The organism is Syntrophales bacterium (assembly GCA_035363115.1).
Lineage (GTDB): Bacteria > Desulfobacterota > Syntrophia > Syntrophales > PHBD01 > PHBD01.
Window position 1 is genome coordinate 113,406 of the sequence record DAOSEM010000001.1, and the last position, 115,343, is coordinate 228,748.

The following is a 115,343-nucleotide window of genomic DNA, read 5'->3' on the forward strand; positions in this document are numbered from 1 at the left end:
CGATGAGGGAACCGACCGGGATTACTGCCGTCCCTGCGGCCGTTTCTTCTATGAGAACCCGCTCCCCGTCGTCTCGGCCATCGTGACGATGGACCGCTGGATCCTCTTTGTCCGGAGGGGAAAACGCCCCTACAGGGGGATGTGGTGTCTTCCCACGGGATTCGCCGAATCGGGGGAGAGCATCGAGGAGGCGGTCCTCCGGGAGCTGGAGGAAGAAGCGGGGATCAAAGGGAAAATCGCGGGGCTGGTGGACGTGGATTCCTACCGGAGCCGCTTCTACGGGGATCTTCTGTTCCTGACGTTCGAGGTGGAGCAGACGGGCGGCATCCTGCGGCCCGGGAGCGATACGACGGCGGTCCGGTACTATCCTCCGGACGAGCTGCCGCGAATCGCCTTCCCTTCGAACCGCAAGGCCATCGGGGCCTTTGTCCGGAGCAAGTCGGACTACTGGGCCATCGTCGATTCCTTCCGCCAGTCCGTCGGGGAGGAGCCGGCGGAGGGACGCCGGAACCTGCTGTCCGACCGGCTCGTCGAGGTCATCGAGGAGAACGCCGAATCGATCGCCCGCATGTGGATGAAAGAGGCCCTGACCAGCCGGACCACCGCCGGGTACCACCTGTTCGGCCGGGAGCGGCTTTTCGGGGGCGTCCTCGACATCCTGTCCCGCTTCAGCGCCTGGCTGGGAGGCGTCCGCGAGGACGCGGAGGTGAAGGATTTCTTCTCGGCCCTGGGACGGCAGAGCAGGAGGGAGGGCGTGCCGCTCAGCCACGTCCTGAGCTCGCTGAGCCTCGTGAAGAAGCACCTCTGGGAATTCGCCCTGTCGCGGGGGATGTGGCAGAAGACGCTGGATATCTACATGGCCCTGGAGCTGGACCGGCGGATCGTCATCTTCTTCGACCGCGCCGTCTTTCACGCAACCCAGGGCTACGAGTCGGGAAAAAATGAATAGAGGGATACTTCCCTGATTTTCCTCCGGGAAGGAAAGCAGGAACGCGTCCCTACATTTCGCTGTGGCGGCGACGCTCCTCTTCGAGCTCGGCCTTTTTCCGCTCCGCCATGCAGGCGGCGCACCAGCGGGTGTAGCCGCACCGGCCCTTGCAGTTCCAGAAGTCCTCTTCCGGATCCGGAGTTGTGGTGGATTCGGCGGATTTGGGCGTTTTTTCCTTTTCTTCCGATTCGGGCATGCTCATGTGCCTCGTGCCCCGGGAGGGCTTTCACCCGCGGCGGGAGAGATCCTGCCGCCGCGGGCGATCCCGGATGATCAGCCTTCCCGGTACAGCGCCTCGATGTCGTCCATGTACTTCTTAAGGACCACCCGTCGCTTGAGCTTCATCGTCTGGGTAAGCATCCCGTTCTCCAGGGTGAAGTTTTCCTCCAGCAGGAGGTATTTTTTCGGGATCTCGTACCCTCCGTATTTTCCCTTCAGGGCGCCGGTGATTTCCGCGGAGATAAAGGCTTTGACCTCGGCGTTTTCGACAAGGCTTTTCGGTTCCGTCGGCAGTCCCTTCTGTTCCGCCCAGCGTTGAAGGGCCGGGATTTCCGGAACCACGAGGCAAACGTTGTAGGGCCGGTTTTCACCGTAAATGACGCAGTTGGCCACCCAGGGAACGAGGCAGATGTCCTCTTCCAGGGCCGCGGGGAAGACGAATTTCCCGTTCTCCAGCTTGAACTGCTCCTTGATGCGCCCGGTGATGTAAAGGAAACCGTCCTTGTCGAGGCGGCCGCGGTCGCCCGTCCGGAGCCCCCCGTCCGGCATCAGGACCTCCCGGGTGGCGTCGGGCTTGTTGTGGTAGCCCTTCATGACGTTGGGCCCGTAGGCGATGATCTCTCCGTCCGTCGCCCCCGGCTCCACAACGGAGGAGTCGATGACGATCTTCACCTTGTCGATGGCCTGGCCGACACTCCCGAAGCGGAAGGCGTAGGAGGCATTCATGGCGATCGCCGGGGATGTCTCCGTCATGCCGTAGCAGTCGTAGACGGGGACGCCGATGTCGTAGAAGAAGTAGGCGATGTCCACGTTCATGGCGGCGCTGGCGGTCATGGAGCCCTTCAGCCGGCCGCCCAGCTTTTCGCGGATCTTGGAGAAGACGATCTTGTCGGCGATGGCGAACTTGACGTTCGTCAGGAAATCGGACTTTCCCTGGGCCGCCAGCTCCCTCTTCTTCTTCGCCGACGCCACACCCATGTCGAAGAGGGCCTTCGCGAGGCCGCCCTCCTCCCGCATCTTCGTCGTGATGCCGTCATAGATGCGGTTGAAAACGCGGGGAACTGCAACGAGCCAGGTCGGCTTGACCGCCAGGATGTCCTGCGCGATGGTGACGGGGCTTTCCGCCAGGCCCATGGAGGCTCCCATATGGATCATGGCGTACAGCTCGCCCGTCTGGCCGTAGGAGTGTGCCCAGGGGAGAATGGCGAGCGTCACGTCCTTCTCGCCCAGTTCGGGGTACTTGGCGATGCCGGCCTGGAAGTTGGTCGTGAAGTTTCCGTGGGTCAGAAGGACCCCCTTCGGGTCTCCTGTCGTGCCGGAGGTGTAGATCAGGACGGCCACGTCTTCCGGTTTGGGCCGGATCGAGGGAATGGGGTTCTTCTCCCCGATCCGCTCCAGGGCCTCCATGGTCCCCTCTCCGGTGCCCTCGATGAGATAGACGCTCTGGAGGGACGAGATCTCGTTCGGGAAATTCTTGATCTTCTCGTAGATCTCCGGCTTGGAGACGAACAGGACCTTCACCTGGCTGTCGGCGATGATGTACTTCCAGATGTGGAGGAGCTCCGCCTCATACATCGGGATGAACCGACCCCCGAGGCCGTACGTGGCAAAGGCGGCCACAACCCACTCCACCCGGTTGTTGGCGATGAGCCCGACGGCGTCCCCCTTGCCGATGCCGATCTGGGCGAGGCCTCCCCGCAGGTTGTCCACCCGGCGTCCCACCTCACCGAAGGTGACCCACTCGTAGACCCCTTCCTTGTTCTTCGTTCCGAACATGCGGTTTCCCGCATACTTCTTGACGCTTTCCTCAATCAGCTCCACGAGGTTATCCGGTTTGTCATATTTGTACATGGCTCTCTCCTTGCATCCATATATCTTCCGCGATTGCGCCCGTCCCCCCCTGCTGCGCATCGCGTCTTCGGCTGACAATCGGATTTTCCCGACATGTTTCCGGGCACGTCCAGCGTCCCGGCACCCGCCTATAACCGTTTCCCGGCGTTTTGACAATAAATTGTTGTCTCGTTGACTCGGGAATAATATCAAAAGGTTGCGCTTGCCGCTGACTCTCCGGCCACGTATCCCGTGGAGAAGGCGGCCTGGAGGTTGTATCCCCCCGTGTCGGCGTCCAGGTCCAGGATCTCGCCGCAGAAGAAAAGCCCCTCCACGAGCCGGGAGGCCATGGTCCGGGGATCCACTTCCCGGAGGGAGACGCCCCCGGCGGTGACGATGGCGGCGGACATGGGGAGGGAGCTGCGGATGTTGAAGCGGAACGACTTCAGGAGGCCCAGGAGTGCGTCCCGTTCCGCCGCCGTCACCTGGCCTGCCTGCCTGTCCGGGGCGATTCCCCACCGCTCGAGGAAGGCCCCGACGGCCTTCCGGGGCAGGAGCCCCTCCAGGATCCGGGCGGCCGATCTCTTTCCATGGCGGTCCAGGTCGCGCTGGAGGCGGTCCCGGAGCTGCTCCCGGGTCAGGGCGGGCTTGAAATCGACGGCCACCGAGACGGGACCCTGCTTCAGGGCGTCCACCACGGCCAGGCTCATGAGCAGCGTGACGGGTCCGCCGATCCCGAAGTGGGTCAGCATCATCTCGCCCATGCGGCTCTCGATGATCCGCCCGGACGGCTTTTTCCCCGGGATGCCCCTTCCGATGTCCCGGGTCGGGTTCCGCTCCTCCCGGATCTCGCCGGCCCGGCAGGTGTACGCGGTGAGCCGCACGTTTCGGAGGCTGACGCCCTGCATGGACCGGGCGGTGTCGGTCTCCTCGACGACAAGGGGCACCAGGGCGGGACGGAGCGGGACGAGGGTGTGGCCGGCGGCACGGGCCATGGCATAGCCGTCGCCGGTGGATCCCGTGGCCGGCCAGGTGGATCCGCCGGCCGCCAGGATGACGGCCCGGGCGGGGGTCCATCCCGCCTCCGTCTCGACGCCGGTCACGCGGCGGCCTTCCAGGCGCAGCCCGGAGACCCGGGTGCGGGTCCGGACCTGTACGCCCCCCGCGGACAGGTACCGGCGGAGGGCCTCCACGACGTCGGCGGCGCAGTCGGAGGCGGGGAAGATTCTCCCTCCCCGCTCGCTCTTGGTCTCGATGCCGAAGCGCCCCAGGAGATCCAGCAGCTCCTCTCGGAAGAAGCGCCGGAAGACGCCGTGGAGAAAAGGCCCGTTCTCCCCGAACATGGCGATGAAGTCCCCGATCTCCCTCGTGTTCGACAGATTGCAGCGGCCCTTGCCGCTGACCAGGATCTTTTTTCCCGGCCGGTCCGTCTTTTCCAGGAGCAGGACCGCCCGGCCGCATTCGGCCGCCCGGCCTGCCGCCATCATTCCTCCCGCGCCGGCTCCGACCACGACGATGGGCTGCTCCTCCGGAGGCTCCTCCCGCTCCTTCTTCTTCATTCCACCCGTCCTTTCATATAGGCTTCCTACCATTCCCGCCGGGTCCGGTCAACGATGCCGCAGAAAGCCTATCTCCTTGAAATCTCACGCGGGAACTTTTCTTGAACTCCCGGGGGAAAGGTTATATACACCGCTCAACGAAATCTCGGAAAGGACCCGGCACATGCCGCAAAAACTGAAAGAAGCACTTAAAACCATTGAGGAATATAAGAAGGAGTCGCCTCACTACGAGGAGCTCCTGGACATCCTCGGAGATATCCTCATCCTCCGGGAAAAGTATCTCCAGCAGGTGGACGAAGGGACCTTCTCCCTGGACGAGCGGCTTGTCGAGTCCAAAATCGAGGGGGGATTCCCCCTGGTGGACGTGCTCGGCGGCACGTATGATCTTTCCAAGCCGAAGGAATACTTCCTCGAACTCCTCGAGATCGCCGAACGGCGCGTTCCGGGGGAGACGGGGGACGTTGCCCAGAGGATCCGGGAGGGCGAGATCGATTTCGAGGACCTGATCCACCGCTCCTTTGCCCCGGACGATGCCGACGAGGATCAGGGCGAAGAAGAGGGGGCGGACAGCGAGACCTTCGATCTCATCGACCTGTTCCTGGAGGAGAGCCTCCGCCCGTTCCTCTCCCGGCTGGCCGCCCGCTACGGAAGCCGGATCGCCGCCGCCAACTGGACGGAAGGCTATTGCCCCGTCTGCGGCAAGGAGCCCAAGATCGGCGAGATCCGGCAGGAGGAGGGGTTCCGCTACCTTTTCTGCAGCCAGTGCGGCTACGAGTGGAATTTCCGCCGCATCAAGTGCCCCTTCTGCGGAAACGAGGAGCACGACAGCCTTGCCTACTTCACCGTCGAGGGGGAGGAGCGCTACCGGGTCGACGTCTGCAACGTCTGCAAGCGCTACATCAAGATGGTGGACTTCCGCGAGCTGAAGAAGGAGGCCAACCTGGACGTGGAGGATATTGCGACTCTCCATTTGGACATACTGGCCAACGAGGAAGGCTACGAGTAGCGACCCTGGAAAATGCGCGGATGCTGCGTTGCGCATCGCCTCTCGTCGGTGCGGCGTACACAGGGGTACGCCTCCCTCCTCGCGACTCGCGCGCCTTGCCTGCGCGCATTTTGCAGGGTCGCTTGGGGTGAAGCGTAGCGGCTTTGGAAATTGGCCGGATGCTTCGTTGTGTCGGATCCTTCGTCGCTGCGGCGTACGCAGGGGTACGCCTCACTCCTCGTGATCCGCACGCCTCGCCTGCGGCCAATTTGCAAAGCCGCTTGGGTGGAGAGTAGCGACCCTGGATAATGCGCGCAGGCTGCGTCGTGAAAAAAAAAGGGGGGCAGATTTCAAATCTGCCCCCTTTCAAGTGGAGCCTCCCGTGAACGATCGGGCCATCACGAAAATCCTCGCCATCCTGGAGAAGAACCTTCCCGGCTGGGACATGCCCATCGTCTCCGCCCTCGCCGACGATCACGCCGACCCCTTCCTGCTTCTCATTTCCACCCTCCTCAGCCTCCGCACGAAAGACGAGGTGACCGCGGAGGCCTCCGAGCGCCTCTTCCGGCTGGCCGACACGCCCGCGAAGATGCTGGCCCTTCCCGAGGAGACCATTGCCCGGACCGTCTTTCCCGTCGGCTTTTACCGGACGAAGGCGCGGACGATTCACACCGTCTGCCGGGACCTGATCGACCGGTTCGGGGGGCGGGTGCCCGACACGATGGAGGATCTCCTGAGCCTCAAGGGCGTCGGCCGGAAGACCGCGAACCTGGTCCTCTCGCTGGGATACGGGATAGACGGCATCTGCGTGGACACCCACGTCCACCGGATCTCGAACCGGCTGGGCTACGTGCTGACGAAGACACCGGGAGAAACGGAGACGGCCCTCCGGGCGAAGCTTCCCGTCCGCTGGTGGAGCCGCTACAACACGCTGATGGTGGCCTTCGGCAGGACCGTCTGCAAGCCCGTCTCGCCCCTCTGCACCCGCTGTCCCGTCGGCCCGTTCTGCGACCGGGTTGGCGTATCGAGAAGCCGCTGACGGCCGGAAGGCCCGCGCGGCAACGGATTCCGGAGAAAACATGAAAAGGCGGCGGCTGGCATGAGCTTCTGGATCGGCCTGGTTTCCGGTGTCTTCGGCGGCATGGTCGGGATGGGCGGCGGCGTCCTGATGATCCCGCTGATGGGCCGGTTCCTGAAACTGCCCCAGCACGTCTGCCACGGCACCAGCCTCGTGGCGGTTGTCTTCACCGGGATCGCCGGCGCGGCCACCTACGCCTGGTTCGACCACGTGGACTGGACGGCGGCCCTGCTCCTGGCGGCGGGGGCGTTCTGGCCCGTCCGCGCGGGGGCCCGGCTCTGCAGGACCATGCCCGAGCGGAATCTCCGGCTGGTCTTCGGTCTTTTCCTGGTCTTCACGTCCCTTCTTCTTTTGGCCAGGCCCTGGCTATTCACGGTGACGGCGGCCTCCGCAAGGGACTGGACCTGGGTCGCCGTTCTCCTTGCCGGCGGGGCCGTCACGGGATTCCTGTCGGGGTTGATGGGCGTGGGCGGCGGGGCGTTCATGATCGCCTTCATGGTTCTCCTGGCGGGGTTCGAGCAGCAATCGGCCCAGGGCAGCTCGCTTCTCGCCATGATTCCGCTCAGTGCCATCGGGGCCTGGACCCACTGGAGCCTCGGAAGCGTCAAGAAAGCCGTTCTACCGGGGCTCATCCCGGGAATCCTCATCGGAACGGTGGCGGGCGGCATGGCGGCTGCCTTTCTGCCGGAGCACATCCTCCGGGTTGTCTTCGCCGCCGTTCTCATCGTGACGGGAATCCGGTACTTCCGCAAGGCCGCTCCCGCCTGCCCGGACGACTGAGAGATCGGCCGCGGGATATGCCTGTAAAATTCATGGACTGACCGGTTACAGAAAAATGGGGCGCCGCTGTTGCAGGACTGGCGCGGGTTTTGAAAATTTCATTGACAGGTTCTCCGGATTTAAGATACCAAATCGCCGGTTTCAAAGGGGGGGGAGGCCGCGCCCCTGACGGGTTCAGCGGCGAAAGTATCCACAAGAGGATAATCCACGAGGGAGAAAGAGCACATGTTGGAAATCCGATGGCATGGAAGGGGGGGCCAGGGAGCGGTGACGTCCGTGGAGCTCCTGGCCATGGCGGCAATCGACGAAGGCAAGTTCGCCCAGGGCTTCCCGAGCTTCGGCCCCGAACGACGAGGGGCGCCGGTGGAGGCGTTCAACCGGGTGGACACCAAGCAGATCAAAATCCGATCCCGCATTTACAATCCCGATGTATCGGTGGTTCTCGACGAGAGCCAGGTCGGTCCGGCCGTTGTAGCCGGTCTGAAGACGAGCGGGACCCTGATCGTCAATACGGCGAAAAAGGCCGGCGAGGTACGGGACCTCCTGAAGAAAAAGAACGCCGCCTTCGACGGGAAGATCGCCACGGTGGATGCCACGGGGATCGCCTGGAGCGAGCTGGGCGTACCCATCACGAACACCACCATGCTGGGAGCGCTCCTGAAGGTGACGAACGTGGTCAAGCTGGACGCCCTCAAGGAGCCGGTGGAGCACAGGTTCGGCCGGATCGCCCAGAAGAACCTGAAGGCCCTCAAGCGCGCCTACGACGAAGTCAAGCTCAGCTGATTCATTGACGGATGAAACCATGCCCGCTTCCCCCGGGGAAGCGTGACAAGAGAGGTTGCTAACATGAAGAAGTGGCCGGAAACATGGAAGGAATATAACACCGGAGGGATCGTTTTCGAGCCGGGCAACGCCCGTTCCTTCAAGACGGGACCCTGGCGTTCCCTGAAACCGGTGTGGGACAACAGCAAATGCATCAAGTGCGGGGTCTGCTATATCTTCTGTCCCGAAGGATGTGTCCAGGAGGGACCCGACGGATTTTTCGCGGCTGACCTGGATTACTGCAAGGGCTGCGGCATCTGCGCCCACGAATGCTGGCCGTCCGCCATCAGCATGATCGAGGAGGGTCACGAGTCATGACAAAACCCGTTGGAATGGAAGTGGCGGTCGCCGCAGCGGAAGCGGTCGCCCTCTGCAACATCGACGTGGCCGCCTGTTATCCCATCACCCCGAACACGCACATCGCCGAGCACCTGGCCGATATCGTCGCGGACGGGAGAATCGACGCCGAGTACATCACCGTCGAGTCGGAGCACTCGGCCCTGAGCGCCGTCATGGGCGCCTCCGGGACGGGAGCACGGACCTTCACGGCCACCAGCTCCCAGGGCCTGATGTACATGCACGAGATCCTGCCCATCACGCCGGCCATGCGGCTGCCCGTGGTCATGGGCCTCGGCAACCGGGCCGTCTCGGGCCCCATCAACATCTGGAACGACCACAGCGACATCATCATGCAGCGCGACTCCGGGTGGCTGTCCATCTTCGCCGACAACGGACAGGAGGCGGTGGACATGTTCATCCAGGCCTTCAAGATCGCCGAGCATCCCGATGTCCTCCTGCCCATCAATGTCAACATGGACGGGTTCCAGCTCACCCACGTGGTGGAGCCCATCGTCTTCCCCACCCAGGCGCAGGTCAACAAGTTCCTGCCGCCCTACAAGCCCTTCGCCTCCCTGCACCCGGACCATCCCCTCTCCATGGGCACCCTGGGGCTGCCGGACATCTACACGGAAGCCGTGAAGGCCCGGGACGTGGCCACGGTAAACGCGAAGAAGGTCATCCTCGAGATCTGGAAGGAATGGGAGAAGATGTTCGGCCGGAAATACGAGCCGGTCGCCTCCTACAAGACCTCGGGCGCGGAAATCCTGCTTTTGACCATGGGCTCCATGGGCGAGACGGCGGAAATGGCCGTCGACGAGTTGCGCAAGAAGGGCGTGAAGGTCGGGCTCCTGAAGCTGAAGCTCTGGCGGCCCTTCCCCTTCGACGAAATCCGCAAGGCCGTCCGGGGGGCGAAGACGCTGGTCGTGACCGACCGGGCCGTTTCCTACGGCGGCCCCGGCGGCCCCGTCTGCTCGGAGATCCGCGGCGCCCTGTACGATCAGCCGAACCGGCCCGAGATCGTCAATTACATCATCGGCCTCGGCGGAAGAGACGTCCGCGTGGAGGACTTCATGAAGATGGTCGAGGGAGCCCCCAAGGCCAGGAAGTCCGGCGATGCTTACCAAATCTACGGTGTGAGGGAGTAAGATGAGCACCTTGACGGTTACACCCAATTACGCGACGGGATTGGTTTCGAACTTCGACCTGTTCGCCGGGAAACTGGTGGACCGGGAAGAATATTTCAGCTGCGGCCACCGGGCCTGCCAGGGATGCGGCGAGGCCCTGGCGATCCGCCTGATGTGCAAGGCCCTCGGGAAGGAAACGGTCATCGCCAACGCCACGGGCTGCATGGAGGTCATCTCGACCCTGTATCCCACTACGGCGTGGAAGCTGCCCTGGATCCACGTGGCCTTCCCCAACGCGGCGGCTGTCGGCGCCGGCGTTGAGACGGGCCTGAAGGTCCTCCGGCGGAAGGGGCGGATCCCCGACCGCTACATCAAAACCGTGGCCATCGGCGGCGACGGCGGGACCGTGGACATCGGTCTCCAGGCCCTCTCGGGAGCCATGGAGCGGGGCCACGACATGCTGTATGTCTGCTTCGACAACGAGGCCTACATGAACACGGGCATCCAGCGCTCCAGCGCGACACCCTTCGGCGCTTCCACGACGACGGCCCCGGCGGGTGCGGCCAGCCCGGGCAACCGGACCTGGAAGAAGAACGTGCCCGAGATCATGGTGGCCCACAACGTTCCCTACGTGGCCACGGCCTGCCACAGTTACCCCATCGACTTCATGAACAAGGTCAAAAAGGCCCGGGCCGTCAAAGGCCCCGCCTACATCCACTGCCTCGCCGTATGCCCCACGGGCTGGCGGGCCGAATCGAAGGACTGCATCAAGCTGGGACGCCTGGCGGTGGAAACGGGAATCTTCCCCCTCTACGAAGTGGAGAACGGGAAGTACCGCCTGACCGTGGAGAAGCCGGAAAAGCTCCGGCCCGTGACGGATTACCTGAAGTTGCAGGGGCGGTTCCGCCACTTGAGCAAGGAAGAGGTCGGCTATTTCCAGGATCGGGTAAACCTGGAATTCGCCAAGCTCATGAACAAGGTGGAGTGCATCCAGTCCTGGGACGAACTGAAAGGGTAGGAATCGCAGCTTCCGGCCCCGGACGGGGTGAAGGAAGTCAATCATTTCAAAGGTGGCATACATGAAACCGGTTGCATTCAGCAGTTGGAACGGAAAGATCATTGACGGCCGCAAGGGCCAGCCCAAGGGCAAGGCCGGAGCGGCGGACATCGGTTGTCCCGTCCCCAAGGAAGGCCAGAAGATGTCGGCCCTCATGGGATGGAACGGCCTGGTGGTACTGGACAAGAACGCGGACATCCCCTCGCTGACCCTGGCTTACCTGAAGGAAGCCCGGAAGCTGTCCTGCGGTGAGTGCTCCGTCTGCATGATCGGCATCGACCGGGTGACGGCGCTCCTGAAGGACATGGCCGCCGGAAAGGCCGACAAGGGAGCCCTCGGGGAGATCGAGGAGATCGCAAAGGGCGTGGCGAAGAACGGCAAGTGCAATTTTGGCCGGGCTACCGCCCTGACGCCGGTACTCGACGCGATCAAACACTACAAGAGCGATTTCCTGGCCCTCGCCAAGGGCGGGAAGCTGGAAGAGAAGGCCTGCTCGGTCGCCGTAACGGCCCCCTGCATGCAGGCCTGTCCGGCCACGCTGGACATTCCCGGCTACATCGAGCTGATCCGGAACGGCCGCTTCGCCGACTCCCTCGACCTGATCCGGGAGCGGTGCATCCTGCCTGGGGTCATCGGCCGGGCCTGCACGCATCCCTGCGAGAGCGCCTGCGTGCGGAACGATATCGACGAGCCCCTGGCCATCCGGCTCCTGAAGCGGAGCGCCGCGGATGCTGACCTCCAGGCCGGCGGCTGCGGCCTTGCGGCCCCGAAGGAGGAGAAGAAACAGAAGGTGGCCGTGGTGGGATCGGGACCCGCGGGTCTGGCGGCAGCTTACCGCCTGCGCGCCCTGGGCTACCCGGTGACGGTGTTCGAGGCCCTGTCCAAGGCCGGCGGCATGGCGGCAGTGGGCATCCCCGATTACCGGCTCCCCAAAGACATCCTCAACCACGAGATCGATCTCATCCGCCGCGCGGGCGTGGACGTCCGGCTGAACAGCCCCGTCAGCCCCCTCGACTGGGCGGACCTGCAGAAGAAGGGCTACGGAGCCCTCTACCTGGCCGTCGGCGCCCACGTGGGCACGAAGGTCGGCTGCGGCGGGGAGGACGTACAGGACGGCGGCTTCATCCAGGGCGCCGAGTTCCTCCGGAACCTGAGCCTGGGCGGAAAAGTCACCCCCCTGAAGAAGGTCGTCATCATCGGCGGCGGCAACGTCGCCCTCGACTGCGCCCGGAGCTGTGTCCGCTTTGGATTCAAGGAAGTGGAGATCCTCTACCGGCGCTCCCGCAAGGAGATGCCCGCCAGCGCGACGGAGATCGAGGAGGCCATGGAGGAGGGCGTGAAGTTCACCTACCTGGTCGCCCCGGCGAACATCGTCCGGCAGGGCGGCAAGCTGACGGGCGTCGAGTGCCTCAAGATGAAGCTGGGCGAGCCCGACGCGAGCGGCCGGCGGCGCCCGATCCCGGTCAAGGGGTCCGAGTTCGTCGTCAAGACGGACCTGATCATCGCCGCCACGGGCCAGAAGCCCGACACAGCGTTCCTGTCCGGGAAGAGCAAGGTCGGCCTGACCGACTGGGGCACCATCAAGGTAGACGAGGCCACGCTCCAGACGAACGTCCCGGGGGTCTTCTCCGGCGGCGACTGTGTCAGCGGCCCGGCGACCCTGATCGAGGCCCTCGACGCCGGCAACAAGGCGGCCAAGAGCATCGACGCCTACCTGGCTGGGAAAGCCTTCGCCCCCGAGCTGTCGCTCAAGGGTCTTGACACCAAAGCCCAGCGGGACAGCGGCTTCACCGCGAAGGCCGGCGCCGCCAAGGCGGCCCTTCTGAACCCGAAGGAACGCACCGCGGTCTTTTCCGAGGTGGAGGCGGGTCTGTCGGCCGGTGACGCCATGAAGGAAGCGGCGCGCTGCCTGCGCTGCTATCGGCTGATGGTGTGGGAATAACTGGTTCCTTCCCCCTTCGGGCGGGACGGACTTGCTGGAATTCACGAGAATAGAGGTTAGCAAATGGTTGCGATCACGATTGACGGGCGAAAGATAGACGCCAAGGAGAACTCGACGGTTCTTGAGAATGTCCGGAGCCAGGGAATCATCCTGCCCACCCTCTGCCACCACGAGGAAGTGAGCCCCTTCGGGGCCTGCCGACTCTGCACGGTGGAGGTCAAGGCCAACGGAAAGTGGCAGCTTGCCACCTCCTGCAACACGCCGGTAACGAAGGGCATGGAGGTCCGGACCAACTCGGAGCAGGCCGTCGAGGCGCGCGCCCTGGCGGCCCGGCTTCTTTACTCGAAATATCCGAAGACGAAGGCCGTTCGGGACATCGCCAAACAGATCGGCGTGGCCGTAGCCGACGAGAAGGCCGACGCGAAAGACTGCGTCCTCTGCGGACTCTGCGCCCGGGCCTGCCGGGAAGTGGTGGGCGCCTGCGCGCTGACCTTCGCGGACCGCGGGCTGGGCCGCGACCTGGACGAGCCGAAGATCGACTTCATCACGGACGCCTGCATCGGCTGCGGATCCTGCGCCTTCATCTGCCCCACGGGCTATGTGCGCATGGAGACCACAGGCGACCGCCGGATGATCTGGGACAAGGTCTTCAAGATGGCCACCTGCAGCGTCTGCGGCCGCTACTTTGCGCCGGAAGACCAGTTGGCCTTCATCAGCAAGCAGACCGGCGTGCCGATGAGCGCGCTGAAAACCTGCGTCAGCTGCCGGTAAACCAAGCGGGAACGGGTATTTCTCCCGATACCGAATCGTCTCTTGACAAGGGACCGCTTTTTTCCTAAAAAGCGGTTCCGTTTTTTTACACCGACGCATTCCCCAGTAGCTCAGTCGGTAGAGCAGATGGCTGTTAACCATCGGGTCTGTGGTTCGAGTCCGCACTGGGGAGCCAATAAAGAAGAGGGGTTAGCCAAGGTCAGGTTAACCCCTTTTTCTTTGTCCCCCCAATCTGTCCCGCTATTGTCCCTCCAGTGGCTTCACAGAATCCCTTTTAGCGAGTCCAGTCCATTCTATCGCCTTACCCTGCTCATAGCTTGCCATTGAGTACCCATCTTTTTTTCGGGGGAGAGATGCGCCTGTGAGAATTCATACAGAACGAGAGATTACGTATTATTCATTGAAGTTGAGATTTGCGCTTATTGAATCGAGGTCTCATATGTTTCATAGTAAATCTGAATGGTTATTGATGTGAAAAATTTGGTAACTTGAATGATTATCCCAGTACCTCCAGCATTTCGGCCACGACCTCCACGCTGCCCTCGTCTTCGCATGTAAGCACAATGGGCTCAAAATCCCGATTAACCGGCTTGAGTAAAACTTCTACATGCCGCCAGGTGCCGTCTTCAGAAACCGCCTTCTTGCTTTCGTAGCGCTTGACCGTAAAACGCTGGCCTGTATCCGGATCTGTTTTATCCCGTAACAGAACGACCACTGTACGGCCTTGGCGTGTACCTTCGACAGGTGACCCGAAGAGGCAATAAGCGCCGTCGGGAATCGCCGGCTCCATTGACTTGCCCATCACTTGAGCGACAAACATCCCTTTCCGTAAGCGTCGGCCCGTATCAATTTCCACCCAATCTTGATCCCAATCCTCACTGCCACCAGGCTGTGGCTCCCCAAAATATCCAGCGGCGATCTTCAGTGGCATCAGCGGGACACAATTGATGAATCGATTTTGGGGACGTGGTCGTACGATCCTCAAGACAAAGGGCCCTCGCTCCTTGCCCGCCTCCTGTCCTCGCTTGTACCAGGTTGCATCCTTCTTCAGGGCTTCCCGGAGCTCTCCGGCGTTGAGATAGCCGGCCAGCCTCCGGAAGTGGCGGGTCATGGCGCCTTCGTCGGCAAGGTCGCTTACAGCGATTTCGATCACTTCGTAACCATTGTTTCGCAGCCAGGTGCGGATGCGTTGATCCTGTTCCGCAGTCGCCGCATTGCCATGCAGATGCCCGCTCAGGCCGTCCAGATAGATGCACACCCCTTCGTCTTCTTCATGGTGAGGCGCACAATAGATGACGTCCGGGGTGGTTGTCCCGATGACGCGGTCAAGCCTGATCTGCCGGCCGCGGATTCCCTCCTCGAAACCGGCCGCCAGGAGCAGATGCCGGAGTCGACGTTCTGCCTCGTTGACCGGGTGCGTTCCCTCGTCGGGTTCCTTGGACGGCTGCTTGGCCGGGATGGCATGGCTCGCTGTCAGATGGTCACCCCAGGCTGCAAGCCGCTCCTGTGCCGCCATCCGATCGAGGTACTTGTGATAATAGCTGTTGCGGAAAGTCTGGAGGCAATCAATGCATGATTTTTCACAGGCTGCGGGACAGTTTCCGACAACCTCCCGGGCCACGGCTATAATCTCCTCGAAGCGTTCACAGAGCTGATCGAGGAGGCCGGAACCGCCGGGCATGGGATCCCACAGCAGGGCATCCACCTCGTCCCGGTCCACATGGCCAATGACCAGGATCTGCAGGTCATCCAGGTGCATGTCCAGCACCCGGGCTGCGGCAAAACGCAGCGCCTCGAGGACACTGTAGGCCCTGGTCTGGTCCGGGCAGGCGGGCAGCGACAGGACGTCGGCCACGACGTCGGCATAAAAACCGACTGGCTCAATGGGCTTCCCGCAGCGTTCCAGGTGGGACTGCTCGAAATGCTCGCGCTGCCGGTCTGAGGAGAGCGGGGACACGCTCTGGCCGCAGACCCGACATACGGGATAGCCGAACCTCTCGAATCGGTCGATGGCGATCGAAGCGCCCACATTGACCATGCGCAGCCTTACGCCACGGCGGTGATGCAGGACCTGTTCGCCCCAGCGGTAAGCTTGGCCGCCTTTGTGCTGGTCACGTTCCAGACCATATACCGCCACGCCCAACTGAAACCGCAATTCCTCCTCATCGGAAATGTGCGACTGGTGGACCAGATCGACATCGCAAACCGCAATGGTTTGCAGGGTAACAGCACCGAGTGCGCCCGGAGCGACGCCCAGTTTTGTCTCCTTGACGGCCTGGCGCTCGGAGGAAACCTCGAAAACGGGCATTTCAATCCGTTGCTCATCGATATCGCGATGGAAGCGGCGTGACACGAAGCGATTTCCGTTGGCGTAGATCAGATTGCCCGGCACATACTCCCGAAGCGCGACGCTGGGAGGCCGGGGCAGGTTGAAAGCCATAGCGCCGGTTCGCCAAAAGGGGATCTCGGCGGACCCCAGGATGGAGCCGACTTCCAGGCCGTAGCCAGGGAGAAAGCCTTCGGCGGCCAGTACGCCGAAGGTGTTCACGTCGTCATACCCTTCTGCCTCGCGCCGGGTCCTTCGCGCCGTGCCCTTGAGCCGCTTAACGAGACCGTCGCAGCGCCGGAACAAGGCCTCATCCTCCTGATTCAGATCACCCTGTTTCTCCCGCACCGCGTTGAGCCGCCGTATCTGTTCCAAGGCCCATCTCAGGCGGCGATCCAGCCGGCCAATCACTTCCGCAAGGCTGACCACCATTCCCTCTGCATGGGCGCGAAGCACCTCCGGCCACGTCACTTCAGCATCCGCTTCCGGCCAGCCCTGGCAAAAAGCGCGCTCCACATAGCCGCAGAGGTCATCCATATTCCCGTCGATCAAGGCCTGTAAGGGGCTCAGATCGGGGAGCTTCTCGCGCACGAGGCCCCCATCGAAGAGATAGGCCGAGACCCGGTCGGGCAGGCAGGTCTTCAGCGTATCGGCAATCTCCCGTTTCTCTGCGGTCGATCGGGAAGGGTCCTTCCCATATTGATGCAGCCTGGTAATGGCCGTGGCATGGACATGCTTGGCAACCATCAGGTCGTTGCGCAGATTGAAGGCAGGCGGATCCACCCGGCCCGCCAGGAGCTTCAGCGGCTCGGCGAAATAGGCCCGGTCGTGGGAAACCGGCCGGCAATAGGTCATATCCACCGCCATGCGGTGACGCCTGCCCGCCCGGCCGGCCCGCTGCCAGTAATTGGCCGGCAAGGGCGGCACATTACGCATGAGAATCGCGTCAAGCTTGCCGATGTCCACCCCCAGTTCGAGGGTCGGGGTGCAGACAAAGGCATTGACCGCCTCGGAATCGCCTTTGAAAAGGTTCTCCAACCGTTCCCGCTCCTCGTGCGGGACCATGGCCGTGTGCTCTTCCGGACGGAGCATGGAGTAGCCCTGGTCGAGGAGTTGCAGGTCATAGTTGTCCGGATCTTCACGGACGAATTCGAGGACACCGTCACAGCGCCAGGCCGGACAGGCCAAGTTCGGGGCGCGACGCGTTGTCCGCCGCCGGCAGTTTTTGCAGCGCCAGACGCCATGATTCTGCTGAAGCCGCAGGCGATCCGCGTCTACCTGATAGACGCCGCTGACATTCGGCAGCGGGTTTCCCTTCGCCCCCTTGAGACGCACCGGTTTGAGGAGTCCCGCGTCTTTGCTGCTCAGAAAACGGAACAGGCCTGTCAGGAAGCCCTCGACATTCTCCGCAGAGACGCCCCATTTTTTGGCCATCTGGCGGATCGTCGTGTCCCCCCGCTCGCTGAGCCACTGGGTCACAAGCTCCGGTTTTTCATCCGGTTCCCGATGGAGCTTCGTTCCGACCGGCCCGCCCGCCTGGGGTAGATAGCCCTGCTGGACTTCGAGATCGCCTTCCTGCCAGTATTTGGTAAAGATTTCCCATTCCGGATCGTGCAGTATCCGCTTGCGTCGCAGATAGTCGAGAAGACCGGCGACGCCGTCCCGCAGATCCTCGGGGGGCATCCCAAGGCTGTGGGCGTTCTCCTGAATCCAGGGAAGCGCCGGATCGAGACCTTCGTAATCTACCTTCATCCGTCCCCAGGGCTCCAAGCCGATGGCCTGCCGGGAGGAAAGGGTGACCTCGCGCAACACCTGAATCCGGAGGAATTTCCGCCTCTCCTTTTCGTGGCGTCCCCCACCGCCTTCCCGGCGAACAACCTGCCATACCTCGGGCACCAGGGCGCGGGAAAGGGCCTCGTCCTTCTCCAGGATTTCGTCGAGATGCATCGCCAGATCGCCAATCGAAACGGCGCCCGCCTTCAGCCCTTCGGCCATGAGTGCGCGCAGGCGGAAACGACGGGCATGGTCCTTCATCCACCCGGCCTGGAATGCGGCATCCTGTCGGTTGTCGCAGAAGACCAGGAGACGCGGCCGTTCCGAATGGTGAACCATGTCCTGTGCCAGGACATGGACATCGGCTACATTGGTGGCGCGGACAGGGCGGGCGGGCTCCCGGTAGGTGCTGCCGATGCGGCGGCCGTTGGCCCCGCAGGAAAGGCAACTGGAGAGTTTCCCGGGATCTTCTTTCTTTTGCCGTATGGCATAGAGAACGACGGTTTTACCAGCCGCGCCGCAGTGGCGGCACCGGCCGACCGGCTCGGGATGGGCGGCGCCGCAGTGCCGGCAGAAGTGTAGCGCAGCGGTCCGTTCATGGTCATCGAGATCCTCGTCTTCCGTTCCCCCGACGATCCGGTCCAGAAGTACCACCCGACGTCCTCCCTGGGCTTCCTCCAAAGGCATCCAGAAAGATCCGTCGCCTGTCGCCTCACCGCCGCCCGGCCGCCGGAGCGTGAAATCGAAGTCTTTCAAGAAGGCAATGAAGTAATGCTGACCGCAGGTCGTGCAGGTGGTTACCGGAAAGTGGGCGTGCCGTTCCTCCCCGTCACCGGCTTCGATCTCATCTTCGGCGGCAAGCCAGAGCATCGGCCCCGGATCGCTTTCGGGGAAGGTGACCACGGCCCCGCTGATCCCGCGGATAAAGCCATGAACGACAGGCCGAACAAGCGGTCGTCCCTCCCTCCTTGCCGCCGCGCCCAGGGTCAACCAGGCCAGGATCTCGGCCTCGGTGATGGCCCGGCCGGTCTTTTTTCCCAGGATCTCCGGCAATTCCTCGAGCGGCCGCGGTGAAGCGAGCGCCTCGCTCAACTGGAAGAGCAACTCGTTTCGGGACAGCGCTTCGTAGAGGGCTTCAGGCCATTTTCCCCTGGCCAGGTCGGCAGTGGTCAAGGCGCGATAGACGGTGCGGATGGCAGCCCCGTCCCCCTCTTCCTCCTCCACTGCTTGCACGCAATCGTTGAGCAGGCGCCCGGCGTCTTTTGGTTTCGATGGCGTGAATCGGTCTTCTGCCCACACCTCTGCCTCATAGGCCTCGCTCACAGTGACAACCGACTCCTCCCCCACGCCGAAGAAGCGGCTGGCAAAGTCCCTGGCTGCATCGGGGTTCCGCCGGTCGGCAATGGTTGCCGAGGTGGCGATACAGACAGTGTCCTGGGCCTCGCGGCCGCAAAAGGCCCGCAGTCGGCGGATGAGGCAGGCCGTTTCGGCCCCCTGGGCGCCGGCGAAGGTGTGCGCCTCGTCGAAGACCAGAAAATCAAGTCTCGCGTCGGAGAACAGCTCGACATCCCGCTGGCGTGTAAGCAGGAGTTCCAACTGTTTGACGTTCGTCAGCAGGATCCGCGGCTGATGGCCCGCCTTGCGCATCGCTTCCCGCGAGCAGACCTCCTCGGCGGGATAGACCGTCTCGCCCCTTTTCTCCCGGCGATATTCGGCCAGTTTTGCCTCGTAGTCAGCGAGAGACGCCCCCGCAGGAAGACGGTATCCCGCGACATCTACTTCCCGTTCGGGGGTCTTGCCGACGTACATGCCGAAGCTGATGCCGGTGCCGGCTAGAAGGGATCGCAAACGGCCAAGTTGGTCTTCGGCCAGAGCGTTCATCGGATAGACGATCACGGCACAGATGCCGGCAGACGCGCCTTCATCCCTCAGGGTGAGACATTTACTGATGACCGGATAGAGGAAGCATTCGGTCTTCCCGGAGCCGGTACCCGTCGAGACCAGCGTGGTCCGCCCGGTATGGATGGCCCGGATCGCCTCTTCTTGGTGTCCGTAAACCCGGCCGATCTCCTTCGGGACGCGTTCCCGCATGAGGGGATGAAAGATACCCTCGCGAACCAGATCCTCCAGCGCTGCGCCCTGCCGGAAGGGCCGCGAGAGGCTGATATACGGCCCCTTCAGGAGAGGAGATTGGCGCGTCTCGTCGAGCGAGAGGAGCCGCCGCATTTGCAAGAGCAGGCGTTCATCGGCAAAGGGGTAGGCGGTGAGCTGGTAGCGAAGAAAACTCCGGACGACCTTTTCAGTGAAGACAATGGGGTTCAATGCCATGATCAGCCCTCAAGATTTGTGTGGCTTAGGGGAGCCGTCGCTCTTTCCCGGCCTAACCGGCCGTGCCGCCTTTCAGGGCAAGCACCGCCCCGAGAAGCGGGTGCCGCCTGATATCCGCAGCCATCTCTCCGAGATGGACCACCTTTTCCAGCGGTTCGATCCGATACCCGGTCTCACTGGCACAGCGCCTCAGGTATTCCAGGCTAACGTTCATCAGGCTCCCCCGACGATAATAGCACCATGGGAAGGATCAGGTTCCAGCGCCGGACAAGGAGGCCGCCCCTCTGCCCCCGTTCGACGTAGGCCCGGGAACGCGGGCGGTGCTGCACCATGCGGGCGAGAAGATCATCAGGCACATGGAAGCTCTTCTGAAACTTCTCCAGGAACCACCCTGTCGCCGCCCAGAGCTTTGCCATGTCATACCGGCGCAGGACCTCTTCCAGGAGTTCAAGATCGAGGGTCGTGAACCCGGCGGCAGAATGGACCAGTTCCTCCAGCCCTCCGGTCAGCGACGGCCGGCTGAATCCCTCGACCAAAGTGCGCTCGGGGCCTGTGACTTCCAGCAGTTTTCCCAGGTGCGCGATCCGCCGAATGCCGAGCTGCTTGCCTGAGTCGCCCTTCATCGAAAGGGGGAGATCCAGGAAGCGGAGAGTCGCATTTTCCAGTACAAGCGGCCGACGGCGCTTGGCAACATAAAGGGTGCACTGATTCCAAAGCGAATGCGCGGCCCCGAGCAGCTCCAGGGCGCTGTGATGAGAGAAGACGGCATCAGGATACATGGCACTTGCCACCAGAAAAGGATCGGGATGGAAATCTTTCGGGGACAGGGTCGGCGGCACAACGGCGTATATCTCACGGGTGACGCGTTTCAGGCGGCCGGTCCGGAGGTGATGCTTGAGCCGTTCGACGACGCGCAACCGCTTTCCATCCGGCATCAAGTCAGCGGCAGCCTCATCAAGGGAGAACACCGGATGGGTGGCAAAGAAATCAGGAGTCTTAAGTTTTCGTTCGGTGCTCATATGGGTAATAAAATTCCCCGTATCAATCCAAAACGTCAACTATGCAGCGGATTTGTCCGTTTGCAATGTGTTTCACTATGGGTAGTTCTTTTACCTGTTCGGTCACAATATGCAAGCGAATCTTTTGCTGCTATTCACCGGTTTGTATCGGCAGACAGAAGACGGCTGTAACCTGCCTCAATCAGGGATTCAGAATTAGGATCGTGCTTGCGAAGATTATTCTCCACAGCTTTCCGTGATGTATTTGCATAGCAATACTTGCAGAGATGATGACAGGTATCATACATGCCGATGTCCTTACTGACTATGCAACCACACTCCTTTCGTTGCCCCTTGTCCTTGAGATATGGCCGGGAATAGACGGCAAAAAGATCAGGCTGATAGCCTAGAAAATTCATCAATGCTGAATCGTCATTGAAAAGTTCAATCATAAGATCGTCATCGATACATCTATTATGCCCAATACCATATTGGTCAAGCGATACACCTTCGGCACAAGTGGTAATATTGATTCCCCAGCCTTGAGCTTTATGCTGAATTCGTTCCGCAAGTTCGATCATTAATGGTGGTGTAAATTCTCTGAAAGAAACACCTTCTCTCGTCAGATTGTTTTGTACTTTTTTATATATGCCGATATCAGCAAAGCTTATAACGAGCTTCTCAGTGTATCCTTGGAGCTGTCGGGCAATGCATTCAATGCGATCCACAAGGACATCAATGGAAATGGTATTGGTAAGGATCAGAGGATCATATCGCCAGATAACGCGTTTCTTGCCAAGCCTATCAGATAGGGCTTTAAATGTATCAATGCGCTGTACAAGAGGGGGGACATTAGGCTCCAGTTTCTCCTGTTCATAGTCATTGAGAGTGAACTGAAAATAATAGTGAATTCCTTTGGCCTCTATTTCGGGTAAATATTGAATCAGTGGCTTTGGATTTTTACTCCAGAACACAATGATTCGGGTTTTCTTGAATGAAATGTACTGAAACTGTTTGGTATTAAAAGGATTTTTCCATGTCAGATATCCGGCTTCAAGACGATTTCTGAACCACTTGGCGAAAAATGCGGGGATATCTGTTGCACGACTGGCCGATACAATGACCGGGCAGATGGCCTTCTCGCATTTATTATCCGGAAGATTAATGATGTCCGTTTTCCATCCACTGAAAACCACTGATTATTTCCTTTCTGTAAAGAAACCGGTGAAGCCACAGGGATCAGATCTCTTCCCTTCGCCTATACGACCGCCGAAACATGATTCATTGGGGCGTGCGGCATTAACCCGATATGCCGGATGTTCTGTAAAGTTTGCGGTGATTGTTTCTGCGAAGGAATGTGGTGCGAAGACGCGATAAGCAATCTTCGTTTCATCATTATTTTGAATGCATCTGTGATTCAACACGAATCTTCTCTGCGTAAAACAGCTCCCATCATGACAGGTAGATGAATCTCTTGCACACGGAATGGGAATGATGGTCCGCATGACGGCTTGGGGGTCGCGATCATGCAAATTTGCTTCACGATTCAGAGTCATGGCAAAATATTCAAAGGGATTGTCTTTGGATGTTACATCAGCGACGATACAGAAACCGTATGGAAGCAGCAGGCGCGAGACGATATGAAGGGTGTTCCTGATGATTCCTTGTGCTGACGCATAGTTGACGTTGTAAAATTCGCAGAGACATTTCCAGCTAGTGATGATGTCATATCGAGTGCCGAACTTCTCCGCAATTGCGGATAATGCGGGAACATAGCTTTCGAGGTTGAAGGGAAGATTTACACAATGCGGATCTAATGTGTAATCAAGATTGATAAAATCTCTAAACGATTCAAGAATATCTCCTTGCTTGCAAAGGGCATCTTCGTTGATGTCGATCGCTGTGATCTCTACCGGTGCCTCGCATCTCCCCCAGTTGGAAAGGGCCAGCAACGTCCCTGCAACGGCGGCGCCTGTTCCCGATCCTATATCGAGTATTCGGATGGTGTCTTTCTGGCGCATGGCAGAACCGATAGCTGGGATGGAAAGAAGTTCCGATAAAATATTCCATGTCTCTATAACGGTTCTGGGAAAGTAGGTCCCGAGATAAATCAGGTTATCTTCGTGAGTAGCTTCAAAGTTAAATCGAGCACCTTGTTTCTTCCTCTGAAAGACAGCGCCCATTCGTTCGAGTTGATCGTCTATGAATGATGGGAGGCGTTTGTGCTCATGGGAGACAGCAGTCTTTCTTCCTTGTAATTCTTCAGCAATAGGGGATATAAACAAACCCGGTACGAGATCGCATGCCTCGCTGTGGAGCGATTCGACGATACGAGATCTTACAGTATTATGCTCCCGTAAAATCTCCTCATCATTAAGATCGAAGATCCTCCTGAGATCCCCACTTCTTAGTATCGGATAACTGCGCTTCGCGGTCGAATCGTGAAAACAAGTTGTTATGCTGGTCCTCAATTCGATCCCCGCAGATTTCGGGTTAATAAGAGCATCCAGGGCATATTCGATCAGCAAATCTTCGCATTGTTTTTGCCGGACCGCGGGTCCATCTACCCATGCATCATGAATCAAGGAAACGATCCTCACGAAGCGATCTAGATAGTCTTTTCGCGAATCTGTGATATTCTTGTATTCGAAGATTGCTTCCGCACGAGTACGAAGCGAACCGGGGGGCAAGAAGTCGGCTACTGTACGTATTTTCGCGTACAGTTCTGCCCGTTGGAAAAGGGACAAGAAAAATATCAGAAGAGCAATTACTGAGGCTGGTGGTTCAGCACCATCACGGATCGCTTGGCCTGCACGGGAATTTACGAAAATCAACAGGGTTTCTTCATAATCAAAGCGACTTGATCGTAATTCTGCAGCGGTCAGTCCATAAAATAGCGGTCGGATTTCGTGAAGATGTGCTTTCAGGAAATCATCACAAACGGATAATGAATTCCATCGATTTATTTCCTGCTGTAGGTCCTGAAGGGTCATATGCCAGATTTCTTTGAATCCTCTTCTATTGCGATATCAATAATACGGGTGTTCACAGTGATCTGCCCGCTTTCGATAATATCTGCAAGGCGATCCTTGGATATTCGGAAATGGAGAATGTCTTGCCCTCTTTTTCTGCTCAACTCGAACTCATCTGCAAGAAAAAAGCACTGCGCTAGAAGGCACCTCCCTAATTCGCTTCTCTCATCAACAGCATCAGCTTTCATGTGCTTAATGTAATGGATGATTTTACCGATTGTCGAAATCTCAAATCTTCGCACAAATAGATCATGTGCACGATAAGAATGATCATTGATGAGTCTGCCTGGCGTACCTAAAGCAATTGGCACAGCAGAAATCGGGAGTTTGTCATAAAGACTCAGCATATATTTATCCGGCACACGTTGATAGAAGGCCCATTGGTATAGTGATTCGATCAACTGAAGCTCAAACAATGTTTGCAGGTGGAATTTAATCTCGGGGTTTTGTTCTACGAGCGGTTTCAGCAAAGGGTGCACGGCATAGAGGCCCGTCTCCTTGGCATCCAATGCGGTATATCCATAGTAAGCGCCGAGAGTTCCCAGAATTGGAACAATCTGTCTTGAATTTAACCAGTCTTCATGGATCCTCTGTTTGACATTTCGATGATCGTTGGACTGGCGGCTGGAATACTTGAATAGTGCAGCCAGCACTCTCGCTTCATAAGGAAACTTGGCGTGCCGCAGCACTTGAATGGCAGATCGGTAGTCACCGGAAAACAGACTCTTGAATGCTTGGCCCACCTCTTCCTGTTCCCCGGTGGTTTTGTAAATCTCCATCGCCAGTGTCCGCGCCCGATCCTTTTCAATGAATGCGTCGTAAGCAATTACGAGCGATCTAATTTCTTTTATCACTTCCGACAGCCGGTCTTCCCGATCCAGTAGCGAAAGAAGCAAGGTATCTGCATGGCAATGCTTATGAGGATTACAAGAGGCATCGCCGGTGATTGCCGCACACAAACAAAAATATTCTTCCGGGTAGTCTGCGTAGCAACCAGTTTTAACGGAAAAATATCGATCTGCGTTGCGAAGAAATGCAACTAGCCCCATATAACGGTCGAACTTACTGATTGAATTTTCAACTTCTTTCGATTGGATGTCGTATTCTTGAGTAATCCATTCAATAGCATCATCTAGCCCTTGGGCAATGGATGGAGCAATTGAGAACAGATGCCTCGGTACCGGCACATCCGGTTTTATCCAACCGGCGATATAGCGATTCAAATCTCCTTGCTCAGGCGATATACCAATACTGGCAAGCCTGGAGATCGGCAGGGGCAGCGGATATCGAAGGACTGCGGATGTTCCGCGGCAAGCTTTCACCTCCTCTGCTAGAAGCAAGATACCGAGGAGGTGTTGATTTTTATTGATAGGCTGAGGAGCGGTAAACAGGGTAAGTACAGTGGGGAAATGTCTTTGGATATCGTCGAAATCGCTGGAACCAATTGCCTTGTCCCATGTTGCAGGATAGATGAGCCCATGGGCGAGGAAGACCTGAGTCCTCAGTTGGTCCACTGGCATGTAGAAAAGGCTCCTGTCTCCATTGCTGACCTTCATTGATCCATCAGTTGCATTAACGGGTTCAAGGGGTTCTTCGTATAGCGTTCTTTTTGTATGGCTATCGCCGCTTTCATAAAGCGGAAGCTGAGGACTTGTCTCTTCTTTCCTTGAATCTTTAGATTTACCTATTTCCCGGAGCAACTTCGACTTCAAAGCTTTCTCGATCGTTATGCATCTTTTTTCTCCCTGAGGGCGAATGCAAGCCTTCTGGTTTTGGACGTAATCCAGACCATCTTGCAGCACTTCATATGTTTTGCCATTTTGGCTGAACGTTTCTCCTTTTTTCATAAATCATGCCTGCCTTTCTCTAGAATGGTACGTCGTCTTCTGGAACCGGGGTCTCTGCGTCCAGGGCATTGTAGGTGTCAGGATCGAAACCAGATATAGGATCCTTTTGTGGATCGTTTAGATCCCTGAAAACGAAAAGCTCCTTTTTTGCGCGTGTGCTGGCAACATACCATTCTTGCGGGATATCTTTAAAGAAATTGATACGCGGAATGATGACAACATCGAACTCTAGCCCTTTGGACGATATAAAGGTCGTAACAACGTAGCGTTCCAGATCATCCGATATTTCCTCCTCGTGGTGATATTTTGTAGCTGATATGCCCATCTTAGTGACCATTTCATGGACATCATCGACGGATTCACCCGAATGGCCGTAACGCTTTCGCCATAGAGCAAGTGGACACAGGATAGCCACATTGCCCTCTGCATTCTGAAGGATTGTCCTCAGATGCTGATTCCTATGAGCATCGTCATGATATGAAATGACTGTTGGCTTCGGTCCGCGACGATTAGAGCGGAGAAGGCGTTCAGGGATTGCCTCATCCCATGCGACTTGGTTTGTTTTGGGGATAAATTGGCGGGCAAAGAGGTATGTCTCATATGTGTTTCTGAAATTTCTCCCCAATGGGAAGCGTCTGTAGGGTCCGAAGTCCGTTCGCAGAATGCTTTCAATCTCTTCTATTTTCGCCCCGTGCTTTGGATGGACTTGTTGGCCGTTATCCGCGCCAACGAAAACGCGTTCAAAATACTGTGGAAGCACCTGATAGACACAAAGAGGCAGGTCTTGACCTTCGTCGATGAGAAGTTCTTCGATTTGCTGGCCCGTTAGGGGCGATTTTCGGATGCGCTCTGCCATCGCCTCTGGTGTCGGTGGCGCATCAACATTGAAACCGGAATTAGTAAGCGGACAATACCACTTATGAAATGTACTGACACGCTCCCGCGGGACACTTTGGATGTTCGCAAGGTTGCGAATAGCTTGCACGAGCATATTCTGGAAAGTTACCAGATGAACATTGGTTTGCTGGTTGTTGATGCGAACAAGGCGATAGATCGAGACTGTTGTTTTACCACTACCAGGGCAACCGGTGACGAGGGCGCTTCGGAAACCGTCATCGTCGATCATGCGGAGCATTTCAAGACCGTCTTGTGTAGCACGCATTTCCTCCAATGAAGGCAAATGAAATTCGAACGGCATAAGTCCGACTCTCCCTGATCTAACGCATTGCGCTATTTAAAAAAGTACCCCTTGTTCACCTTTATTCTGGTTGTAAGATGCAGGAGACTCTAACACCTTTGGTGCCTGATGCTCTTCCTTTGGGCGTTTGATGTCGGCGAGTAGCTGTTTGTAACCTGTTTCACCTAGGAGGTTACGGGCGTGGAGGTGACATTCGCGCCAGGATTCTTCGGGGGGCTGGGTGAGTTGCCAGTCGAAGAAGCGGGGGCCGAGGCGGGAGACCACAGGCTGAGGGCGTTTCGCCCGCTCGTCGTGACCGAGGCCGTAGTCGGCCAAGCGCAGGGTCTCGGGGAGCATCCAGCCCTCACCATTGTTCTGGTTAAGGAAAGCTCCAATGCCCTTCTCCTTGTCGCCGCCGTGGGAATGGATCTTCTCTTCGAGATCGTGGAAGGCAACAAGGGTTAGGACCGTCTGTCGAAGTTCAGGGTCTTTGTTCTTGTCGACTCGCCAGAAACCTTTAGGAGAGAGAGCTCCTGCCGCTGATTCTCTTTGCATAGATTCCTTCTGTTTGTCGCACTCCCGCAGGACCCATTCGAAATCTGATGCCCTCAGATTAAATTGGGCTGCAATCAATGCATCCAGCTTACAACGTAACCGTAATCTTTCCATATTAGTCATTGCCCATTGGGATGTGGTCCGCCATGCAGAATCAACTTGGAACCTTGGAGATGTAAGTGACAACCATTCAACGGAAAACACCTGACTGCAGAGTGCGAGTGATGCACAGATCGCAGAAATGTTGACTACGTGGTTTTTAATTATTGAAGGTATCGGACTTTCGTTCAGTAGGTACGGTGAAACATACATCACTCCACTTCCCAAGCGAGCCCTGAAACACCAGTCAAAAACCAATGAGTTCAGAACAGCTGATTGCGATAGAGTAACTGAAAGGATACCAGAGTCACTTCGAAAGACAGGCACAGGGTGGGAGCAAGGATGGTTTGGAATAGGTGCACAGATGAACCCTCTGGTATTCGTAGCCGATACTATTGCAATAAGTGATGCTTTCGGAGCGGGAGCGTAATTAGACGAATTAAGGAAAGTCCCAGTGCTCATGAGGTACTGTGGGAGGTGACACTTATTTGCCCAATCTATATCGGCCCACTGAGCTCCCCTCCCCTTGCCGCTAATCCATCCCTTCTGGCTGAAGTCAAACTGGCCAATCATCCGTCCCTCGTAGAGCGGCAGGGCCGTGTTTTCGATCCGGTCCTCCCGGATCCAGGCATCGGCCTCGCGGGAGAGGATGACGCCCTCCGGGATATCGGCCCGGGGGATGGGAAGGGTGTCATAGGGCGGCTGGGCGCAGCGGAGCTTCCATTTAGTGCGCTGGACGTCGCCGGGCTTGAGGAGATGGCCGTGGACGAAGCGGGTAAGCGCAGTGCGCTCCTCGGGGCCAGCGTTGGTGTCGTAAAGCCACTCCTCCAATTGAATAGGCGTCGACACTGGCCGCGTCGGATCGACGCTCAGTTCGGCCCAGAGTTCCCTGATGGGCCGCCAGTTGCCCTTGAGCCAGCGGCTGTACTCGTCGGGCCGGTAGCCGTCGGCCTCCCAGCGCGGTCGCGGGGGGAAGAGGCGCGAGTCGTTGGTCATATCGAACTCTCTAGCGTACTGAATCCCCCAGCCGTCTGGGCCGTCGTCGCCGAGCAGGACGGAATTGGCGTAGATCTTCTCCAGGATCTCCAGATCCCGCCGGGACTGGATTTCGAGGATCGCCAGGGACCGGGGGCTGAAGCGGGTCACCTGGGCGCGGCTGTAAGGGGTAGCCAGGGCCTCGGCATTCTCCCAGTCTTCGAGCTTCCGGCGCATGAAGGCCGTCTGGATCGCCTCGGTGGCGCCGCCCTTCTGGATAATGACAGGATTGAACTTAAAGCGGCTGTCGATCTCAAAGACCTTGTCCCGGTTCTCGAATCCGAAGAGCCACTCCCAGCGGCAGCGGTCGAGGAAGAGGCGGCGCAGGCCCCCCGTGCCATGGTCGGAGTAGAGGCCCGAGGGGACGATGAAACCGAGGCGGCCGTCCGGTCGCAGGAGGGCATGGGCCTGCTCCAGGAAAGCCTTGTAGAGGTTGATGTCGGCCGAGCCCTGGTGGCGGAAAGGGTGGGCCGGGTCGGCGAATCCCCGGCTCTTCCTGCGGGCATCCCGCCAGCGGGCATGGTAGAGGTGGTTGTCCCGGCCGCGGGCGAAGGCGAATCGGTCCCCGCTCGCCTCGTTTTCATCCGGGTCGCCGAAGGGGCTCGCGGCATAACCCATGAAGTTCGATTGGGCGCGGAAGTCGGCGTTGTAGTCAAGCCAGGCCCGCTCGATACCGGCGTCGGCGAAATAATTGGTCTGATGGCGGAGGGCCTCCTGCTTGCCGTAGGCTCGGTACAGAGGGTCGATATTGGAGAAGAACTCCTTGGAGTTGGGCTTGGCGATGTCCCAGGGGGGATTCCCGAGGATGGCGTCGAAGCCGGATCCCGCGGTGCAGAAGACGTCGGGGAACTCGATCTCCCAGTGGAAGAAGCGCTTGGTTGCGGCGATCCGTTCGGCAATGGCCCGAGTCTTCGGCAACGGGGCATGGAAGGTTGTCGGAAGGGGCGCCTGATCCAGGGCGTCGGCCGGCCAGAACCAGCAGGCACACCAGATGTCGAGAGCAGACTTGAGGGCCTGCCAGGCCGGGGCGCCGACAACCTCTTCCCGATAGATCCGGGCGCGCTCGGTGCTTTCGTGGACGGGGAGTTCATGGAGGCGCGCCAGGACGGCCAGTGTGTCGGCATGGACCGTCTCAGCCTCCGTCTGAACATCTTGGGAAAAGAGGGTGGGTCCTGCCAAAAAGCTGCGCAAATCAGGGGTGAGTCGCTCCTTGACGAAGGTCTTGAGGGCCTTGGTCCATGCTTCCTTAGCGAAATGGACGCCGTTGGCATGGCCCTTGTCGCCTCCTTCGCGGTTCTTCCAGGCCATGACCGGGTAGTGCTGGTACTGGTCGAGCCAGGCGCCGACAAGGCTGTTGCCGCACTTGATCTTGTGGTCCAGGAAGGAGAAGGGCAGGGTCTTGTCCATCGTCTCCACCCAGAGGGCCAGGCGGCAAAGCTCGACGGCCAGGGGATCGAAGTCCACGCCATAGATACAGCGCTCTACGATGAATCTCTTGAGGATCGCCTTCATGTCTTGCTCGAAGGTGTCATCCTCCGGGCGGCAAGGGAGACGGGTGGTGGAAAGCTTCTCATCGCTTTCATGAACGTCGATGCCCAGGATCGCCTCCACGGACCGACCCGTGTCACCGTCCAAACGGTGATAATGGACCAGCGAGGCATAGAGCGAATCGGTGAGGAAGCGCAGGGCCGCCACGGAGAAACTGCCGGAGCCGCAGGCGGGGTCGCAAACCTTGAGGCCAACGATCGCCTCGGGGGCCTTCGGCGTCCAGGAAGCGGCCGGGGCGTCGGGATCGGGCCGACCATCGGCGCTCAGCGGCGGATCATAGGCCAGGGGCCGTAGGGTCCGATGAACCGTGGGAACGGCCAGGCCGGGACGGGTGTAGAAGGTGCCTGATCCCTTGCGGGTGCCACCCCAGCGGACCACGTACCACTCGCCCGGCAGGATGACCTTCACGACGAGCTGTCGGGCCTTCCGGGAGATGGCCGCTTCATGGACGAGCGCCCGTTCGGGTGTCAGGGCGCCCCGGGGGCGGCGGACCAGGTTTCCCACGGCAACGGCACGGCGCGCCCAGGTCTCGGCGCGGGTCCGCGTGGCATGACGTTCGTCGCCGGGCTCCTCGATCGTTTCCGCTGTCGCGGCCTCCTCTGCCGTCGCAAAGAGACCTCCGGGGATTTCCTCTTCGCCGGCGGCAGCGGCAGCATCATCGTCTTCGACGGTGTTATCGTTGTCGTCAGCAGCGGCGGCTTCTCCATCGTCTTCCGCTTCATCGTCTTTCCGGCCCGTGTCCTTCATCTTCTCCAGCAGGTCGGCCAGTGCCCGGTCGTCCATCGCTTCGAGGCGGGAGAGGGGGAGGGCCGGCTGGTTTCCGACGGCGAGGAAGATGACGGGGTCTCCGGCTGGGGCGGTCTTCAACTCGAAGTCGAGGAGCCCTTCGTAGAGGATGCCGATGTACTCGCTGGAGAGGTCGGAGAAGTCAACCGGCGCGGAGACCCAGATGCCGGCCCTTCCCTGCCGGAGTTTCACGCGGGTGCGGGTGAGGCGCTCCAGCATGCGGTGGACATCTCGATCGGGGAGAAGCTCCCGTTCGAAGCAGGCGTTCTCGAAGACAAAAAGCGCTCGCAAAAGACCGTCCGGCGATGCGGCATCGCCAGGGGCGAAAAGCTCGCCCCCGTAGGCAGGTACGGGAAGCTGTTCATGATGGGAGCCGCGTTGAACGAGGCGGAAGAGGGCCAGCAGGCGCGGCCAGGCGCTCCAGGAACGGGCCAAACGGTTGCCGCCGCGGGCGGCGATCTTTTCCAGCTCTTCGAGAAGGCCGGTCAGGCCGTAGGCACTGTGGTAGAGAGCGTTGTCACGGGGAAGGAGATCCCGGGACTCGGCAAAGAGGACAACGACCATCCGCATGACCATGCGCACGGCGGCTCGGTAGATCTCGGCGGGATCACAGTTCGCGCACTGTTCCTTCAGGCTGTCGCCGTGGCCCTGGACGAGAATTTCGACGGCCTCGCGGACCCGCTCGCCAAGAACGGCCGAGAGGTCCGCCTGCCCCTTGCGGCTCTCCAGGATCGCTTCCAGAAGCGGGGGCGGGGCGCCCTTGTCCTTCGGCGTCCAGAGGGCCGGGGAAAGGAGTGTCCGCAGGGTGGTGACTTGGGCGGAGAGGTCTCCTCCCTCGAACCAGAGTTCCACATCCCATTCGCACCAGGCGTCGAAATCGAGACCGGCAAAGATCAGACGCCACTGGCTGCCGTTGGTGAGGACGGCGAGGCGTTCATTTCCCCCGCGGAGCCACTGGACGATCTGACTCATGGAGCGGCGGCCGCGACCGATGCCGAGACGTGTCTCTTCGTCGATGAAGACGGGGAGGCACGCGCCGGCTGCTGTGTGCCAGAGATGGCGGGGCTTGATGGTCTCGCCCGTGACGGCGCGGCGGCCCCATTCGGCGCCCACCTGCGTGCCTCGCTGCCAGGAGGCGTCAGCGGCGGTAAAGCCGCAGATCTCCTCAAGGACAAAGCGGATGAAGTCTGTTGTATTCTTGCCGCCGTCGAGATGTGCCCCTGCCTGACGACGCAGCTCCCGCTCCTGATAGGACGATAGAGGCGCGGGTTCGTGCTCCGCGATCCGGCGGAGGCGTGTTGCGTCGAGGAGAAGGCCGCCGTGGCGCAGGCGATCCCAGCCGATGAGTTCGCTGCCGTTCATGACACACCTCCGGGCAGGCGAACTTCAATCGCCACGGGGAAGACTTGGGCCGCTGCGGGCATGGCATGACGCCGGGGAAGCAGGTACCTTATGATCCGTTCCCGCTCCCGTTCGAGTTGGATGCGCACCTCTTCATAATGGCGGGTGCGGCGGGCGATCTCCGACTGCTTTTCCTCGATTGAGCGGTCGATGGCGTCGAGCCGGGCTTCTTCGTCAAACAGAAGCCCCTGACGACGTTCCACCTGGAGCTTCTCGATCTCCCGTTCCAGCTTTCCCAGGGTATTTTCGGCGATCAGGGACGAAACCTCGCCCTGGCGACTGCGGTAGCGTTCCTCTTCCCGGCGCCGGGCCTGGACGCCTGCGGTCTCCAGTTGCCCCTTGAGGGTGGTCGTCAGTTTTCCGGCGTAGTCGGCGAGGAACCGCTTGATCTCCGGGCCGACCTCGTCGAGAATATCGCGGGCACGGGTGCGGAGCTTTTCATCGCTCACGGCAGCGGCATGGCGCAGTTCCTGAGCGGGTTGATGGGCGAGAGGCTCGCCGAAGACGCCTTTCCGGACAGGGAAAAGAATCGTCCGGACCCAGTGGTGGAAGGTCTCGCGCAGGTCGTTAACGGCCAGTTCTTCCAGGCTGACGAGGACAAGGGCCTCAACACCGGGCGGTACCTCACCTTGTCGCACGGTCCAGCGGGAGACCTCTTCGCCGCCACCTGGAAAGCGGCGGCGCGTGAGGGCGGTCATGGCTCGCTGCAGCAGCGGGTGGGATAAGTGCAGGAAAGTAACGTCTGGACGGGGGGAGAAGATCTGCCGCTCGCCGATCTGCGTCAGGAAGGGGTTAGGACTGAAGGCGAGGCGGCTGACGGGACCGCGGCTGCCCCGCACGGTATTGCGCCTCAGTGTTTCGTCAATGATCTCGCTCCAACCAGGGAGCCCCGGGTCGAGGAGACGAAAGGTGGCCTCATCTGGCCGGGGTTCGAGCTGGGGGCGACCGCCGCGGATGGCCATGGCCCCTTCGAGGGTGTCCCGGAGCGCCTCCGGATCGTGATCGATCTCGGCGGCCAGGGTGCGGAGTCTATCATCGGCGGCCCGTCCATCAGCACCCGTCTCCGTCGTGGCGTCGGCATCGACTGCGGCCCGGCCGCGGGCAGCGACAATGCGTTGATCCAAATCGGCCTGAACGGCGGCCACGCTTTCCCCCTGCACCAGTCGGCGATGGGCTGCCTCGTCGAAGAGTTCATTGGCAGAGCCCAAATCCTCACGGATCTCGTCGGCCTTGCGGATCACGTGCGCCAGGAAGCGGAGGTCCTGGTCCTGGTCCGTGGCAAAGTGGTGAATCGTGACGTCGCGGGCCTGGCCATGGCGGTCCACCCGGCCGTTGCGCTGTTCGAGGCGGGAGGGGTTCCAGGGGCAGTCGAAGTGGAGCAGATATCGGGCGGTCCACTGGAGGTTCAGCCCCTCGGCAGCGGCGTCGGTGGCCAGAAGAATGCGAACTTGGTGCTTTGGGTCGTTGAAGGTCTGCTTGACCAGATCTCGCTCATGTTCGTCCATGCCGCCGAAAAGAGTCAAGATCCGGTCCGGTTCGTAGCGCTCTCGCAGGCGGTGGGCGAGGTAGTCGAGGGTGGTCTTGTATTCCGTGAAGATGACGAGGCGCTCGTCATCGCGCCAGTTTTTCTCCGATCGCAGGAGCTTTTCGATGAGGTTGCCCAAGGCGTCGAAGCGGGCATCGGCCGCAGGGTTCTGTATGTCCAGGTTGTTTTGGGATAGATCGAATCCCATGCCCGAAATAGCGGCGTCAATAGTGGTGATCTCGTCTTGGAGATCGGTAGCCACGACCTTGAGCCAGGCGCCGACCACGCCCGCGGCTGTGGCCTCGCGGGATTGGGTTTCGCGGTCGTCGCCGGTCTCCCGCTCAACATTCCGTTTAGCTGCAATGACGTCGGCCTCATTGGCGATAGTCCCTTCTGTCAACCCTTCCCGACAGCGCCGCCATGACTCGGCAAAGGCCGTGGGACAGCTCAGGAGACGCTTGCCAAGGATCTCGACGGCAAAGCTGCCGGCACGGCGACGACGTGTCTCACCACTAGCCGTAAGCTGGCGGATGGCGGTGCGGAACCCATCGAAAGCGGCGCTCAAAGCGATCTCTCCCTGAGAGAGTTCGAGAACCAATGCCTGAGGTGGGTTGCGGCGACAAAAGCGGGGCGGATTCGTCCGGGCGTTGATCTCTCGTTTCAGGCGTCGCATGACCACCTGCTGGATGCGCTCCCGTTCCGCAGGCCGGAGGGCATCCGTCTGGCTGAATCGCACCGGGTCGAGGATTTCGAGGAGGCCCGTGAAGCTCCGGGTGTGCCCGTTGTGAGGTGTGGCACTTAGGAACAGGCGGTGTTCGAACTGGGGCGCCAAGAGGCGCAACATGCGGCACAGATCGCTGTCGTCCCCGAAGGGGGAGGGCATCAGGTTGTGGCATTCATCGACAATGAGCAGATCCCATGGCAAGTGCGGCGAGCCTTCCGGCGTTCGGCAGGCGGCTAGGAACTGGGTGAGGACATCCTCCTGCCGAAGATAGTGGTAGGAGGCGATGATTCGGCTGAAAGAGCGCCAGGGGTTGGCGTCCATGCCGAGGCGCCGGTGCAGGGCATGGGTCTCGGCGCGATCCACGAGATCGAAGGGGAGGGAAAACTTGTCCCACATTTCGTCGCGCCACTGGAGTCGAAGCGAGGCTGGGGTCAGGATCAGGACCCGCTGGATGCGCCTGCGCAGGAGGAGCTCACTCAGGATCAAACCCGCCTCGACGGTCTTGCCGAGACCAACGTCGTCGGCGATCAGGAGATTGACTCTGGGCATCTGAAGGGCCTTCAGGAGCGGTACGAGTTGGAAGTCCTCGACCTGCACGGCACCGTGAAAAGGGCTGGAGATGGGCAGACGATCAAGGGGGCCACCACCGTCCGGATCGAGGAACGGCATGGCCGCTGTCCAGCGAGCGGCGCGGAGGAGGGCATCGAAATCCTCCGCCGGCATGGGATCGGTCGCGAGGGCATCCGGAAGCGCCGTGGGTTCGAGGAGCACCTTCCGCGGCTCAAGTTCCCAGAGGAGCCGCTCCACAGCGGGAAGCTGGTCATCCTTGTAGTCAACATGGACGAGGTGGAGTCGTCCCTCTTGGCTGTCGAAAGGCTCGACGGCAGAGACGATTCCCCGACGGTTGCGAACAGCGGTGAACATTCCTGGACGTGGAACCTGAAAGGTGTCTGTGGCGTTCATTGTAGCAGGGTTTCCGTGAAGATCATTCAGGTTCTCCATAGACAGCTACATTTCTGCGTCAACCAATACAATATTTACTAATGCAATACAAACAGTTACCTCAAATATTTTATGACATACAGTGGCGGTTTTTGCGGGTTGGTATTTATTCATAAAAATATCCGGCACGTATTCTCAGAGATGGTATACTCCAGTCATCTTTTTATGGATGGTGCAGGGGGATCCTGAAATAGCCCTCTATTCGACCGGACACTCTTCTTGCTGTCAATATAATAGCGAGAGGCCATGACCTTCCGTTGCTCCCCGAAAGCCCGGCAGGCCCTTGGCCTGAAGGATGGTGATCTGATCGTTGAGCCAGGGCAGGATGGTAAGAATATGAAATGTGAGCCGGGGAGTTCTTCTCTATCAGCCTGGTCAATTCCGCTGCGCTCCATTTGCACTGGTTATTTGCATGGTAGGGCCGCAAAAATGACAGTGAAGCGATTGGCAGTGATTGTATCCGCAGTACTAATCCTGGGTTGTCAAAACCTTTGCATACCAAAGGAGGAACACATGCAGACACATGGAAATGTGCAACATCTCAATCCGGCGGGTTTGCACAAGAATCCCGCATATACTCAGGCTGTTGTCGTCAGCGGCAATGCAACGACAATCTATGTCGGTGGCCAGAATGCGGTGGATGCTTCCGGCAACATCGTTGGCAAGGGGGATCTCGGAGCGCAAACGGAAAAGACGCTACGGAATGTGGAAACAGCTCTGGCGGCAGGCGGGGCCGGACTTCAACACATCGTAAAGTGGAACGTCTATATCCTGCATGGCCAATCGGCCAACGTGGGATTCGAGGCGTTTCAAAAAGTGTGGGGCCAACGTCCGAATCCACCCGTCATTAGCGCTATCTTTGTGCCCGCATTGGCACACCCTGATTTTCTTGTGGAGATTGATGCCATTGCCGTGATCCCGCAGAAGTAAGCATCCCAACAACTAATTCCAGGTGCCGTCAACACGAACGTGCCACCATGCCTGAACCCGCGACCTGCCCCCCGAACTCGGTGTCAAAGAACGACCAGTCGATCTGACGGGCAAGCTGGAAGAGAGGGTGCCCGTTGCTGAGAATCTGGTTCAAGCGGGAATGGAACAGATCGCCTTGGGCATCTTGGGCGAACAGATTATTCGGTTGAACATAATCCTTCGTATCCATGAGATGTTTACTCCAAGGCAATTCGAAAATTTTCGGCTTCCATGCTTTTGGACAGCCCTTCCAGGCACTCTTCAAGCAACCCTGGGGGGTGCGCGCGTTCTCCGAAAATGTCCTTTCCGAATTCTCCCGTTCTCCGTTTTTCGAGTCGCCTTGTTTAACAGCCCGGCTGCATCCAGACACCCGCTTCGTCCTTGCGAACACCCCTCCATTAGGTATCTGCCCCCTTCACGGATCAGCAGGAATCTCATGCAGCTATTCCGAAGATTCCGGCAGTTCGAGGAGGAACCGCCATGCAGGGACCACTTCGATGGTCCCGCCGTCGGCCTCGATCCGCTCGTCCTCGCTGCGGGTCACGATGGTTCCGGCTTTCAAGCCCAGTTCGGCCATCGCCTCACTCAAGGCCGCCATTTCCCGTTTCCGCGTTTGCGGCACCGCCAGACACTCGCACACCTGGACGAGCATCTGCGGGCGGCCGCGCATCGGGACAATGAAATCGACCTCCCGGCCGGTCTTGGTCTTGTAATAATAGATCTCCGGGTGAAGTCGCCGGAGCGCAGTGAATACGAGATTCTCAAGGAGATGGCCGGAGTTGACCAGAATTCCGGACGATACCGAAGTGACCAGTGCATGATCGATGCAGTAGACCTTTTTCGGATTGGTGTTGCTGCGCGCGAGAGACGGGTCGAATATGCGCACGGTGAACAGAAAATAGGCGTCCTCGAACCACTCCAGGTAATCCGATACCGCGGACTTCGGAGCCTTGTGGCCCAGCGACTTGAGATAGCCCGTAAGATTGTTGACGGAGTACAGCGAAGCCGTGTTGTCCACCAGCCAGTGGGCCAGGTCGGTTACGGCCTTCGGGTGTGAAACGTCGTGGCGCTCGACCAGATCCCGAAACAGGATCGTGTGAAAGTATTCCTGGTGGGTCCTGATCCGCAGGTTCCGGCCGAGACCGGCGACCTCGGGGAAGCCGCCGGTCTCCCAATATTCCTCAAAGGCCTTCTGAACGAGGAGCCGGTTCTTCGTCGACAGAGTGCCTTCTCCCTCGATTCCCTTGTAGTCCAGGAATTCCCGGAACGAGAACGGGAACATCTCCCACGAGAGGGCCCGCCCGCGCATCTGCGTGGCGATCTCCTTCGACAGCATCCTGGCCGACGAGCCGGTCAGATACACCTCGCATTTTTCCGTGCGCATCAAACGGTCCACGAAGGGCTCCCAGCCGGGGGCGGCCTGAATTTCGTCGAAAAAGCAGTAGACCGTCTCGGTGTTTTTCTTCTCCGGGTAGATGGAGTAATAGGCCTCGGCGATCAGGCCGAGGTTGTCCTGCCGCAGGTTGTGGAGGCGGTCGTCAAAAAAGTTCAGATACAGAATGTTCTGCCGGGGGACCCCGCCATCCAGCAGCCGCTGGATAACCTGGAACAGGTAGGTTGACTTGCCGCTCCGCCATACCCCGGTGCAGACGGCTGCCTTTCCGTGTAGCGTCTCGATCCGCAAACGCCGGGGCACTCCGGTATCGAGCCGGTTTTCCTGGAAATCCAGGAGGATGGATTTGATCATCTCGATCATAGGGTTACACCTGGCCACAGATATTTCCGGTTCGTGAACCATCCGGTCATATAAATTGCCGGAATTGATTCCAGGTGTCGAGGACAATTCCCGGAAACGATCTGACCTTCCCAGCCCGAACAACCGGCCCAGCGATGCACCTTCCCTGCCTCCGGGAAACCGGGAACGACTCTTGGAGATTGAAACACAGGACCTCCTGATCCGATTGTTCAGGAAGGTTCGGAACGGAAAACTTCTATGTCGGGGGTGGGTCAAAATTGGATGCCGATGGTGGGTCAATTTTCGGCGCCGATTGCCACTCGGAGCTCATGGCTCATGTCCCGAAGATAAATTATCCCTGATTTCTATAGCCAATCGAAAGACCCGCTCGAGGTCGAACTTCTCAAAATCAACAGGCCGCAGCACCGGTTTGAGTTCCGTATCGATCTGGGCTTTGAGCCTCTCTTTTCTGGCCGGGGAAAGGTCGATGGGCGGATTTCCGGGGACCTTCAATTTTTCGGCAAGAAGCTGGAAGAGTTGACGATCCTCGAGATCCACCTTGTGTTGGGATGCCAGGTAATCGATATCGAAGAAGTCCCGGATGGCCGGCTCCAGACGCGTCAGTGCCGCCCGCAGCTTTTCAGCAATGGCCTCCTGCAGGGTGAGGGTGATCACCTCGATGTCCGGGATCAGGGGCTTGCGCGTGAAGGGGCTCAGGAGAAGTGTCCTGGCCTTCAGGCGCGCCGGCGGCGTCAAGAAGGTCTCGCGCAATCCCACCTCGATCTTGATGCGGGCCGACTCTTCCCGAAGGAAGATCGAGGGGTAGGTCACATAGACGACGTACTGCCGGGAGCTGTTGTGTCCGGTGAAGTCCGCGAGAAGATTCAGGATGCCGATTTCATCCGAAACCTTCTTTACCCACTCCTTGACCGGCGCCATTCCCTTCTTTCGCAGGGTGACGCCCGCTTCCGGGGGTATCGAGATGAGAAAATCGAGATCTTCGCTGAGCCGATAGAAATCGGCATAAACCTTGCCGATGCAGGTACCTCCCCGAAAGATCAGCGGGGATTCCGATTGCTCGTAGATGTATTGCAGGACGACCGAGCAATAGTAGTCCTTTTGAATGAGATTGGCATTTAAACCCGTCTGACCGGCGGTGAACAGCACCGCCTCCCGGAAGAGCGCCTGGTCCTCATGGATCGCAATCCTATCTTTGCGGGATGCCGCCATTGACGATCAGTCCCCACTCTCTGTTGATGGTGCCTTTGGCCGCTTGGCCGGGTATCCAGGGGATGAATGAACGGATTGGCCCGAGCCGGCGTTTTATCTTCTTGAGTTGATCCTCGGCGACTCCCAACTGGGCCATCAGGTAGCCCATGCGCTTGAGGGTGCCCTTGTTGCCGTATTGGAGGGTATCCGCGATCAACTTGTCGGCGAGTGCGGGCTCGCTTTTGAGCACCGCCTTGATCCATCCGTAGGCCCGGGGCAGGGTGTTGAACCGGGGCCAATCATAAACCGCATCGACCAAGGCCCTGCTTTTGGTGACCATTACCACATCCGGACCCTCGGGTGTCTTGAGGTTCCTGGTCGATCCCAGGCGCTTGGCCGCAGTCTTGATAAAGACGAATTGGGTGCCGCCTACCTCTCTTTCCCCGAAGAGGCGGTCGTTGTAGACGAAAATCCGGTTTGGGACCTGGTCGTCGAAGCCGTGGAATTGAAAGGCGCTGGGACCGCTGATTTGGTATCGCCCCTTGAGAACCTCCATCAGTCTGGCCAAAAGGTAATAACCGCTCACCGACCACCGGCCGCCGGCGGGCATGTGGGGTGGGACCAGATAGACGCCTTTGTTCAGGCGGATGATCATGCCGGCCCGGCTCAAGCGGCTGAAGAGCTCCCGCTCCTGCTTGGAGGTGATGCCCAGGACCGGCGTCAGTTCGCCCAGCGCAAGGATATCCTTCCTGCGCATCTGGGCGTAAGAGAGAAGCTGCATTTCCAGGGGGCCGAGCTTCGTTTTGGGTGCCTTCATGATAAGTGTCGTAATTGTTTGGGAGGCAATTTTGCGAGAATATAGTGAAATGGGGAGGCAAAGTCAACCTTTGTTGTCGATGGCGGATAAGCCACATCCCAGGCGTCGCGCACCGCGCCGCGATCGAGCAGGGCCAGAAGCTTGCCGATGAGGATCTCCCCCAGGCCGGCCACCCGAATGGAAGGGCGGTCCAATTCACCGGGCTGCCAGAGCTCGCGCACCTCGGTCCCGGCGATCGGCATCCGGAAGAGGAAGTTCAGATCCACCTCAATCCGATACCCGGTCTCACTGGCACAGCGTCTCAGGTATTCCAGGCTAACGTTCATCAGGCTCCCCCGACGACAACAGCACCTTGGGAAGGATCAGGTTCCAGCGCCGGACAAGGAGACCGCCCCGCTGCCCCCGTTCGACGTAGGCCCGGGAACGCGGGCGGTGCTGCTCCATGCGGGCGAGAAGCGCATCAGGCACATGGAAGCTCTTCTGAAACTTCTCCAGGAACCACCCTGTCGCCGCCCAGAGCTTTGCCATGTCATACCGGCGCAGGACCTCTTCCAGGAGTTCAAGATCGAGGGTCGTGAACCCGGCGGCAGAATGGACCAGTTCCTCCAGCCCTCCGGTCAGCGACGGCCGGCTGAATCCCTCGACCAAAGTGCGCTCGGGGCCTGTGACTTCCAGCAGTTTTCCCAGGTGCGCGATCCGCCGAATGCCGAGCTGCTTGCCTGAGTCGCCCTTCATCGAAAGGGGGAGATCCAGGAAGCGGACAGTTGCGTCTTCCAGTACAAGCGGCCGACGGCGCTTGGCGACATAAAGGGTGCACTGATTCCAAAGCGAATGCGCGGCTCCGAGCAACTCCAGGGCGCTGTGGTGAGAGAAGACGGCATCCGGATACATGGCGCTTGCCACCAGAAAAGGATCGGGATGGAAATCTTTCGGAGACAGGGTCGGCGGAACAACGGCGTATATCTCGCGGGTGACGCGCTTCAGGCGGCCGGTCCGGAGGTGGTGCTTGAGCCGTTCGACGACGCGCAACCGTTTCCCCTCCGGCATCAAGGCCGCGACAGCCTCATCAAGGGAGAATACCGGATGGGTGGCAAAGAAATCAGTGGTCTTTCGTTTTTGATCCGTGCTCATATAGGTAACAATGTTCCCCGTATCAAACCGAAACGTCAACTATGCAGCGGATTTGTCCGTTGACAATAGGTTTCGCTATGGGTAGTTCTTTTACCTGTTCGGTCACAATATGCAAGCAATACTTTTTCCCTGCTCAGCAGAAAAGAGCTCTACGGCCAGGTTTGGATGGAACCTGTCATTCAACTTGCCAGGCGATATGGGTTCTCGGGTGTGTCTGTGTTACAGAGCCAGACACCACAGGAGGGAAATCCATGACCAAGTGGCTGAAGATCGGGATCGGCGTCGTTGCTGTGATCGCCATGAAAAGGACGGTGTGCTGATTGTTTGAGGAATCAGGGGCTTGTGCATATGGTTCAGAAACGCGAAACAGCTTCCAGTCAGGCATTGCGGCTCTACCGCGACCTTGTGGACTGGTATCCGATTATGAGACGCGAATGGAGCCGTCGAGGTGATCCACGAACGACACCGGATGGGCCTGTTCCCGGGAACCGTGTGGCTGGAGTTGATCGCGACCGCCGGCTTCGAGTCTCTCGCGGTCCCTTTCGAGCACAGCTCGCACAACGACACCGGATGCAAAGTGTTCCTCGGGCTGCGGCCCGTCACCGAAGAAAGGGCATGACATGAACGAACCCCCGCCGCGCTTCTGGCCGATCTTTTTCGAGCTGTTCGAGTCTCTCCCCCGGCAGGGGCCGGGCAACCGCGACTGCGCCGCACGGGCCATTGCTCTCTGCCGCGATCTGCCGCCCGCGCCGGCGGTCCTCGACCTGGGCTGCGGCGCCGGCGGGCAGACACTCCATCTCGCCGATCTCACCTCAGGGTCCATCGTGGCCCTGGACAGCCATGCCCCGAGCATCGAGCGGCTGCGCGAGACGGTCGCCGTGCGGGGCCTCGCCCAACGGATCCGGCCCGTGGTCGGCGATATGGCCGAACCCGCACTGCCACAGGCGAGCTTCGATCTCGTCTGGTCCGAGGGGGCGCTCTACAACATCGGCATCGAGAACGCACTGCGCGTGTGCCGCGGACTGCTGCGCACCGGCGGCTACCTGGCCTTCACCGACGTGGTCTGGCGCAAGGAAAACCCGCCCCCCGAGGTCAAGGTGTGCTTCGAGAACGACTACCCGACGATGGGGTGGGTCCCGGACGTCCTGGCTGCAATCGAGAGAAGCGGCTTCTCGATCGTCGGCCACTTCACCCTCCCGGACAATGCCTGGTGGGATGATTTCTACACCCCGATGGAGATTCGGATCGGGGAGTTGCGCGGCAAATACGGGAATGACGACGAGGCGCTTGCCGTGCTGGACCAGCTTGCAGAGGAGCCTGAAATGCACCGGAGGCATTCGGACTACTACGCCTATGAGTTCTTTGTGGCGTGCCGGACGGGGTGAATCAGCCCCGGAGGCGACAGGATCCAACGCCGCTTCCGTTTTGACGCAAAAAGACCCCTTGCATTCCGTCGTTGTCTGGATTAGGTTCCGCACCGCCCGTTGCAAGCATGCTTCACGGACGCTGACGCCCACACCGCCGGTATAAGCAAGGCGGGCGCAGAGTGCTGTTAACCGGGTTCCCGCGGTGCTCGAAACGGTTCTGCTGCTGATTCTGTCCAACCTGTTCATGACGTTTGCCTGGTACGGTCATCTCAAGTTCATGAACGGTTGGCCCCTGTTGATGGTGATCCTGCTGAGCTGGGGCGTGGCCCTGTTCGAATACATGCTCCAGGTGCCCGCCAACCGGATCGGCTTCCAGCACTACAATCTCGCCCAGCTCAAGGTGATCCAGGAAGTCATCACCATGATCGTCTTTGCCGGGTTTGCCTTCGTTGTCATGAAGCAGCCCCTGAAATGGGACTACCTGTGGGCCGCGCTCTGCCTCGTCGGGGCCGTCTATTTCATCTTCCGCGGCGGCATGCCCCACACGTGAGCCCGGGGGCTTTCCCGGCGATGCAGAGCGACCTCCGGGCGTGTATTCAGCCTGGCCCCGCTGCGGTGTCGGCCCGGATTGCCTTCGCGAAGAAATACAATCCATCTTTACATCCGGACGGACAAAACGCGGCAATCGGCCGATGATTTCTGAATTCCGCGCAAGGGGATAAACCACGGGCCGTTGATCAGTCCCGCTTTGCGCCTGCCGCAAGAAGCGCCCGCTCAACCTCCGCGTTGCCGTGCCGTGCCGCGGCGATCAAAGCGGTGGTGCCGCCATGATTGCTTGCATGTACATCGGCGCCATGACCCAGCAGCAGCCTCACCGTTTCCACCGATCCGCCGCCTTTATGGAGGGTCCCCGTGCTCGCCAGGATCAGGGCCGTATTGCCCGCCTTGTCCCTGGCTTCCGTGAGGGCCCCGGCATCCAGCAGGGCCTTGACCGTTTGGGTGTGCCCTCGCAGGGCCGCCGCCATCAGGGCTGTTTCGCCCAGATCATTGGCGGCATTGACCGCCACCCCCTTCTTCAGCAGCCACTTGACCGCGGCTTCACGGCCTTCGCGGGCCGCCGCCATCAAAAGGGTATCGGCCCGCCTGGACTTGGTCCGGATGTCCGCACCGGAGGCCACCAGGATTTCGGCGATTTCGAGATGGCCTCTTGCCACCGCCATCATCAGGGCGGTGCGGTTCTCACTGTCCCCGGCCTGCACGTCCGCGCCACGGGCGATGAGGATGCGAACCACTTCCGTGTGCCCTTTGTATGACGCCCACATCAGGGCGGTATAGCGCATCCTCGTCAATTGCCCGTTCGTTTCTCGGGCATCGGCATCGGCACCCTGCTCAAGGAGAGCAGCGACCTGCCGGTCACGGCCTTCTTTGGCTGCGGTGATCAACTGCTGATCGCGTTCAGGCAAACACGCGCAGGCAGGGAGAAGAAGGAACAGCAGCCATGCTGCAAGGGCAAGGTCTTTCCACGGCAATCCGAATGCTCTCACTTTGTAGGCGCCTCCATGGGACGGTCCCGTCCCTCGTGAAGGGATCACACTGCTTTCCGTCGTAAACCCCGATGCTTCTAATCCAGAACCTGACCTTTGCCCGGATGCCTCGGCCCCGATCTTCGTCCGCCGATTCAATCGAGGACCCGGGGTTTGGACGGCGGCGCAGGCGTCTCCTGCTCTTGCTTCACCGTCGGAGCGGGCGATGCCGGGGCTTCCGTGTCCAGCCTTTTCGGCGCGGTGACAGGGGTCAACAGCCTGCCTGCCGGATCGGGATAGGGCTGCGGTGAACCCCCCTTCTTCTTCGGCGATTTCGGAAGCTTGGCCTCATCCAGGTTCAGGATGTAGGCCAGTTTCTTCCGGTCCGCATACAGGGGTGCCCAGAGGTCGGGGTAATCCGTGATGAAGAATGAAACGAAATTGCTTCCCTCGGGCATCAGCCCCCCCTGCTCCAGGAGGTAGTCATAGGTTTTTGCATCCGCCGCCGCGCCGGCCATGACCAGCGCCTTCAGGGCCGGGGATATCTTGTCGGCAATGTTCCATTTCATTGAAATCGGGTACTGTTGCTTCAGCTTCATGACCTCGTCCGCGGCCTCGATGGCCAGTTGAGGATGCCCCGCATGGACAGCCAGCATTCCGTATTCCATCAGGCGCCGGAGGGCGATCGCAAGGTTCGTGTTGTCGGCAAATCCGGCGATCGTGCGGATTGAAAGCGGGATCTGCCTGCCTTCACACTGGACGACACAGGTGACCTCGCTGCCGATAGGGATGTTGCGGGTGGAGACGTCTTCCACGGAAGCAGCGGGTCTGCCGTTGAAGAGCTTGATGACGTCGCCTTTCCGGAGCCCCGATTTTGCTGCCGGCCCTTCGGGATTAACGGACGTTACAACGATTCCTCTCGCGCTTTTGTCGACGCCGGTTCCGATCAAGGATCTTTTTTCCGCCTTCAGCAGGATGTCTTTATGGAAGAGAAGCAACGAGCCGACGTCCTTGAGGGGCAGGCCCCGCTTCCAATAATCGATGTAGGTCTTTGAGTATTGCAGATCCTGTTGCAGGGGAAAGATGTTCATGGCTTCCCGGATTTTCCTGACGGCCGCCGAATGGAACCCGGCGGCGAGAAGCTCTCTTCCCTCGTCCAATGCTGCAGCGGCCCGAATCATTTCCGGGGTGGCCGCCTTCATGGTGTGCACTTTTTTGTCAACCAGGGCGTACCAGGCGCCGGCCTGTTGAACGAAGACCGCAGAGAGTGCTTTTTTCTCGTCGGCAAACCGTCTTTCCTGAACGTGAACAAGCTTTTTCCCTTTGAGGATTACGTATTCTTCCAGGCAATTGCTCCAGGCTTTCAGGATGCTGTTGTCCGGGCCGAAGGCAATGGCTAGGCCCCCCGTGGCGAATCCGGGAGGTGTTTCGATCTCCTTCCAGGTGGTCGTATCGAGAATCTTGAATTGTCCGCGTAACCCTCCCCATACGGCCGCAAGCGAACCGTCGCGATTGAGATAGAGGCCTTCTGCCTTGTCCAGGTTGCGGACCAGCGAAAAATTCTTCGCGTCGAAGAGCCATGCCGTTCCGTTCGAGCACCACGCCCCCAGATAGCGATCGGACAGTTTCAACTGCTGCAGGGTGCTCTTTTTCCGGTGGCAGCTGTCATGCATGGCCGGCAGGGGGATCTTTTTCCCCGTCGTGATGGAGTATGCTTCCGTTACCGTATCCATGACCTGCCTGCCTCCCTCGACCCGGCGGCGATAGGTCGTCCCCACCAGCGTCTTGTTGTCCGGCATGATCTGCATGGCCGTGCTGGACATGTAGACGGGAAACGTCCGGATGATTTTTCCATCCCTCGTCCGCACGATGGATACGCGCGCTTTTGACGTGTCTATCAACCCTTTCCCGTCCCATGGGCAGTTGCAGACGGCGATGGAATTGCCGTCCGGGGAGACGGTCATCTCCCGCATCGATTCGCGAATCTCGCGGTCCAGGGGATGCCTGACAAAACCGTTCTCTTTTCCGTCGAACCTCCAGAGCTCGAAGTCATCAACGGTTGTTCCGGGTTTGACGGATCGCGCCATTTTCGTCACCATCCAATGGCCGTCCCTGCTGAAGGTGTGTTGGATCCTCGTATATTTCTTCATGCCCGGGGCGGACATGAAATCTTCATATTTCACGGGAGCGGCGGCCTTCTCTGTTTTGTCCGTCCCCCCGAAAACCCGGTCCAGGAAAGAAGTCTCCCCGTAGACGGCCTTTCCTCCCCCGAAAGGGAAGGGCGACAGGAGACAGGCAACCGCCAGCACGGCCGCGATGGGCAGGCGCCGGGGGCGCCCCGGACTCACGAATGCGGTCTTCCGTAATCCCGAGACCATTGCCCGGAAACATCCATGGGACTTCGAAAAAAACGTCATGATACCTCCTTGTGGACCTCGATGGCCCGTCTTCAGCGAGGGACACCGCTGTCGCGGTTTACGAGCGTCCTGCCCTCCAACCCTTTCCCGATATGGCCGGACGCACTATATCTGGTTCTGGGGAAAACATCGCGGTACCCCCCCCGGTTTATCTCGCCCGCTATCTCCTGCGCTTTCCGCTGATCCAGGGTCCCGTAAGCCTTCGTCACAGAAAAATAGTGGCCCGGCGCGGCGGCATTCGGAGCCGAAAAACCGGTGGACGGCGGCCGGTTCCCGGTGACAATCCGGGCGCTGGCCCTTGTTTTCCTGGTCTGCCTGTCGAACACGGACGTCAAAACGACCCAGTAAACCGTCCCGGTCCGGCCTCTGTCCCGAGCGGCGGAAGACCGGGAGGCATTGTTCTTTTTCTGCCTGTCCCGATACGCCGTCGCCTGGGCATGGGAAATCAGCCCCTGGCGGGCCAGGTGATCGATCATCCTGGTCGGGCAGTCCCCTTTCAAGCCGTGGCTCATGATGGCGTCATACAGGGCCCTCTGTGCGAACAGCCGTTCCTGTTCGGAAGAATAGCCGGCAAGACGCTGGGGGGTCATTCTGCCGAGGGCGGCGTAATCCACCGATTTCATGCCGAGGAGCTGTCGCCGGAACTGGTCGTAGAGCCGGGGCTCGCTGCTTCGGAGACAGGAATGGATAGTCCTGTTCATGATGTTGTTGACGACCCACTCCCAGTGCTGTCTGCCCACGGCGGCATAGTCGATTCCGGGTGCCGGTGCCGGCCGCCTCGGTTGGGGAGAAGGGCTGCTCTCGATCCCTGAGTGCGAAGGAGAGGCATGCATCGGGGACGGGGTGCGCACCGGGGACGGAGAAGCGGGTACCGTGGGTTTCGGCGCCGGAGGTTGCGCATCGGCATGCTGTTTTCCCGACGGCTCGATGAGGATTCTGGCCTGCGCCGACGCGCTGTTGCCGCCGGCATCGGTGACTTTCACGACCAGGTTTCCCGTCTCCGCGTATTCCGCGGCGATGCCGCCCACGGTTCCATGCAGCGATCCGGGTGTGTGGCCTGCGCTGAGGCCTTTTCCGGAGGCGCGCACATCCACAACGAACGGCTCCTTGAAGCTCTTGGGCACGGTAATGAAAAAAGGCCTGTTTTCACCGCTCTTCAGGGCTTTCGGGGCATTCAGGGCCAGGCGGTAGGCTTCCTTTGTGAAGGTGGTGCGGGCCGAATGCCGCCGGCCGTTTTCGGCGACAATCGATGCCTCGAAGATGATTTCTTCACCGGCGGGTATCTTTCCGGCCGGAACGGCCAGACCCGCCCGGTAAGGCGGTGTCTCGCCGGGACGGGGCCGTTCCAGGGAAACGGATTCAATCGTTTGACCCTTTGCATCTTTTGCCGTCAGGGTCAGGGTTGCCTTGTGGACGCCCTGTCCGATCGTGTAGTGGGCATAGAGCAGAGGCTCCCGATCGGGCGGGAACAGCGCCTTGTGTTTTTGATCGTCAGGGCTGTCCGTTGCCAGGACCCTGTCGATCCTCACGGCCTGGGCGATTCTGAATCGGGAGACGGCGTTCACCTTCACGCCGGGCGCGGCGTTGAACACATGGGTCAGTCCGACCGAGTATTCGCCGTCCGCCAGGTCATCCAGCCGGATCTTGAAGCGGTGGTTTCTGATCCCCCCCGATTCATACACCTGCTCCTGCTTTCCGAGGCCCGGCACCGGCTTCCCCGCTCCGTCGTATACCTGCCAGAAAAGCTGTGCCGGTTCCGGTTTTCCCGCAGGGTGCTTCAAATCGGCCTGGAAGGCGAGGACGTCGCCGTTCTGGACCGAGGCGGGAAGCGGCGGCCCGTCGTAGTCGTTGAGAGAGGCGCGGATCTGAAAGGGGGCCATGGCGGGGACGCTTGTGACCAGGCGAAAAGAGGCGCTCCGGTGGGCGATGATCTTCCGGGTCTTCCCCGCTGTGTCCACGAGGCGCACGGCAACGGTGTAGGCGGCCGGCGCCATGCCGGTGGTATCGAAGCGCAGCAGGTTCGCTTTGGGATCGTCGCCCGTTGCGGTTTTGTAGCTCTCCCCGTTTACGAGCCACTGCACCTCGTGAGTCCTGTCCCACTGGCCCGACTTTTGAGATTGAAAGGCCAGAATATCGCCGACCTTGGCGGCCTCTTTCAGTGCCGGGCCTTCAAAAGCGTTCAGGGTGGCCCGGATCGGCCCGAGGGCAACCTGGCCGGATTCGGCCACCTGGAAGACATAGGTCCGGAAATCCATCTGCAGCTTCGATTTGGCATCGAGCATCCGGAAGGTGACCGTGTAATCCCCGGGTGTGACATGCTCGCATCTGTATGTGAGGCGGTTCGCCCGGTCTGAGCTTGTCGGCACGGGCGAGGTCTCGGCCAGCTTCCGTTTCTTCGGCCCCGAGATTTCCCATTTGGCCTCGTAACGATCGGTCCATTTTTCATCTCTGGCAATCTGGAACGTCAGCAGATCGCCTTCTTTGGCCGTTTCCCCGTAGAGAAGCCTGCCCGTGAAGGTGTCGCGCCGGGCGAAGATGATGTCGAGATCGATGTCCCCGGCACGGGCGGTGATCTCCTCGAATTTCAGCCTCTGCAGGTGTCCCGAAGCCTCGCGGGTCGCATCCTCCCGCCAGTTTTTCCAGACGGCTCCCCCTGCCTTCGCCCCCTCGACCGCGGCATCCTTGCCCAGGACCAGGGGGTCGATCGTCATGGAGGCAACGGTTCGCCAGGTCACCTTGCCGGTCACCCGCAGGAAACTCGCCACGGGATTGACGGTCTTGCCTTTGCGTACCTGCTCCAGGATATATCGCTTTTCCTCCTCATCAACGGCCCATCCCTGCTCCAGGGCGTCGATGACGGGAATGGGGGCCAGCTCGATGGCGGCCACCAGCGCCCTCTTGGTATTCTTGACCGCTTCACTGTCCCGCTCCGAAAGATTGAAGAACAGGTGCTGACCCTGCTCGGCCTTCTTCAGTTGATCGGCGATGCTCAGCAGGTCTCCCGAGAAGGCCGCCATGCTTCCCACCTTTTGGAGCCTGGCAGGGGGTGCGACCGCCGCCGGTTTCTGCCTGCCGCCGGCATCGGATGATCTCTTCATCTCCGCGGTGATTTCCCGCACCAGCCTGTCGGGTGCCCCGGTCTCCCGCATCCGGGCAAGGATCTCTCCCTTCTGGCTCGGGGTCATCCCTTCGGTCTTTTTCAGGATCCGGTCCCGGTACGCCCCGGCATGTTCCGGGTGCCTGCCGGCCATCTCCCCCAGGACGCGCACTTCGTTGAGGGTGTCGAGATAGACGAGGTGCGAAGACGCGGCCTCTGCCGTGGCCGATTTGATCTGCTGCTGCTTCTGGGACATGGATTCGGAGGGTGCCCTTGTCTTGCCCTCCGCCGGAAGGCTGGATTGCTGCGGCCGGATGACATCCTCCAGGCCGGCCTGCCTGGCCAGCTCCAGGGTGGCGCTCTGGGCCCGGTCGTGGTACTTGCTTTTCTGGGCCTGCTTCTGCTGGAGCCGGGCCTCCAGATCGAGGCGTTTCTGCGAGGCATCCAGCGGCTCTTTTCTCTCATCCGGGTACCGCTTTTTGTGGGCCTGGAGCTCCCGGGCAACCGGCTCGATCTCGCGGGTCTTTTTCTGAACGAAATCATCCATCTCGTCCTTGTACGCCACAATCTCGTCAAAGTCCGGCGTTTCTCCGGAGCGGGATCTGGCCTCATACATCGCCGCCTCCCGACGCTTGTAGGCATCGTTGTTGAGCCCGGCGATTCTCTCGAAATCCGCCGCGTTTACCCCCCTGGGATCGGCCATGAAATCCACGTCGTTCTTTCGGGCGTAATCGATCTTTTCCGGGTCGACCCCGTTCTCTTCGAGAAATCCGTTCACTCTCCGGTTGTAGGAATCCTGGATGGTTTTGACCTGTTCCGGAGAGCCGGCCTGCACGATGTAGTCGGAATCCGTGCCGGCATCGAAGGGCCTGTTCCTTTCCCGCCGCTGGGGATTCATCCTGGCTCCCTGCTCGGCAGCCGCCTGCCTGGCGATCTCCAGGTTCTTTTCGGAGTAGAAATTCTGGCATCTCTGATAGACTTCATCGGTCATCGAGTGGCGCACCTTCCGGCCATCGACCAGTTCCACGATGGAAAAATCCTTGATCCGCATCCGGTTGATCTCGGCGTTGTGCTTGAAGACCAGCGCCTCCTGCTTCTTCGACGCGGTTCCCGCGCTCACGGCCTCCGCCGCCTTCATCAGTTCCAGGGTCCAGCAGAACGCGGGGGAGGATGCGGCGGCAAGGAAAAGAGCGACCAGGATAAACCGTTTCAGCAGACCGTCGATCCGTTTCACTGTCTTCCTCCCTGATCCCATTCGTTCAGCAGATCCCGTGCGTAGATCCGTTCGGCGTCCGGGCCTGTTTTGCCGGAGATGACCCGCTGCAGCTCCTTTTTGGCGAGGGCTGTCTGGTTGTCGCTTTTCAAGAGCACGGCCAGGGAGGTGGCGACTGCCGCGGAACGGGGGTGTTGCAGGGACAGGCTCTTGAAAACCTTGATCCCTTCCTTTGTCCGGTCGTCCGCCACGTAGCAGAGCGCCAGGGGTCCCGCCACCAGGCCGGTCGCCTTCTGAGGTTCCTTTTCGATCAAGAGGCGGTACTGCTCCGCGGCGAGCAGGAATTTCCCCTGCTCCTGAAGGACCCGGGCCAGCAACAACCGGGCCCTCCCATGATCGGGGTTCAGCTCCAGGGTCCGGATCAGGCTCTCCGTTGCCTTTGCCATGGACAGGGCGTCGGAATGGAGGGCGGCATAGAGAATCCCCCGGAGGAACCAGTACTCGCTCCGTTCGGCGTGGATGGCGATGGCCGAGTCGACATGAAAGAGGGCATTGTGGAAATAGACGGGAAGCCCGGATTGACGCCACTTCTCATAGTCCCGGGCCGCACACCGGTATAGATAAGAGGCATAATCTTCAAAGCCGCCCTTGGCGGCATGGATTTCAACGCCGCCGGGAGCGCCCCGGTCCGCTGTCCTGCCGGTCGCCTGCGGCGTCTGGTCTCCCGCGGCATCGTGAACCAGTACGCCGCTCGTCATCAAAAGAAAGACGATCAGGACGACAAGGAGCGGTTTGTTCCCTCGCGGAGAAAACGCCGTCTCGATCCTCCCGCCTCGCAGGAACGGTATTTCGCATCGGCCGGATATCGTGATTCTCTGCATGATCATAGGGGTGCCTCCGACTTGTAATGCCGACGAATCGTCATCGCCTTCGTCAGGAATCATCCATCGATCGCAACAGGCATGCAGCAGCCGTCAGCCGGTGCTGTCTGGCCTGGTCGGGCGATGGTTTCAGGGTTTGGACGACAAAAAGGATTGCCGTGAAGGGTATGGATCGCCGGGATACGGTTTTTGCGGATGTTGCTTTGGTTCCTGGCCTTTATAGCAAAAACAAATCCATTAACAAAGCAGTTGTTACAACCTTGTGCACCATTTCAGGGACGGCTTTTTTATAACACAGAAAAAGCCCCCGCTTTGTGAGGCAGGTCACGTTGCAAAGCATTGTGCTCGAGATGCCGATGGTCCGGGGAGCCTCGATTCACATCTTGGTCCCGTCGAGCAGTTCACGAACCGCATTGGCCAGGGCGCTCATCTGGATCGGCTTGACGATCACCCTGTCGACGTTGAGCTCGGTGATTTTTTCCAGGTCGCTCTTTTCCAGGAATCCCGAACAGAGAATGACGGGAATCTCCCTGCTCATCGTCTTGATCGCCTTGACCACTTCGAATCCCGTCATGTGCGGCATCGTCTTGTCCGTGATGACGATGTCAATTCCCCGGATGTCGCTCTTGAGCAGGTCGATCGCTTTCACCGGGTCGGTTTCCGTCAGGACCCGGTAACCCAGATCCTCGAGTATTTCACTGCTCATGTCGACAATCATCTGCTCGTCATCGATGAACAGGACCGTTTCGCCTTTTCCCGGGGGAATGATTGTGTTTTTCCCGTGTTCTCCGACTTCGATCTCCCTGTCGACCAGCGGGAGATAGATCATGAAGTGCGACCCCTTGCCCTCTTCACTGTATACCCTGATCTCTCCATGGTGATCCTTGACGATCCCGAGGACAACCGAAAGGCCCAGCCCCGTTCCTTCCCCCTGCTGTTTGGTGGTGAAATACGGATCGAAGATCTTTCCCAGGTTCTGTTGGGGGATCCCCTGTCCGGTATCCCGGACGGACAGCTCCACGTAGCGGCCGTCAGGCAGCGGGATGCGAAACAGGGCGGCGCCCGCCTCGATTTCGACCTGCCTCAATCCGATCTCCAGGATCCCCCCGCTTTCCTTCATGGCATGGCTGGCATTCGTACACAGGTTCATGAGCACCTGGTACATCTGGGAGGGATCCGCCATGATCACGTGCGGGGTTTCTGGCGTCTTCTGCCGGATCTCGATGGTTGTCGGCAGGGACGCCCGCATGAATTTCACGACCTCTTTGATAATCGGGGCAAGCGAAAGAGGGTTTTTTTCCGGTTCGGCCTTGCGGCTGAAGGTCAGGATCTGCTGCACCAGGTCCCTGGCTCGATCCGCGGCCTTGAGAATCTGCTCCGCGTGCCTGGATGCCTTCGGATTGCTGCGCACTTCGTGCAGGCACAATTCAGAATATCCCATGATGCTGCTGAGGATATTGTTGAAGTCATGGGCAATGCCGCCGGCAAGCGTTCCGATCGCTTCCATCTTCTGTGCCTGCTGAAGCCTTTCCTCCAGCTTCTTCCTTTCCTTCTCGATCCGGGCCTGCTTGGTAAAGTCGAGGTGAATCATGATGACATACAGGATGGCATCGTTGACATCGAGGACGGGATAGAGGATTCCCTGTACGACGAGCAGGTTGCCTTTGCCGACCGTGGATTCCGCATTATACTCAATTGTCGGGGTGGTTGACGGCATTCCGTCGAACGCCCTGTGCACGGCCGGCATGATACCAAGCGCCTCGATCTGCCGGTCACGAAGGATATTGTAGCCCTTCAGGTCTTCCTGCGTGACCGCCCATAGCTTTTCAAAGGCCGTGTTGGTGAAGATAATGTCGCCTTCGGGTGAAAATACCTGGATGGAAAATGGGGCCTGTTCAAGAATGCCGCGGACTCGGTTTTCGCTCTCGTGCAGGGCCTCTTCGGCGAGCCTTCGCTTTGTGATGTCCTGGATGGTAACGATGTGCCCGGCTGCGGGATCATCCGCCTTCAGATACGCAGCGGTCAGAATGGCAAAAAGGATGGTGCCGTCTTTCCTCACGAGATGCGACTCGACACTCGTCCGTTCGCTGCCCGCAAGCCGTGAATAGAGCTCGCGGCCGACCCGCTCATACTCTTCGTCGGAATCGTAGAACATCCGCGTGCCGTGCTCGAGGATCTCCGGTTCCGCGTATCCGAGAAGCTCACACAGCGCTTGATTGACGTGGACCAGCACCCGGTTGATCGCAAAGAAGACGCCGATCGGGATCGCGTGAAAGATGCTTGCCTGAAGTGATTCGCTGATGGGCCGCCTTCCTTTCGGGTCTTTCATCGCCGTCATGCCGTATCCCCGATCTTCCGGTCCAGCTCCGTCCGGACCGCCAGGCCGATCTTTTCGAGGATGTAGGGCTTCTGGACGAATGCCCCGGCGCCCATTTCCAGGGTTTTCCGGACCCGGTCCGTTTCCGAGAAGCCGCTGGCGAGGATCGCCTTCTGCCGGGGATGAATCTCAAGGATTCTGCGGTACGTCTCCATGCCGTCGATCCCCGGATCCATGATCATGTCCAGGACCACCAGGTCCACCTTCCGGCCTCGAAGGAGGGCAACCGCCTCCTCCCCGCCGGCGACGGCCTCGACCCGGTACCCGAGCCTTTCCAGCATGCTGATGGCCAACTCGCGCTGCTCCTTCACGTCGTCCACCACCAGGATGGACTCCCCCCTGCCCTGGCAGGATGAGGGGGAGGCGTCCATGTCGTCCCGGGCGCTCTTTTCTCTCGTGACGGGGAAAAAAAGCGTGAAGGTGCTTCCCTCGCCCTCGGCGCTCTGCACATCGATGTAGCCGCTGTGGTCCTTGACGGTTCCCCAGACGACGGCCAGTCCCAGGCCGGTTCCGCTTCGTCCCATCACTTTCTTCGTGTAGAAGGGCTCGAAGATCTTGCCCAGGTCCTCCTCGGAGATTCCGCCGCCCGTGTCGGAGACCGTCAGGACGACATAGTCCCCTTCCTGGACGTCGTCGTATCCCCGGATGGGCTGGTCCAGGTAGCGGTTCTTCGTCCGGATCGTGACCTCTCCCCTGCCGGCGATGGACTCGAAGGCGTTGGACACGAGGTTCATGACGGTCTTACCCAGGTGAACGGGCGATCCCTTGATGTTCAGAAGGCAGCTCTCGAGCTCCGCCGCGAAGGCGACCTGCGGGTGGCGGTCTCTCAGCTCCCTGAATTCCAGCGTTCCGAGGTAATCGGAGATGATCCCGCCCAGGTCGACCACGTCCGAAACGTTGACGCCCCGCCGGGCCAGGGTCAGGAGGTCCTGGATGATCGCCGCTCCCCGGATGCTGGCCTGAAGGATGTTGTCCGCATGCCGCTTTGTGGAGCTGCCTTCGGGCAGTTTTTCCGCCAGCAGCTCCGAATAACCCACCATGACGCCGAGGATGTTGTTGAGGTCGTGGGCGACGCCGCCCGCCAGGAGCCCCAGCGCCTCCATCTTCTCCGCTCTCTGGAGCTGCTCCTCCAGCTCGCGGCGCTCCTCCACGGCCCGCTTGCGCTCGGTGATGTCGCGGATGAAGCCGCCGACCCCGGTTTTGCCGCTCTGCAGCGGTACGGGAAACTTGGTTGTCTCGAAGACGCGGTCCCCGACAGCCTCCTCCGTGCTGACGACGGAGCCCATCGTGACGGCCTCCCGGTCGGAGGCGCGGCAGTTCTGCGCCGCCTCTTCGGGCATCAGGTCGAAATCGGACAGGCCGATGATTTCCTCGGACGTCCGTCCGTAAAAGTCGGCCAGCGCCTTGTTCGCCACGATGTGCTGGAAATGGTTGTCTTTCAGGAATACAAAGTCCGACGTGCTGTTGATGAAGGTGCTGTAGCGCGTTTCGCTCTCCTTGAGCTCCTCCTCCACCCGCTTGCGCTCGGTGATGTCGCGGAAAAACCAGACCCGGCCGAAGTACTGGTTGTCGGCCCCCGTCAGGGGAGAGGAGTAGCGTTCGAGGACCCTCCCGTCGCTCAGCAGGATTTCATCCTGGCAGGTTTCATGCGGGTGGTCGTAGAGGTAATTGACTTTTTCCAGGAAGGTCTCCGGATCGACAAGCCACCGCCGGACCGATTTCAGCAGCAATTCATCGGATTGCGTGGCAACGATGGCGGGGGGAACCTTCCATATTTCCGTAAAGCGCTTGTTGTGCAGGATGATCTTTCCCTCGCTGTCCACGGCCAGAATGCCGTCGATGGACGCTTCCTGCTGGGCCGACAGCAGGGCGTTCCGGAAGGCGCTCTCCGTCTCCATCTGCCTGCGCTCGGTGATGTCCTGGACTCTTCCCTCGTAATGGACGGTGTTGCCCTTTGCGTCGCGCACGACCCGGGCGTTGGCGGAGATCCAGATCGTGCTCCCGTCCTTGCGGCGTACCCGGTATTCGAAATGGTCGATTTTCCCCTGTTCCTGGAGAAGGCTTATGAACCGGCGGCGATCTTCGGGATCGACGTAATACTGCGTTTCTATGTCCGTCACGGTCGCGACCATCTCCTCCGGCGAGGCGTATCCGCAAAGGCGCGCCATGGCCGGGTTGACGCTGATGTAGCGGCCTTCGGGCGTGCTCTGGTAGATGCCCTCGACGGCGTTCTCGAATATGCTTCGATAGCGCTCCTCGCTCTCCTTGAGCTCCTCCTCCGCCCGCTTGCGTTCCGTGATGTCGTTCGAATTGATGATGATGCCCGTCAGGTTTCCCGAGGCATCGTAAAAGGAGTGGCCCGACGAGCGGAGCCATATGTAGTGTCCGTCTGCGTGCCGGTAACGATACTCCATCTCGTGGTCTGTCTTGGTGCGAATGCCTTCCAGGTATTTGCTTGCAATCCGTTCGCGATCTTCGGGATGGATGCGATCAAAAGAGGACCTGCCGATGACTTGCTCCGGACCGTCTCCCAGCAGGGTCCGGTGGGAAGGGCTGGTGTATATAATCTTCCCTGCGGCGTCCGTCTCGGTCACGATGTCCGTCATGTTTTCCGTGATGTGTCTGTATCGGTTTTCGCTCTCGCGCAGCGCATCCTCCATCCGCTTGCGTTCCGTGATGTCGACGAGGAATCCCTGGAAATGCAGAATCCGCCCTTTGCCGTCCTGCACGGCCCGGGTGCAGTGGGATGCCCAGAAGACCGTCCCGTCCCTGCGGGCGATGCGACACTCGAAATTCAGGAGCTCTCCGTGCTCCGCAAGGAGGTGTGTCGCCCTGTTCCTGGCTTCCGGGTCGGCATAGACCTGGGTCCCGATGTCCGCCACGGAATCCATCAGCTCCTCCGGGGTCTTGTAGCCAAGCATCCGGGCCAGGGCCGGATTCGCGCCGAGAAACCGGCCGCCCGGCGTGGTGGTGAAGATTCCGATGGGGGCGTTCCGGAAGAAATCCCGGTAGTTGCGGTCTGTCTGCCGGGCTGGCTTGGGAGCCTGCTTTTTCTGTGGCATGGCGAACTCCTTGCTCAACGGCGGTTGATCTGCTTCGCGAACGGCCCCCGTGAGGCCCGTGAGGCCTAGCCGTTTCCGGTTCCGATGCAGAAACGGTGCCACATCGTTTCCCTCATTTCCAGAAGAAACACGGGACATCCCCGCCGGTCTCCCCTCTTCGATAAAAAAAGGCCGGCCTTGCGGCCGGCCCTTTCAATATAATTCCTCTCTCCAGCCCTCGGGCGAAAAGAGGGTCTTCCTGGCTTTGACGGTTACCCCTTGATGGCGTTGCTGCCGGCAATCCGTCCGAAGACGACGCAATCCGCTGTGGCGTTGCATCCCAGCCGGTTCGATCCGTGCACGCCGCCGGCCACTTCCCCGGCCGCGTACAGGTTGGGAATGACCGCCCCGAACCCGTCCAGGACCTGGGCCTTCGCGTTGATCCGCAGGCCGCCCATGGTGTGATGGACCGCCGGCCACATCGGCAGGGCGTAGTAGGGTCCCTTGTCCATGGCGATCATGGTCTTTTTCATGGGTTTGTTGAACTCGGCGTCTTTCCCTTCCGCGATATAACGGTTGTGATCTTTGACAGTCTTCTCCAGGACATCGGCGGGAGCCCCGATCTTTTTGGCGAGCTCGGCGAGGGTGTCTCCCTTGATGAACCGTCCTCTCTTCATGCCGGCCTCCACCTCGGAGGGCTTGCCGCCGAACTTGGGATACTGGGCATCGGTGAAGATGGTGTAGGCGGGTTTCATGTTGGCCCCGAGGCCGATCTGGGCGAAGGCGCATACGTCCCTGCGATCCAGTTCGTTGACGAAGCGCTTCCCGGCCTTGCTCACGTAGATCATGCCCACCCCCGGGCCGCTGAACCCGTATACGGCGGGCCGGTCCAGAAGACCGGTATCCGGTTCCGCGAAGGGAAAGAGCTGGATGAAATTCATGTGGAGCGTGTCCGCCCCGACGGCCTTGGCATAGCGGATCACTTCGCCGGTCGCTCCCTTATGGTTGGTGCAGTTGAACTCCTTGACCAGCTTGGGCCATTCGGCGAGCCGCATTTCCAGGTCCTGGCTGAATCCTCCCGAAGCAAGGATCAACGCCTTTTTTGCCCTGATGTTCAAGACCTTGCCGCGCCTGGAGATCTCGACGCCGAGGACCGGGCTCTTCGGATCGGCGTCCTTGCGCCAGATCCAGGTGACCTTGGAGTTCAACGCCATCTTGGCCCCGTTCTTGTCGGCGATCTTTTTGAGGGCGTCCACGTAGTCCTTGCCGGAATTGTTGGCCGAGAAATGTGCGCGGTAGGCCGTGTGTCCGCCTCCGATGACCAGGACGTCGCTGAGTTTGGCGCCGCCTTCATCGATCATCCAGTTCAGGGCGTCCGGAGAATCCTTGGCCAATACCTTGACGAGATCCGGCATATTGAAATAATCGCCGCCTTTCAGGGTGTCGGCGACGTGCTGCTTGACGCTGTCTTCTCCGAGGTTCTTCTTCTGGCGGAGATGCAGTTTTTCATCCCAGGCGGCATAGCCCCCGCCGTTAATAACAGAGTTTCCGCCGACGACGGGCATCTTTTCCAGGATGACGGTTTTTGCCCCGCCGCCGGCCGCAACCGCCGCCGCGGCAAATCCGGCAAACCCGGATCCGATCACCACGACATCCCAGGTCTCGTCCCATTTCTGCGGCAGTTTCTTCACCATGGCTTCCGCCGTTCCCGGAACGGCCATGTTCAGGGCCAGGGTTCCTCCCATGGTCACTGCGCCCAGGGTCACCGCACCCTTCAGAATGGAACGCCTGCTCAATCCTGTGCCTTCTGCTTTCTCCTCGATTGCTTTTTTCATCATGGAACCTCCCTTAAACGAATGTAGCGAACATAGGCATGTTCGTCCTCTTCGCGGAACGCGAGTATAGGAGACGGGGTTTTGTGTGTCAAGGTGATAGGAAATACGTGATAGGAAATACACTTTCTGCAATTGCATATAGGGTTTTCCGTAACAGGATGCGTTTTTATTTTGTCGGATACGTCAATCCTTTGACAAAAAACGGATTGAATCTTGGGACGGCACCGATCGTCACGGAGGGCCTCTCCGGTTTTCTCTTCTGGATATGATTTCCATAAATGCTGCAATATCAAAGAGATGGCAAGCACAACCTCCTGGTCGCTTCTGCTGGCATGCTTTTTGACAAAAGGAGTGCTGAACGTTCTTTGTCTTTGTCGTTTTTTATAAGAAAAGCACGGTCGCGGTTTGCCCTGTGCAGAAGGGAATAGAATAATCGCGGGTCCGGAACGGGTCATTCGTTGAGTGATGGATATCCAGGAGGGGAAACATGAACGTATTTACAGGAACCATGGGTGCCGCATTCTTTATCTTTGTTGGAGTTGTAGCCGTTGCTTTCGCCCTCAGGCACATCTACGGGATTGTCGCCGTTGCCTTTGCCTTCCGGCGCATCTACGGGAACAGTCTCACGTATAAACTTTTTGCCTGGGCCTTGCCGGGCCTGGTCTTGATTCTTTCCATTACCTTCTTCTGGGTCAAGCTCGACAGTTTTCAGAATCTGCTGATCACGGCTTTTGCTCTTCCCGTTGGGTCTGCATTGTTGTTCGTTCAATTATACTGCTGCAGCAAAGTTTCCGATCATGAAGTGGAGGAGATCGGTAAAGCCGGCGATACCACCAAGAAACGGGGCATCAGGTTCGAGCCGCAGCAGTATCGGTAGAAGGCCGTGTCCCGGCGATCTGTGTAGAAGAAAAGCACCTCCGGATATGGTACAGGGTTTGGGCAAGGGGCGGACGCGTCGACGCTCGGCGGTCCTGCTCCCTGAGAAACTGCCCGTCCCCCGCGGGGGGCCGTGAGGGATGGCGGGCCCCGGATTGCCAAAGGAGGTGTCCCATGATTCGGTCTGTCATCCTGGCGTCGATTGTCGCGGCCGTGGTCCTGGCCGTCGGCGCGGCGGCGCCCGATTTCGAAGCGGTCTCCCAGGACGGCCGCAAGGTGATCCTGTCGGAGCTGAGGCAGCAGGGTCCTGTGGTGCTTGTATTCCTGCGCGGGTTCAGTTGACCCTACACCCGGAAACATCTGGTCCAGATGAAACAGGATTTCGGGGAGTTCACGTCCAGGAACGCCACGATTGTCGTCGTGGCGCCCCATTCCACGGAAAAAGTCGCGGCCCGGTGGAAGGAAGAGGCCCTCCCCATGATCGGAGTTCCCGATCCGGAGGGGACCCTCTCCGATCGCTACGGCCAGGAGTGGAAGCTGCTGAAGTTCGGACTCATGCCGGCCCTCTTCGTGGTCGACCGGAAGGGTTCCCTGGCCTTCGTCCAGTATGGCACGAGCATGTCGGACATCCCGGAGAACAGCGCCATCCTGAAGGTGCTGGACGGGTTGAAGGGATCTTAGGGCCGGGCGATGGGGGGAGGGATTCTTCCGCAACGTTGCCGCATGCAAAAGGGGATTGGCCGTGGATCGGTCAACCCCCTTTTTCTGTCCGGGTCCCATCGCATGGTGAAAAAAGCTAAACCCCCGGCGGTTGCCGCCCTGGTCCATCCATCGATAACAGACGATATCCACAAAGCTTTTTCTTGACAAAGTGACTTGCCGTGCTATGGTGTTACGCACTGTAACGTCATGATGCATCGCGATACGTTTTATGAACCAGATTGTTTTGAACGACACAGTGTATTTCACGGCCGCGGATATTGTCCGGGAGCTGCAGATATCGCGGCAGACCTTCTGGCGCTGGCGGCAGGAAGGGAAGATTCCCTCGGGACACCGCTTTCGGGACCGGAGGCTTCTCTATCAGCCGGAGGAGTTCGCGGAAATCCGTGAATATGCAACGAGGGTTGAGTCCGCGGCGGCAAAAGACAGCGGCCAGCTCCGCCTTTTTTAAGCGGACAGCGGAAGATATGGTTGTGGGGAAGAAGGTGTCTAGGGACTGGAAGGAGGTTTCAGGATGATCGAACAGGCGGCTGTTGCGGACACGATGAATTTCGGCATGGCGGGCTATGCGAAAGCGGACCGGGAGACCCCGGCTCCCGTTTCGGCGGCGAAGCCGACGGCTGTAGTGCCCATCAGGGAAAAAGCGAGAAAGGTGCTCAATACGTTCGACTGCCACGAGGAGCCGACGTATTTTCACTTTTGAGTCGTAATCGTAAGGCCGGTCCGGGTCATTCCATAGCCCGGTCCAGCTCCCTTCGCACGGCGAGGCCGATCTTCTCCAGGACATAGGGTTTCCGGACGAAGGTCCCGGCGCCGAGTTCCTGGGCCTCCCGGACCCGCTCCGTCTGCGAGAAGCCGCTGACGATGATGGCCCTCTGGCGGGGATTGATCTTCCGGATCCTCCGGTAGGTCTCCAGGCCGTCGATCCCCGGATCCATGATCATGTCCAGGACAACCAGGTCCGCCGTCTTCCGGTTGACGTGATCCACCGCCTCTTCCCCGCTGGCGACCGCCTCGGCCCGGTACCCCAGCCGGGTCAGCATGCTGATCGCCAGCTCCCGCTGCTCCCGAACGTCGTCCACCACCAGGACGGTTTCCCCCCGGCCCGCCAGGGATTCCGCAGGCCGGGCGCCTTCCACCCGCGCGGGCTCTTCCCGGGTGACCGGGAAATAGAGGGCGAAAGTCGTTCCCGTCCCCTCGCCGCTCTTCACGTCGATGTATCCGCCGTGGTCCTTGACGGTACCCCAGACGATGGCCAGCCCCAGGCCCGTTCCGCTTCTCCCCATGACCTTCTTGGAGTAGAAGGGCTCGAAGATCTTGTCGATGTCCCTGGCGGGGATGCCGTTCCCCGTGTCGGAGACCGTCAGGACGACGTAGTCCCCCGGCTGCATGTCGTCGTATCCGCTGAGCGGCCGGTCCAGGTGGCGGTTCTCCGTCCGGACCGTAACGACTCCCTGGCCGGAGATCGCCTCGGCGGCGTTTGACACCAGGTTCATGACCGTCTTGGACAGGTGGATCGGCGATCCCTTGATGTTGAGCAGGTCTTCAGCCAGCTCGGGCCGGACGACCACCCCCCGGTGGAACGACAGCAGCTTCTCGAATTCCGGGGCCTGCAGGTAGTCCGTAACGACCCGGTTCAGGCCGATCACCTCCGAGATGGGTACGCCCCGCCGGGCCAGTGTCAGGAGATCCTGGATGATGGCTGCCCCCTTGATGCTGGAGGTGAGGATGTTCTCGGCGTACTTCCGGGTGGAAGTACCCTCGGGGAGCTTCTCCGCCAGCAGCTCCGAGTAGCCCACCAGCACGCCCAGGACATTGTTCAGGTCATGGGCCACGCCGCCCGCCAGCGTGCCCAGGGCCTCCATCTTCTCGGCCCGGGCCAGGCGCTCTTCCATTTGCCGGCGCTCCGTGTTGTTGCGGAGGCATTCGATGGCGGCGACGATCTCCCCCCGGGAGTCCCGGAGCACCGAGGCCTTGGCGGACATGTGGACGTCTCCGGGAGGGATGTTCGGGGTGTACGCCTCTCCGAAGATGATGTCCCCGGTTCTCCGGATGGACGTAAATCTCGCTTCCGCCGCCGGGTCCGGGTGAAGGGCCAGGTCGATCAAGGCGGGCCTCCGGTCGCCGTAGAAGGGGATGGAGTACTCCCGGTTCCCCTTGCCGAGCATGTCTTCTTTTTTCACTCCGGTCAGAAGCTCCGCGGCCCGGTTCCAGGCGATGATCTTTTCCTCCCGGTCGACGACGACCGTCGCGTCGGGGAAAAAGTTGATGATGTCCATCAACTGCTGCCGGGACTCCCGGAGCGACTGCTCGGCACGCTTCCGCTCGGTGATGTCGAAGGCGGAGGCGACGGTTGTATTCTTGTTGTGAATCCTACTCACCGTCGAGGAGAGGTCCAGCCACTTCTCCGTGCCGTCCTTGGCGACGATCCTGATTTCATAGCGCGGCGGCTGCTCCTCCCCCTCCAGGCGCTTGAGTCCCCTGGCTTTCACCATCTCCCGGTGATCCGGGTGGACGATGTCCCAGAAATTCATGCCGGCGACGTCTTCCATGGAGTATCCGGTGACCGCCTCGAAGGCTGGGTTGACGTACTGGATTTTCGTGTCTTGGATCAGGAAGATGAGGGCGGAGGTGCTTTCCGCGAGGGCGCGGAACTTGATCTCGCTGAGCCGCAACTCTTCTTCCGCGTCTTTTCGCTTGGTGATGTCCGTCAGCAGGTACAGGATTGCCGGGCGGCCGTTCCAGGGGATACCAACCGCGGACAGGCGAACCCAGGTCAATCCCCCGTCCCGATTGACGACTCGGAACTCGTAGCTGTCCGGGACATTCTCTCCTTTGACGCGCTTTTGATAATAGGCCAAAACCCTGTCCCGGTCCTCGTGCCAGACATGGTCGAAGAAGGGGGGTCCTTCCAGCCCCTCGATCGGCACTCCCAGGTGATCGGACACCCGGCGGTTCACGAAGGTGAAGATTCCGTCCTGCAGGATCAGGATCCCCTCGCTCGACCTGTCAGCGAGGGCGCGATGGGTTTTCAGATACGGTCCTGAATCCGGCCTCTTTTTCCCGGGGATTGTTTCCGTGAACAGGAGGGGTGACGGAAGGCTGTTTTCTTGTGGGCTGGTTACAGGAAACAGCGACAACTGGCTTTCTCGGCTCATCTTCTCTCCCGGCGCAGCAAGAATGTTGAACAGGCGGTCTGAGCAGTTGTATTCCTGATTTCCAAGGTCGGCATATTAGCTTATCGCGAGGAATATGCAAACGATATTAGGGGACGCTGCTGATTGAGCCGTTGTGCGGGGATGGCCATGGATGAATGATTTGAGGTGCTATTCCCATTGACGCAGCAGGACGCCGGGCCTATGCTGCCGCCCGTGGAACATTCCGTTTGAATGCCCTTCAAGGAGGAATCGCAATGCCGTTCAGGATGCAGCCGGGGAAATTCTACCGCATGCCCGTCGTTTTCGGTCCCAGCCTGGGTCCCCGGCAGCGGGGATCGAATCATACACTCTTCAGCAAGGACGCCCCCAAGGCTACCGTCATCACGGTCTCTTTCCGGACCGATCCCGCGCAGCTGGAGGCGCTCCTTCCCGAGGGCTTCTCGCTCCGGGCGGAGCCGGTCGTTTCCGTGCGCTTTACCTGCCTCAAGGAAATACCCTGGCTGGCGGGGCGCGGATACAACCACATGGGGCTTTCCTTTCCCGCCGTGTTCAAGGGGAAGCGGGACGTCGTCGAGGGGGATTTCCTGACGGTCCTCTGGGAGAACCTCTGCGACCCGATCATCACGGGCCGCGAGGAGCTGGGATATTCGAAGATTTACTGCGAGCTTCCGGAGCCGGCCGTTCTGGCGGGCACGACCCACTGCACCGCATCCTGGCTGGGCTTCAAGTTCATGGACCTGCGCGCCTCCGACCTGAGGGTGCCCTCGCCGGAGGAGGCCGCCAAACTGGTCGATCCGGCGTCCGAGGGGGTCCTGCACTTCAAGTACATGCCCCGGACGGGCGACTGGGGAACCGCCGACGCCGCCTACGCGACGCTCACGCCGCATGCGGATCCCAACAAGACCGTGACCGAACGGTGGGTGGGAAGCGGCTCGGTGAAATTCCACGAGGCGACGTGGGAGGAACTGCCCACGCTCTACAACATCGTCAACTGCTTCCATGCCCTGGAGGTCCGGGAATGGCTGGGCGCCGGCATCGTGAAGACCGTCGGCGCCAAGGACTACAGCGACCAGCGCATTCTTCTGTAGCCGTCATCCTGGAAGACACATCTTGTTTGTTCCATGCTCGCGAAAACGGGGGCGGACTGGAATCCGTCCCCGTTTTGCGTTCTTGCCTCATGTCCCCCATCCGCTCCCCGGTCTTTTCCCTTGACAAGTCCTGTTTGTTCTGGAAGTGTAAAGTAATAGTTTATAGTAGCCGTTATGGAACAGCCTCTCATTTTGCGAAATAAATTCATGATTACCGGAGAATAGACATGAAAACACGCATCACGGAGTTGTTTGGCATCCAGTATCCGATCGTCCTGTCCGGAATGAGCTGGATCAGCGTGCCCAAGATGGTGGCGGCGGTTTCGAACGCCGGAGGGCTGGGCATCCTGGCGACGGGTCCCCTGGACAAGGAGCAGACGAGGCAGTCGATCCGGGAGATCCGGAAGCTGACGGACAAGCCCTTCGGGGCCAACACGTCCCTGATGTTTCCCGGGGCGATGGAGACGGCCAAGGTGCTCCTGGAGGAGAAGGTCCCGGTCATCAATTTCGCCCTGGGCAAGGGGGACTGGCTGGTCCGGGAGGCGCACAAATACGGCGGCAAGGTGATCGCCACCGTCGTCAAGGAGCAGCACGCCAGGCGCGCCGAGGAATACGGGGTCGACGCCGTGATCGCCACGGGCTACGAGGCCGCGGCCCACGGAGAGGCCGTCGCGTCCATGATTCTCATCCCCAGCCTGGCTGAGAAGATCAAGATCCCCATCATCGCCGCGGGCGGATTCGCCGACGGCAAGGGCCTCGCCGCCGCGCTGGCCCTGGGGGCGGACGGCATCGCCATGGGGACGCGCTTCATGACGACGAAGGAAAGCCCGCTCCACGAGAATTTCAAGAAGCTGTCCCTCGAAAAGGGCGTCTCCGACACGCTCTACTCCAAACGCATCGACGGCCTCTTCTGCCGGGTCATGGAGACGGAGACGGCGCACAAGGCGATCCGGCGCGGACTGGACCTGCCGGCCGCCTTCTTCAACGCCCGCGAGATCGCCACGATGCTCCACCTGCCCTTCTTCAAGCTCTTCATCGGCGTCCTCCTGTCAGGATGGAAGAACGCCCGGCAACTGGCCTACTTCGCGAACGCCGGCAAGGCGTTCCGGCTGGCCACGGAGAACGGCGACATGGTGAAGGGCATTCTCCCGGTCGGACAGGTAACCGGCCTGATGCACGACATCCCGACGGTCTCCGCCCTGATGGAGCGGACGGTCCGGGAGGCCGGTGCCGTGCGCGACCGCTTCGCGGTCCAGTTGTCCTGACGTCCCATGGACAGGAAAAGGAGAAAGAAAGATACATGCACCCTTGCATGAACTTGTATGAGGAGGTCGATGATGAGTTATGAGACGATGCAGTTCGTAAGGGAGGGGCCCGTCGGGGTCCTGACCTTCAACCGTCCCGAGGCCATGAATGCCATGAACTACGTCATGATCAGCGAGTTCCGGGATTTCTTCCAGGAGCGGTTCCGCGACCATGACACCCGGGTGATCGTCCTGACCGGGGCCGGAAAGGCGTTCAATGCCGGCATGGACATGAATGATCTTATGAATTTCATTCCCCCCGGCGGCTTCAAACCCAAGGCCGTCTACGAGTTTCAGAAACTTTTTTCCGATTTCATCCTTTTCATGAGGCGCTGTCCCCAGCCGATCATCGCCGCCGTCAACGGTGGGGCGGCGGGGGCGGGGCTGTCCATCGCGGCGGCCTGCGACGTCCGGATTGCCGCCCCGGAGGCGAAATTCATCGCCGCCTACATCAACATCGGTACCGGCGGGGCGGACATGGGGTCTTCCTGGCTGTTCCCACGCATCGTGGGGGCCGGGAATGCGGCGCGATACCTGATGACGGGTGACAAGTTCGGCGCCGACGAGGCCTATCGCATCGGATTTGTCCAGGCCATCGTCGGGAAGGACCGCCTGCTGGAGGAGGCCATGAAGATGGCGCAGACCATGGCGGGGAAATCGCCGATCGGGCTGAGACTGACCAAGGAGGCCCTGAACCGGAACACCGGCGGGCTCAGCCTTGAGGACGCAATCATGCTGGAAGACCGGAACCAGGCGATGTGCATGGTGGAGATGACCTCGCAGAACGCCGGGTAACGACCGACAGGGAAAAGGACTTTTTCATTCATCTTAGCCCGCGAAAGCGATCCGTTGGGAGAGAAAGGAAAAAGCATGGAAGACAGAATCTGGCACAAGGCATACGTGGCGGGCGTTTCACCGACGTTGAACATTGAGAGAATAACCATGGGCGCCGTTCTGAAAAGGACGGCGTCGCGTTTTCCGGACCATGTCGCACTCATTCTGATGGGAAAAGAGATCACCTACCGGGAGCTGGACGAGAGCGTCGACCGGTTCGCCGCCGCCCTGCACGGCCTGGGCGTGAAGAAGAACGACAAGGTTGCCCTGATCCTGCCCAACATTCCACAGATGGTCATCGCCACCTATGCCCTGTTTCGCCTGGGGGCCGTGGCGGTGATGAACAACCCCCTCTACACGCCCGCGGAACTGGAGCACAACCTGAACAGCTCCGAGGCGCGCGTAGCCGTTGCGATGGACCTGTTCGTGCCGACGGTGCTGTCCCTCAAGGGCACCACAAAGATTGAAAAGGTGGTGGTCTGCCATGCCCGGGACTACCTGCCGGCCGACGCCGCCGACGATCCCCTGGTCAAGGAGGTTGCCGCCCTGCATTTCGATATTCCTCCGGAGAGCGGCGTCTATGAGTTCAGCGCCCTCCTGGCCGGTCCCGTTTCGTTGCCCCCGGACACGAAAGTCGATTTCGACGATCCGGCGGCCTTCATCTTCACGGGCGGAACGACGGGCGTCTCCAAGGCCGTCGTCATCAGCCATGCCAACTCCAGCGTCGCCGCCCAGCAGTTCCGGGCCTGGCTGTTCGATACGGAAGACGGGAAGGAGCGGCTGCTGGCCGTCCTGCCCTTCTTCCACGTGGCCGGTTATACCGACATGATGAACAACGCCATCATGAGGGGGTGGACCAACATCCTCGTTCCCCGGCCCACGCCGGACACGATCTGCGAGCTGACGCTGCGCTTCAAGCCCACCCTGTTCGGCGGTGTCCCGACGATGTTCGTGGGGCTCCTGAACCACCCGAAATTCACGTCCATGAAGATGGACTTCATCAAGGGCTGCTTCTCCGGGGCCGCGCCGGTCGCCCTGGAGACGATCCACCAGTGGGAGGCCCTCACCGGCTCCTCGATCGTTGAGTTGTACGGGCTCTCCGAGACGTCGGCCCTGGCCACGTTCAACCCCTGGCGGGGGAAGACCAAGCTCGGGAGCGTGGGAATCCCGCTGCCGGAGGTGGACTGCCGCATCGTCGACGTCGAAACGGGAACGAAAGACCAGAAGCTCGGCGAGGCCGGGGAGATCCTGCTCAAGGGACCCCAGGTCACAAAGGAGTACTACAACAATCCCGAGGCGACGGCCGAGGTCATCCGGGACGGGTGGCTCTCCACGGGCGATATCGGCTACCTGGATGAAGAGGGGTACCTGTTCATCGTCGACCGGAAGAAGGACGTCATCATCGCCGGCGGGTACAATATTTATCCGCGGGAGGTGGACGAGGTCCTCTACCAGCACCCCAAGGTGCAGGCCGCGTGCGTCGTCGGGATCCCGGACACGTACCGCGGAGAGACGGTGAAGGCCTTCGTGGTCCTGAAGCAGGGCGAGACGGCCACGGAGAAGGAGATCACCGATTTCTGCAAGGCGAAGCTCGCTGCATACAAGGTTCCGAAATACGTCGAGTTCCGGCAGGCCCTGCCGCAGACGGCCGTGGGCAAGATCCTGCGCCGGGTGCTCAGGGACGAGGAGCTGGCGGCCCGGAAGGCGAAATAGGGAGCCGGCCTCCTCCCGGCGATGCCGGGAATCCTTGATTCGGGAACGGGAAGTCGGCTATGCAGCGGCACGGGATTCATTCCGGGAAGGAGAAAATGATATGGGATTGAGAATCGGAGAGCTGTCCAAGATGACGGGCGTGCCCATATCCACCATCCGCTATTATGTCGCCAACGGCCTGCTGCCCGTTCCCGAGAAGGTCGGCAAGCTGCTTTCCCACTACGACGAGAGCTGTGTCCAGACGCTCCAGACCATCCTTTACCTGCAGGAAAACAGGCACTTTCCCCTGGCGATCATCAAGAACATCTTAAGAAGGATGGACAGCGGCCTGAGCCTGCAGGAGGCCGAATCCGTGGAGGACGTGATCTTCAATCCTCCCGGGAACGCCGTCGACAGCCGGCTCATGAACCGGACGGAATTCCTGTCACAGACGGGGCTGACGGCACAGGAGCTGGAGACGGCGGAAACAATGGGGCTCATCATGCCCTACGTCCATGACGAGGGCCGGGAGCTCTACAACCATGAAGACGTCCTGTGGGGAAAGGACGTCCTGAAGAGAATCCTGCAGTTCGAGAACTGCTGGGACGACTTTGTTGAATACCTGAACATCGGAGACCGGATGATCGATCAGGAATTCGCGATCCGGGAGAAGATCGTCCGGGACCGGAGCCTGAAGGAGAACATGGAGATCTCCATCGAGCTGTCGAAGGCGGCGGAGTACACGCGCGGTTACCTGTTGAGGAGGCTCTTCCAGAGGAAGATCCGGTCGCACATCAAAATGAGCCTGGAGGACAAGTAAGCGCATCGCTGCCGCGCTCCGGAAGTCTCTTGTGAAAATCATGCGGCGCCGTCTGCGTCGAGTTACGACGGGCGACGCTTCATTCATGAACGGTGTCGATTGTAGCGGAGGATTGCATGGGACAGAATTTTTACAAGCGGGATGACAGGGACGTGAAGTTCGTCCTGAAGGAACACCTGGGCATCGATCAGCTCCTGGAGCTGGAGCCGTATCGGGGATTCACCATGGAAGATTTCGACATGATCCTCGACCAGGCCCAGAAGATCGCGGCCAATGACGTGGCGCCGTCGTTCCAGGACGGCGACCGGCAGGGGTGCCGGTTCGACCAGGGCCGGGTCCTGGTGCCGGAATCGTTCAAGCACGCCTGGAAGGTTTTCCGGGAGGGCTCCTGGTTCGCCCTGGCGATGAAGACGGACTTCGGGGGCCAGGGACTGCCCCTGATCGTGGCCGAGGCGGCGATGGAGTTTTTCATCAGCGCCAATTTCTCCTTCGGCTGCTTCGCGGGGCTGGGACCGGGCAACGGGTCCATGATCGAGAGCTTCGGCTCCCCGGAGCAGAAGGACCTCTTCTGCGCGAAGATGTACGACGGCACCTGGGGCGGCAGCATGTGCCTGACGGAGCCGGCGGTGGGCTCCGACGCCCATATGGTCGCCGCGAAGGCGTCACCCGACGGGAAATACTACAAAATCCAGGGGACGAAGATCTTCATCACCTCCGGCGAGCACGACCTGACCGAGAACATCGTCCACCTGGTCATCGCCCGGATCGAAGGCGCGCCGGCGGGGGCGAAGGGCGTATCCCTCTTCGCCGTGCCCAAGATCTGGGTGAATGAGGACGGAACGCTGGGCAAACCGAACGACGTGGCCTGCATCGGCATCGAGCACAAGATGGGCCTCAACGGCTCGGCCACCTGCGTCCTGAATTTCGGGGAAAACGGGCAGTGCCGGGGGCACCTGATCGGGGAGGCCGGCAAGGGGCTGGCCTACATGTTCCAGATGGTCAACGTGGCCCGGATGGCCGTGGGGCTGGAGGCGGTGGCCTTCGGCGCGAACATCTACGCGAACGTCCTGGAATACGCGAAGGAGCGCGTCCAGGGGACGCGGTTCGCCATGGGCGGCGAGCGGATCCGGATCGTGGAGCACGCGGACATCCGCCGGATGCTTTTGAACCTGAAATCCCTGACGGAGGGGATGCGTGCGCTCGTCTACAAGACCTACCTCATGGAGGACCTGTCGAGGAACTGCCCCGATCCGGACAGGCGGCGGAAGGCGAAGGGCCGCCTGGAGCTGTTTACGCCGCTGGTGAAGGCCTACTGCTCGGACCGGATCTTCGAGATGGGCCGGGACGGCATCCAGGCCCTCGGGGGGTACGGATTCACCAAGGAGTACCCCATCGAGCAGTACACCCGGGATTGCAAGATCCTCTCCATCTGGGACGGCACGAACTTCATCCAGTCCGCCGACCTGGTGGGGCGGAAGCTGAACATGGGCGGAGGCGCCGTCTTCCAGGCCTGGGCCGAGGACGTCTCGGCCTTCATCAAGGACCACGAGAAAGACCGGACCTTCGGCAAGGAGCTGGAGATCCTGAAAGAGGCCCTGGAGGCGGTGGTCGGGCTGGTGATGGACTACGGCCGGTACTTCGGGGAAGGGAAGCTCGACCTGATCCCGCTCACCTCGACGCGGTTTCTCGACTGCATGTCCGAGGTGGCCGTCGCCCACCTGCTTCTGGAACAGGGCATGATCGCCCAGACCAGGCTGGAGGGCGGGGATGCGGGAGCGGACGCCGATTTTTACCGCGGCAAGGTGGCGGCGGTGCAGTATTACTGCCGGAACTTCCTGCCCCAGGTCTTCGGCCGGGCCCGGATCATCAAGATGGAGGACCTGACCGCCGTCCAGGTCGAGGAGGCGGCGCTGTAGCGGGATGTGGGCCCGCCTGCGCGGCGGGGTCCCGGGTCTGTGATTGTTATGATCATCTCTGCGGGGGGATCGTCCGGGAGGGCGGTCCCCCTGCGAATGACGGGGAGGATTCGGAATGGCCGGATTTGAGTACACGCTGGACGGGACGGTTGCCGTCCTCACCATGAACGACGGGGAGAACCGCATCAACCTGCCTTTCGTCGAGGGCTTCATGACGGTCCTGGACGAGATCGAAGAGAAGACGGAGGCGAACGCGCTCGTCCTCCGCTCCGCCCATGACAAAATATTCTCCAACGGGATCGACGTCGCTTGGGTCACGGACATGATCGGCCGGGACGAGATGGAGACCGTCTACCGGTACTTCCATTCCCTGGACACCTTCTTCAAGCGCCTGCTCCTGTACCCGATGCCGACCGTGGCGGTCCTGAACGGCCATGCCTTTGCCGGAGGGGCGGTCCTCTCTTGCTGCTTCGATTTCCGGTTCATGCGCACGGGGCGGGGCTTTTTCTGCCTGCCCGAGGTGGATATCGGCGTTCCCTTCTGGCCCGGATTCATCGCGATCCTGAAGAAGGCCATCCCCATGACCGTCCTGAACGACATGTTCTACACGGGCGTGAGGCTGACCGCCGAGGAGTGCGAGACGCACCGGATCGTCCGCAAGGCCTGTCCGGTAGAGTCGCTGGACGCGGAGGCCCTGAGCTTCGCCAGGGGCCTCAACAAGCGGCGCGGCATTTACGGGGTCATGAAGGCCCGCATGAACGCGGGCGTCGTCCGCATCCTCGAAGAGGAGGATCCGGAGGTCATCCGGTCGGGCCAATTCCTCGCCTGACATTCCCGGGAAAACAGGTCAGATTTTTTTTTGCAGTTCAACATAGAAAATAAATCTGACCTGTTTTCCCCGTTGCCTTACGAGCGGATCTGCTTCTCCTGGAGCTTTCGCCACGTCGCGTCCGAGTACCAGATGTCGACGAACTCCAGGAGGGAGGCCCGCTCCCGCTGCCGGATCCGCTCCGCCAGGGGTCCCCGGAGGAGCTTCTTGATGCTGCCGAACGCGGGGGCGTCCCTGGTGGCCAGCTCTTCGGCCATCTTCATCGCCCGCGGTGCCACGTCCTCTTCCGCAACTGCCTCGTGGACGAGGCCGAGCCCGAGGGCCTCCTCGGCCGAGTAGAGGGCGCCGGAGTAGACGAAGGTCTCCGCGTTCTTCTGCCCCAGCCACATCTTCAGGATCTCCACGCTCCCCGCAAACAGCGACGAGCCGAAGTTGATCTCGTTGAGGGAGATCCTCGCCTTGCCCGTGACCATGACCCGGTAGTCGCAGGCGATGGCGATCATGCAGCCCCCCGCCATCGTGTGTCCGTTGAGGGCCGCCACGACGGGCTTGGGAACCAGGAACAGGTCGCCGTAGAAGCGGGTGAATTTCGTGAGGTAGCGGAGGAAATCCTCCCGACCGTATTCCAGGAACTCCGGGATGTCGAACCCGTAGGTGAAGAACTTTCCCTTCCCCGTCAGGATGACGGCCCGGACGGCGGGATCCACGGCCAGATCCCGGAAGCAGGCCGTCAGCTCGTCGATAAAGGGCTCGTTCAGTGCGTTCACTTTCCCGCGGCTCAGCATGACCGTCGCAATGCCGTGTTCCCTGCTCACCTCCAGAAACTGCATGCTCTAACCTCCTTTCCCTGGTTTGCCGGAAGCAAGATGCCTCCGGCAGGTACTCTAAACCTCGAAGAGAATCCGCGGCGTCGGGGTCAGGATCTCGTTCCCTTCCGCCCGGATGTGGATCATGTCCTCCAGCTTGACGACACCCAGCCCCTCGTCGAGCATGTGCAGGTCCAGGGCGACGACCTGGCCCTCCTCGAGGGGGGAGGAGTCGTACCCGGACAGGATGGGGGGCTCGTTCAGCTCGATGCCGATGCCGTGCCCGATGATCCGGGAGATCTTGCCGCCCCCGAAATGCTGGAACGTCTCCCGGCGCCCCAGCTCGCCGGCCTTTTCGACGGCCATCCGATAGACCTCCGTGCAGGGGATCCCCGGGCGGATGGCGGCGATCAGGTGGTCGGCGATGGAGCGCAGGTCGTCGTAGAGGGAGAGAATCTCCTTCCCGGCCTTCCCCAGGCAGTAGGTGCGCGTCTGGTCGGCGTGGTAGCCGTCCACCAGTGTGGGGATGTCCACGATCACGATGTCGCCGGTCCCGATCTTCCTCCTCGAGGGGCCCGCCGGTACGGACGGGCTCAGGCCCACCCCCGTGATGGTGTAGACGACACCGCTGATCTTCAAGAGGTTGGGACCGGAGCTGATGGGGCCCCGGCTCATGAAGAAGTCGGGCTGGCGGATGAAGAAGATTCCCTCGTGGCCCGCCAGGCGGTGGGCGTTCTCGACTGCCGCAGCCAGCTCCAGCTCCGTGATTCCCTCCCTCAGGGCGGCCAGCACCGCCTCGTGGCCCGCATGGATGGCCCCGCAGGCCTTCCGGATCTTCTCGATCTCGGCCGGCTCTTTCTTCTTCCTCTGGTCCAGCGAGACGGAAGAGACATCGACGAATTCGAAGCCGGGGAAGCATTTCCCGACCTGACGAAACTGTTCCGCCGTCAGGATGTCCATCTCCACGCCGAGACGCCGGTCGCCCCCTCGCATCCGGGCGGAAAGGGCCTCGCCGATCCGTTCCAGGCGTCGCTCCTCCCGGAGCTTTTCCTGCGGGATGAAGACGTCGTTCCTGGCGAAGTCCAGTCCGCTCCGGACGTACAGCGTGCAGTCTCCGGGCAGGACGACCAGCCACGAAGGCTGGGCCGTACCCGTGTAGTAGAGGATGTTCCTGGAATAGCCGATAAGGACCGCGGCGAGGTTCCGGTCGGCCATCCGGGTCTGCAGGTCCTGGATTCGCTTCATCCCGTCCATGACTGGTTCTCCTGTCGGTGGATTTGCGATGCCGGTGCATGATACCGGACTGCTGGTCCGGCGCATGTTCCGCTTATTGTATTTAGGCCGTGTTAAACCGTCGTCAGAGCCGATGGGCAGGGGCGCCGGACCATTGGCCGCAGGCGCATTCCTCGGAGATGGGTGCCGCTTTCGTGGGGGATGGGTCGGGGTTGTCTCTCAGCGTTCCTCGTGGCGGGACGCGATCCGCCGCAATACGGTGATGATCGTTTCCGAGTGCGGCTCCGGGATCCGGGAGAGGCCCCGTTCATAGCGCGAGAGGGTCTGGCGCGTGACTCCGAGCTTCTTCGCCAGGTCCGCCTGGCGGAGGTGGAACCGGGCCCGCAACTCCTTCACCAGTTGAGGCCGTGCGGCCAGCTGGTCCGTCTCACCGGGGATGCCCGCCGTCCGGGAAGGCCGCCGCTTTGTACCCGGTGCGGGGAGGCGGGCCTGTCGCTTCGCGGGGATCCTCCGGGCCGGTTTCCAGAGCTTCTCCGAGAGCTTCACCGTGACGGGCGTCTCGAGCCACTGTGCCATGTAACCCTTCGTCCGGCTGACGGGTTCCCGCAGGTCGTCGCTCTCGATGATGCCGATCTCCATGAGCCTCTCATGGGCCTTGAAGAAGGCGTCCACCATGTGGCCCGGATTGCGTCGGTTCACGCTTTCTCCGCAGAAGTCGAGGATGCTCCGCGGGGTCGCCCGGGGCAGCTCTCCCTTTTTCCCGGCGACCGTTCCGATGAGCGTCCAGTAGGTGCCCAGTTTCTTGGTGAACGCCTCCTGGTACGGGTTCAGATGGAGAAGGGCCCTGCCGTAGTAGCCGATCCAGAACAGCCCCTCCACGTCCAGGAAATGGGACAGGGCCTGGCCGCAACGATACCGGAACACGGTTCCGCCGCGATCCCGGCGGCGGTATTCCACGTCCAGGAGGTCCAGCAGGCGGTCCGGCCTCTCCCCGCCGAAGGCGACCGTGCCGCCGGTCCGGTAGTCCTTCCAGGTCATGAACACCCTCAGGTCTGCAAGACGGAAGACTTCCGCCTTCAGGTCCTCGATCAGGTTCCTCGCCCTGCCGCGGCGGAGGCGGATGTTCCTCATGGCCGCGATCTCCTCGGGCGTGATGTGGGCGATCCCCGTCCGGGGGTTGTCCAGGCGGGCGATGGCGGACATCAGGATCATCAGGACGTCCGCGGACTCCACGGACAGGCTGCGGACGGTGTCCCTCAGCCGGCCCGAGTAGATGAAATCGAGGCGGGGCGTGTAGTACAGGGCGATGGTCGGGTGGAAGCGCGGGGAGTAGTCCGGCGGGGGCTCGTAGAAGAAGACGATGTTCCCCGCCCTTGTCTCGTAGGGGTAATACGGATGGCCGTGGGCGTCCGACAGCCACCGCGATTTGGGGCCTCCCGCGTAGATGGCCCGCAGGGCGGAGTGGATGATGGGACTCACGGGGAAGGGAATTTTCTCAGGGGTCGACGGCAGCCTGGGGGTGGCGCCCCGGAAGGATCCGCTGGGTAGGATGGCCTGCCGTTTCATCGTTCCTGCTCCCTGTTGCAGGGTTTGGGAAAGACCGCCGGATGCCGGGAGGATATTGCTACGCTGCGTCCCGATAGACATAGGGCCGTTCAGCCCGATTCGTCAAGCCGGAAGAATAAAGCCGGTGAATCCCAAGAAAAAACGGAGAGCCCCGGAGGGAAATATGGTACGTTCAGTGCGGCAGGATCGCCATGGAGGTCTCGAGATGACATCAGCCAATGCAGGGCAGGAAGAAAAGAATGTCTGGAAGGTCGTCCGCGTGGTCCCGGAAAACCATGAGGTGAACTCGGTCTACCTGGAGGGGACGGACGGGAAACTCGCAGCCCGGAAGGCCGGGCAGTTCGCCTCCATCCGGCTCGCCGGGCCCGAAGGCTGGAGCGAGCCGCACCCGTTCACCATCTCCGCCGCTCCCGAGGATGCCCTCCTGCGCTTCTCCATCAAAAAGGAGGGGGCCTTCACCTCGTCCATCCCCGGCCTGATGCCCGGCGATTCCGTGAAGGTTGCCGGACCCCTGGGTGTCTTCTGCCGGGGCATCGACGAGAAGCCCGAGATCGTCATGGTCGCCGGAGGGGTGGGCATCACGCCGTTCCTGAGCGTGCTGAGGCATTTCCGGAACGGCAAGGCAAAGAACAGGGTCCTCCTTTTCTGGGGGAACAAAACCCTCTCCGAGACCTTCTGCCTGGACGAGATCCGCGCCATGACCCGCGATCTCGACCTCACGGTGGTCCACTGCCTGAGCCGGGAGGAGTCGGTGGAAGGCCACTTCGAAGCGGGGACGCCGCGGATGCTTTTCGAGAAAGGGCGTATCAGCGCCGACATCCTGAAGCGGCACGGCGTGAAGCCGGGGGCCGCCTTCTACCTCTGCGGTCCGCCCCCCATGATGGATACAGCGCTGAAGGAGCTGGAAAGCCTGGGCGTGGACCCGACGGCGGTGGAGCAGGAACGGTTCGTCTGGAAGAAGTAGATGCCCATGCCCGGACACCGCACCCTCATGGGCTCCCCTGCAACAGGCATCCGGTGGATCTGCCGGCGAGCCGGGTGGATGCTCCTCCTGGCGGTCATTATCTTCGCGGGTTGCGGGGAGAAGGCGACCTCCGTCGCCACCGCCCTGCCGCCCATTGACGTCAAGGCCGATCCCGTCCAGGAGCCTTCCCCGACGCAGGAAAAAATCCGCATCAAGCTCAAGGCCGGCTTCGTGGACTTGGTCCCCGTGGCCCGGTACCGGATCGCCGCCGTCGTCGCCTCGAAGAGAAAGTACACCTCCGGGTGGGGCGCCGAGGTGATGCCCTTCGACCTGGCCCTCGTCTGGGGCCGCCTCACGGATCCGGACGTGGCCAAGAACCTGCAGATCAAGCACGACAACACCCGCCTCGCCTGGTTCCGGATCAAGGGGGAGGAGCCGCCCGTGAGCTTCGAATATGCCATGTCCCACGGATCCAACAACCATCTCATTCCGGCGACGGGAAACCTCTTCCGGGCCATCGACCGGGACGTGGGCGTCAAGGATCGTGTCGTGATCGAGGGATACCTGGTGAACGGCGAAGGGCTGATTGAGGGGCAGACCATCCAGTTGAAGACCAGCCTGACCCGCGAGGACTCCGACCGGGGGGCCTGCGAAATTCTGTACGTCACGTTGCTCAGGATCGGGGACCGGTTGTACCGCTGAAAAACGCCTCGATCTCCTTCATGCGTGCCGCCTCGCTCCGGTAAAGGGCGTGCGCCTCTTCCAGGGTCACTTTCTTGAACCAGATCCGGTTGCCCGGCATGGCCTGGGCCACCTTCGAGAGATCCGTCGAGATGACCGTCGCGATTTTCGTATAGCCCCCCGTGGTCTGCTCCACCAGGAGGATGATGGGCTGCCCGTCGGCGGGCAGCTGTACGTTGCCCGGGAGGACCGGCTCCGAGATGATGCTCTGGGGGATTCCCTCGTCATGATGGATCGGCGTGCCCTGGAGGCGGTAACCCATGCGGTCCGATTGGGGAGTCACCACGTAGTCGGCGTCGAAGAACGTCTCCATGCCGGAACGGAAGGCATCTTCCTGGGGCCCCGGCAGGGCCTTCAGGACGATGTCGGCCCGGTACGTCGGGATCCAGCGGAACGGGAGCCGGCGGGGTGCCGCCAGGAGGGCGCCGGCGCCCCGCCGGAGGACATCCTCCTTTTTCAGCGCCCTCCCCCCGACGCCGCCGATCTTTGCCTTCAGGCAGGTGGCGCGGCTTCCCATGACGACGGGGACGTCGATTCCCCCCGAGACGGCCAGGCAGGTCCGGCATCCGGTCGTGGCGAAATGGAACCGGAGGATGTCTCCCCCCTTCACCCGGAAGGACTTCCAGAGCGCCACCGGCCCGTCGTTGAGCGTTGCCCCCATGTCGGCCCCGGTCAGGGCCACGTCGGCTTCACAGAGGACCTCCAGGGCAGGACCCTGGAGCGTCAACTCCAGGACGGCCGCTTCCGGCGGATTCCCGACCAGCAGGTTGGCGATGCGGTAGGCGAACCCGTCCAGTGCTCCCGAAGGGGGGACGCCGCGGTCGATGAAGCTGTAGCGTCCGCCGTCCTGGACCGTCGTCAGGGAACCCGGTGAGAGCACGCGGAAAGCGTCCATCAACTCTTCTCCTCCTGGTGGACCCGGTCGAATTCCTCCTCCGGGATCGGGACGAAACGGATGCGGTCGCCTGCTTCATAGAGAAAGGGTGCCTCCCGCTCCGGGGCAAAGAGCGTAAGCGGCGTCCGGCCGATGATCTGCCAGCCCCCGGGGCTGTCCACCGGGTAGACGCCCGTCTGGGCCTCTGCGATGCCGACGGAGCCGCCGGGCAGGAGCGTCCGGGGTGTTTCCCGGCGCGGCGTGGCGATCCGCCGGTCGAGGCCGCCCAGGTAGCAGAAGCCGGGGGTGAAGCCGATCATGTAAATCGGATACTCCGTTCCGGAGTGGATGGAAACGACCTCCTCGATAGACAGGCCGCTGTGCTCCGAAACGACGCCAAGGTCGGGTCCGTGGACACCGCCGTAGCAGACGGGGATCTCGACGACGCGGGGCGGCGGGATCTCCACCTCCCGGAGATGACCCTCCAGTTCCGTGAGGACGGCCGACAGGCGCTCCGGGGAGGTCAGCAGGGGATCGTAACGGATGGACAGGGAGCGATAGGCGGGAACGATGGCCAGGACGCCCTCGGGGAGGTTCCGCTTCAGGAGGGTCGAGACGGCCCGGACCTTTTCGTTGATGGCGGGATCGATGGCGTCGCCGTACTCCACCAAGATGGCCAGGTCGCCGCTGTTCCGCAGCCGGGGCTTGTCGAGCGGGGCAGGCGCCACGGTTATTCCATCCTCCTTACCGACCGATGAAGGTTCCCAGGGGGGCGACGCGGATCCCGTCCTTCTCGAGAACGCCGCGGATCCGCTTCACCAGGGCCACCGCCGCGGGATTGTCGCCGTGAACGCAGAGCGTGTGGATCTCCATTTCGAGGACCGTCCCGTCGGTGGCGATCACTTTTCCCTCCCGGGCCATCAGGAGCGCCCGGGCGGAGGCCTCTTCCGGGTCCTCGATCACGGCCCCGGTCATGCTCCTGGGCGCGAGCTTCCCGTCGGGCGTATAGGCCCGGTCGGGAAAGGCCTCGAAGGCGACGCGGATCCCCGCCTCTTCGGCGATCCGGCTCACCAGCGGCGCCTGGGCGCCTCCCAGGGCGAGGTAGACAAGACGGCGGTCGATCCGGGCGACGGCTCCGATGAGGGCGCGAAGCATCGGTTCGTTCCCGACGCTCTCGTTGTACAGGCTCCCGTGCGGCTTTACGTGCTGCAGCGCCACGCCGTGGGCGTCGCAGAAGGCCCGGAGAGCCCCCGCCTGGTAGATCACGTAATCGCGGATTTCCCCGGGCGTGCATTCCATCTTCCGGCGGCCGAAACCGGCCAGGTCCGGGTAGCCCGGGTGGGCGCCCACGGCCACGCCGTTTTCCTTTGCCATTTGAACGGTTCGATACATGACACGAGCGTCGCCGGCATGGAAGCCACAGGCGACGTTCGCCGAGGTGATGTGACGGATCGCCTCGGCGTCCATCCCGAGTGTGTAGGCGCCGAAGCTTTCTCCCATGTCGCAGTTCAGGTCGATGCTCTTCATGGAGGCTCCTCCCGGCTCACTTCATCCGGTTGGGAAGGTAGAGGGCGATGTCGGGGAAGACCGTCAGCAGCACCGTCGCCACGACCATGAGCAGGAAGAAGGGCATCGCCGCTTTGGCAATCCGGAAGAGGCTGTCGTTGTTGAGCCCGCTGATGACGAAGAGGTTGAACCCGACGGGCGGTGTCACCTGGGCCAGCTCGATCATGATGACCAGGTAGATGCCGAACCAGACGAGGTCGAACCCGGCCGCCTCCACCAGGGGCAGGACCAGCGGGGCCGTCATGACGATCATGGAGAAGCCGTCGATGAGGCAGCCCAGGAACAGGTACAGAACCGTCAGGATGACGATGAGCATGTAGGGGGTGAGCTGCATCGAGACGACAAATTCCGTCAGGGCCCGGGTGATGCCAAGAAATCCGAAGACGTTCGAGAGGTAGGAGGCGCCCATGACGATGAGCATGATCATGCAGCTTGTCTTGATCGAGTTGATCATGCTCGTCCGGAAGACCTCCCAGGTGAGGCTCCGGGTGAGGGCGGCGAAAAACAGCGCCCCCACGACCCCCACACCTCCCGCCTCGGTCGGCGTGGCCCAGCCCAGGTAGATGCTTCCCAGCACGAGCAACACGAGGAGCACGACGGGGGCGATGGCCGGGATGGCCTGGAGGCGGTCCTTCCAGGTGTAGTGGTCCTCCGCCCGCGGTGCGAGGGCGGGGTTGATCAGGCAGCGGATGAAGATGTAGCCGCAGAAGAGAAGGACGATCATGAAGCCGGGGAGGAAGCCCGCGATGAAGAGCTTTCCGATGCTGACGTCGCCGATGATGCCGTAGACCAGCATGACCATGCTCGGGGGGATCAGGAACCCCAGCGTCCCCGCCCCGGCCAGCGAGCCGATGGACAGGTTCCGGTCGTAGTTGCGCTTTTCCAGCTCCGGGACAGTGATCTTCCCGACGGTGGCCGTCGTCGCCGCCGAGGAGCCGCTGACGGCGGCGAAGAACGTGCAAGCCAGGACGTTCACATGGATGAGCCGGCCCGGGATGGGGTCCATCCAGGGGGCAAGGCCGCGGAAGAGGTCCGCCGAGATCCGGCTCCGGAAGAGGATCTCCCCCATCCAGATGAAGAAGGGCAGGGCCATCATGGTCGAGCCGCTCGTGTTGTTCCAGGCGACGTTGGCGATGATGGAGCCGAAGGACACGTCGCTGAAAAAGAAGAAGCCGCCGATGCCGACGAGGAACAGGGAGATGCCGATCCAGACGGATCCCCCCAGGAACAGGATGAGGAGCCCGATGATCGTTGCCGAAACGGGTCCGAGGTCAGGTTGCATTCGTTTTCACTCCGCGGCGGAGAACCGCCCTTCCATGCTTCAATCCGCTTCCCTGCTCCGTGGGATCCGGAAAGCGGGGACCGTGCTACCGGCCGAGATCGTCGGCCTCCTCCAGGATGCGGATTCCCTCCGTTTCCTGCCTCAAAAGGGCGACGCCCTTCAGAAACTCCGCCAGGAACTGCAGGGTCATGAGTGCCGATCCAAGGGGCAGGAAGGCCTGGGGGATCGCCAGGTATGTCTCCGAGATCTGCATCGACCGGGACTCGTTGACGACGGAGTCCCAGAAGAAATCCCACGTGTAGGATGTCAGGGCCGCGCAGAACAGGAAGCCCACAACGAAGCAGGCCATGTTGAAGATGATGTGCGCCCGGCCCTTGAGGACATGGGGAAGGAACATCATCCGGATGTGCCCGCGCTCGCGGAGCGTGTAGGCCAGACCGGTGAAGGTCAGCATGGCCATCAGGTAACCCGAGTATTCATCGGTGATGTAGAGGGTTCCGGAGAAGAAGCTCCGGACGACGATCTCGCCGATGACCAGGAGCAGGGCCAGCACCATCAGGATGCCCGCCAGCCAGCCGCCGGCGCCGGAGAGACCGTCCAGGAAACGGATCCATGTTTTCAACTGCGTTTCTCCGAGAGGAATCAGGGGGGGCACGGACAGGGACAGCAGTAAAAAGGCCGGGGGACCGCGGGATAGGTCCCGGGCTCCCCCGGCTTCAACCTGTCACAACACGTTTCTTACCGTTTCACCTTCTTCATGAAATCGGCATAAATCTTCCTGGCGTCCGGCGGGGCGGTCTTCAGCCAGTCGGCCCGGATGCCTTCCGTGATCTTCTCGAGCTCGGCGATCTGCTTCTTCGTGGGCTTCACCGTCTGGATGCCGTTCTTGTTGCTGATGGCCTCCATGTCCTTGTCCCACTTCTTCACGCGGGCCCACATGGCGGTCTCCATCTCTTTGCCGGCCTTGACGAGGGCGTCCTGCTGGGCCTTCGGGAGCTTCTGGAAGGCCTTGAGGTTCACGGTGACCATGTTGGTGGCGATGGTGATGTTGAGGGGCTCGAAGTATTTCAGCACCTCCCAGAACTTGCCGTCCACGGCCGTGGGCGTCGAGGTCATGACCGAGTCGATCACGCCGGTCTGCAGCGACGTGTAGACCTCGCTGAAGGGGAGGGCCAGGGGCGTGGCGCCGACGGCTTCCATCACGAGGGCGCCGTTCTTGTCGTAGGTTCTCACCTTGAGCCCCTTCATGTCAGCGAGGCTCGTCACCTTCTTCTTGGTCCAGAGGCCCGCGCCCGGCCAGGGGGCGATGTAGAGGATCTTCTGGTTCCACTTCTGGGCGGCCTTGTCAAAATGGGGCCGGGAGACGTTCAGCAGGAGGTGAAGCTCGTCGAAGTTGCGGACGAGGAAGGGAAGGGTCACGATCTGGAAGACCTTTTCGTCGCCGGCCACGCCGCTGATGAGCATGTCGGAGACGGGGACCAGGCCGTCACGGACGACCTTCAGGAGTTCCGGGCCCTTGTATCCCAGGGCGCCGCCGGTCTGAACCATCAGTTCCAGTTCCCCGTTCGTGGCAGTCTTCACCTTGGCGGCGAACTCGGTCAGTCCGACGCTGTGCTCGTTCTTCGGGGGCCATACGGAGTTGGCGTTCCACTGGGTCTTGGCCAGGCAGGGCGAGGCAAGGAAGGCCGCAGCGACAACCATGACAAACAGCAGGGTCCAGGTCTTCTTCATCAATCCATTCTCCTTTCCTTGGTTTGATATGGGTGGGTGTGCATCCGGGGCGTTCGGCTCCATCGGCAAGCGGGGCCGATTATAGACCCTCGATCCGGCCAAAGCAAGCCCATTTGAAAAAAAATTCACCCATAAAAACAAGTCGTTGCATGTTTCTTGCGTTCACTCGGAGTATTCCGGCCGTCCATGTCCGGATTCCGTTTATCGGCTGCCTTCCCGGAGCCTTGTCCGTTCCGTGGGCCTGCCGGTGGTCCGCGGGAACTCCCCCAGGAGCTCCTCCACCAGAATGGGCGCATCCCGGATCGTTTCCCCGCAGGATCCTTCGCTCGTGACTTCGCCGTGCCATGCCGGTGCGTCCCCCGCCATGGCCGTGAAGACGAGGATGGCGATTTTCCTGGAGAACCGGGTCTCGGAGAAGGAGCCCTTGATATAGAGCCGTTCATCCATTTGATCCCCTCCCGGCCCGGCGGCGGTCGCGACCCGGACGGGCAGGCATTCATAGGAAACGACCAGCGTGATCTCCGGCCGGGTCTTGTCGCGGACGTACCCCCGGCTTGCGAGGATGCGCGTCACGCTGTCGATCAAAGCCCGTTCCGCCGCCGCGTTCTCGACGCCTTGCGGCAGGACGCGGAATCGGGCCGGTCCGTCCGGTATTCCGCCCCCGGATGTCCCGATACGGACGGACATGATGAGCGTTTCGGACGGCCCGGCGGCCTGAACAGGCGCTGCGGGCGGGAAGAAGAGGCCGGAGACGGCCAGCAGAAGGGCAAGGCGGACGGCGATGGAGTCCTTTCCCGGTGCGGTCTTTTTCACACGGGGAATGATTGTCTTCACGGTGCTGCCCCCTCCTTCCTTCCCTTTGCCTCGTCCACGAACAGAAGCAGCGTCCCGCCGGCCAGGAAGAGAAGGGCCACCGACAGGATGCCGATCCGGGAGGCCGCCGGTCCCTCAAAACCCGCGCCCCGGGCGGCCAGGCCCGACAGGCCGATGAGGGCGGGTCCGAAGATCACGGAGAACTTCCCCACCATGTTGAAGAAGCCGAAAAATTCGGCGGGCCGGTCCGGGGGGATGATCCGGGCGTAGAAGGACCGGCTCAGGGCCTGGATTCCTCCCTGGACGAGTCCGATGGCCGCCGCCATGACAAAGAAGTCCTCCCGGGTCCGCATCAGGCTGCCCCCGATGGTGACGAGGAGATAGACGCCGACGGCCAGCAGGATGGCCCTCTTCGTGCCGATGCGGTCTCCCAGGCGGCCGAAGGCCAGGGCGGCCGGGAAGCCGATGAACTGGACCATCAGGAGGGCCAGGATCAGGTCCTTCGAGGCGAAGCCCAGGGACAGCCCGTAGTCCACGGCCATGCGGATGATGGTGTCCACGCCGTCGATGTAGAACCAGTAGGCCAGGAGAAAGAGGAGAATCGTCGGGTAGCGGCGGATGCCCCGGATCGTCCCGGCGAGATTCTGCCAGCCTTCCCGGAACATGACGCCGATGGAGACCCGCTCTTTCCCGGCGGGCTCCCGGACCCAGAGAAACAGCGGGATCGAGAAGACGAGCCACCAGATTCCCACGGTGACGAAGGAGGCCCGGACCGCCTGGAGCGGATCGGCCAGTCCGAACCGGGCCGGGTCGAGGGTCATCCAGATGTTGACGGCCAGGAGGATCCCGCCGCCCAGGTAGCCAAGGGCATACCCGAGGGCGGAGACGCGGTCCATGTCCTTTCGGCCCGCGACCAGGAGGAGCAGGGCGTCGTAAAAGACGTTCCCGCCGGAGAAGCCGATGAGGGACAGCGCGTAGAGAATCGCCGCGGCCTGCCATTGGCCCGCCTGGACGAGGGACAGGCAGGCCGTGGTGAGGGCGCCCAGTCCCAGGAAGAAAAGAAGGAAGTGTTTCCGGGAGCGTCCCCGGTCGGCGGCGGCTCCCAGGAGGGGAAACAGGAACGCCGCGAGGAGTCCCGCGGCCGCATTGGTGAATCCCAGGCGGGCCGTACTGACGACCGGGTCCGTCCCGGCGCAGCAGAACTCCTTGAAGAAGACCGGCAGGAAACCGGCCATGACGGTGGTGGCGTATGCCGAATTCGCCCAGTCATAGAAGGCCCAGGAAAGGACGGAGCGGCGTCCCTGCGGCGATGACGGCGGATTTTCGATGTTTTCGGATTCGTTCATGATGAAAGGGGTTTACGGAGTCGAAGGGCGGGTGTATGATCCCGACGTTTTGTGATCCATAGCCTTTTTCCCGGGGATTGCCAAGCATTATGCCGCCGCTCCTGATGGATTCTGTCCATGCCCTCCTGGAGCGCCTCCGTGCGCGGTCGGGTGGGACCGTCCGCTTCGAGGAGCGGGAGAACCACCCCGTCCAGGCCACGGTGTCCATGGCCGGCCGGGGCGAGACGGCCCACCGCATCGTCTACCGGAAATCCCACGACGACGGGATCAACCATGCCGTCGCCGGCGGGTGCGCCCACCTCCTCCGTCTCTTCGACGCTCCGGAGGGGGAGCGGTTCGTTCCCGTCTCCAGCCGGAGGACGCTGATGACCTTCCTCATGGAGGAGGAAGAGGACCTGCGGCGCCTGACCGCCGTCTTCGGCCGCGAAAAGATCCGGGACATGGCGGTGATGTGGTACGAGGGGGCGGTGTTCCAGCTCACGCGGATGCCTGCCGACATCATGGTGGAGAAAGGGCTCTACGACGCGCTGCCGGAGCTGCGTCCGGTCCAGGCCCGGATGCTGCGCCAGCAGTGGCGCTCCGCCATCAACGTGCTCACCCCGGACGCCCGGCAATACATGCCGAAGCGGATCCACTTCGCCGCCAACGTGATGAACTTCGCCTTCTTCAAGATTCTCGAGGACCACCTCCGCCTCGACTGGACGGCCCCCTACATGAAGACGATCTTTCTCTTCGACGGCGGCGAGCTGGCGGAGATGACCCGGCGGGAATACGGCGAGGGTCACGCCGGCGACCGGGCCATGATCGACCGCTGGGCGTCGAAGGTGGGCCTGGAGGGATGGTTCGAATGGATTCCCTGGCGGGAGAGGCCCTGAGCGGCGCCTTCCGCATCAACCCAGCCAACCGATCAGGATTGCGCCCGCCTCGCCCACCCGCTCCGCAGGACCGCCCATTCCGTGATCAGAAGCTACCACATGGCCGGTCTCAAAACAGGGTGGCTTTTTCCCCCGAATTCGAATACAGGGAAGGCCGGTTAAGTGTCCAAAGCAGGAAGGAGCCGCTTATGAAAGAGAATAATTCCGTTTTCCGCGGGGCGTCCCGCTACGTCCTCGACGACGAGCTGGCCAAGATCGTCAACGTCTCCATGGCCCTGGAGATGCCCCTCCTCCTCAAGGGGGAGCCCGGCACGGGCAAGACCATGCTGGCCCACGCCATCTCCGAGGCCCTGAACATGCCGCTGATCATCCTCAACGTCAAGTCCAGCATGAAGCTGGTGGACGCCCTCTACCAGTACGACACGCTGACCCGCCTCAACGACAGCCGCTTCGGCGACTCGAAGCGGGACGTCAGCAACATCGAGGAGTACATCCGCATGGGCAAGATCGGCCAGGCTTTCACCGCGGACGTCCGGACAGTGCTGCTCATCGACGAGATCGACAAGGCCGACACGGATTTCCAGGACGACATGCTGGACGTCCTCGACCAGATGCAGTTCGACATCATCGAGGTCGACAAGACCATCACGGCCCGGAACCGCCCGGTCATCATCATCACGTCCAACGCCAAGAAGGACCTCTCGGACCCCTTCCTGGGACGGTGCAACTTCCACCACATCGCCTTCCCGGACCCGGACATGATGCGCCTCATCCTGGACGTCCATTTCCCGAACCTGAACCGGGAACTGGCGGACGTGTGCATCGCCACGTTCTACCGCCTCCGGGAGTTCACGGGGATCGAAAAACGGCCCGCCACGCGGGAGCTGATCAACTGGATCCGCGCCGTCAAGGCCGATCCGGACTTCAAGGTGTCGTCCCTCAAGCAGGGCGGTGTGCCCTACCTGGGGGTACTCTTCAAGAAGAGCCTGGACCTGGAGAACGCAGGCCGGCAGCTCCGGATGCGCGCATAGGGAGCAGGACGTGTTCGTCGAATTCTTCTATACCCTCCGGGACCGGGGAGTTCCCGTCAAGCCCACGTCCTTTCTGAAACTCCAGAAGGCGCTCGGGATGGGGCTCATCTGCTCCGTGGAGGACTTCTACACCGCCGCCCGGTCGATCCTGGTGAAAAGCGAGCGGTACTTCGACACCTACGACCAGGTGTTCGCCCACCATTTCCGGGGGGTGGTCCTGCAGGAGCCGGAGGACGAGGAACTGTCGGAGATGGCCCGGGCCCTCCTGGAGGAGTGGCTGAAAAGCCCCGAGGACGTCGCGGCGGCCCTGGGCATCGAGCAGGAGAAGCTGGCGGAAATGACGCCGGAGGAGCTGATCCGGTACTTCTTCGACCGCCTCAAGGAGCAGACGAAGGCCCACCACGGGGGCAACCGGTGGATCGGCACGAAGGGGACGTCGCCGGTGGGCCACTCCGGGGACCACCCGGGAGGGATGCGGGTGGGCGGGCGCTCGCGGAACAAGTCGGCCATCAAGGTGGCCATGGAGCGGCGCTACCGGGACTACTCCCAGGAAGGCCCCCTGACGGAGAGCCAGATCGGCGAGGCCCTGAAGAAACTGCGCCGGATGACCCCGGCGGGCCCCCGGGACGTGGTGAACGTCGACAAGACCATCTACGAGACGATTCGCAACGGCGGGGAGATCGACATCATCTTCGACCGCCGCCTCAAGGACCGCCTCAAGATCATCCTCATGATCGACAACGGCGGCTGGTCCATGGATCCCTATGTGGCCATCGTCCAGACCCTCTTCAATTACGCCCGGAGCCAGTTCAAGGACCTGAACATCTACTACTTCCACAACACGATCTACAGCCGGGTATTTCAGGATCCCCAGCGCCACCGGAAGCCCGAGCGCCTGGAGGAGTTCATCCGGAAGGACCCGGAGACCCGGCTGATCTTCGTGGGCGACGCCAGCATGGCCCCCTACGAGCTGATGCACGTCAACGGCTCCATCTACATCGACCAGAGGGAGCACCAGGCCAGCATCGACCGGCTGAAGTTTCTCTCCCGGACCTTCCGGCACTCTGTGTGGCTGAATCCCCAGACCGAGGACGAGTGGGGCTACACCTGGACCGTCGGGGTCATCCGCCAGGTCTTCCCCATGTTCGAGCTGTCGCTGGACGGGCTGGATAAAGCGGTTCAGTACCTGATGTCCCGCCATTGAACGACGGGCTGTTGAAAACAGGCCGTCTGCTGCGTTTCCCTCATCCCCAGCCACTCGACGTACGGATAAAGTACGCCTCGAGGCTGGGAATTTCGGGGGCCTTGCATCCGGGTATTTTTTTGAACAGCCCGCCATATGCTTCTGGCAGGGACGTCCCAATTGCTGCTCTGGAACCGACCGGCCGCGATCCTGCTACTGGCCGGTTCGGTCGGGGCGCGGGGGCTGCCACGGGGGCTTCCGCCGTCGCGAAAACGTTTCCTTCCTCTGCCTTTTGAAACCGGGAAGCCGTGAAGAAGGAAACGTTTTCCAATGGCTCCTCTGGAAACCCCCGGTCGCGCCCCCGCGGACGTCGGCCGGTAAATAGGGACACTTCCCCTATATTTACTCACGAAAGTCAATCCGGGGAGAGTGGCTTCCCGGAGCGCGAATCGCGGCTTTTTCGGGCGACCCTGCCGTCGCAGCGCAGCACCCGCAAAGTCATCCGTCTCTACGCCGTCCGGCACGAGTTATGACTTTGCATCGGCGCGAGACGATGCAGGGTCGAAAAACGCTTCTGAGCGCGGGGGAAGTCTCCTCGTGTTTCTATTTGATCAGCTTGAAAAGTTCCTTCGCCTTCGGGTGGGCCGCTGTTTCCAGAAGTTCGAAGAGGATCATCTCGGTGCTTGCCGGGATGGCTCCCTCGGCGGTCATCCGGCCGATGCCGATCTCCCGGTTGGCCGCGGTTCTTGACGACACGGCGTCGGCGGCCAGGTGGACCTCGAACCCCGCATCGAGCAGGTCTATGCAGGTCTGGTAGACGCACACATGGGCCTCGATCCCCAGGAGGATCAGCTGTTCCCGGCCGGTGGCCTTGAGCGCCGCGGCGAACGGCTCGTGGCGCCAGCAGCTGAAGGTCTCCTTCACGACGGGCTCAATGTCCGGCAGGATCTCCCGGATTTCGGGCACTGTCCCGCCGATCTTCACCTGTTCGGTGAGAATGACGGGGATTCCCAGTGACCGGGCTCCCTGGAGGAGCTTCCGGCAGTTCTGGAGGAGGAACTCCCGGTCGTCCATGGCGCGGTAGAGATTTCCCTGGATGTCGATGGCTACCAGGATCGCCCTGTCGATCTTCAGCATGTCTTTTGGTCTCCCTTGCTTAAAAGAGAAGGTTTCCGGAGCGGGCCTGTTCGTGGCCGGTCCGCCGGGGCACACGGTCAGGAGTCGCAGCCGGGTTTCTCTCCGCCCCCGCTGCCGAACGGCACTTTCCTGGGCGGGCCGGCCCGGAAGAGGGAACTCGTCAGCGGTGTTTCCGGCAGGATTCCCTGCAGGAAAGAGGCCGTATCGAGGAGGGCGTCCAGATCGATCCCTGTATCGATTCCCATTGAGCGGAAGAGGAACACCAGATCCTCCGTGGCCACGTTTCCCGATGCCCCCGGCGCAAAGGGGCAACCGCCCAGGCCGCCCAGGGCGGAGTCGAAGACCCGGATTCCCGTTTCCCAGGCTTTCAGGGCGTTGGCCAGGCCCAGGCCCCGGGTGTTGTGCAGGTGCACACCGAAGGTGACTTCCGGGAAAGCGGCAAGACAGGCCTTCAGGATCGTTTCCACCTGTGCGGGATATCCCCAGCCGACGGTGTCGCAGAGTGTGATCTCCCGGATCCCGAGCAGGATGGTTTTCTCCACGTACTCCAGGATCACCGCCGTCTCCAGGTAGCCTTCAAAGGGGCAGCCGAAGACGGTTGCCAGGTTGACCCGGAAGGAGAGGCCGGGGGCCCGGTCGAACTCGCCGAGAACCAGCCGGAGCGCTGAGAGAGACTCCTCCGGCGTCTGGCGGACGTTGTTCTGGTTGTGGGAGCGGCTGACGGAGAAAAAGAAGTCGAGCTTGCTCACGCCCGCCTCTACGGCGTCCCGGGCTCCCTGGAGATTCGGGACCAGGGTGGTCAGAATGACACCGCTGTCCCGGAGGTCACGGACATCCGCCAGGACCTCCTTCATGTCCCGGAACTGGGGAATAGCCCGCGGATTGACGAAGGCGCCCGCCTGGATCTCCCGTACGCCGCAGGCCGCCAGCCGCCGGATCAGGTCGGTCTTCCGGTCCGTCGCGACGAAGACGGACAGGTTCTGGAGGCCGTCGCGGGGCCCGACTTCGACGATGCGAACTCCTGCCGGTTTCATGAGCGGCTGCCTGGGGGAAGGGATTCCGGATTGTTCATCAGGATGCTCATTCTAAAGACAGGGGTCCGGAAAGTCAATGACATTCAGGGAGTTGGATGAATCAGGGGCGGAGAGATCCCCTTTCGGCACCGATGAAGGCAAGGGACGGGAGGACGGGGTTCTCACCCCTGGTGATGTCATTCCTGCCGGTCGAGGATCGACTGCCCTTTTCCATTGCGGATATCCTTGACAAAAATTGATTTTTCGCATAGGCCACGGCCATGAAAATCGCGCGCTTTTCCGTTGCTTTGATTGTCGCCTGGGGTCTGGCGATTTTTCTTTTTGGCGGGTCTGTCGAGGCCCAGTCCCTGCCGGATCTCGTACGCCCGGTGCTGAAGGCCCGTCTGGACGGTCCGGCAAACGGCGCACCGCCGCTCTGCCGCGCCGAAACGCCCTGCCGCTCGGCCCGCCTGGCCGATTTCTATCGCCAGCGCTCCTTCGGACCGGCCTGGGTCCTGAAAAACGGGCCTTCCCCGCAGGCGGACCGCCTGCTGGCGGTACTGTGGACAGCCGGACAGTACGGGCTCAGCCCCACCGATTATCATTACGAGGCCATCCGGAACCTTCAGTCATCCTGGAGAATCGCCGGAAAATGGACGCCTGCCGAGGGTGCCGAATTCGATCTCCTGTGCACCGATGCCTTCATGCTCTTCGGGTCGCATCTTCTTTCCGGTGTGGTGGATCCCAACGGGCTGTTCCGGATGTGGGAGGCCCGCCCGCGTTTCGTCGACTGGCCGGCCTATCTCCAGGATGCCCTGGCGGCCCAGACGGTGGACGTCCACCTGCAGGTTCTCAAACCGGAATACCCGGGATACGACCGCCTTGTCGCCGTGGCTGCCGACTATGCGAAGATCGCCACCGGGGGTGGATGGCCCGTGATTCCACCGGGCAAGTCCCTGAAAATGGGTACGAGTGATCCGAGAGTACCGATCCTCCGGCGGCGCCTGATTGCCGGCGGCGACCTTGCTCCGGCCATGGCCTCCGAGGATCCTCGATTTGACGAGGCCCTCGACCAGGCCGTCCGCAGATTCCAGCGCCGCCATGGCCTGGCGGAAGACGGGGCCGTCCAGAAGGAGACCCTGAAGGCCCTCAACGTTCCGGTGGAGCGCCGGGTAGCCCAGATGCTCGTCAATCTCGAACGCTGGCGCTGGTTGCCCCAGGAGGTGGGGAGCCGGTTCCTGTTCATCAACATCCCGGATTTCAGCCTGACGGCCGTAGAAAACGGGCGTGCTCCGCTGAGCATGCGGATCGTCGTCGGGCGGCGGTACAGCCGGGACCCGAAGATCGACTACCGGACGCCGGTCTTCACGGGGCGCATGACCCGCCTGGAGATCAATCCATACTGGAACGTGCCCCACAATATCGCCTTCCGGGAATACCTGCCGAAACTGAAGAAGGATTCGCTTTCCCTCCAGAAGCAGGCCATGAAGATCATCATCGGGCGGGATACCGTCGTGGACCCGCAGACGGTGGAATGGGAGAAACTCAACGAGCAGTCGTTCAAGAAGTACCGCATCCGCCAGGACCCGGGGGCCTTCAACGCCCTGTCCCACATCAAGTTCCTTTTTCCCAACCGGTACGATGTGTATCTCCACGACACGCCGCAGAGGAGCCTGTTCAAGCGGACGGTCCGGGACTTCAGCCACGGCTGCATGCGGGTGGAAAAACCGGTTGACTTGGCGGTCTATCTTTTGCAGGATGACGTAAACTGGTCCCGGGAAAAGATTCAAGCCGCCATCCGCAAGGGAAGGAACATGGGCGTGGAACTCCCGGCGCCGGTCACCGTGCACATCGCCTACTGGACCGCCTGGGTGGATCCTGACGGAACGGTCCAATTCCGGGACGACATCTACCGATACGATTCCGTGCTCGAGGCGGTCATGGGCACGAAAACGTCCATCCTCGCGGCGTGGAACGGCGGCCGGACGGCTTCCGCTTCTGCCGAGAAGGGAACACGGATGGGAAAAAAGAAAAATATGCTGGGAACCGGCAGGGAGGGAAATACGACGTGGATGAGAAGCGCTACGAACTGAATGTCCAGCTCGCCCAGATGCTCAAGGGCGGCGTGATCATGGATGTAACGACGGTCGAGCAGGCCCGGATCGCCGAGGAGGCGGGGGCTGTGGCGGTCATGGCCCTCGAGCGCGTCCCCGCGGACATCCGCGCCCAGGGCGGGGTGGCCCGCATGTCGGAGCCGGGGCTGATCCGGAAGATCAAGGAGTCCGTCTCCATTCCCGTCATGGCCAAGGCACGGATCGGACATTTCGTCGAGGCCCAGCTCCTGGAGGCGCTGAAGATCGACTACATCGACGAGAGCGAGGTCCTGACCCCGGCCGACGAGGAATGCCACATCGACAAGACGAAATTCTCCATTCCTTTTGTGTGCGGGGCCCGCAACCTGGCGGAGGCCCTGCGCCGCATCGCTGAGGGAGCGGCCATGATCCGCACGAAGGGCGAGGCGGGGACGGGGAACGTCGTGGAGGCGGTCCGGCACATGCGGACCATGAACCGGGAGATCCGGCAGCTCGTGAACATGCCCCTCGAAGAGGTGACGGGCTTTTGCAAGGTCAACGGCATGCCCTACGAGCGGGCCCTGAAGGTCCGGGAACTGGGCCGCCTGCCGGTGGTGAACTTCGCAGCCGGAGGCATTGCCACGCCGGCCGATGCGGCGTTGATGATGCAGCTCGGCTGCGACGGCGTCTTTGTCGGCTCGGGGATCTTCAAATCCTCCAACCCGGCCGTCCGGGCCCGCGGCATCGTCAAGGCCACGGCGTTCTTCAACGATCCGGAAAAAATCCTCGAAGCGTCCCTGGACCTGGGGGAGGCCATGCCGGGTCTCGAAATCGGCCAGATTCCCCAGGACCAGCTGCTGGCGGGGCGGGGCTGGTGATCCGGCGTTAGCCGTCCTTTTTCTCCCGATGCTGAATTCTCCCGAATCATCAAACCGGCCGGAGCCCGTGCTGGGCGTCCTGGATCTCCAGGGCGGGGTCCTCGAGCACCTGGATCACCTGGAGCGCCTCGGAATCCAGGCCCTGCCCGTCAAGAGGCCCGAAGACATGACCGGGCTCTCCGGCCTGATCATCCCGGGCGGCGAAAGCACCTGCCTCTCAAGGCTGCTCCGGATCTTCGGGGTCGACGAGGCCATCCGCAGGGAGCATCGACGGGGCATGAAGATCTGGGGGACCTGTGCCGGCACGATCCTCCTGGCCACCCGGGTCCGCGGGGAAATGTCCCACCTGGGCCTCATCGACATGGAGGTGGAGCGGAACAGCTTCGGCAGCCAGCTCGACAGCTTCACGGCCACGGCCGTTGTCCCCGCCGTTTCCCCCGATCCCATCCCGCTCACGTTCATCCGCTCCCCCAAGATCCTGGAGGTTGGAGAAGGCGTGAACATCCTGCTCCGGATGAATGATTTCATCGCCGCCGTGGAGACCCCGGACGCCCTGGCGACGGTTTTTCATCCCGAGCTGACGGGGAGCACCGCCTTCCACCGCTATTTTGCCGCCAAGTGCGGCCTTCAGGCGGCGCCGGACGTCCCGTCCCTGGATCCCTCCTGGACCCGGACGAGCTGGACCCGGCACGCCAGGGTCCGCTGACGCCATGCACGTCGAGCAGTTCCGATACAGCGCCGACAACCTGGCCTATCTCGTGTGGAACGATGCGGGGGGAATCGCCGTCGACGGCGGTGCCGTGGAAGAGATCCTCGGGTTTCTCGCGGACCGGCACCTTCCGCTCCTGTATGTGACCAACACCCACCGCCATTACGATCACACCCTGGGCAACGATGCGCTCCTGGCGGCGACGAAGGCCCGGCTTGCGAGCCCCGATTCCCTGGACGAGGGGAACGGGATCGATTGGGGCGGAGAAACGCTGTTGATCCACCCGACGCCGGGCCACACGGAGGACTCGGTGTGTTTCCAGGCCGGGTCCGTGCTCCTTACGGGGGACACTCTGTTCAACGGGACGGTGGGAAACTGCTTCTCCGGGGACCTCCTCGGCTTCCTCGGCTCCATCCGGCGGCTGATGGCCCTTCCCGATGAAACGATGATCCTGGCCGGCCACGACTACGTCCGGGATTCGATGCTCTTTGCCAGGAGACTGGAGCCGTCCAACCTGCCGGCCCTTGAGGCGTACTGGCGGACCTACGATCCGGCGTTCGTCTGCTCGTCCCTCCGGGAGGAGCGAAGCATGAACCCCTACCTGCGGTTCAACGACCCGGGGATCGTCGCGGTCCTCAAGGACCGGGGACTGCCCCGGGCGACGGAGGAGGAGCGGTGGCTGTCCCTCATGTCCATCGAGTAGGAGCCGCCCCCGGAGGTGGGACTCTACCAAGGCACCATCGAGGAAATACGGTTGCAGGAGGTTGCGGATGCCCAGGAAAGACGGGAAGGTGTTCTGCCTGAACCACCCGGAACTGGAAATGGTCCTCCAGAACGAGGGAAACGAACGGACGTTCCACGTGATCCGCCTCGCGACCCTTTCCCGGCATGGACGGATCGAAATGGAGAACAAGTCCACGGGCTTCGACATGTATTCCTGCCGGGAATGCGGCTACTGCGAGACGTACCTCACGGCGGCGGAGCTGGAAATCCTGAAGAAAAAGCAGTAAGCCGGGAGGCCCCTTCAGCGGAGGTCCAGGCGCCAGGACCGGAGCCGCCGCACGGGATCGTAGGACTCCTTGGATTTGGCCAGGTCCGCGAGACCCATGTCGCTTTCCTTGTTGATGAACTCGAACCCGGCGAAGAGGAGACGGGCACACTCCCGGTCCAGGTACTGGTAGAGACCCCGGACGTGGGGATAGGCCTTCTCGAAGTTGAGGGTCGCCATGGCTCCGTTCAGCCGGGAAGCGATTCCGAAGGCGCTTACGGCCCCGTCGATGCGGACCAGGATCCCGATCCCCTCCAGTGCCTCCAGGTTTTCCAGGGCGGCGATCACGGCACGGCGCTCGCAGGCGAGCATGTCCTCCCCGAAGGGATCGCAGCCCCCCCGAAGATGGCACCACTCGTCCAGGAACACCAGGCACTCCGGCACATTCTCCCGGCTGATCGGCTCCACCGCCACCCGTCCCCGGTTCCCGTAGGCCCTCTCGAACTGGTTGATCAGATTTCGTTTGCGGATGTAGCGGTTGCCCTTCAGCGTCGCCAGGTCGGCCGTCCGGTAGATGTAGTCCATGTACTCGGGCTGTTCGGTGAGCCGGAACCGGGTCTCCAGAACGGGCCGCCCGATCCGCTCGACCCGGTCGTCCGGGACGAACCAGAAACACGGAATGCCGGCGTCTTCGGCAAGCCGGACGAGGTCGTCGACCCCGAGTTCATCCGGTGGCGGGACGGGGAGAACCAGGTAACGGTCCTCCGGATCATGGTCCGACTGGAAGGACAGGATCGCCGAGGCTCCGTCGATCCGCCAGGCGGTCCGGTAGAGATGCCCGTTCCAGGTCATGAGCGAGAGAAGCGAATAGGGGGAGAGATCGTAGGCCTGCCTCTCAAAGTAGGGCTTCAGGATGGCGTAATCACCGATTTCCAGGGGTTTCGAGGTCATTTATCTCTGCAGCATGGCCAGGGCCCCGGGCACGGGCCGGAACCCGAGGGGCCGGTAGAAGTCTTCCGTGTTTCCGGCGGCGATGAGGCCGACCCAGCGGATCCCGTCCGCGTTGAGCCGCTCGACGATTCCCCGGACGAGGTCGCTCCCGATCCCCCGGTGTCGCATACCTTTCTCCACCGTCACATCCTGGATGTAGGCGTCGCTGACGCCGTCGCTCAGGACCCGCCCCATGGCGACCAGGCGTCCCTGCGAGAACGCCGCCAGGAAGCAGTAACTGCCCGCCACGATCCGGCCGATATCTCGCGGGTCCGGGTCCGCTACATTTTCCCACCAGCCCGCTTCGCGGTACAGGCCGAGGATCTGCAGGGCTTCCTCTTCGGTCGGGGCGGTGAGAAAACGGAACTCGATCATGGCGTTTCCCCCTGTCATCCCTTGTAGATGTAGCGCTCCAGGAGACGGTGATAGGGGGTCCACCCGGAATCCTCTTCCGGCGAGGACTCGATGAAGGTCTGGAGGGCGTTGACCTTGGCGTCCAGGTCGTCCATGTGGTGGACGATCAGGGCCTCCAGGGTCTTGGGCCTCTTGGGGGAGCCGAACTCCAGGACGCCGTGGTGGCTCAGGATCAGGTGCCGGAGGGCCATGGCGGCCTGTTCCGGAAAGTCCGGCAGTTCGGCCAGCCGGGCGTCCAGCATCTCGACCCCCATGACGATGTGTCCCACCAGCCTCCCCGCATCGGTGTACTCCACCATGCGGTCGTAGGAGAACTCGTGGACCTTGCCGATGTCGTGGAGGATGCCGCCGGTGATGAGGAGGTCCCGGTCGGCGCCGGGATAGTGATCCGCTGCCCGCTCCAGGAGTCTCGTCACCGACAGGGTGTGCTCCAGGAGCCCCCCGAGGGTGTTGTGGTGGAAACTCTTGGCCGCGGGGGCCCGCTTGAAGCGGCCCACGAGGGCCTCGTCCCGGAAGAAGGCCGTGAGGAGGGCCTTCAGGTGGGGGGTCGCGATCCGGTCCACGAAGCCCATGAGCTCGGCAAACATCGCCTCGGGATCCCCGGCGCTCGCGGGAAGGAAATCCATCGGATCGACTTCGCTCTCGTCCAGTTTCTTGAGCCCCAGGACGTTGAGCTGGACGGCGTCCCGGTAGCTGACGGCCCGGGCGTTGACCTGGACGAAATCCCCTTTTTTGAAAGCCTGGTCCCATTCGGGGGCGTGGTCCCAGACCTTGCCATCCACCTCTCCCGTGCGGTCCTTCAGCTTGAGGCTGAGGTAGGGGGCCCCCTTCTGGGAAAAGGCCATGTTCTTTTCCGCTACCAGGAAGACATCGCTGACCTTGTCTCCCTGCCGGATATCCCGGACAAACACATTTTTCATGTCGTTCTTCCTATTCGTTCGTCGTGTGAGTAGATGTTCATGGATCTCTTCCGGATCCTTCCGACCAGGGTGATGCCCGCCCGCTCCGCGGAGCGGACCGCCTCCGTCGTGGGTACGCCCAGGGAAAGCAGGATGGGGATTCCCATCACGATCGCCTTGGATACGATCTCCACGGAGGCACGCCCCGTCCTGACGAGGAACTTCTCCGAGCAGTCGATCCCGTTCAGAAGGGCGTAGCCGGAGAGCATGTCCAGGGCGTTATGGCGGCCGATGTCCTCGCGGACGGCCAGAAGCCCGTCCGGATCGGCCAGGGCGGCGCCGTGGACGCCCCGGGTCCTTTCGTGGAGCACACAGGCCTCCACGAGATCGTCGACAAGGCGCAGGACCTTCTCCGGCGGGATCGTCGGCATCCCGGCTTTCAGGATGGGACCGGCGGGACGGCGGCGTCCGCTCCGCCCTCCGCTGGACGTGATGGTGTCTCCTCCGGTTGTCTCCTCTGCAGCGGCTGTCCCGCCGACACTCGTGATCTCCACCGTCAGGACCTCCCCCGGCCATGCCGGGTCCGGCGGCCCGTCGGGCATCTGCTCGATGCGGCCGATGTCCCCGGCCCGCCCGATCCGGCCCTCGGAACGGAGAAAACCGACCGCCAGCTCTTCGGCGTGTTCTCCCGTGCAGGCGATGGCGGCCATGCGCCGCCCGTCCAGCCGGACTTCCAGGAGCACTTCCCGGATTACCGGCAGGCTGGTGGTCCGGAAGGCGCCCTCGCGGAAAACCAGGATGTCCATGATCTCAACGGGATCCGTTCTACGGGAGGTCATCCTTCTCCTTCTCCCGGAGGACCCGGTGGTCTCCCACCCGGATGGTCAGCTTCGACTGGTCGAAGTATTCCATCAGGGGAATGATGAATTTCCGGGACAGGCCCGTCAGGTCCTTGAAGTCCGTCGGATTCGCCTTGCCGGCCTTCCGGAGGAAGGCCCGGTAGTCCTCCCGGAGGCGTGCGAGGGCATCCCGGTGGAAGTGCAGGTCCTCGTTGATCCGGATCAGGATTCCCTCCTGGATGAGAACGCCCAGGATCTTGTCGGCCTCCTTCTTCCGGTCCCGGAACCGCTCCGCGAACTCCCGGACCGTCGGCGGTGCATAGCCCGCTTCCTGGTAGATCTGCAGGATTTCCCCGCGAAGGTCTTCGTGGCTGCCCTTCCAGTCCACCCGGTGCTCCTCCAGGCGGGCCGACTCCCTCTCCAGGATTACCCGGCCGGCCTTCTCCAGGTCCCGGAGGGCGGAGGCGAAGAGCTTCTGCGGGATATAGGACCCGGCGGTGCTCCGCAGCTCCTCCCGCGGCATTCCCTCTTTCAGCGGGTTTTTTTCATGATAGGATCCGAGGGTCCGCAGGATTCGCTCCTGGACGTCGTCATGGGCGATCCGGGACACGGCCCGCCACTCGTCCCGGTCCGTGAGGATCGCCCGGCGGTCCGTGAACAGCCTCTCCAGGGTCTTGCGCAGGGTTGCTTCCGGGATGCCCGTGCGGACCACCAGCTCGCTGATCGCCGCTCCGGCGAAGCCCGACCGGTCGAGGATGACGGACACCCGCTCCGCTTCGTCACCCGACGCCAGGATCTCGAACTCCCGCAGGGTTTGATCCCCATGGGCCTTGTGTTTCCGGGCCAGGGGATCCAGGATCGCTCCGCCGCCCAGGGTGGTGACGGGGGAATAGCTGCGGATGACGTAGCGGTCCCCGGCCAGGGCCACCACGGGGTTTTCGAGGAAGAACTGGGCATGGGCCTGCCGGCCCGGTGCCAGCTCCACCCCCTCCGGGAGGAGGATCCGGGCCATGGTCTCGCTGGTTCCCGTGTGAAAACGGACCAGTGTGCGGTTCTTGAGCTTCTTTTCCTGGCCTGCCAGGTACTGGAACACGGTGTCGATGCGGCGGGTCGGCTCGATGGTTCCCGGCCGCGCCAGCACTTCGCCCCGCTCGACGGAATCCCGGTCGAGTCCCTGGAGGTTGACGGCCGCCCGCTGCCCCGCCTCGGCCTCCGTCATGGTCTCATTGTGCACCTGGATGCCCCGGACCCGGGCCTTCTGGCCGGGCGGCAGCAGGACCACCTCTTCGCCGACGGAGATCCGGCCGGTGGCAACGGTGCCGGTGACCACCGTCCCGAAGCCCCGCATGGTGAAAACGCGGTCCACGGGAAGGCGGAAAAGCCCGGCGTCGGTCTCCTCCTCCACCAGGGCGGCGGTCTTCTCGATGGCCGCCAGGACGTCCGGGATCCCCTCGCCCGTCAGTGCCGAAACGGGGGCGAGGGGCGCGTTTTCGAGAAAGGTTCCCTGGAGGAATTGGCGGATGTCCTCGGTGACCAGGTCGAGCCAGTCCCGGTCCACCATGTCGATTTTCGTGAGGGCCACGACTCCCCGGCGGATTCCCAGGAAGGTGCAGATGGCCAGGTGTTCCCGCGTCTGGGGCATGACGCCCTCGTCGGCGGCGATGACAAGGACGACGAGGTCGATCCCGGCGGCGCCGGCCACCATGTTCCGGATGAAGCGTTCGTGCCCCGGAACATCCACCACGCCCAGCGTCTGCCCGCTTGCGGTTTTCAGAAAGGCAAAGCCCAGCTCGATGGTGATGCCGCGCTGTTTCTCCTCTTTGAGACGGTCCGTGTCGATCCCGGTCAGGGCTTTCACCAGGGCCGTCTTCCCGTGATCCACATGTCCCGCCGTGCCGACGACGATATGCCTCATGATTTCCCCATTCGGCGGGCAATCTAACAGAATCGCGGGGGATTCACAATCCGAAACGTCCCCGGGCGGGCGCGGCGCATGCATGCGCGCCCCTCGTCCCTGCGGCCGGACGGCTGGTCCGGATGCCGGAATCGTCGGGGACGATCCGGTGCGCCGGAGCCGGGGGTACTTTTTTATTGAAATCGGGCAGCGGGATTGATAAGCATGGCTCCTTTGAGGCAATCTGATATCAACATGCGGATTCTCGGGCTGGATTACGGGGAAAAGCGAATCGGGGTGGCGGTGTCCGACGAGCTGGGGATCACCGCCCAGGGGGTGACGGTCATCGAGCGAAAGAATCGCCGGGCCGACCTCGACGCCCTGCAGCGCCTCATCGAGGAGTACGCAGTGGAGAAAGTGGTGGTTGGATACCCGGTGCGGATGGACGGCACGAAGGGGATCCAGTGTGAAAAGGTAGACCGGTTTGCCCGGCTCCTGGAAGAGGCGTTCGGACTGCCCGTTCTTTTCCAGGAGGAGCTCCTGACGACGAAAGAAGCCGAGGAGATCCTGAGGAATGCCGGGACAGGCCGCAAAAAGCGGAAGGCCGTGGTTGACAAGCTCGCCGCCGTTCTCATCCTCAGATCCTACCTGGACCGCCCGGCCATTTCCTCCGTGGAAAAAGCGTGAACATGCCGGGAATCAAGATCAAGTGGAAGACCCTCCTTCTCCTTCTGGTGGGGATCGCATTCATCTTCCTGACATCCTTCCTCTATTTCGCTTTCAGCCCCGTCGACGACCGGCACGTCACCTCCACGGTCGACATCCCCAGGGGAACCGGATTCGTGGAGATCGTCGACATCCTGGAGAAGACGGGCCTTGTGCGGAACAAGCCCTATTTCTACACCCTGGCGATCCTGAAGCGGTCCAGCCGCCACATCCGGGCCGGGGAGTACGAACTGGCCAGTTCCATGTCGCCCAACGAGATCATCGGCCGGCTCGTCCGGGGCATGATCAAGGGCTACAAGGTGACGATCCCGGAAGACTGGTCGCTCCAGGAGATCGCCGACCTGCTCTCCTCTTCCGAGTTCAGGCTGGTAAACCGGGATGCCTTCCTGGCGATGGCCCGGGATCGCGATTTTCTCAGGAGTCTGAACATCCAGGGGCCGAGCGCCGAAGGATACCTGTTCCCCAATACGTACATTTTTAACCGCACCACGGGGCCGCGGGAGATCATCAAGGCGATGGTTCACCAGTTCTGGAAGGCCTTCACGCCGGAGATGAGGGCTCGCGCGGAGCAGATGGGGCTGTCCGTCCACGAGGCCGTAACGCTGGCGTCCCTGATCGGGAAGGAGACCGGCCTGAAGAGTGAAAAGGCCCTGATTTCGGCCGTGTTCCGCAACCGGCTGCAAAGGGATATGAAGCTTCAGTGCGACCCCACGGCGGTCTATGACCTGGAGCGTTTCAACGGTGCGGTCAAGCGGAGCCATCTCCGCAGGAAATCACCCTACAACACGTACGTTATCGAAGGGCTGCCGCCGGGGCCTATTGCGAATCCCGGGGCCGACTCCCTGCAGGCGGCCCTCCACCCGGCCGCAGCCGATTTTCTCTACTTTGTGTCGAGACAGGACGGGAGCCACGAATTTTCGAAAACCTACCTGGCGCACAACGAGGCCATCATCAAATACCGACGAATCAGCGAGGCGATGAAAGAGGCCGAAAAGACGAAGGAACCGGTGAACCAACTCCCGATGGAGCCCTGACGGGCAATCAGAAGAAGAACAATCCAGCCCCCTTTCCTCCTCAAATCCCTCCACTTTCTATAATCACGATTGAATCCGGCAGGTTGGAAAGGTGCTCGGGCGGTGGGACGGGGATGGGAGATGGCCGCCGGCTCCGACGGATGAACGGAAATGCGGCCACCGGATTTGCCTCCCGTCCACACCCCCGTTCAAATGGCGGGAAATAGTCAATTCTTCAAGAGAAAACCGTATTTTTTCTTGACAAACGGAAATCCCCCCCTTTATAGTCGCCTCGTGGAGTAAAGTGGATCGTAGTGGAGGAGATCCTTTGTCTGGATTCCGGGGGCAATATTATCACACCATCGACGAGAAGGGGAGAATCATCTTTCCTTCGCGGTTTCGGGAGGTTTTTGCCGAATTCTATGACAATCGCCTCGTCGTCACCAAATGGGACGGTTACCTGATGGCCTTTCCTTATCGGGAATGGCTGGTCATCGAGGAAAAAGTCTCCTTTCAGTCCATCCTCCGGAAAGAAGTCCGTGCTTTTCAGCGGTTTTTCATGTCCGGAGCGGTTGACTGCACCCTGGACGGGCAGGGCCGGATCCTGCTTCCCCCACACATGCGAGAATATGCCGGCCTGGAGAAGGACATCGTCCTGGCCGGCATGCTCAAGAACATCGAGATCTGGAGCCGGTCCCGCTTCGATGCGGAAATGACGCGGGCGGAGGAGAATCTGGAGGAAGTCGGACGGCATCTCGCCGATCTGGGGCTCTGAGCCGGGAGACCCCATGGCAGCCTTTCATCAGCCGGTCCTCCTGGAGGAGGCCCTTGCCCTTCTGAACTGCCGTTCCGGCGGGATCTACGTGGATGGAACCGTCGGGGGAGGAGGCCATGCCCGGGCCATCCTGGAAGGGACCTCTCCCGACGGCTTGATTGTCGGGATCGACCGGGACGACGAGGCCCTTCGGGAGGCCTCGCGCGTCCTGGCTCCCTTTGGACCCAGGGTTATCCTGGCGAAAGGGAGTTTTGCCGATCTCCGGGATATCCTGGCGGCCCATGGAATCGGCCCGGTTCAGGGGATCCTTCTCGATCTGGGCGTATCGAGCCACCAGCTTGACACGGCGGAGCGGGGATTCAGCTTCTCCCTGGAGGGTCCGCTGGACATGCGGATGGACCCGTCCTCCGGTCCCTCTGCCCGGGACCTGATCCGCAGTGCCCGGGAGGATGAACTGGCAAGCATATTCAGGGAATTCGGGGAAGAGCGGTTCGCCCGCCGGATTGCCCGCGCCATCATTGAGCACAGAAGGCGGGAACCCATTGAGAATACTGTAGATCTTGCCGCCCTGATCGCCCGGGTCGTACCTGGAGGCGCCCGGGAAGAGCGGAGAATTCATCCGGCAACGCGGGTTTTCCAGGCCCTCCGGATCGCCGTGAACCGCGAGCTGGATCACCTGGAACGGGGGCTCCGGGAGGGAATCGAGACACTCGCGCCGGGAGGGCGCATGGCGGTGATTTCGTTTCATTCCCTGGAGGACCGGCTGGTCAAGGAAACGTTCCGCTCCTGGGAGAAGACCTGCACCTGCCCGCCCGGCATTCCGGTCTGCACCTGCCGAACGGAGGCAAAGGCCAGGGTCCTGACAAGGAAGCCTCTCCGCCCCCGGCCGGAGGAGACGGAGGCGAATCCCCGGGCGAGGAGCGCGCGGCTCAGGGCGGCGGCAAGGATATGACGATGCAGCGGACGAGTGAATGGGGGGCGGCGATTCCACGGGGGGAGGGGACCTTCTCCTGGTGGCGCTATTCCGCGTTCATCGTCGTGGCGCTTGTCCTCATGCTCATGCTGACCCTGTACGTCTGGTCCCACGTCCGCATGACCCAGTTGGAATACAGGATTGCCGCGGAGCTCAACCGCAAGGAGCAACTGCTGGACGACCAGCGGAAACTGAAGATGGAAGTCGCCACACTCAAGTCCCGGAAACGTATCGAGGCGATCGCCCGGGACACCCTGAATATGACCTTTCCCGAGCAGGACCAGGTCATTATCGTGAAGTGAGGGGAAGGAGCCGCCCATGAACAGGGAATCCTCCAAATGGCTGCGCTTCCGGCTGGCAACGCTGTTTTGCTTCTTCCTGATCCTGTTCGTCGCCCTGATTTCGAGGGCGATCCAGCTTCAGATCCTCTCCGGCAATACCCTCAAGAAAATGGCCGAGCGGCAGCACATCCAGCCGGTTCTGCTCCAGCCCGAGCGGGGGATCATCTTCGACCGCAACGGGGAGAAGCTGGCCGCCAGCGTCCAGGTCGACTCCGTCTGTGCCGAACCGTCCCGGATCGCCAATCCGGACGATGCCGCCCGGAGGCTCGCCCCGATTCTCAAGATGGACCCGGAGGTCATCCGCAAGAAGATCGCCGGGCGCAAGCACTTCGCCTGGATCGCCCGGCGGATTCCCGACAGCCAGGCGGATGCCCTGGAAAAGCTGAAGATTGAGGGCATCTACACGGTGAAAGAGCCCCGGCGGATCTATCCCAACGGGGAACTCGCGGCGGCGGTGATCGGGTTTGTGGGCATCGATGCCGACGGCATCGAAGGCCTGGAGATGCGCTACAACGACGAGCTCAAGGGAACGCCCGAGAAGCTCGCCTGGTTCCGCGATGCGAAGGGAAAGAAGATTTACGCCCGCGTGGAGGGAGCAGATGCGACGAAGGTGGAGGACAACTACAACCTGGTCCTGACCATCGATTCACGGATCCAGTACCTGGTGGAATCAAAGCTCAAGGAGGCGGTTCAGGCCAAGGGCGCCCGGGGCGGCTTCGCCATGGTGATGGATCCGAAGACTGGCGAGATCCTGGCCATGGCCAACGAGCCCGGCTTCGACCCGAACACGCCGAAGGACACCGCGGACAAGGGGCGGAACCGGGCCATTACGGACGTCTTCGACCCGGGGTCCACGTTCAAGCCGTTCCTCGCCGCGGCGGCCCTGGAGGAGAAGGCAGTCAACGAATCGACCCGCCTGAACTGCGAGAACGGGGCCTACAAGGTCAACGACCGGGTCTTTCATGAGGCGAACCGGAAGAAATATGGATCGCTCGCGTTTGGTGAAGTGATCAAGTACTCCAGCAACATCGGCTGTGTGAAAACGGTGGAGCGGCTCGGAAAGGACAAGTTCTACGAGTACATCACCAAGTTCGGTTTCGGCGCCCGGACGGGAGTCGACCTGCCCGGCGAGTCCCGGGGCCTCCTCCGCCCCGTCCGGAACTGGACGCGGGTCGACACGTCCACCATCGCCTTCGGCCAGGGGATCTCCGTGACGGCCCTCCAGCTCATTACGGCCCTGTCGGCGATCGCCAACGACGGCGTCCTGATGAAGCCCCTCATCGTCCGGTCCGTCGTGGACAAACAGGGAAAAATCATCCGGGGCAACACCCCGACGGTGGTCCGGCGGGTCATCTCCCCCGAGACGTCGAAGCGGATGGCCCGGATCATGACCTCCGTCGTTCAGGACGACGACGGAACGGGCAAGAAGGCCCGGATCACCAACATCAACGTCGCCGGCAAGACGGGGACGTCCCAGAAATTCGATCCGGGCCGCCGGGCCTATTCGTCGGAGCGGGTCCGGACGTCCTTCATGGGCTTCTTCCCGGCGGAGAACCCGCAGATCACCATGATGATCGTCCTGGACGAGCCGAAGATCGACAAGTGGGGCGGCGTGGCATCGGCGCCGGTATTCAGCGGCATCGGCGAACAGATCCTGAACTGCATCAAGACTGATCTCCGCCAGCGTACACCGGCGCCGCCGCCCAGGGTGCCCGAACCGCTCCAGCCCGAGAAGGGGGTGAAGCTGGTTTCCGCACCGACGGTGCTCCTGAACGGCGCGCAGACGGAAAACGAAGAGAATGAGGCGTTGATGCCCGATTTCCGGGGCATGACCATGCGGGAGGCGCTCAAGCGGGCCAGGGAAAAGGGAATCGAGCTGAACATGTCCGGGAACGGGTGGGCCGCCAGCCAGAGCCCCCTGCCGGGGACCGCTTTGAGGGAGCGCCGCCTCTGCAGCGTATCCTTCAGTACAGGCCAGTGAAGGTGGGCGGGTGCTCCTTTCCGATGTGCTTCAGGGTGTTGATGTCCGGGGGGTCTCGGGAGACCTTTCCGGAACAGTTCGCTCCGTCTGCTACGACTCCCGGCAGTGTAGCCCCGGGAGCCTGTTCGTAGCCGTTCCCGGCCTGAAGTTCGACGGCCACGGTTTTATCGACGAGGCCATCCGCCGGGGTGCCGGATTCATCGTCCACGAACGGGAGTTCGCACCCCCCCCGGGCGTCACGGCCGTGAGGGTGGCCGACTGCCGGCGGACCCTGGGCATCCTGGGGCGCAACTTCTTCGGGGATCCGTCGGGCTCGCTCTGTCTGATCGGCATCACCGGCACGAACGGCAAGACGACCGTCACCTATCTCCTGGAATCGATCCTGGAAGCCGCCGGCAGCCGGCCCGGCATCCTCGGGACGGTAAACTACCGGTTCGGCGCCCGGGTGTGGCCCGCGCCCAACACGACCCCCGAGTCGCTGGAAATGCAGCGGATTCTTCGGGTAATGCTCGACGCCGGCGCCACCCACGTGGTGGGGGAGATCTCGTCCCACGCCCTGGACCTGAAGCGGGTCGACGACTGCGATTTCGACCTTGGGATCTTTACCAACCTGACGCAGGACCACCTGGACTATCACGGCACGATGGAGGCCTATTTCACCGCGAAGAGCCGGCTGTTCCTGGAAGTCCTGCCGGCGAGCCGGAAGGGCGGGGCCATCCGCTCCGTCGTCAATGCCGACGACCCATGGGGCCGGCGGCTCCTGGCCAGGACGGCGGTGAAGACCCTTTCGTACGGACTGGAGACTCCGGCGGACGTGTCGGCCCGGAATGTCGCCTTGAGCCTCGACGGAATCGAGGCGGAAGTCCGGGGACCGGGGATATCGACAACCCTGCGATCTCCCCTCATCGGGCGGTTCAACCTCTATAACATCCTGGCCGCGGCGGCGGCCGCCGCCGCCCTGGGGATTCCGGAAACCGCCGTTCAGGAAGGGGTGGAGCGCCTCCGGAACGTGCCGGGACGCCTGGAGAAGGTGGACGTGAAACCGGGCGACCCCCGTGTTTTTGTCGATTACGCGCACACGGAAGACGCCCTCCGACGCGTCCTGGAAAATCTGGCCATGTTCCGCCGCGGACGGATCGTCACCGTCTTCGGATGCGGCGGCGACCGGGACCGGGGCAAACGTCCCCTCATGGGACGGGCCGCCGTGGAAGGGAGCAGCGTGGCGATCATCACGTCCGACAACCCGCGGACCGAGGATCCCCTGGAGATCATCCGGGAGATCGAGGCCGGCGTGGTCGGATTGCCGGTGCACCGGATCCGGGCCGGGGAGTTCGACGAGGCGTCCGGGAAGGCCGGTCGGCCCGCGTATTTTGTCGTACCGGACCGGAAGGCGGCCATCGGGCAGGCCATCCGGTCGTCCGGCCCCGACGACATCGTTCTCATCGCCGGCAAGGGGCACGAGGACTACCAGATCATCGGGGAGAAGAAGACGCCCTTCGACGACCGCCTCGTAGCCCGGGACGCCCTGTCGGCAAGGCGGGACGGGGAGGGCCGCTGATGGCGTCCGTCCTGACCATCCGGGAGATCCTGGATGCGGCGGGGGGAGTCCTCCTCCGCGGCGACGGGCGGGGGACCGTGGACGGCGTATCGACGGACACGAGGACCCTGGGGCCTGGAAATCTCTTTGTGGCCCTCCGGGGGGACCGGTTCGACGGCCACCGTTTTCTCGGGGCCGCTGTGGCGGCGGGGGCAAAAGCGGTCATCGTCCAGGAGGACCCGCCGGGAGAGTGGATCGCGGGTCTCGCCGGCGTGGACGTGATCCGGGTGGAGGACACCCTGACAGCCCTGGGCGACCTGGCCGGCCACGTCCGGGGGAAGTACACGGTGCCTGTCATCGCCGTGACCGGCAGTTCGGGGAAGACGACGACCAAGGAGATGGCCGCCGCCGTCATCGGGCGGAAAATGCAGATCCTCAAGACGGAGGGCAACCTGAACAACCTCATCGGCGTTCCCATGATGCTCTTCCGTCTCGGCCCGGAGCACCGCGCGGCCATCCTGGAGCTGGGAACGAACCGGCCTGGCGAGATCGCCCGGCTGACACGGATCGTCCGGCCGGACATCGGCCTGGTCACGAACATCGGCCCCGCCCACCTGGAGGGGCTGGGCAGCCTGGAAGGCGTCGCCCGGGAGAAGGGGGACCTCTTCCGGCACATGAAAGAAACGGCCACGGCCCTGATCAACCGGGACGACCCCTTCGTACGGGGCCAGGAGGAGCAGTGGCCGGGGAAAACGGTGACCTTCAGCATGGAAAGGGACGCGGACATCACGGCAGCGGACATCCGGACGGATGCGGGGGGGACCTCGTTCCGCCTCGACATGGGGGACCGCCGCCGGGAGGTCCGGATTTCCCTCTGCGGGCGGCACGCCGTCTCCAACGCGCTGGCGGCGGCGGCCTGTGCCCGGGCGCTCGGCATCGACGAGGACGGGGTTCGGGAAGGACTGGAGTCGTTTCGCCCCGTTTCGGGCCGGATGACGGTACTCCCCCTGGCCAACGGGGCGTTCCTGGTGGACGACGCCTACAACGCGAATCCCGCCTCCGTCCGGGAGGCCCTCCGGACCCTCCGGGACCTGAGGGGTGCCGGCACCGGGGTGGCGGTCCTGGGAGACATGCTGGAACTGGGGGACGCCTCGGCGGAGCTGCACCGCGACACGGGCCGTCTCCTGGCGGAAACGGGGATCCGGCGGGCGTACCTGAAGGGAGCCTTCTCGGGGGACACCGCCCGCGGCGCCGTCGAGGGCGGGCTGGCCCCGGGGGACGTGACGTTCTTCGAGGAGCCCCGGGAGATCCTGCCGTCCCTGCGGGAGCATCTCCGGGAGGGAGACTGGGTCCTGGTCAAGGGGTCCCGGCGGATGCGCCTGGAGGAAACCGTCCGGGCCGTCGCCGACTGGTTCGGAACGAAGGAGACCGCATAGATGCTGTACCACCTGCTGTATCCGCTCCATACGGTGTTCTCCTCCTTCAACGTGTTCCGCTACATCACGTTCCGGACGATCTATGCCGCCATCACGGCCCTGGTCATCTGTTTCGTCGTCGGTCCCTGGCTGATCCGCAAGCTCCAGAGCCTCCACGTGGGCCAGCAGGTGCGGGACGACGGTCCGAGCACTCACCAGGTGAAACAGGGCACCCCCACCATGGGCGGGGTCCTCATCATCTTCGCCGTCGTCGTCTCGACCCTCCTGTGGGCCAACCTCCGGGTGGACTACATCTGGCTGGTGATCCTTGTGACGATCGGCTACGGGCTCATCGGGTTCATGGACGACTACCGGAAGCTGACCCGGCGGAACAGCAAGGGCGTTCCCGCGAAGACCCGCCTGGCGGGGGAGATCGCCATCGCGCTTTTCGTCAGCGTCATCCTGTTCTTGAAGCCGGGCTTCTCCTCGAACCTGACGGTTCCCTTCTTCAAGACGGTGCTTCCCGACTTGGGCTGGATGTACATCCTCCTGTCCACGTTCATCATCGTGGGTGCGGCCAACGCGGTGAACCTGACGGACGGCCTGGACGGCCTGGCCATCGGGCCGGCCATCACCTGCTTCCTGACGTACCTCCTGTTTGCGTATTTCGCGGGCAACGTCCGCATCTCCGGCTACCTCCAGGTCCCTTACGTGGCGGGAACGGGCGAGCTTTCGATCTTCTGCGGCGCCATGGTCGGCGCCGGGATCGGTTTTCTCTGGTACAACACCTACCCGGCCCAGGTCTTCATGGGCGACGTGGGATCGCTGTCCCTCGGGGGGGCCCTGGGGACCCTGGCGATCATGACCAAGCAGGAGATCCTCCTGGCCATCGTGGGGGGCATTTTCGTCCTCGAGACCTTCTCGGTCATCGCCCAGGTGGGCTGGTTCAAGCTGTCCGGCGGGAAGAGGATCTTCCGGATGGCCCCGATCCACCACCATTTCGAGCTGAAGGGATGGCCGGAGCCGAAGGTCATCGTCCGGTTCTGGATCATCTCGATCCTCCTGGCCATGGTGGCCATCAGCACGCTGAAACTGCGGTGACGGATCATGGAACTGGCGGGGAAGAACATCCTGGTGATCGGACTCGGCAAGACGGGGAAGTCAACGGCGCAGTTCCTCGCCCGCAGGGGAGCGCGGGTGGCCGTGACGGACACCCGGCCCGCCGCCGATTTCCGGGAATGGATCACCGGCGGCAACGGATCCGGCCAATATGTGTGGACTCCCTATGAGCCGTCGTCGATTGCCGGCATCGACCTGGTGATCCCCTCTCCTGGGATCCCGCCCTCCGATGCGGTGCTCTCGGTGGCCTTGCGCCGGGGCGTGCCCGTTTTCAGCGAGATCGAACTGGCCGCCCGGTTCCTCCGGATCCCCATGATCGCCGTCACGGGCACCAACGGGAAGACCACCGTCGCGACCCTGCTGGGCGAGATCTTCCGGGAGAGCGGCATGGAGGCCTTCGTCGGGGGGAACATCGGGACGCCGCTCATCGACCGCGCCGGTGCCGAGGAAAGCGACCGGTACGCCGTGGTCGAGGTGAGCAGCTTCCAACTCCAGTACATTGATACGTTCCGTCCCTTCGTGTCCCTGATCCTGAACGTGACTCCGGATCACGTGGACTACCACGGGAGCTTCGAGGCCTATCGCCGGGCAAAGGAGCGGATCTTCGAAAACCAGAAGGGAGGGGACCGGGTTGTCCTGAACGCCGACGATCCGTTCCTGTCGCCCCCCCTGACGGCCCCCGCGGCGCCGGTGCTTCCGTTCAGCACCCTTCGCGAGCCCGAGGAGGGGATCTTTCTGCGGGGAGACAGGATGGTTCTCCGGACGGGCGGCGCGGAAGAGGAGTATCCCCTGGACATGATCCGGATCCCCGGGCGGCACAACGTAGAGAACGTCATGGCCGCCATCCTCACGGCCCGGGCGGCCGGCTGCTCCCGGGAGGGAATCTCCTCCGCCGTCCGGAATTTCCGGGGGATCTCTCACCGGATCGAGTTCGCCGGCCAGAAGAACGGGGTCTCCTTTTACGACGACTCGAAGGGGACCAACACGGGGGCGGTGCAGCGGGCCCTGGAGACCTTCTCCCGGCCGGTGATCCTGCTCATGGGAGGCCGCGACAAGGACGGGGATTTTGCGAGCCTGGAAGAGGCGGTGCAAAAACGGGTGAAGCGCCTGATCCTCTTCGGCGAGGCGGCGGAGCGGATCGGCGGATTCCTGGGCGGGGTCGTCCCGACGGAGGACGGTGGTCCCCTGGAGCATGCCGTACGGCGGGCCTTCGAGGAGGCGGCACCGGGGGACGTGGTCCTCCTGTCGCCGGGATGCGCCAGTTTCGACGCCTACACGGACTACCGGCAGCGGGGCCGGCACTTCAAACAGATTGTCGGGGAGCTGTGACCATGGTGCCCAGGGAAGGAAGGCCCGACATCGTGCTTCTGATTGTGACCCTCATCCTGGTGACGGTGGGGACGGTCATGGTCTACAGCTCCAGCTCGATCATGGCGGCGGAGAAATACAAGGACGGCCTCTATTTCCTCAAGAAGCAGATCGTTTTCGTGATCATGGGACTCGGTCTGATGGTGTTCCTGACGAAGGTTCCCTACCAGAAACTAAAGAAACTCGCCTACCCGGTCCTGGCCCTCACGCTGATCATGCTGGCGGTGCTCCTGATTCCCCACGCCGGAGTGCGGGCCGGCGGGGCGACGCGCTGGCTCCGCCTGGGGCTCTTCAACTTCCAGGTGACCGAGCTGGCCAAGGTGGCCGTGGTGCTGTTCCTGGCCCACTATCTAACCCGGAAGGCGGCCCAGTTGAAAGACTTCAAGCAGGGCATCCTGATCCCCATGCTGACGGTCTGCTTCCTCATCGGCCTGATCATCCTGGAGCCCGATTTCGGGACCTCGGCGATCATTTTCTTAATCATGATGCTGATGTTCTATCTCTCGGGGACCCGGGTCACGCATCTGGCCGGCCTGGCGGCGGCCATGGCCCCGGTGGCCCTGTGGCTCCTGATGCGCAAGAGCTACCGGATGGAGCGGCTGCTGACGTTCCTGGACCCCTGGCGGGACCCCGGGAAGTCGGGATTCCAGATCATCCAGTCGCTCCTGTCCTTCGGGTCCGGCGGTCCCTTCGGCGTCGGCATCGGCGACGGCATGCAGAAGCTTTTCTACCTGCCGGAGCCGCACACGGACTTCATCCTGGCGATCATCGCCGAGGAGAGCGGATTTCTCGGGGTGGCCCTGGTGATCGGGCTGTTCACCGTTTTTGTCTTCCGGGGCTTCGTCATCGCCTTCCGGGCGGCCGATCCCTTCGGCACGCTCCTGGCGGCGGGGCTCACCATGATCATCGCCCTGGAGGCGTTCATCAACATTGCGGGGGTCATGGGCCTGATCCCCCTCAAGGGGCTGGCCCTGCCGTTTTTGAGTTACGGGGGATCGTCGCTCATCATGAGCATGGTGGCGGTGGGCATCCTCCTGAACATTTCTTCGTACGAGTCGTGACGTGAAGATGCTGATTGCCGGCGGCGGCACCGGGGGACACCTCTTCCCGGGCATCGCCGTCGCGGAAGAATTCCTCCGGCGGGACCGGGATCACCGGGTCCTGTTCGTGGGCACGGAGCGGGGACTGGAAAAGCGGGTGCTGCCGACGATGGGTTACGAACTGGCCACACTGGACGTGGAAGGCGTCAAGGGGAGAGGACTGGCCCGGTCCCTGGGGGCACTTCTCAAGATCCCCCGGAGCCTCCTGCAGTCCGCGGCGGTCCTCCGGCGCTTCCGCCCCGACGTGGTCCTGGGTGTCGGGGGATATGCCTCGGGACCGGCGGTCCTGGCGGCGGCCTTGAAAAGGATCCCCACGGCGGTGGCGGAGCAGAATGCCGTGCCGGGGGCGACCAACCAGATTTTGGGGCGGTTCGTGGATCGGGTGTTCGTCACATTCCGGGAGTCCGCGGGAGAGTTCCCGGCCCGGAAAGTGGTGGTGTGCGGGAATCCCGTCCGGTCGGCCTTCCTGAGGAAAGGGCCGGCGGCGGAGAGAAAGGACGACCGGTTCGGGCTCCTCGTGTTCGGCGGGAGCCAGGGGGCGCGGGCGATCAACCGGGCCGTGGAAGAGGCCCTGCCTCTCCTCGGGGACCTGCGGGCCCGGCTGCGGATCGTGCACCAGACCGGTGCCGCGGACGTGGAGAGGACGGCGGCGGCCTACCGGGAGCAGGGATTCGACGCGGAGGTCGTCCCCTTCATCCTGGACATGGCCGGTGCTTACGACCGGGCCGACCTCCTGGTCTGCCGGGCCGGCGCCACGTCCCTGGCAGAGATCACCGTGAGCGGAAAGGCATCGCTCCTGATCCCCTTTCCCTTTGCCGTTGCGGACCACCAGACCTGGAACGCCCGGGTGCTGGCGGAGGCGGGAGCGGCGGACATGGTGGCGGAAAAGGATTTGACGGGGGCCCTCCTGGCGGAGAGGATCCGGCGATTCGTCGCGGATCCGGGGCGGCTCCGGGCGATGGAGGACAAGTCCCGCTCCCTGGGAAACCCCCGGGCGGCGGCGGATATCGTGGACGCCATGCTTTCCCTGGCGAGGCCGGGAACGGCGGCGGCGTAGAGGGCGGTTGCCCGCGGGGCGGCCCGAAGGAAGGACGGAATGGATACAACCAAGCGCGTCGACGGCATGCGCCGGAAGATCCGGACGATCCACTTCGTGGGGATCGGCGGCATCGGCATGAGCGGCATTGCCGAGGTGCTCCTGAATCTCGGATATGCCGTGCGGGGCTCCGATGTGGCGACCTCGGACATCACGGCCAGGCTGTCATCCCTCGGGGCGGCCGTCTTTCTCGGCCACAACGCGGCCAACGTGGGGAACGCCGACGTGGTGGTCACCTCCACAGCCGTGGCGCCGGACAACCCGGAAGTCGTCGAGGCGCGCCGGCTGGGAGTCCCGGTAATCCCACGGGCGGAGATGCTGGCGGAGCTCCTGAAGATGAAGTTTTCCATCGCCGTCTCGGGAACCCACGGGAAGACCACGACGACATCGATGATCTCCACCGTTCTGGCCCATGCCGGCCTGGACCCGACCATGGTGATCGGCGGGAAGCTGGCCAGCATCGGCAGCAACGCGAAGATGGGAGACGGGGAGATCCTCGTCGCCGAAGCGGACGAGAGCGACAAGTCCTTCCTGAAGCTGTCGCCCTGCATCGCCGTCATCACAAACGTCGAGCTGGAGCACGTGGACCACTACCGGGACCTGGAGGAGATCAAAGACGCCTTTCTCCAGTTCGCCAACATCGTTCCCTTCTACGGGGCGACGGTGCTCTGCTCCGACGACGCGAACGTCCGGGCGATCCTGCCGGAAATCCACCGGCGCGTGATCACCTACGGCCTCGGGGAGGACGCCGACTACCGGGCCTCCGAGCTGTCCTTCGACGGCTCCGTCTCGGCTTACCGGCTCCACGTCCGGGGGGAGGACAAAGGCATCGTGACCCTGAACGTCCCGGGACGCTTCAACGTTCTGAATTCCCTGGCGACCGTCGCGGTGGCGCGGGAGCTCGACGTCGACTGGGAGCTCCTCAAGGCGGGAATGGCCCTGTACACGGGTGTGGGGCGCCGGCTGGAGGTGAAGGGTACGGCGGGCGGCGTCACCGTGGTGGACGACTATGGGCATCACCCGACGGAGATCCGGGAGACCCTGGCGGCGGCCCGGCATGTCTGGAAGGGGAGGTTCCTCGTCGTCTTCCAGCCCCACCGGTACAGCCGGACCCAGGGCCTGTTCAGCGAGTTCATGACGGCCTTTCCCGACGCCGATGTCCTGATCGTCACGGACATCTACGCGGCCAGCGAAAAGCCCATCCCGGGCGTCCACTCGGCGGCCCTCTGCGAGGCCGTCCGCGAGCAGGGGCACCCGGATGTCACGTACATGAAAGATTTTGGGGAGATCGTGGAGCACCTGGCCGGAATCGTCCGTCCGGGCGATACCGTGTTCACCCAGGGGGCGGGGACGGTCTGGAGGATCGGCGAGGCCCTCCTGAAGCGGCTCACGACCTGACGGCGGGAGGCATGGAGACGATGGACGCCCGGCTCCGGGACGAACTGAAGGCTGCCGCCGGGGAGGTCCTCTTTGACGAGCCCCTCGCCGCCTACACCTCCATGGGGGTGGGTGGGAAAGCCGATGCCCTGGCCTTCCCCGTCGACGAGGAGGCCCTG

At 61.7% G+C, this 115,343-nt stretch carries 93 protein-coding genes and 1 tRNA gene (2 of these 94 cut by a window edge); 50 read left to right on the top strand and 44 right to left on the bottom strand.

The window, feature by feature from the left end:
* Nucleotides 1-949, top strand: the 3' portion of a protein-coding gene (locus PLO63_00510) for an NUDIX hydrolase (protein ID HOI72599.1). 62 nt of this gene lie to the left of the window's left edge; 949 of the gene's 1,011 nt are visible here — the last part of the coding sequence; the start codon falls outside the window, past its left edge; it ends in the stop codon at nucleotides 947-949.
* Nucleotides 950-998: 49 nt separating this feature from the next.
* On the opposite strand, the gene PLO63_00515 is transcribed toward PLO63_00510, so the two are convergent.
* The 3 genes from PLO63_00515 to PLO63_00525 form a co-directional block, all read right to left on the bottom strand.
* Nucleotides 999-1,184, bottom strand: coding sequence for a hypothetical protein (locus tag PLO63_00515; GenBank protein HOI72600.1), 186 nt, complete (start codon nucleotides 1,182-1,184; stop codon nucleotides 999-1,001).
* A 77-nt stretch (nucleotides 1,185-1,261) separates the two neighbouring features.
* Nucleotides 1,262-3,058 (bottom strand): long-chain fatty acid--CoA ligase, encoded by a 1,797-nt coding sequence (locus tag PLO63_00520; GenBank protein HOI72601.1) that lies wholly within the window; start codon nucleotides 3,056-3,058, stop codon nucleotides 1,262-1,264.
* Between the two features lie 188 nt (nucleotides 3,059-3,246).
* Nucleotides 3,247-4,596 (bottom strand): NAD(P)/FAD-dependent oxidoreductase, encoded by a 1,350-nt coding sequence (locus PLO63_00525; GenBank protein HOI72602.1) that lies wholly within the window; start codon nucleotides 4,594-4,596, stop codon nucleotides 3,247-3,249.
* A gap of 163 nt (nucleotides 4,597-4,759) precedes the next feature.
* Between PLO63_00525 and PLO63_00530 the strand changes: the two genes are divergently transcribed.
* The 10 genes from PLO63_00530 to PLO63_00575 all read left to right on the top strand — a co-directional run bounded on the left by PLO63_00530 (nucleotide 4,760) and on the right by PLO63_00575 (nucleotide 13,669).
* The gene (locus PLO63_00530; GenBank protein HOI72603.1) at nucleotides 4,760-5,602 is read left to right on the top strand and encodes a formate dehydrogenase accessory protein FdhE; all 843 of its coding nucleotides are present in this window, start codon (nucleotides 4,760-4,762) and stop codon (nucleotides 5,600-5,602) included.
* Nucleotides 5,603-5,963: 361 nt separating this feature from the next.
* On the top strand, nucleotides 5,964-6,620 hold the full coding sequence (nth, locus tag PLO63_00535; GenBank protein HOI72604.1) for an endonuclease III: 657 nt from the start codon (nucleotides 5,964-5,966) through the stop codon (nucleotides 6,618-6,620).
* Nucleotides 6,621-6,680: 60 nt separating this feature from the next.
* Nucleotides 6,681-7,439: a sulfite exporter TauE/SafE family protein gene (locus PLO63_00540; protein ID HOI72605.1), complete on the top strand. Its 759-nt coding sequence runs from the start codon at nucleotides 6,681-6,683 to the stop codon at nucleotides 7,437-7,439.
* 225 nt (nucleotides 7,440-7,664) lie between these two features.
* Nucleotides 7,665-8,222, top strand: a complete 558-nt coding sequence (locus tag PLO63_00545; GenBank protein HOI72606.1) for a 2-oxoacid:acceptor oxidoreductase family protein — start codon at nucleotides 7,665-7,667, stop codon at nucleotides 8,220-8,222.
* A 63-nt stretch (nucleotides 8,223-8,285) separates the two neighbouring features.
* Nucleotides 8,286-8,579 (top strand): 4Fe-4S binding protein, encoded by a 294-nt coding sequence (locus tag PLO63_00550; GenBank protein HOI72607.1) that lies wholly within the window; start codon nucleotides 8,286-8,288, stop codon nucleotides 8,577-8,579.
* Nucleotides 8,576-9,745, top strand: coding sequence for a transketolase C-terminal domain-containing protein (locus PLO63_00555; GenBank protein HOI72608.1), 1,170 nt, complete (start codon nucleotides 8,576-8,578; stop codon nucleotides 9,743-9,745). The genes PLO63_00550 and PLO63_00555 overlap by 4 nt, the downstream gene beginning before the upstream one ends.
* 1 nt (nucleotide 9,746) lies before the next feature.
* The gene (gene porB / locus PLO63_00560) at nucleotides 9,747-10,742 is read left to right on the top strand and encodes a pyruvate synthase subunit PorB (GenBank protein ID HOI72609.1); all 996 of its coding nucleotides are present in this window, start codon (nucleotides 9,747-9,749) and stop codon (nucleotides 10,740-10,742) included.
* A 61-nt stretch (nucleotides 10,743-10,803) separates the two neighbouring features.
* A complete protein-coding gene (locus PLO63_00565; GenBank protein ID HOI72610.1) occupies nucleotides 10,804-12,723 on the top strand; it encodes an FAD-dependent oxidoreductase in 1,920 nt (639 codons plus the stop codon).
* A 63-nt stretch (nucleotides 12,724-12,786) separates the two neighbouring features.
* On the top strand, nucleotides 12,787-13,494 hold the full coding sequence (locus PLO63_00570) for a 2Fe-2S iron-sulfur cluster-binding protein (protein ID HOI72611.1): 708 nt from the start codon (nucleotides 12,787-12,789) through the stop codon (nucleotides 13,492-13,494).
* Between the two features lie 99 nt (nucleotides 13,495-13,593).
* Nucleotides 13,594-13,669: transfer RNA gene (locus tag PLO63_00575), tRNA-Asn, on the top strand.
* A 321-nt stretch (nucleotides 13,670-13,990) separates the two neighbouring features.
* Here the strand turns inward: PLO63_00575 and PLO63_00580 are convergent.
* The 9 genes from PLO63_00580 to drmD all read right to left on the bottom strand — a co-directional run bounded on the left by PLO63_00580 (nucleotide 13,991) and on the right by drmD (nucleotide 35,572).
* Entirely contained in the window at nucleotides 13,991-19,819 is a 5,829-nt protein-coding gene (locus PLO63_00580) for a DEAD/DEAH box helicase (GenBank protein ID HOI72612.1), read from the bottom strand.
* Between the two features lie 154 nt (nucleotides 19,820-19,973).
* A complete protein-coding gene (locus PLO63_00585) occupies nucleotides 19,974-20,135 on the bottom strand; it encodes a hypothetical protein (GenBank protein ID HOI72613.1) in 162 nt (53 codons plus the stop codon).
* Nucleotides 20,125-20,940, bottom strand: coding sequence for a hypothetical protein (locus PLO63_00590; protein HOI72614.1), 816 nt, complete (start codon nucleotides 20,938-20,940; stop codon nucleotides 20,125-20,127). Before PLO63_00590 ends, PLO63_00585 begins: the two co-directional genes overlap by 11 nt.
* Nucleotides 20,941-21,074: 134 nt before the next feature.
* Nucleotides 21,075-22,115, bottom strand: a complete 1,041-nt coding sequence (locus PLO63_00595) for a DUF1848 domain-containing protein (GenBank protein ID HOI72615.1) — start codon at nucleotides 22,113-22,115, stop codon at nucleotides 21,075-21,077.
* A 3-nt stretch (nucleotides 22,116-22,118) separates the two neighbouring features.
* Nucleotides 22,119-23,912 carry a hypothetical protein gene (locus PLO63_00600; protein ID HOI72616.1) on the bottom strand — a complete coding sequence of 598 codons (1,794 nt, stop codon included), beginning with the start codon at nucleotides 23,910-23,912 and terminating at the stop codon, nucleotides 22,119-22,121.
* On the bottom strand, nucleotides 23,909-25,798 hold the full coding sequence (locus PLO63_00605) for a hypothetical protein (GenBank protein ID HOI72617.1): 1,890 nt from the start codon (nucleotides 25,796-25,798) through the stop codon (nucleotides 23,909-23,911). Before PLO63_00605 ends, PLO63_00600 begins: the two co-directional genes overlap by 4 nt.
* 19 nt (nucleotides 25,799-25,817) lie before the next feature.
* A complete protein-coding gene (locus PLO63_00610) occupies nucleotides 25,818-26,996 on the bottom strand; it encodes an AAA family ATPase (protein ID HOI72618.1) in 1,179 nt (392 codons plus the stop codon).
* Nucleotides 26,997-27,032: 36 nt separating this feature from the next.
* Nucleotides 27,033-32,360, bottom strand: a complete 5,328-nt coding sequence (locus PLO63_00615; GenBank protein HOI72619.1) for a hypothetical protein — start codon at nucleotides 32,358-32,360, stop codon at nucleotides 27,033-27,035.
* The gene (gene drmD / locus PLO63_00620) at nucleotides 32,357-35,572 is read right to left on the bottom strand and encodes a DISARM system SNF2-like helicase DrmD (protein ID HOI72620.1); all 3,216 of its coding nucleotides are present in this window, start codon (nucleotides 35,570-35,572) and stop codon (nucleotides 32,357-32,359) included. The genes PLO63_00615 and drmD overlap by 4 nt, the downstream gene beginning before the upstream one ends.
* A 591-nt stretch (nucleotides 35,573-36,163) precedes the next feature.
* On the opposite strand from drmD, the gene PLO63_00625 reads away from it, so the two are divergent.
* A complete protein-coding gene (locus PLO63_00625) occupies nucleotides 36,164-36,580 on the top strand; it encodes a RidA family protein (GenBank protein HOI72621.1) in 417 nt (138 codons plus the stop codon).
* A 28-nt stretch (nucleotides 36,581-36,608) separates the two neighbouring features.
* Here the strand turns inward: PLO63_00625 and PLO63_00630 are convergent, their stop codons facing one another.
* From PLO63_00630 to PLO63_00655, 6 genes are all read right to left on the bottom strand, one after another.
* Nucleotides 36,609-36,809, bottom strand: a complete 201-nt coding sequence (locus PLO63_00630) for a hypothetical protein (GenBank protein HOI72622.1) — start codon at nucleotides 36,807-36,809, stop codon at nucleotides 36,609-36,611.
* A 252-nt stretch (nucleotides 36,810-37,061) separates the two neighbouring features.
* A complete protein-coding gene (locus PLO63_00635; protein HOI72623.1) occupies nucleotides 37,062-38,375 on the bottom strand; it encodes an ATP-binding protein in 1,314 nt (437 codons plus the stop codon).
* Nucleotides 38,376-38,681: 306 nt separating this feature from the next.
* Nucleotides 38,682-39,584, bottom strand: a complete 903-nt coding sequence (locus tag PLO63_00640; protein HOI72624.1) for a nucleotidyl transferase AbiEii/AbiGii toxin family protein — start codon at nucleotides 39,582-39,584, stop codon at nucleotides 38,682-38,684.
* On the bottom strand, nucleotides 39,562-40,380 hold the full coding sequence (locus PLO63_00645; protein ID HOI72625.1) for a hypothetical protein: 819 nt from the start codon (nucleotides 40,378-40,380) through the stop codon (nucleotides 39,562-39,564). Before PLO63_00645 ends, PLO63_00640 begins: the two co-directional genes overlap by 23 nt.
* Nucleotides 40,377-40,706, bottom strand: a complete 330-nt coding sequence (locus PLO63_00650; protein HOI72626.1) for a nucleotidyl transferase AbiEii/AbiGii toxin family protein — start codon at nucleotides 40,704-40,706, stop codon at nucleotides 40,377-40,379. The genes PLO63_00645 and PLO63_00650 overlap by 4 nt, the downstream gene beginning before the upstream one ends.
* Nucleotides 40,696-41,511, bottom strand: a complete 816-nt coding sequence (locus tag PLO63_00655) for a hypothetical protein (protein ID HOI72627.1) — start codon at nucleotides 41,509-41,511, stop codon at nucleotides 40,696-40,698. The genes PLO63_00650 and PLO63_00655 overlap by 11 nt, the downstream gene beginning before the upstream one ends.
* Nucleotides 41,512-41,959: 448 nt before the next feature.
* Between PLO63_00655 and PLO63_00660 the strand changes: the two genes are divergently transcribed.
* The 3 genes from PLO63_00660 to PLO63_00670 all read left to right on the top strand — a co-directional run bounded on the left by PLO63_00660 (nucleotide 41,960) and on the right by PLO63_00670 (nucleotide 43,428).
* Nucleotides 41,960-42,130 (top strand): hypothetical protein, encoded by a 171-nt coding sequence (locus PLO63_00660; GenBank protein HOI72628.1) that lies wholly within the window; start codon nucleotides 41,960-41,962, stop codon nucleotides 42,128-42,130.
* Nucleotide 42,131: 1 nt separating this feature from the next.
* Nucleotides 42,132-42,896 (top strand): class I SAM-dependent methyltransferase, encoded by a 765-nt coding sequence (locus PLO63_00665; protein ID HOI72629.1) that lies wholly within the window; start codon nucleotides 42,132-42,134, stop codon nucleotides 42,894-42,896.
* Nucleotides 42,897-43,080: 184 nt separating this feature from the next.
* Nucleotides 43,081-43,428 carry a DMT family protein gene (locus tag PLO63_00670; GenBank protein HOI72630.1) on the top strand — a complete coding sequence of 116 codons (348 nt, stop codon included), beginning with the start codon at nucleotides 43,081-43,083 and terminating at the stop codon, nucleotides 43,426-43,428.
* 187 nt (nucleotides 43,429-43,615) lie between these two features.
* Here the strand turns inward: PLO63_00670 and PLO63_00675 are convergent, their stop codons facing one another.
* The 7 genes from PLO63_00675 to PLO63_00705 all read right to left on the bottom strand — a co-directional run bounded on the left by PLO63_00675 (nucleotide 43,616) and on the right by PLO63_00705 (nucleotide 59,265).
* The gene (locus PLO63_00675) at nucleotides 43,616-44,422 is read right to left on the bottom strand and encodes an ankyrin repeat domain-containing protein (GenBank protein ID HOI72631.1); all 807 of its coding nucleotides are present in this window, start codon (nucleotides 44,420-44,422) and stop codon (nucleotides 43,616-43,618) included.
* A gap of 134 nt (nucleotides 44,423-44,556) precedes the next feature.
* Nucleotides 44,557-46,749 carry a PDZ domain-containing protein gene (locus PLO63_00680; protein HOI72632.1) on the bottom strand — a complete coding sequence of 731 codons (2,193 nt, stop codon included), beginning with the start codon at nucleotides 46,747-46,749 and terminating at the stop codon, nucleotides 44,557-44,559.
* Between the two features lie 101 nt (nucleotides 46,750-46,850).
* Nucleotides 46,851-51,149: a hypothetical protein gene (locus PLO63_00685; protein ID HOI72633.1), complete on the bottom strand. Its 4,299-nt coding sequence runs from the start codon at nucleotides 51,147-51,149 to the stop codon at nucleotides 46,851-46,853.
* Nucleotides 51,146-52,015 carry a hypothetical protein gene (locus PLO63_00690; protein HOI72634.1) on the bottom strand — a complete coding sequence of 290 codons (870 nt, stop codon included), beginning with the start codon at nucleotides 52,013-52,015 and terminating at the stop codon, nucleotides 51,146-51,148. Before PLO63_00690 ends, PLO63_00685 begins: the two co-directional genes overlap by 4 nt.
* A 370-nt stretch (nucleotides 52,016-52,385) precedes the next feature.
* Complete coding sequence (locus PLO63_00695) at nucleotides 52,386-54,347, bottom strand: ATP-binding protein (GenBank protein ID HOI72635.1); 1,962 nt, start codon at nucleotides 54,345-54,347, stop codon at nucleotides 52,386-52,388.
* Nucleotides 54,344-57,448 (bottom strand): PAS domain S-box protein, encoded by a 3,105-nt coding sequence (locus tag PLO63_00700; GenBank protein HOI72636.1) that lies wholly within the window; start codon nucleotides 57,446-57,448, stop codon nucleotides 54,344-54,346. The genes PLO63_00695 and PLO63_00700 overlap by 4 nt, the downstream gene beginning before the upstream one ends.
* A 251-nt stretch (nucleotides 57,449-57,699) precedes the next feature.
* Nucleotides 57,700-59,265 (bottom strand): flavocytochrome c, encoded by a 1,566-nt coding sequence (locus PLO63_00705; protein ID HOI72637.1) that lies wholly within the window; start codon nucleotides 59,263-59,265, stop codon nucleotides 57,700-57,702.
* Between the two features lie 484 nt (nucleotides 59,266-59,749).
* On the opposite strand from PLO63_00705, the gene PLO63_00710 reads away from it, so the two are divergent.
* From PLO63_00710 to PLO63_00725, 4 genes are all read left to right on the top strand, one after another.
* A complete protein-coding gene (locus tag PLO63_00710) occupies nucleotides 59,750-60,139 on the top strand; it encodes a hypothetical protein (GenBank protein ID HOI72638.1) in 390 nt (129 codons plus the stop codon).
* A gap of 173 nt (nucleotides 60,140-60,312) precedes the next feature.
* Nucleotides 60,313-60,819, top strand: a complete 507-nt coding sequence (locus PLO63_00715; protein HOI72639.1) for a redoxin domain-containing protein — start codon at nucleotides 60,313-60,315, stop codon at nucleotides 60,817-60,819.
* A 250-nt stretch (nucleotides 60,820-61,069) separates the two neighbouring features.
* Nucleotides 61,070-61,309, top strand: a complete 240-nt coding sequence (locus tag PLO63_00720; protein ID HOI72640.1) for a helix-turn-helix domain-containing protein — start codon at nucleotides 61,070-61,072, stop codon at nucleotides 61,307-61,309.
* A 63-nt stretch (nucleotides 61,310-61,372) separates the two neighbouring features.
* On the top strand, nucleotides 61,373-61,561 hold the full coding sequence (locus PLO63_00725; GenBank protein HOI72641.1) for a hypothetical protein: 189 nt from the start codon (nucleotides 61,373-61,375) through the stop codon (nucleotides 61,559-61,561).
* A gap of 25 nt (nucleotides 61,562-61,586) precedes the next feature.
* On the opposite strand, the gene PLO63_00730 is transcribed toward PLO63_00725, so the two are convergent.
* Nucleotides 61,587-64,016: a PAS domain S-box protein gene (locus PLO63_00730; protein HOI72642.1), complete on the bottom strand. Its 2,430-nt coding sequence runs from the start codon at nucleotides 64,014-64,016 to the stop codon at nucleotides 61,587-61,589.
* Nucleotides 64,017-64,270: 254 nt separating this feature from the next.
* Here PLO63_00730 and PLO63_00735 point away from each other — a divergent pair, with 254 nt between their 5' ends.
* The 7 genes from PLO63_00735 to PLO63_00765 all read left to right on the top strand — a co-directional run bounded on the left by PLO63_00735 (nucleotide 64,271) and on the right by PLO63_00765 (nucleotide 72,499).
* Entirely contained in the window at nucleotides 64,271-65,104 is an 834-nt protein-coding gene (locus PLO63_00735; protein ID HOI72643.1) for an acetoacetate decarboxylase family protein, read from the top strand.
* A gap of 227 nt (nucleotides 65,105-65,331) precedes the next feature.
* The gene (locus PLO63_00740) at nucleotides 65,332-66,369 is read left to right on the top strand and encodes a nitronate monooxygenase (protein HOI72644.1); all 1,038 of its coding nucleotides are present in this window, start codon (nucleotides 65,332-65,334) and stop codon (nucleotides 66,367-66,369) included.
* Nucleotides 66,370-66,438: 69 nt separating this feature from the next.
* Entirely contained in the window at nucleotides 66,439-67,203 is a 765-nt protein-coding gene (locus PLO63_00745; GenBank protein HOI72645.1) for an enoyl-CoA hydratase/isomerase family protein, read from the top strand.
* Nucleotides 67,204-67,278: 75 nt separating this feature from the next.
* Entirely contained in the window at nucleotides 67,279-68,955 is a 1,677-nt protein-coding gene (locus PLO63_00750; GenBank protein ID HOI72646.1) for a long-chain fatty acid--CoA ligase, read from the top strand.
* A 100-nt stretch (nucleotides 68,956-69,055) separates the two neighbouring features.
* Nucleotides 69,056-69,754, top strand: coding sequence for a MerR family transcriptional regulator (locus PLO63_00755; GenBank protein ID HOI72647.1), 699 nt, complete (start codon nucleotides 69,056-69,058; stop codon nucleotides 69,752-69,754).
* 116 nt (nucleotides 69,755-69,870) lie between these two features.
* Nucleotides 69,871-71,670: an acyl-CoA dehydrogenase gene (locus PLO63_00760; GenBank protein ID HOI72648.1), complete on the top strand. Its 1,800-nt coding sequence runs from the start codon at nucleotides 69,871-69,873 to the stop codon at nucleotides 71,668-71,670.
* A 115-nt stretch (nucleotides 71,671-71,785) separates the two neighbouring features.
* Entirely contained in the window at nucleotides 71,786-72,499 is a 714-nt protein-coding gene (locus PLO63_00765) for an enoyl-CoA hydratase/isomerase family protein (GenBank protein ID HOI72649.1), read from the top strand.
* 77 nt (nucleotides 72,500-72,576) lie between these two features.
* On the opposite strand, the gene PLO63_00770 is transcribed toward PLO63_00765, so the two are convergent.
* From PLO63_00770 to PLO63_00780, 3 genes are all read right to left on the bottom strand, one after another.
* Complete coding sequence (locus tag PLO63_00770; GenBank protein ID HOI72650.1) at nucleotides 72,577-73,329, bottom strand: enoyl-CoA hydratase/isomerase family protein; 753 nt, start codon at nucleotides 73,327-73,329, stop codon at nucleotides 72,577-72,579.
* A gap of 54 nt (nucleotides 73,330-73,383) precedes the next feature.
* The gene (locus tag PLO63_00775; protein HOI72651.1) at nucleotides 73,384-74,559 is read right to left on the bottom strand and encodes a Xaa-Pro peptidase family protein; all 1,176 of its coding nucleotides are present in this window, start codon (nucleotides 74,557-74,559) and stop codon (nucleotides 73,384-73,386) included.
* A gap of 198 nt (nucleotides 74,560-74,757) precedes the next feature.
* Entirely contained in the window at nucleotides 74,758-76,104 is a 1,347-nt protein-coding gene (locus tag PLO63_00780; GenBank protein ID HOI72652.1) for a helix-turn-helix domain-containing protein, read from the bottom strand.
* 205 nt (nucleotides 76,105-76,309) lie between these two features.
* On the opposite strand from PLO63_00780, the gene PLO63_00785 reads away from it, so the two are divergent.
* A complete protein-coding gene (locus PLO63_00785; protein ID HOI72653.1) occupies nucleotides 76,310-77,068 on the top strand; it encodes a hypothetical protein in 759 nt (252 codons plus the stop codon).
* The gene (locus PLO63_00790) at nucleotides 77,069-77,770 is read left to right on the top strand and encodes a hypothetical protein (protein ID HOI72654.1); all 702 of its coding nucleotides are present in this window, start codon (nucleotides 77,069-77,071) and stop codon (nucleotides 77,768-77,770) included. It abuts the gene before it with no gap.
* Here the strand turns inward: PLO63_00790 and PLO63_00795 are convergent.
* The 8 genes from PLO63_00795 to PLO63_00830 form a co-directional block, all read right to left on the bottom strand.
* A complete protein-coding gene (locus PLO63_00795; protein ID HOI72655.1) occupies nucleotides 77,742-78,704 on the bottom strand; it encodes a biotin-dependent carboxyltransferase family protein in 963 nt (320 codons plus the stop codon). The two genes, PLO63_00790 and PLO63_00795, sit on opposite strands and share 29 nt — an antisense overlap.
* Complete coding sequence (gene pxpB / locus PLO63_00800; GenBank protein HOI72656.1) at nucleotides 78,704-79,411, bottom strand: 5-oxoprolinase subunit PxpB; 708 nt, start codon at nucleotides 79,409-79,411, stop codon at nucleotides 78,704-78,706. Before pxpB ends, PLO63_00795 begins: the two co-directional genes overlap by 1 nt.
* 16 nt (nucleotides 79,412-79,427) lie before the next feature.
* Nucleotides 79,428-80,210, bottom strand: a complete 783-nt coding sequence (locus PLO63_00805) for a 5-oxoprolinase subunit PxpA (protein HOI72657.1) — start codon at nucleotides 80,208-80,210, stop codon at nucleotides 79,428-79,430.
* A gap of 16 nt (nucleotides 80,211-80,226) precedes the next feature.
* Nucleotides 80,227-81,531 (bottom strand): TRAP transporter large permease subunit, encoded by a 1,305-nt coding sequence (locus PLO63_00810; GenBank protein HOI72658.1) that lies wholly within the window; start codon nucleotides 81,529-81,531, stop codon nucleotides 80,227-80,229.
* An 85-nt stretch (nucleotides 81,532-81,616) separates the two neighbouring features.
* Nucleotides 81,617-82,153 carry a TRAP transporter small permease subunit gene (locus PLO63_00815; GenBank protein ID HOI72659.1) on the bottom strand — a complete coding sequence of 179 codons (537 nt, stop codon included), beginning with the start codon at nucleotides 82,151-82,153 and terminating at the stop codon, nucleotides 81,617-81,619.
* A gap of 116 nt (nucleotides 82,154-82,269) precedes the next feature.
* On the bottom strand, nucleotides 82,270-83,262 hold the full coding sequence (locus PLO63_00820) for a TRAP transporter substrate-binding protein (protein HOI72660.1): 993 nt from the start codon (nucleotides 83,260-83,262) through the stop codon (nucleotides 82,270-82,272).
* 201 nt (nucleotides 83,263-83,463) lie between these two features.
* Nucleotides 83,464-84,096, bottom strand: a complete 633-nt coding sequence (locus tag PLO63_00825) for a DUF4136 domain-containing protein (protein HOI72661.1) — start codon at nucleotides 84,094-84,096, stop codon at nucleotides 83,464-83,466.
* Complete coding sequence (locus PLO63_00830; protein HOI72662.1) at nucleotides 84,093-85,421, bottom strand: MFS transporter; 1,329 nt, start codon at nucleotides 85,419-85,421, stop codon at nucleotides 84,093-84,095. Before PLO63_00830 ends, PLO63_00825 begins: the two co-directional genes overlap by 4 nt.
* An 89-nt stretch (nucleotides 85,422-85,510) precedes the next feature.
* Here PLO63_00830 and PLO63_00835 point away from each other — a divergent pair, with 89 nt between their 5' ends.
* The 3 genes from PLO63_00835 (at nucleotide 85,511) to PLO63_00845 (ending at nucleotide 88,531) form a co-directional block, all read left to right on the top strand.
* Nucleotides 85,511-86,296 (top strand): hypothetical protein, encoded by a 786-nt coding sequence (locus tag PLO63_00835; protein ID HOI72663.1) that lies wholly within the window; start codon nucleotides 85,511-85,513, stop codon nucleotides 86,294-86,296.
* A 188-nt stretch (nucleotides 86,297-86,484) separates the two neighbouring features.
* Nucleotides 86,485-87,327 (top strand): MoxR family ATPase, encoded by an 843-nt coding sequence (locus PLO63_00840; protein ID HOI72664.1) that lies wholly within the window; start codon nucleotides 86,485-86,487, stop codon nucleotides 87,325-87,327.
* A gap of 10 nt (nucleotides 87,328-87,337) precedes the next feature.
* Nucleotides 87,338-88,531, top strand: a complete 1,194-nt coding sequence (locus tag PLO63_00845; GenBank protein ID HOI72665.1) for a hypothetical protein — start codon at nucleotides 87,338-87,340, stop codon at nucleotides 88,529-88,531.
* Nucleotides 88,532-89,113: 582 nt separating this feature from the next.
* Here PLO63_00845 and PLO63_00850 read toward each other — a convergent pair.
* Nucleotides 89,114-89,647, bottom strand: coding sequence for a hydrolase (locus PLO63_00850; protein ID HOI72666.1), 534 nt, complete (start codon nucleotides 89,645-89,647; stop codon nucleotides 89,114-89,116).
* A 77-nt stretch (nucleotides 89,648-89,724) separates the two neighbouring features.
* Nucleotides 89,725-90,681 carry a hydroxymethylglutaryl-CoA lyase gene (locus PLO63_00855; protein HOI72667.1) on the bottom strand — a complete coding sequence of 319 codons (957 nt, stop codon included), beginning with the start codon at nucleotides 90,679-90,681 and terminating at the stop codon, nucleotides 89,725-89,727.
* Between the two features lie 260 nt (nucleotides 90,682-90,941).
* Here PLO63_00855 and PLO63_00860 point away from each other — a divergent pair, with 260 nt between their 5' ends.
* The 5 genes from PLO63_00860 to PLO63_00880 all read left to right on the top strand — a co-directional run bounded on the left by PLO63_00860 (nucleotide 90,942) and on the right by PLO63_00880 (nucleotide 95,329).
* Nucleotides 90,942-92,753, top strand: coding sequence for a L,D-transpeptidase family protein (locus PLO63_00860; protein ID HOI72668.1), 1,812 nt, complete (start codon nucleotides 90,942-90,944; stop codon nucleotides 92,751-92,753).
* Entirely contained in the window at nucleotides 92,729-93,610 is an 882-nt protein-coding gene (gene pdxS / locus PLO63_00865; protein ID HOI72669.1) for a pyridoxal 5'-phosphate synthase lyase subunit PdxS, read from the top strand. The genes PLO63_00860 and pdxS overlap by 25 nt, the downstream gene beginning before the upstream one ends.
* A 67-nt stretch (nucleotides 93,611-93,677) precedes the next feature.
* Complete coding sequence (gene pdxT / locus PLO63_00870; protein HOI72670.1) at nucleotides 93,678-94,316, top strand: pyridoxal 5'-phosphate synthase glutaminase subunit PdxT; 639 nt, start codon at nucleotides 93,678-93,680, stop codon at nucleotides 94,314-94,316.
* 4 nt (nucleotides 94,317-94,320) lie between these two features.
* The gene (locus PLO63_00875) at nucleotides 94,321-95,022 is read left to right on the top strand and encodes an MBL fold metallo-hydrolase (GenBank protein ID HOI72671.1); all 702 of its coding nucleotides are present in this window, start codon (nucleotides 94,321-94,323) and stop codon (nucleotides 95,020-95,022) included.
* A gap of 67 nt (nucleotides 95,023-95,089) precedes the next feature.
* On the top strand, nucleotides 95,090-95,329 hold the full coding sequence (locus tag PLO63_00880; protein HOI72672.1) for a hypothetical protein: 240 nt from the start codon (nucleotides 95,090-95,092) through the stop codon (nucleotides 95,327-95,329).
* A 14-nt stretch (nucleotides 95,330-95,343) separates the two neighbouring features.
* Here the strand turns inward: PLO63_00880 and PLO63_00885 are convergent, their stop codons facing one another.
* From PLO63_00885 to selB, 5 genes are read right to left on the bottom strand one after another with little or no spacing between them, the layout of a single operon-like run.
* Entirely contained in the window at nucleotides 95,344-96,258 is a 915-nt protein-coding gene (locus PLO63_00885) for a phosphatidylglycerol lysyltransferase domain-containing protein (GenBank protein ID HOI72673.1), read from the bottom strand.
* On the bottom strand, nucleotides 96,259-96,672 hold the full coding sequence (locus tag PLO63_00890) for a GNAT family N-acetyltransferase (protein ID HOI72674.1): 414 nt from the start codon (nucleotides 96,670-96,672) through the stop codon (nucleotides 96,259-96,261).
* A gap of 14 nt (nucleotides 96,673-96,686) precedes the next feature.
* A complete protein-coding gene (locus PLO63_00895; protein ID HOI72675.1) occupies nucleotides 96,687-97,631 on the bottom strand; it encodes an HD domain-containing protein in 945 nt (314 codons plus the stop codon).
* Nucleotides 97,628-98,449, bottom strand: coding sequence for a formate dehydrogenase accessory sulfurtransferase FdhD (fdhD, locus tag PLO63_00900; GenBank protein ID HOI72676.1), 822 nt, complete (start codon nucleotides 98,447-98,449; stop codon nucleotides 97,628-97,630). Before fdhD ends, PLO63_00895 begins: the two co-directional genes overlap by 4 nt.
* Complete coding sequence (gene selB, locus PLO63_00905) at nucleotides 98,436-100,364, bottom strand: selenocysteine-specific translation elongation factor (GenBank protein ID HOI72677.1); 1,929 nt, start codon at nucleotides 100,362-100,364, stop codon at nucleotides 98,436-98,438. The genes fdhD and selB overlap by 14 nt, the downstream gene beginning before the upstream one ends.
* A gap of 204 nt (nucleotides 100,365-100,568) precedes the next feature.
* Between selB and ruvX the strand changes: the two genes are divergently transcribed.
* From ruvX to murB, 14 genes are all read left to right on the top strand, one after another.
* Nucleotides 100,569-101,030, top strand: coding sequence for a Holliday junction resolvase RuvX (gene ruvX / locus PLO63_00910; GenBank protein ID HOI72678.1), 462 nt, complete (start codon nucleotides 100,569-100,571; stop codon nucleotides 101,028-101,030).
* Between the two features lie 2 nt (nucleotides 101,031-101,032).
* Entirely contained in the window at nucleotides 101,033-102,103 is a 1,071-nt protein-coding gene (gene mltG / locus PLO63_00915; protein ID HOI72679.1) for an endolytic transglycosylase MltG, read from the top strand.
* Nucleotides 102,104-102,410: 307 nt separating this feature from the next.
* Nucleotides 102,411-102,857 carry a division/cell wall cluster transcriptional repressor MraZ gene (mraZ, locus tag PLO63_00920; GenBank protein HOI72680.1) on the top strand — a complete coding sequence of 149 codons (447 nt, stop codon included), beginning with the start codon at nucleotides 102,411-102,413 and terminating at the stop codon, nucleotides 102,855-102,857.
* Between the two features lie 13 nt (nucleotides 102,858-102,870).
* A complete protein-coding gene (gene rsmH, locus PLO63_00925; protein ID HOI72681.1) occupies nucleotides 102,871-103,809 on the top strand; it encodes a 16S rRNA (cytosine(1402)-N(4))-methyltransferase RsmH in 939 nt (312 codons plus the stop codon).
* Between the two features lie 2 nt (nucleotides 103,810-103,811).
* Nucleotides 103,812-104,132 carry a cell division protein FtsL gene (ftsL, locus tag PLO63_00930; GenBank protein HOI72682.1) on the top strand — a complete coding sequence of 107 codons (321 nt, stop codon included), beginning with the start codon at nucleotides 103,812-103,814 and terminating at the stop codon, nucleotides 104,130-104,132.
* 16 nt (nucleotides 104,133-104,148) lie between these two features.
* On the top strand, nucleotides 104,149-106,152 hold the full coding sequence (locus PLO63_00935) for a penicillin-binding transpeptidase domain-containing protein (protein HOI72683.1): 2,004 nt from the start codon (nucleotides 104,149-104,151) through the stop codon (nucleotides 106,150-106,152).
* Between the two features lie 10 nt (nucleotides 106,153-106,162).
* Nucleotides 106,163-107,710: a UDP-N-acetylmuramoyl-L-alanyl-D-glutamate--2,6-diaminopimelate ligase gene (locus PLO63_00940; GenBank protein ID HOI72684.1), complete on the top strand. Its 1,548-nt coding sequence runs from the start codon at nucleotides 106,163-106,165 to the stop codon at nucleotides 107,708-107,710.
* Entirely contained in the window at nucleotides 107,710-109,125 is a 1,416-nt protein-coding gene (gene murF, locus PLO63_00945) for a UDP-N-acetylmuramoyl-tripeptide--D-alanyl-D-alanine ligase (GenBank protein ID HOI72685.1), read from the top strand. Before PLO63_00940 ends, murF begins: the two co-directional genes overlap by 1 nt.
* On the top strand, nucleotides 109,126-110,205 hold the full coding sequence (gene mraY, locus PLO63_00950) for a phospho-N-acetylmuramoyl-pentapeptide-transferase (protein HOI72686.1): 1,080 nt from the start codon (nucleotides 109,126-109,128) through the stop codon (nucleotides 110,203-110,205).
* A gap of 6 nt (nucleotides 110,206-110,211) precedes the next feature.
* Entirely contained in the window at nucleotides 110,212-111,552 is a 1,341-nt protein-coding gene (murD, locus tag PLO63_00955; protein ID HOI72687.1) for a UDP-N-acetylmuramoyl-L-alanine--D-glutamate ligase, read from the top strand.
* A 2-nt stretch (nucleotides 111,553-111,554) separates the two neighbouring features.
* Nucleotides 111,555-112,652, top strand: coding sequence for a putative lipid II flippase FtsW (gene ftsW, locus PLO63_00960; protein ID HOI72688.1), 1,098 nt, complete (start codon nucleotides 111,555-111,557; stop codon nucleotides 112,650-112,652).
* Nucleotides 112,653-112,659: 7 nt separating this feature from the next.
* Complete coding sequence (murG, locus tag PLO63_00965; protein ID HOI72689.1) at nucleotides 112,660-113,748, top strand: undecaprenyldiphospho-muramoylpentapeptide beta-N-acetylglucosaminyltransferase; 1,089 nt, start codon at nucleotides 112,660-112,662, stop codon at nucleotides 113,746-113,748.
* Nucleotides 113,749-113,787: 39 nt separating this feature from the next.
* Nucleotides 113,788-115,185, top strand: coding sequence for a UDP-N-acetylmuramate--L-alanine ligase (murC, locus tag PLO63_00970; protein HOI72690.1), 1,398 nt, complete (start codon nucleotides 113,788-113,790; stop codon nucleotides 115,183-115,185).
* Between the two features lie 11 nt (nucleotides 115,186-115,196).
* On the top strand, nucleotides 115,197-115,343 hold the beginning of the coding sequence (murB, locus tag PLO63_00975) for a UDP-N-acetylmuramate dehydrogenase (GenBank protein ID HOI72691.1). It continues 780 nt past the right edge of the window; 147 of the gene's 927 nt are visible here — the first part of the coding sequence; it begins with the start codon at nucleotides 115,197-115,199; the stop codon falls past the right edge of the window.

Bases quoted from the DNA above. Each gene is read 5' to 3' on its own strand.
- PLO63_00570 (HOI72611.1), top strand. From the start codon at position 12,787: ATGGTTGCGATCACGATTGACGGGCGAAAGATAGACGCCAAGGAGAAC.
- PLO63_00530 (HOI72603.1), top strand. From the start codon at position 4,760: ATGCCGCAAAAACTGAAAGAAGCACTTAAAACCATTGAGGAATATAAG.
- PLO63_00730 (HOI72642.1), bottom strand. From the start codon at position 64,016: ATGAGCCGAGAAAGCCAGTTGTCGCTGTTTCCTGTAACCAGCCCACAA.
- PLO63_00790 (HOI72654.1), top strand. From the start codon at position 77,069: ATGCCCATGCCCGGACACCGCACCCTCATGGGCTCCCCTGCAACAGGC.
- murC (HOI72690.1), top strand. From the start codon at position 113,788: ATGGATACAACCAAGCGCGTCGACGGCATGCGCCGGAAGATCCGGACG.
- PLO63_00605 (HOI72617.1), bottom strand. From the start codon at position 25,798: ATGAAAAAAGGAGAAACGTTCAGCCAAAATGGCAAAACATATGAAGTG.
- murD (HOI72687.1), top strand. From the start codon at position 110,212: ATGGAACTGGCGGGGAAGAACATCCTGGTGATCGGACTCGGCAAGACG.
- PLO63_00755 (HOI72647.1), top strand. From the start codon at position 69,056: ATGGGATTGAGAATCGGAGAGCTGTCCAAGATGACGGGCGTGCCCATA.
- PLO63_00545 (HOI72606.1), top strand. From the start codon at position 7,665: ATGTTGGAAATCCGATGGCATGGAAGGGGGGGCCAGGGAGCGGTGACG.
- PLO63_00740 (HOI72644.1), top strand. From the start codon at position 65,332: ATGAAAACACGCATCACGGAGTTGTTTGGCATCCAGTATCCGATCGTC.
- PLO63_00720 (HOI72640.1), top strand. From the start codon at position 61,070: ATGAACCAGATTGTTTTGAACGACACAGTGTATTTCACGGCCGCGGAT.
- ftsL (HOI72682.1), top strand. From the start codon at position 103,812: ATGCAGCGGACGAGTGAATGGGGGGCGGCGATTCCACGGGGGGAGGGG.
- porB (HOI72609.1), top strand. From the start codon at position 9,747: ATGAGCACCTTGACGGTTACACCCAATTACGCGACGGGATTGGTTTCG.
- PLO63_00540 (HOI72605.1), top strand. From the start codon at position 6,681: ATGAGCTTCTGGATCGGCCTGGTTTCCGGTGTCTTCGGCGGCATGGTC.
- murF (HOI72685.1), top strand. From the start codon at position 107,710: ATGGCGTCCGTCCTGACCATCCGGGAGATCCTGGATGCGGCGGGGGGA.
- PLO63_00835 (HOI72663.1), top strand. From the start codon at position 85,511: ATGCCGCCGCTCCTGATGGATTCTGTCCATGCCCTCCTGGAGCGCCTC.
- PLO63_00855 (HOI72667.1), bottom strand. From the start codon at position 90,681: ATGAAACCGGCAGGAGTTCGCATCGTCGAAGTCGGGCCCCGCGACGGC.
- PLO63_00665 (HOI72629.1), top strand. From the start codon at position 42,132: ATGAACGAACCCCCGCCGCGCTTCTGGCCGATCTTTTTCGAGCTGTTC.
- PLO63_00615 (HOI72619.1), bottom strand. From the start codon at position 32,360: ATGAACGGCAGCGAACTCATCGGCTGGGATCGCCTGCGCCACGGCGGC.
- PLO63_00860 (HOI72668.1), top strand. From the start codon at position 90,942: ATGAAAATCGCGCGCTTTTCCGTTGCTTTGATTGTCGCCTGGGGTCTG.
- ftsW (HOI72688.1), top strand. From the start codon at position 111,555: ATGGTGCCCAGGGAAGGAAGGCCCGACATCGTGCTTCTGATTGTGACC.
- PLO63_00640 (HOI72624.1), bottom strand. From the start codon at position 39,584: ATGGCGGCATCCCGCAAAGATAGGATTGCGATCCATGAGGACCAGGCG.
- PLO63_00880 (HOI72672.1), top strand. From the start codon at position 95,090: ATGCCCAGGAAAGACGGGAAGGTGTTCTGCCTGAACCACCCGGAACTG.
- PLO63_00820 (HOI72660.1), bottom strand. From the start codon at position 83,262: ATGAAGAAGACCTGGACCCTGCTGTTTGTCATGGTTGTCGCTGCGGCC.
- PLO63_00775 (HOI72651.1), bottom strand. From the start codon at position 74,559: ATGGACGGGATGAAGCGAATCCAGGACCTGCAGACCCGGATGGCCGAC.
- PLO63_00610 (HOI72618.1), bottom strand. From the start codon at position 26,996: ATGCCGTTCGAATTTCATTTGCCTTCATTGGAGGAAATGCGTGCTACA.
- PLO63_00840 (HOI72664.1), top strand. From the start codon at position 86,485: ATGAAAGAGAATAATTCCGTTTTCCGCGGGGCGTCCCGCTACGTCCTC.
- PLO63_00590 (HOI72614.1), bottom strand. From the start codon at position 20,940: ATGAGCACCGAACGAAAACTTAAGACTCCTGATTTCTTTGCCACCCAT.
- PLO63_00555 (HOI72608.1), top strand. From the start codon at position 8,576: ATGACAAAACCCGTTGGAATGGAAGTGGCGGTCGCCGCAGCGGAAGCG.
- PLO63_00735 (HOI72643.1), top strand. From the start codon at position 64,271: ATGCCGTTCAGGATGCAGCCGGGGAAATTCTACCGCATGCCCGTCGTT.
- selB (HOI72677.1), bottom strand. From the start codon at position 100,364: ATGAGGCATATCGTCGTCGGCACGGCGGGACATGTGGATCACGGGAAG.
- PLO63_00850 (HOI72666.1), bottom strand. From the start codon at position 89,647: ATGCTGAAGATCGACAGGGCGATCCTGGTAGCCATCGACATCCAGGGA.
- PLO63_00745 (HOI72645.1), top strand. From the start codon at position 66,439: ATGATGAGTTATGAGACGATGCAGTTCGTAAGGGAGGGGCCCGTCGGG.
- mltG (HOI72679.1), top strand. From the start codon at position 101,033: ATGCCGGGAATCAAGATCAAGTGGAAGACCCTCCTTCTCCTTCTGGTG.
- PLO63_00895 (HOI72675.1), bottom strand. From the start codon at position 97,631: ATGAAAAATGTGTTTGTCCGGGATATCCGGCAGGGAGACAAGGTCAGC.
- rsmH (HOI72681.1), top strand. From the start codon at position 102,871: ATGGCAGCCTTTCATCAGCCGGTCCTCCTGGAGGAGGCCCTTGCCCTT.
- PLO63_00625 (HOI72621.1), top strand. From the start codon at position 36,164: ATGCAGACACATGGAAATGTGCAACATCTCAATCCGGCGGGTTTGCAC.
- PLO63_00550 (HOI72607.1), top strand. From the start codon at position 8,286: ATGAAGAAGTGGCCGGAAACATGGAAGGAATATAACACCGGAGGGATC.
- PLO63_00785 (HOI72653.1), top strand. From the start codon at position 76,310: ATGACATCAGCCAATGCAGGGCAGGAAGAAAAGAATGTCTGGAAGGTC.
- PLO63_00805 (HOI72657.1), bottom strand. From the start codon at position 80,210: ATGAAGAGCATCGACCTGAACTGCGACATGGGAGAAAGCTTCGGCGCC.
- PLO63_00760 (HOI72648.1), top strand. From the start codon at position 69,871: ATGGGACAGAATTTTTACAAGCGGGATGACAGGGACGTGAAGTTCGTC.
- ruvX (HOI72678.1), top strand. From the start codon at position 100,569: ATGGCTCCTTTGAGGCAATCTGATATCAACATGCGGATTCTCGGGCTG.
- PLO63_00700 (HOI72636.1), bottom strand. From the start codon at position 57,448: ATGCCACAGAAAAAGCAGGCTCCCAAGCCAGCCCGGCAGACAGACCGC.
- mraY (HOI72686.1), top strand. From the start codon at position 109,126: ATGCTGTACCACCTGCTGTATCCGCTCCATACGGTGTTCTCCTCCTTC.
- fdhD (HOI72676.1), bottom strand. From the start codon at position 98,449: ATGACCTCCCGTAGAACGGATCCCGTTGAGATCATGGACATCCTGGTT.
- PLO63_00655 (HOI72627.1), bottom strand. From the start codon at position 41,511: ATGAGCACGGATCAAAAACGAAAGACCACTGATTTCTTTGCCACCCAT.
- PLO63_00770 (HOI72650.1), bottom strand. From the start codon at position 73,329: ATGCAGTTTCTGGAGGTGAGCAGGGAACACGGCATTGCGACGGTCATG.
- PLO63_00585 (HOI72613.1), bottom strand. From the start codon at position 20,135: ATGAACGTTAGCCTGGAATACCTGAGGCGCTGTGCCAGTGAGACCGGG.
- PLO63_00875 (HOI72671.1), top strand. From the start codon at position 94,321: ATGCACGTCGAGCAGTTCCGATACAGCGCCGACAACCTGGCCTATCTC.
- PLO63_00690 (HOI72634.1), bottom strand. From the start codon at position 52,015: ATGATCATGCAGAGAATCACGATATCCGGCCGATGCGAAATACCGTTC.
- PLO63_00795 (HOI72655.1), bottom strand. From the start codon at position 78,704: ATGGACGCTTTCCGCGTGCTCTCACCGGGTTCCCTGACGACGGTCCAG.
- PLO63_00650 (HOI72626.1), bottom strand. From the start codon at position 40,706: ATGAACGTTAGCCTGGAATACCTGAGACGCTGTGCCAGTGAGACCGGG.
- PLO63_00580 (HOI72612.1), bottom strand. From the start codon at position 19,819: ATGCGGCGGCTCCTCTCGCTCGACGAGACGCGCCAATCTCCTCTCCTG.
- PLO63_00520 (HOI72601.1), bottom strand. From the start codon at position 3,058: ATGTACAAATATGACAAACCGGATAACCTCGTGGAGCTGATTGAGGAA.
- PLO63_00695 (HOI72635.1), bottom strand. From the start codon at position 54,347: ATGACGGCGATGAAAGACCCGAAAGGAAGGCGGCCCATCAGCGAATCA.
- PLO63_00780 (HOI72652.1), bottom strand. From the start codon at position 76,104: ATGAAACGGCAGGCCATCCTACCCAGCGGATCCTTCCGGGGCGCCACC.
- PLO63_00635 (HOI72623.1), bottom strand. From the start codon at position 38,375: ATGATCGAGATGATCAAATCCATCCTCCTGGATTTCCAGGAAAACCGG.
- PLO63_00710 (HOI72638.1), top strand. From the start codon at position 59,750: ATGAACGTATTTACAGGAACCATGGGTGCCGCATTCTTTATCTTTGTT.
- drmD (HOI72620.1), bottom strand. From the start codon at position 35,572: ATGTTCACCGCTGTTCGCAACCGTCGGGGAATCGTCTCTGCCGTCGAG.
- PLO63_00565 (HOI72610.1), top strand. From the start codon at position 10,804: ATGAAACCGGTTGCATTCAGCAGTTGGAACGGAAAGATCATTGACGGC.
- PLO63_00645 (HOI72625.1), bottom strand. From the start codon at position 40,380: ATGAAGGCACCCAAAACGAAGCTCGGCCCCCTGGAAATGCAGCTTCTC.
- PLO63_00630 (HOI72622.1), bottom strand. From the start codon at position 36,809: ATGGATACGAAGGATTATGTTCAACCGAATAATCTGTTCGCCCAAGAT.
- murG (HOI72689.1), top strand. From the start codon at position 112,660: ATGCTGATTGCCGGCGGCGGCACCGGGGGACACCTCTTCCCGGGCATC.
- PLO63_00885 (HOI72673.1), bottom strand. From the start codon at position 96,258: ATGACCTCGAAACCCCTGGAAATCGGTGATTACGCCATCCTGAAGCCC.
- PLO63_00525 (HOI72602.1), bottom strand. From the start codon at position 4,596: ATGAAGAAGAAGGAGCGGGAGGAGCCTCCGGAGGAGCAGCCCATCGTC.
- PLO63_00750 (HOI72646.1), top strand. From the start codon at position 67,279: ATGGAAGACAGAATCTGGCACAAGGCATACGTGGCGGGCGTTTCACCG.
- PLO63_00515 (HOI72600.1), bottom strand. From the start codon at position 1,184: ATGCCCGAATCGGAAGAAAAGGAAAAAACGCCCAAATCCGCCGAATCC.
- PLO63_00725 (HOI72641.1), top strand. From the start codon at position 61,373: ATGATCGAACAGGCGGCTGTTGCGGACACGATGAATTTCGGCATGGCG.
- PLO63_00705 (HOI72637.1), bottom strand. From the start codon at position 59,265: ATGATGAAAAAAGCAATCGAGGAGAAAGCAGAAGGCACAGGATTGAGC.
- PLO63_00765 (HOI72649.1), top strand. From the start codon at position 71,786: ATGGCCGGATTTGAGTACACGCTGGACGGGACGGTTGCCGTCCTCACC.
- PLO63_00600 (HOI72616.1), bottom strand. From the start codon at position 23,912: ATGACCCTTCAGGACCTACAGCAGGAAATAAATCGATGGAATTCATTA.
- PLO63_00830 (HOI72662.1), bottom strand. From the start codon at position 85,421: ATGAACGAATCCGAAAACATCGAAAATCCGCCGTCATCGCCGCAGGGA.
- PLO63_00935 (HOI72683.1), top strand. From the start codon at position 104,149: ATGAACAGGGAATCCTCCAAATGGCTGCGCTTCCGGCTGGCAACGCTG.
- PLO63_00810 (HOI72658.1), bottom strand. From the start codon at position 81,531: ATGCAACCTGACCTCGGACCCGTTTCGGCAACGATCATCGGGCTCCTC.
- PLO63_00890 (HOI72674.1), bottom strand. From the start codon at position 96,672: ATGATCGAGTTCCGTTTTCTCACCGCCCCGACCGAAGAGGAAGCCCTG.